General features: G+C 71.9%; 103 protein-coding genes (1 of these 103 only partly in view). 50 read left to right on the top strand and 53 right to left on the bottom strand.

Features of this window, described 5'->3' with window-relative positions; all coding sequences use genetic code 11:
* From ACZ7LY_RS05600 to ACZ7LY_RS05585, 4 genes are all read left to right on the top strand, one after another.
* Positions 1-517 carry the end of a pyridoxal-phosphate dependent enzyme gene (locus ACZ7LY_RS05600; RefSeq protein WP_471623226.1) on the top strand. It extends 593 nt beyond the left edge of the window, so only the last 517 of its 1,110 coding nucleotides appear in the window; its start codon lies beyond the left edge, outside the window; it ends in the stop codon at positions 515-517.
* 618 nt (positions 518-1,135) lie between these two features.
* Complete coding sequence (locus tag ACZ7LY_RS05595; RefSeq protein ID WP_471623225.1) at positions 1,136-3,820, top strand: glycosyl hydrolase family 65 domain-containing protein; 2,685 nt, start codon at positions 1,136-1,138, stop codon at positions 3,818-3,820.
* Positions 3,821-4,238: 418 nt separating this feature from the next.
* Entirely contained in the window at positions 4,239-4,508 is a 270-nt protein-coding gene (locus tag ACZ7LY_RS05590; protein ID WP_007266282.1) for a type II toxin-antitoxin system Phd/YefM family antitoxin, read from the top strand.
* A complete protein-coding gene (locus ACZ7LY_RS05585) occupies positions 4,501-4,764 on the top strand; it encodes a type II toxin-antitoxin system RelE family toxin (protein ID WP_471623224.1) in 264 nt (87 codons plus the stop codon). The genes ACZ7LY_RS05590 and ACZ7LY_RS05585 overlap by 8 nt, the downstream gene beginning before the upstream one ends.
* 134 nt (positions 4,765-4,898) lie before the next feature.
* On the opposite strand, the gene ychF is transcribed toward ACZ7LY_RS05585, so the two are convergent.
* A complete protein-coding gene (gene ychF / locus ACZ7LY_RS05580) occupies positions 4,899-5,987 on the bottom strand; it encodes a redox-regulated ATPase YchF (RefSeq protein WP_471623223.1) in 1,089 nt (362 codons plus the stop codon).
* Between the two features lie 283 nt (positions 5,988-6,270).
* Between ychF and ACZ7LY_RS05575 the strand changes: the two genes are divergently transcribed.
* A complete protein-coding gene (locus ACZ7LY_RS05575; RefSeq protein WP_471623222.1) occupies positions 6,271-6,924 on the top strand; it encodes a DUF6542 domain-containing protein in 654 nt (217 codons plus the stop codon).
* Positions 6,925-7,134: 210 nt separating this feature from the next.
* Here the strand turns inward: ACZ7LY_RS05575 and ppgK are convergent, their stop codons facing one another.
* A complete protein-coding gene (ppgK, locus tag ACZ7LY_RS05570) occupies positions 7,135-7,887 on the bottom strand; it encodes a polyphosphate--glucose phosphotransferase (protein WP_471623221.1) in 753 nt (250 codons plus the stop codon).
* Between the two features lie 29 nt (positions 7,888-7,916).
* A complete protein-coding gene (locus ACZ7LY_RS05565) occupies positions 7,917-8,924 on the bottom strand; it encodes a 4-hydroxy-3-methylbut-2-enyl diphosphate reductase (protein WP_471623220.1) in 1,008 nt (335 codons plus the stop codon).
* A gap of 76 nt (positions 8,925-9,000) precedes the next feature.
* Between ACZ7LY_RS05565 and ACZ7LY_RS05560 the strand changes: the two genes are divergently transcribed.
* The 4 genes from ACZ7LY_RS05560 (at position 9,001) to ACZ7LY_RS05545 (ending at position 12,863) form a co-directional block, all read left to right on the top strand.
* Positions 9,001-10,413, top strand: coding sequence for an APC family permease (locus ACZ7LY_RS05560; RefSeq protein ID WP_471623219.1), 1,413 nt, complete (start codon positions 9,001-9,003; stop codon positions 10,411-10,413).
* Positions 10,414-10,523: 110 nt separating this feature from the next.
* Positions 10,524-11,744, top strand: coding sequence for an exodeoxyribonuclease VII large subunit (xseA, locus tag ACZ7LY_RS05555; RefSeq protein WP_471623218.1), 1,221 nt, complete (start codon positions 10,524-10,526; stop codon positions 11,742-11,744).
* Positions 11,745-11,833: 89 nt separating this feature from the next.
* Positions 11,834-12,109, top strand: a complete 276-nt coding sequence (locus ACZ7LY_RS05550; RefSeq protein ID WP_471623217.1) for an exodeoxyribonuclease VII small subunit — start codon at positions 11,834-11,836, stop codon at positions 12,107-12,109.
* 160 nt (positions 12,110-12,269) lie between these two features.
* Complete coding sequence (locus ACZ7LY_RS05545) at positions 12,270-12,863, top strand: malonic semialdehyde reductase (RefSeq protein ID WP_471623216.1); 594 nt, start codon at positions 12,270-12,272, stop codon at positions 12,861-12,863.
* Positions 12,864-12,960: 97 nt separating this feature from the next.
* Here ACZ7LY_RS05545 and ACZ7LY_RS05540 read toward each other — a convergent pair whose 3' ends face one another.
* A complete protein-coding gene (locus ACZ7LY_RS05540) occupies positions 12,961-13,584 on the bottom strand; it encodes a DUF4245 domain-containing protein (protein ID WP_471623215.1) in 624 nt (207 codons plus the stop codon).
* Between the two features lie 201 nt (positions 13,585-13,785).
* On the opposite strand from ACZ7LY_RS05540, the gene glpX reads away from it, so the two are divergent.
* Entirely contained in the window at positions 13,786-14,820 is a 1,035-nt protein-coding gene (gene glpX, locus ACZ7LY_RS05535) for a class II fructose-bisphosphatase (protein ID WP_471623214.1), read from the top strand.
* Between the two features lie 87 nt (positions 14,821-14,907).
* Here glpX and ACZ7LY_RS05530 read toward each other — a convergent pair whose 3' ends face one another.
* Together ACZ7LY_RS05530 and ACZ7LY_RS05525 are read right to left on the bottom strand one after the other, a co-directional pair.
* Positions 14,908-15,276, bottom strand: a complete 369-nt coding sequence (locus ACZ7LY_RS05530; RefSeq protein WP_471623213.1) for a WhiB family transcriptional regulator — start codon at positions 15,274-15,276, stop codon at positions 14,908-14,910.
* 155 nt (positions 15,277-15,431) lie between these two features.
* On the bottom strand, positions 15,432-16,124 hold the full coding sequence (locus ACZ7LY_RS05525) for a DUF1707 SHOCT-like domain-containing protein (RefSeq protein ID WP_471623212.1): 693 nt from the start codon (positions 16,122-16,124) through the stop codon (positions 15,432-15,434).
* A 164-nt stretch (positions 16,125-16,288) separates the two neighbouring features.
* Here ACZ7LY_RS05525 and ACZ7LY_RS05520 point away from each other — a divergent pair, with 164 nt between their 5' ends.
* Complete coding sequence (locus ACZ7LY_RS05520) at positions 16,289-17,953, top strand: fumarate hydratase (protein ID WP_471623211.1); 1,665 nt, start codon at positions 16,289-16,291, stop codon at positions 17,951-17,953.
* A gap of 68 nt (positions 17,954-18,021) precedes the next feature.
* Here the strand turns inward: ACZ7LY_RS05520 and ACZ7LY_RS05515 are convergent, their stop codons facing one another.
* Complete coding sequence (locus ACZ7LY_RS05515; protein WP_471623210.1) at positions 18,022-19,548, bottom strand: ricin-type beta-trefoil lectin domain protein; 1,527 nt, start codon at positions 19,546-19,548, stop codon at positions 18,022-18,024.
* 136 nt (positions 19,549-19,684) lie between these two features.
* Here ACZ7LY_RS05515 and ACZ7LY_RS05510 point away from each other — a divergent pair, with 136 nt between their 5' ends.
* From ACZ7LY_RS05510 to ACZ7LY_RS05495, 4 genes are all read left to right on the top strand, one after another.
* Positions 19,685-21,082: a class II fumarate hydratase gene (locus tag ACZ7LY_RS05510; protein ID WP_471623209.1), complete on the top strand. Its 1,398-nt coding sequence runs from the start codon at positions 19,685-19,687 to the stop codon at positions 21,080-21,082.
* A 394-nt stretch (positions 21,083-21,476) separates the two neighbouring features.
* Positions 21,477-22,142: a cytidylyl-2-hydroxypropylphosphonate hydrolase gene (fomD, locus tag ACZ7LY_RS05505; RefSeq protein WP_471623208.1), complete on the top strand. Its 666-nt coding sequence runs from the start codon at positions 21,477-21,479 to the stop codon at positions 22,140-22,142.
* A 160-nt stretch (positions 22,143-22,302) separates the two neighbouring features.
* The gene (locus tag ACZ7LY_RS05500) at positions 22,303-22,995 is read left to right on the top strand and encodes a class I SAM-dependent methyltransferase (RefSeq protein ID WP_471623207.1); all 693 of its coding nucleotides are present in this window, start codon (positions 22,303-22,305) and stop codon (positions 22,993-22,995) included.
* A gap of 37 nt (positions 22,996-23,032) precedes the next feature.
* Positions 23,033-25,150 carry an ATP-binding SpoIIE family protein phosphatase gene (locus ACZ7LY_RS05495; protein ID WP_471623206.1) on the top strand — a complete coding sequence of 706 codons (2,118 nt, stop codon included), beginning with the start codon at positions 23,033-23,035 and terminating at the stop codon, positions 25,148-25,150.
* Between the two features lie 92 nt (positions 25,151-25,242).
* On the opposite strand, the gene ACZ7LY_RS05490 is transcribed toward ACZ7LY_RS05495, so the two are convergent.
* A complete protein-coding gene (locus ACZ7LY_RS05490; protein WP_471623205.1) occupies positions 25,243-27,489 on the bottom strand; it encodes a transglycosylase domain-containing protein in 2,247 nt (748 codons plus the stop codon).
* A gap of 315 nt (positions 27,490-27,804) precedes the next feature.
* Between ACZ7LY_RS05490 and ACZ7LY_RS05485 the strand changes: the two genes are divergently transcribed.
* The 5 genes from ACZ7LY_RS05485 (at position 27,805) to ACZ7LY_RS05465 (ending at position 32,991) form a co-directional block, all read left to right on the top strand.
* Positions 27,805-28,752 carry an SPFH domain-containing protein gene (locus tag ACZ7LY_RS05485; protein ID WP_471623204.1) on the top strand — a complete coding sequence of 316 codons (948 nt, stop codon included), beginning with the start codon at positions 27,805-27,807 and terminating at the stop codon, positions 28,750-28,752.
* Positions 28,698-28,970, top strand: a complete 273-nt coding sequence (locus ACZ7LY_RS05480; RefSeq protein WP_471623203.1) for a type II toxin-antitoxin system antitoxin — start codon at positions 28,698-28,700, stop codon at positions 28,968-28,970. Before ACZ7LY_RS05485 ends, ACZ7LY_RS05480 begins: the two co-directional genes overlap by 55 nt.
* Positions 28,971-29,378: 408 nt before the next feature.
* Positions 29,379-29,906 (top strand): PadR family transcriptional regulator, encoded by a 528-nt coding sequence (locus ACZ7LY_RS05475; protein ID WP_471623202.1) that lies wholly within the window; start codon positions 29,379-29,381, stop codon positions 29,904-29,906.
* Positions 29,903-30,589: an ABC transporter ATP-binding protein gene (locus tag ACZ7LY_RS05470; RefSeq protein WP_471623201.1), complete on the top strand. Its 687-nt coding sequence runs from the start codon at positions 29,903-29,905 to the stop codon at positions 30,587-30,589. The genes ACZ7LY_RS05475 and ACZ7LY_RS05470 overlap by 4 nt, the downstream gene beginning before the upstream one ends.
* Positions 30,586-32,991 carry an ABC transporter permease gene (locus ACZ7LY_RS05465; protein ID WP_471623200.1) on the top strand — a complete coding sequence of 802 codons (2,406 nt, stop codon included), beginning with the start codon at positions 30,586-30,588 and terminating at the stop codon, positions 32,989-32,991. The genes ACZ7LY_RS05470 and ACZ7LY_RS05465 overlap by 4 nt, the downstream gene beginning before the upstream one ends.
* Before the next feature lie 67 nt (positions 32,992-33,058).
* Here ACZ7LY_RS05465 and ACZ7LY_RS05460 read toward each other — a convergent pair whose 3' ends face one another.
* Entirely contained in the window at positions 33,059-34,018 is a 960-nt protein-coding gene (locus tag ACZ7LY_RS05460) for a LysR substrate-binding domain-containing protein (protein WP_471623199.1), read from the bottom strand.
* A 132-nt stretch (positions 34,019-34,150) separates the two neighbouring features.
* Between ACZ7LY_RS05460 and ACZ7LY_RS05455 the strand changes: the two genes are divergently transcribed.
* Entirely contained in the window at positions 34,151-34,705 is a 555-nt protein-coding gene (locus tag ACZ7LY_RS05455; RefSeq protein WP_404217183.1) for a peroxiredoxin, read from the top strand.
* A 6-nt stretch (positions 34,706-34,711) separates the two neighbouring features.
* Positions 34,712-35,242 carry an alkyl hydroperoxide reductase gene (locus ACZ7LY_RS05450; protein ID WP_471623198.1) on the top strand — a complete coding sequence of 177 codons (531 nt, stop codon included), beginning with the start codon at positions 34,712-34,714 and terminating at the stop codon, positions 35,240-35,242.
* Between the two features lie 101 nt (positions 35,243-35,343).
* Here ACZ7LY_RS05450 and ACZ7LY_RS05445 read toward each other — a convergent pair whose 3' ends face one another.
* The 4 genes from ACZ7LY_RS05445 to ACZ7LY_RS05430 form a co-directional block, all read right to left on the bottom strand.
* On the bottom strand, positions 35,344-36,792 hold the full coding sequence (locus ACZ7LY_RS05445; RefSeq protein ID WP_471623197.1) for an AI-2E family transporter: 1,449 nt from the start codon (positions 36,790-36,792) through the stop codon (positions 35,344-35,346).
* A 163-nt stretch (positions 36,793-36,955) separates the two neighbouring features.
* Positions 36,956-37,675 carry an aggregation-promoting factor C-terminal-like domain-containing protein gene (locus tag ACZ7LY_RS05440; protein ID WP_471623196.1) on the bottom strand — a complete coding sequence of 240 codons (720 nt, stop codon included), beginning with the start codon at positions 37,673-37,675 and terminating at the stop codon, positions 36,956-36,958.
* Positions 37,676-38,083: 408 nt separating this feature from the next.
* Positions 38,084-39,409, bottom strand: coding sequence for a PhoH family protein (locus ACZ7LY_RS05435; protein WP_471623195.1), 1,326 nt, complete (start codon positions 39,407-39,409; stop codon positions 38,084-38,086).
* A 336-nt stretch (positions 39,410-39,745) separates the two neighbouring features.
* The gene (locus ACZ7LY_RS05430; protein ID WP_471623194.1) at positions 39,746-40,519 is read right to left on the bottom strand and encodes an isoprenyl transferase; all 774 of its coding nucleotides are present in this window, start codon (positions 40,517-40,519) and stop codon (positions 39,746-39,748) included.
* 110 nt (positions 40,520-40,629) lie between these two features.
* Here ACZ7LY_RS05430 and mgrA point away from each other — a divergent pair, with 110 nt between their 5' ends.
* Positions 40,630-41,667, top strand: a complete 1,038-nt coding sequence (gene mgrA, locus ACZ7LY_RS05425; protein WP_471623193.1) for an L-glyceraldehyde 3-phosphate reductase — start codon at positions 40,630-40,632, stop codon at positions 41,665-41,667.
* 597 nt (positions 41,668-42,264) lie between these two features.
* Here mgrA and ACZ7LY_RS05420 read toward each other — a convergent pair.
* The gene (locus ACZ7LY_RS05420) at positions 42,265-43,062 is read right to left on the bottom strand and encodes a class I SAM-dependent methyltransferase (protein WP_471623192.1); all 798 of its coding nucleotides are present in this window, start codon (positions 43,060-43,062) and stop codon (positions 42,265-42,267) included.
* A 220-nt stretch (positions 43,063-43,282) separates the two neighbouring features.
* Between ACZ7LY_RS05420 and ACZ7LY_RS05415 the strand changes: the two genes are divergently transcribed.
* A complete protein-coding gene (locus tag ACZ7LY_RS05415) occupies positions 43,283-43,828 on the top strand; it encodes a DinB family protein (protein WP_471623191.1) in 546 nt (181 codons plus the stop codon).
* A 166-nt stretch (positions 43,829-43,994) separates the two neighbouring features.
* The gene (locus ACZ7LY_RS05410; protein ID WP_471623190.1) at positions 43,995-45,305 is read left to right on the top strand and encodes a cytochrome P450; all 1,311 of its coding nucleotides are present in this window, start codon (positions 43,995-43,997) and stop codon (positions 45,303-45,305) included.
* A 13-nt stretch (positions 45,306-45,318) separates the two neighbouring features.
* On the opposite strand, the gene ACZ7LY_RS05405 is transcribed toward ACZ7LY_RS05410, so the two are convergent.
* The 12 genes from ACZ7LY_RS05405 to ACZ7LY_RS05350 all read right to left on the bottom strand — a co-directional run bounded on the left by ACZ7LY_RS05405 (position 45,319) and on the right by ACZ7LY_RS05350 (position 55,813).
* A complete protein-coding gene (locus tag ACZ7LY_RS05405; protein WP_471623189.1) occupies positions 45,319-45,945 on the bottom strand; it encodes an OmpA family protein in 627 nt (208 codons plus the stop codon).
* Position 45,946: 1 nt separating this feature from the next.
* Positions 45,947-46,552 (bottom strand): hypothetical protein, encoded by a 606-nt coding sequence (locus tag ACZ7LY_RS05400; protein WP_471623188.1) that lies wholly within the window; start codon positions 46,550-46,552, stop codon positions 45,947-45,949.
* Positions 46,553-46,587: 35 nt separating this feature from the next.
* Positions 46,588-47,196, bottom strand: coding sequence for a pilus assembly protein TadG-related protein (locus tag ACZ7LY_RS05395; protein ID WP_471623498.1), 609 nt, complete (start codon positions 47,194-47,196; stop codon positions 46,588-46,590).
* Positions 47,193-47,381 carry a hypothetical protein gene (locus tag ACZ7LY_RS05390; RefSeq protein ID WP_471623497.1) on the bottom strand — a complete coding sequence of 63 codons (189 nt, stop codon included), beginning with the start codon at positions 47,379-47,381 and terminating at the stop codon, positions 47,193-47,195. Before ACZ7LY_RS05390 ends, ACZ7LY_RS05395 begins: the two co-directional genes overlap by 4 nt.
* A gap of 283 nt (positions 47,382-47,664) precedes the next feature.
* On the bottom strand, positions 47,665-48,555 hold the full coding sequence (locus tag ACZ7LY_RS05385) for a DUF5936 domain-containing protein (protein ID WP_471623496.1): 891 nt from the start codon (positions 48,553-48,555) through the stop codon (positions 47,665-47,667).
* 16 nt (positions 48,556-48,571) lie between these two features.
* Complete coding sequence (locus ACZ7LY_RS05380; RefSeq protein WP_471623187.1) at positions 48,572-49,516, bottom strand: type II secretion system F family protein; 945 nt, start codon at positions 49,514-49,516, stop codon at positions 48,572-48,574.
* The gene (locus ACZ7LY_RS05375) at positions 49,513-50,883 is read right to left on the bottom strand and encodes a CpaF family protein (RefSeq protein WP_471623186.1); all 1,371 of its coding nucleotides are present in this window, start codon (positions 50,881-50,883) and stop codon (positions 49,513-49,515) included. The genes ACZ7LY_RS05380 and ACZ7LY_RS05375 overlap by 4 nt, the downstream gene beginning before the upstream one ends.
* Positions 50,880-51,368 carry a TadE/TadG family type IV pilus assembly protein gene (locus ACZ7LY_RS05370; protein ID WP_471623495.1) on the bottom strand — a complete coding sequence of 163 codons (489 nt, stop codon included), beginning with the start codon at positions 51,366-51,368 and terminating at the stop codon, positions 50,880-50,882. Before ACZ7LY_RS05370 ends, ACZ7LY_RS05375 begins: the two co-directional genes overlap by 4 nt.
* Positions 51,369-51,499: 131 nt before the next feature.
* Complete coding sequence (locus ACZ7LY_RS05365) at positions 51,500-53,083, bottom strand: AAA family ATPase (RefSeq protein ID WP_471623185.1); 1,584 nt, start codon at positions 53,081-53,083, stop codon at positions 51,500-51,502.
* Between the two features lie 118 nt (positions 53,084-53,201).
* Complete coding sequence (gene cpaB / locus ACZ7LY_RS05360; protein ID WP_471623184.1) at positions 53,202-53,918, bottom strand: Flp pilus assembly protein CpaB; 717 nt, start codon at positions 53,916-53,918, stop codon at positions 53,202-53,204.
* Between the two features lie 148 nt (positions 53,919-54,066).
* The gene (locus tag ACZ7LY_RS05355; protein ID WP_471623183.1) at positions 54,067-55,002 is read right to left on the bottom strand and encodes a hypothetical protein; all 936 of its coding nucleotides are present in this window, start codon (positions 55,000-55,002) and stop codon (positions 54,067-54,069) included.
* Between the two features lie 286 nt (positions 55,003-55,288).
* Positions 55,289-55,813: a PadR family transcriptional regulator gene (locus tag ACZ7LY_RS05350; RefSeq protein WP_471623182.1), complete on the bottom strand. Its 525-nt coding sequence runs from the start codon at positions 55,811-55,813 to the stop codon at positions 55,289-55,291.
* A 114-nt stretch (positions 55,814-55,927) separates the two neighbouring features.
* On the opposite strand from ACZ7LY_RS05350, the gene ACZ7LY_RS05345 reads away from it, so the two are divergent.
* Complete coding sequence (locus ACZ7LY_RS05345) at positions 55,928-56,482, top strand: hypothetical protein (RefSeq protein ID WP_471623181.1); 555 nt, start codon at positions 55,928-55,930, stop codon at positions 56,480-56,482.
* 321 nt (positions 56,483-56,803) lie between these two features.
* Here ACZ7LY_RS05345 and ACZ7LY_RS05340 read toward each other — a convergent pair whose 3' ends face one another.
* The 5 genes from ACZ7LY_RS05340 to ACZ7LY_RS05320 form a co-directional block, all read right to left on the bottom strand.
* A complete protein-coding gene (locus tag ACZ7LY_RS05340; RefSeq protein ID WP_471623180.1) occupies positions 56,804-57,316 on the bottom strand; it encodes a hypothetical protein in 513 nt (170 codons plus the stop codon).
* A 105-nt stretch (positions 57,317-57,421) separates the two neighbouring features.
* Complete coding sequence (locus ACZ7LY_RS05335; protein WP_471623179.1) at positions 57,422-58,903, bottom strand: GntP family permease; 1,482 nt, start codon at positions 58,901-58,903, stop codon at positions 57,422-57,424.
* A 119-nt stretch (positions 58,904-59,022) separates the two neighbouring features.
* Positions 59,023-59,445: a RidA family protein gene (locus ACZ7LY_RS05330; protein ID WP_471623178.1), complete on the bottom strand. Its 423-nt coding sequence runs from the start codon at positions 59,443-59,445 to the stop codon at positions 59,023-59,025.
* Complete coding sequence (locus ACZ7LY_RS05325; protein WP_471623177.1) at positions 59,442-60,260, bottom strand: IclR family transcriptional regulator; 819 nt, start codon at positions 60,258-60,260, stop codon at positions 59,442-59,444. Before ACZ7LY_RS05325 ends, ACZ7LY_RS05330 begins: the two co-directional genes overlap by 4 nt.
* The gene (locus tag ACZ7LY_RS05320) at positions 60,257-61,318 is read right to left on the bottom strand and encodes a sugar kinase (RefSeq protein WP_471623176.1); all 1,062 of its coding nucleotides are present in this window, start codon (positions 61,316-61,318) and stop codon (positions 60,257-60,259) included. The genes ACZ7LY_RS05325 and ACZ7LY_RS05320 overlap by 4 nt, the downstream gene beginning before the upstream one ends.
* 135 nt (positions 61,319-61,453) lie before the next feature.
* On the opposite strand from ACZ7LY_RS05320, the gene ACZ7LY_RS05315 reads away from it, so the two are divergent.
* Together ACZ7LY_RS05315 and ACZ7LY_RS05310 are read left to right on the top strand one after the other, a co-directional pair.
* Positions 61,454-62,755, top strand: coding sequence for an alanine racemase (locus tag ACZ7LY_RS05315; RefSeq protein WP_471623175.1), 1,302 nt, complete (start codon positions 61,454-61,456; stop codon positions 62,753-62,755).
* A 219-nt stretch (positions 62,756-62,974) separates the two neighbouring features.
* The gene (locus ACZ7LY_RS05310) at positions 62,975-64,588 is read left to right on the top strand and encodes an N-acyl-D-amino-acid deacylase family protein (protein WP_471623174.1); all 1,614 of its coding nucleotides are present in this window, start codon (positions 62,975-62,977) and stop codon (positions 64,586-64,588) included.
* A gap of 12 nt (positions 64,589-64,600) precedes the next feature.
* Here the strand turns inward: ACZ7LY_RS05310 and ACZ7LY_RS05305 are convergent, their stop codons facing one another.
* Positions 64,601-65,221, bottom strand: coding sequence for an alpha-ketoglutarate-dependent dioxygenase AlkB (locus ACZ7LY_RS05305; RefSeq protein WP_471623173.1), 621 nt, complete (start codon positions 65,219-65,221; stop codon positions 64,601-64,603).
* A gap of 170 nt (positions 65,222-65,391) precedes the next feature.
* On the opposite strand from ACZ7LY_RS05305, the gene ACZ7LY_RS05300 reads away from it, so the two are divergent.
* The 3 genes from ACZ7LY_RS05300 to ACZ7LY_RS05290 all read left to right on the top strand — a co-directional run bounded on the left by ACZ7LY_RS05300 (position 65,392) and on the right by ACZ7LY_RS05290 (position 67,921).
* Positions 65,392-65,973: a DUF6299 family protein gene (locus ACZ7LY_RS05300; RefSeq protein ID WP_471623172.1), complete on the top strand. Its 582-nt coding sequence runs from the start codon at positions 65,392-65,394 to the stop codon at positions 65,971-65,973.
* A 221-nt stretch (positions 65,974-66,194) separates the two neighbouring features.
* Positions 66,195-67,406: a pyridoxal phosphate-dependent aminotransferase gene (locus tag ACZ7LY_RS05295; RefSeq protein WP_471623171.1), complete on the top strand. Its 1,212-nt coding sequence runs from the start codon at positions 66,195-66,197 to the stop codon at positions 67,404-67,406.
* 101 nt (positions 67,407-67,507) lie between these two features.
* On the top strand, positions 67,508-67,921 hold the full coding sequence (locus ACZ7LY_RS05290) for an SCO4983 family protein (protein WP_471623170.1): 414 nt from the start codon (positions 67,508-67,510) through the stop codon (positions 67,919-67,921).
* A 103-nt stretch (positions 67,922-68,024) separates the two neighbouring features.
* On the opposite strand, the gene ACZ7LY_RS05285 is transcribed toward ACZ7LY_RS05290, so the two are convergent.
* Complete coding sequence (locus ACZ7LY_RS05285) at positions 68,025-69,860, bottom strand: phosphoenolpyruvate carboxykinase (GTP) (RefSeq protein WP_471623169.1); 1,836 nt, start codon at positions 69,858-69,860, stop codon at positions 68,025-68,027.
* A 229-nt stretch (positions 69,861-70,089) separates the two neighbouring features.
* On the opposite strand from ACZ7LY_RS05285, the gene trhA reads away from it, so the two are divergent.
* Positions 70,090-70,773 (top strand): PAQR family membrane homeostasis protein TrhA, encoded by a 684-nt coding sequence (trhA, locus tag ACZ7LY_RS05280; protein ID WP_471623168.1) that lies wholly within the window; start codon positions 70,090-70,092, stop codon positions 70,771-70,773.
* Positions 70,774-71,457: 684 nt separating this feature from the next.
* On the opposite strand, the gene ACZ7LY_RS05275 is transcribed toward trhA, so the two are convergent.
* A complete protein-coding gene (locus ACZ7LY_RS05275; RefSeq protein ID WP_471623167.1) occupies positions 71,458-73,470 on the bottom strand; it encodes a thioredoxin domain-containing protein in 2,013 nt (670 codons plus the stop codon).
* A gap of 92 nt (positions 73,471-73,562) precedes the next feature.
* Between ACZ7LY_RS05275 and ACZ7LY_RS05270 the strand changes: the two genes are divergently transcribed.
* Together ACZ7LY_RS05270 and ACZ7LY_RS05265 are read left to right on the top strand one after the other, a co-directional pair.
* Positions 73,563-73,835 (top strand): hypothetical protein, encoded by a 273-nt coding sequence (locus ACZ7LY_RS05270; protein ID WP_471623166.1) that lies wholly within the window; start codon positions 73,563-73,565, stop codon positions 73,833-73,835.
* Positions 73,832-74,239 carry a type II toxin-antitoxin system VapC family toxin gene (locus tag ACZ7LY_RS05265; protein WP_471623165.1) on the top strand — a complete coding sequence of 136 codons (408 nt, stop codon included), beginning with the start codon at positions 73,832-73,834 and terminating at the stop codon, positions 74,237-74,239. Before ACZ7LY_RS05270 ends, ACZ7LY_RS05265 begins: the two co-directional genes overlap by 4 nt.
* Before the next feature lie 133 nt (positions 74,240-74,372).
* Here ACZ7LY_RS05265 and ACZ7LY_RS05260 read toward each other — a convergent pair whose 3' ends face one another.
* Positions 74,373-75,248, bottom strand: coding sequence for an SDR family oxidoreductase (locus ACZ7LY_RS05260; protein WP_471623164.1), 876 nt, complete (start codon positions 75,246-75,248; stop codon positions 74,373-74,375).
* 314 nt (positions 75,249-75,562) lie between these two features.
* On the opposite strand from ACZ7LY_RS05260, the gene ACZ7LY_RS05255 reads away from it, so the two are divergent.
* Both ACZ7LY_RS05255 and ACZ7LY_RS05250 read left to right on the top strand, forming a co-directional pair.
* The gene (locus tag ACZ7LY_RS05255; RefSeq protein WP_471623163.1) at positions 75,563-76,579 is read left to right on the top strand and encodes an alpha/beta hydrolase; all 1,017 of its coding nucleotides are present in this window, start codon (positions 75,563-75,565) and stop codon (positions 76,577-76,579) included.
* Positions 76,580-76,749: 170 nt separating this feature from the next.
* On the top strand, positions 76,750-79,989 hold the full coding sequence (locus tag ACZ7LY_RS05250; RefSeq protein ID WP_471623162.1) for a tetratricopeptide repeat protein: 3,240 nt from the start codon (positions 76,750-76,752) through the stop codon (positions 79,987-79,989).
* Between the two features lie 263 nt (positions 79,990-80,252).
* Here ACZ7LY_RS05250 and ACZ7LY_RS05245 read toward each other — a convergent pair whose 3' ends face one another.
* Positions 80,253-80,507, bottom strand: a complete 255-nt coding sequence (locus ACZ7LY_RS05245; protein WP_471623161.1) for a hypothetical protein — start codon at positions 80,505-80,507, stop codon at positions 80,253-80,255.
* Positions 80,500-81,381 (bottom strand): mycothiol conjugate amidase Mca, encoded by an 882-nt coding sequence (gene mca, locus ACZ7LY_RS05240; protein ID WP_471623160.1) that lies wholly within the window; start codon positions 81,379-81,381, stop codon positions 80,500-80,502. The genes ACZ7LY_RS05245 and mca overlap by 8 nt, the downstream gene beginning before the upstream one ends.
* 187 nt (positions 81,382-81,568) lie before the next feature.
* Between mca and ACZ7LY_RS05235 the strand changes: the two genes are divergently transcribed.
* From ACZ7LY_RS05235 to ACZ7LY_RS05225, 3 genes are all read left to right on the top strand, one after another.
* Positions 81,569-81,970 (top strand): DUF4307 domain-containing protein, encoded by a 402-nt coding sequence (locus tag ACZ7LY_RS05235; RefSeq protein ID WP_471623159.1) that lies wholly within the window; start codon positions 81,569-81,571, stop codon positions 81,968-81,970.
* A gap of 209 nt (positions 81,971-82,179) precedes the next feature.
* Entirely contained in the window at positions 82,180-82,680 is a 501-nt protein-coding gene (gene greA, locus ACZ7LY_RS05230) for a transcription elongation factor GreA (RefSeq protein ID WP_471623158.1), read from the top strand.
* Between the two features lie 201 nt (positions 82,681-82,881).
* Complete coding sequence (locus ACZ7LY_RS05225) at positions 82,882-83,490, top strand: TetR/AcrR family transcriptional regulator (RefSeq protein ID WP_471623157.1); 609 nt, start codon at positions 82,882-82,884, stop codon at positions 83,488-83,490.
* Positions 83,491-83,525: 35 nt separating this feature from the next.
* Here ACZ7LY_RS05225 and ACZ7LY_RS05220 read toward each other — a convergent pair whose 3' ends face one another.
* The 3 genes from ACZ7LY_RS05220 to ilvA form a co-directional block, all read right to left on the bottom strand.
* Positions 83,526-84,380 carry an ABC transporter permease gene (locus tag ACZ7LY_RS05220; RefSeq protein ID WP_471623156.1) on the bottom strand — a complete coding sequence of 285 codons (855 nt, stop codon included), beginning with the start codon at positions 84,378-84,380 and terminating at the stop codon, positions 83,526-83,528.
* The gene (locus tag ACZ7LY_RS05215) at positions 84,377-85,348 is read right to left on the bottom strand and encodes an ATP-binding cassette domain-containing protein (protein ID WP_471623155.1); all 972 of its coding nucleotides are present in this window, start codon (positions 85,346-85,348) and stop codon (positions 84,377-84,379) included. The genes ACZ7LY_RS05220 and ACZ7LY_RS05215 overlap by 4 nt, the downstream gene beginning before the upstream one ends.
* A gap of 382 nt (positions 85,349-85,730) precedes the next feature.
* Positions 85,731-86,960, bottom strand: a complete 1,230-nt coding sequence (gene ilvA / locus ACZ7LY_RS05210) for a threonine ammonia-lyase (RefSeq protein WP_471623154.1) — start codon at positions 86,958-86,960, stop codon at positions 85,731-85,733.
* 188 nt (positions 86,961-87,148) lie between these two features.
* On the opposite strand from ilvA, the gene ACZ7LY_RS05205 reads away from it, so the two are divergent.
* The 3 genes from ACZ7LY_RS05205 to ACZ7LY_RS05195 all read left to right on the top strand — a co-directional run bounded on the left by ACZ7LY_RS05205 (position 87,149) and on the right by ACZ7LY_RS05195 (position 88,521).
* Complete coding sequence (locus ACZ7LY_RS05205) at positions 87,149-87,637, top strand: MarR family winged helix-turn-helix transcriptional regulator (RefSeq protein ID WP_471623494.1); 489 nt, start codon at positions 87,149-87,151, stop codon at positions 87,635-87,637.
* Between the two features lie 106 nt (positions 87,638-87,743).
* Positions 87,744-88,229 carry a sigma factor-like helix-turn-helix DNA-binding protein gene (locus ACZ7LY_RS05200; protein ID WP_471623153.1) on the top strand — a complete coding sequence of 162 codons (486 nt, stop codon included), beginning with the start codon at positions 87,744-87,746 and terminating at the stop codon, positions 88,227-88,229.
* Between the two features lie 37 nt (positions 88,230-88,266).
* Positions 88,267-88,521: a hypothetical protein gene (locus ACZ7LY_RS05195; RefSeq protein ID WP_471623152.1), complete on the top strand. Its 255-nt coding sequence runs from the start codon at positions 88,267-88,269 to the stop codon at positions 88,519-88,521.
* Positions 88,522-88,605: 84 nt separating this feature from the next.
* Here ACZ7LY_RS05195 and ACZ7LY_RS05190 read toward each other — a convergent pair whose 3' ends face one another.
* Positions 88,606-89,778, bottom strand: coding sequence for a cystathionine gamma-synthase (locus ACZ7LY_RS05190; protein ID WP_471623151.1), 1,173 nt, complete (start codon positions 89,776-89,778; stop codon positions 88,606-88,608).
* A gap of 65 nt (positions 89,779-89,843) precedes the next feature.
* Here ACZ7LY_RS05190 and ACZ7LY_RS05185 point away from each other — a divergent pair, with 65 nt between their 5' ends.
* Complete coding sequence (locus tag ACZ7LY_RS05185; RefSeq protein WP_471623150.1) at positions 89,844-90,935, top strand: hypothetical protein; 1,092 nt, start codon at positions 89,844-89,846, stop codon at positions 90,933-90,935.
* A gap of 373 nt (positions 90,936-91,308) precedes the next feature.
* On the opposite strand, the gene ACZ7LY_RS05180 is transcribed toward ACZ7LY_RS05185, so the two are convergent.
* The gene (locus ACZ7LY_RS05180) at positions 91,309-91,653 is read right to left on the bottom strand and encodes a DUF1330 domain-containing protein (RefSeq protein WP_471623149.1); all 345 of its coding nucleotides are present in this window, start codon (positions 91,651-91,653) and stop codon (positions 91,309-91,311) included.
* A gap of 134 nt (positions 91,654-91,787) precedes the next feature.
* A complete protein-coding gene (locus ACZ7LY_RS05175; RefSeq protein WP_471623148.1) occupies positions 91,788-92,840 on the bottom strand; it encodes an NAD(P)-dependent alcohol dehydrogenase in 1,053 nt (350 codons plus the stop codon).
* 117 nt (positions 92,841-92,957) lie between these two features.
* Between ACZ7LY_RS05175 and ACZ7LY_RS05170 the strand changes: the two genes are divergently transcribed.
* The gene (locus ACZ7LY_RS05170) at positions 92,958-93,902 is read left to right on the top strand and encodes a helix-turn-helix domain-containing protein (protein WP_471623147.1); all 945 of its coding nucleotides are present in this window, start codon (positions 92,958-92,960) and stop codon (positions 93,900-93,902) included.
* A 58-nt stretch (positions 93,903-93,960) separates the two neighbouring features.
* On the opposite strand, the gene ACZ7LY_RS05165 is transcribed toward ACZ7LY_RS05170, so the two are convergent.
* The 5 genes from ACZ7LY_RS05165 to ACZ7LY_RS05145 all read right to left on the bottom strand — a co-directional run bounded on the left by ACZ7LY_RS05165 (position 93,961) and on the right by ACZ7LY_RS05145 (position 101,769).
* Positions 93,961-97,281: a S8 family peptidase gene (locus ACZ7LY_RS05165; RefSeq protein ID WP_471623146.1), complete on the bottom strand. Its 3,321-nt coding sequence runs from the start codon at positions 97,279-97,281 to the stop codon at positions 93,961-93,963.
* A 112-nt stretch (positions 97,282-97,393) separates the two neighbouring features.
* Positions 97,394-98,137 (bottom strand): ABC transporter ATP-binding protein, encoded by a 744-nt coding sequence (locus ACZ7LY_RS05160; RefSeq protein ID WP_471623145.1) that lies wholly within the window; start codon positions 98,135-98,137, stop codon positions 97,394-97,396.
* A gap of 45 nt (positions 98,138-98,182) precedes the next feature.
* On the bottom strand, positions 98,183-99,643 hold the full coding sequence (locus tag ACZ7LY_RS05155) for an ABC transporter permease (protein ID WP_471623144.1): 1,461 nt from the start codon (positions 99,641-99,643) through the stop codon (positions 98,183-98,185).
* A 192-nt stretch (positions 99,644-99,835) separates the two neighbouring features.
* Entirely contained in the window at positions 99,836-101,086 is a 1,251-nt protein-coding gene (locus tag ACZ7LY_RS05150; protein ID WP_471623143.1) for a L,D-transpeptidase, read from the bottom strand.
* 353 nt (positions 101,087-101,439) lie between these two features.
* The gene (locus ACZ7LY_RS05145; protein ID WP_471623142.1) at positions 101,440-101,769 is read right to left on the bottom strand and encodes a hypothetical protein; all 330 of its coding nucleotides are present in this window, start codon (positions 101,767-101,769) and stop codon (positions 101,440-101,442) included.
* Positions 101,770-101,878: 109 nt separating this feature from the next.
* Between ACZ7LY_RS05145 and ACZ7LY_RS05140 the strand changes: the two genes are divergently transcribed.
* Positions 101,879-102,163 (top strand): hypothetical protein, encoded by a 285-nt coding sequence (locus tag ACZ7LY_RS05140; protein WP_471623141.1) that lies wholly within the window; start codon positions 101,879-101,881, stop codon positions 102,161-102,163.
* Between the two features lie 13 nt (positions 102,164-102,176).
* Here the strand turns inward: ACZ7LY_RS05140 and ACZ7LY_RS05135 are convergent, their stop codons facing one another.
* The 4 genes from ACZ7LY_RS05135 to ACZ7LY_RS05120 form a co-directional block, all read right to left on the bottom strand.
* A complete protein-coding gene (locus tag ACZ7LY_RS05135) occupies positions 102,177-103,352 on the bottom strand; it encodes a GGDEF domain-containing protein (protein WP_471623140.1) in 1,176 nt (391 codons plus the stop codon).
* A 157-nt stretch (positions 103,353-103,509) separates the two neighbouring features.
* The gene (locus tag ACZ7LY_RS05130) at positions 103,510-104,319 is read right to left on the bottom strand and encodes an enoyl-CoA hydratase/isomerase family protein (RefSeq protein ID WP_471623139.1); all 810 of its coding nucleotides are present in this window, start codon (positions 104,317-104,319) and stop codon (positions 103,510-103,512) included.
* A gap of 41 nt (positions 104,320-104,360) precedes the next feature.
* The gene (locus ACZ7LY_RS05125) at positions 104,361-105,518 is read right to left on the bottom strand and encodes an adenylate/guanylate cyclase domain-containing protein (protein WP_471623138.1); all 1,158 of its coding nucleotides are present in this window, start codon (positions 105,516-105,518) and stop codon (positions 104,361-104,363) included.
* Positions 105,519-105,882: 364 nt separating this feature from the next.
* Entirely contained in the window at positions 105,883-106,755 is an 873-nt protein-coding gene (locus ACZ7LY_RS05120; RefSeq protein WP_471623137.1) for a biotin--[acetyl-CoA-carboxylase] ligase, read from the bottom strand.
* A 133-nt stretch (positions 106,756-106,888) separates the two neighbouring features.
* Between ACZ7LY_RS05120 and ACZ7LY_RS05115 the strand changes: the two genes are divergently transcribed.
* The 4 genes from ACZ7LY_RS05115 (at position 106,889) to ACZ7LY_RS05100 (ending at position 109,680) form a co-directional block, all read left to right on the top strand.
* On the top strand, positions 106,889-108,466 hold the full coding sequence (locus ACZ7LY_RS05115; protein ID WP_471623136.1) for an acyl-CoA carboxylase subunit beta: 1,578 nt from the start codon (positions 106,889-106,891) through the stop codon (positions 108,464-108,466).
* Between the two features lie 19 nt (positions 108,467-108,485).
* Complete coding sequence (locus tag ACZ7LY_RS05110; RefSeq protein WP_471623135.1) at positions 108,486-108,692, top strand: acyl-CoA carboxylase subunit epsilon; 207 nt, start codon at positions 108,486-108,488, stop codon at positions 108,690-108,692.
* A gap of 223 nt (positions 108,693-108,915) precedes the next feature.
* Positions 108,916-109,044, top strand: a complete 129-nt coding sequence (gene mmpB / locus ACZ7LY_RS05105) for a morphogenic membrane protein MmpB (RefSeq protein WP_471623134.1) — start codon at positions 108,916-108,918, stop codon at positions 109,042-109,044.
* 24 nt (positions 109,045-109,068) lie between these two features.
* Positions 109,069-109,680 carry a nucleoside triphosphate pyrophosphatase gene (locus tag ACZ7LY_RS05100; RefSeq protein ID WP_471623133.1) on the top strand — a complete coding sequence of 204 codons (612 nt, stop codon included), beginning with the start codon at positions 109,069-109,071 and terminating at the stop codon, positions 109,678-109,680.
* Here ACZ7LY_RS05100 and ACZ7LY_RS05095 read toward each other — a convergent pair.
* Positions 109,652-110,146, bottom strand: a complete 495-nt coding sequence (locus ACZ7LY_RS05095; protein WP_471623132.1) for a hypothetical protein — start codon at positions 110,144-110,146, stop codon at positions 109,652-109,654. The genes ACZ7LY_RS05100 and ACZ7LY_RS05095 overlap by 29 nt on opposite strands.
* 345 nt (positions 110,147-110,491) lie before the next feature.
* Between ACZ7LY_RS05095 and ACZ7LY_RS05090 the strand changes: the two genes are divergently transcribed.
* On the top strand, positions 110,492-112,264 hold the full coding sequence (locus ACZ7LY_RS05090) for an acetyl/propionyl/methylcrotonyl-CoA carboxylase subunit alpha (protein WP_471623131.1): 1,773 nt from the start codon (positions 110,492-110,494) through the stop codon (positions 112,262-112,264).
* Positions 112,265-112,395: the final 131 nt, after the last annotated feature.

Raw genomic sequence — 112,395 nt, 5'->3', positions numbered from 1 at the left:
CGGCACCAAGACGTACGTGCACGAGCTGTGGGAGGACCTCGGCGGGCGCCTGCCCGATGTGCTGGTGCTGCCCGTCGGCAACGGCACGCTGCTGCTCGGGGCGGCGCTCGCCGTCGCGGAGTTGCACGCGGCGGGCATGATCGACCGGCGGCCCGCGCTGCATGCGGTGCAGGCCGCGGCCGTCGCGCCGCTCGCTGCCGCGTGGGAGGCCGGTGCGGATGATCTCGACGACCCCGGCGCCCGGGTCGCGGCCCCGCCGACGCTCGCCGAGGGCATCGCCATCACGCGTCCGCCGCGGGCCCGGCAGATCCTGCGCGCGGTACGGGAATCGGGCGGCGTGTTCCACACGGTGACGGAGGATCAGCTCCGGCACGCCCAGCGGGATCTCGCTTCGCGGGGCTTGTTCGTGGAGTCGACGGCGGCGGCATGCTGGGCCGCTGCGCGGGCGGGGGGTTTGCAGCGGGCGGTGGTCCCTTTGTGCGGGGCGGGGTTGAAGTCGGGGCTGGCGGCGGGGTGAGGCGGGCGTTCATCGCCCCGGCGCGGCGAGGTGCGGTCCGACCGCGCATTTTGGGGCTGACCTCAGCGCCGGTCGATTCAAGCCTGTCTGGGGCCGCGCCCCAGAGTGCCGGGTGCGTCGTGGCCGCTCGCGCAGTTCCCCGCGCCCCCGACGGGGCGATCAGCACCGGTGCCCTGGGGGAGCCGCCCCCGCCTTGGGCAATCTGCCGCCTGGGGCGGCAGGGTGGGCAAGGCGGCCCCCAGCGCCGGGTGCGTGAAGGTTGCACCTCGGGTGCAGCCCCGGTGGGGCTTCTCGCGCAGTTCCCCGCGCCCCTGACGGGGCTGACCTCCGCGCCGGTCAATCAAGCCTCTCCGGCGATTGAGGAGCGGGGCCTGGGGCAGCGCCCCAGAGTGCCGGGTACGCCGTGGCCGAGCGCGCAGTTCCCCGCGCCCCTGAGGGGGCTGACCTCAGCGTCCCTTCCCAGCGGCAGCGTCCCCCGCGCCCCTTATGGGGCTGACCTGAGCGCCGGCTCCCGGGCTCCGCCCCTGACGGGGCTGACCGGGGTGTCGGGTCACCCGGAGCGGCTAGCTCTCGGCGCGGGTCCCGGGGTTCGGCGGGCCCGGCGCGCACCCTCGTACCGTGACCGCCCGACGCCTCCGCGCCCCCCTCACCGCCGCCCTGCTCACCCTGCCACTGACATGCGCCACACTCCCCGCTCCGGCCCTGCCCCCACCGCCCGCCACCACCCAACGCTGCGGTGACCCGGCCTGGACGCCGGCCACCACGACACCGGTCGCACCGGACTCGCCCTACCGCGCGTTCGCCGGAAACGGCTACCTCGGCGTCCGCGTACCACCCGCCGGCGCCGGTTACGCCGAACCCGGCGGCCCGGACGTCAAGACCGGCTGGCCCCTCTACACACACCCCTACGACGGCGCCTTCGCCGCAGGCCTGTACGCACGCGGGCCCGCGAACACCGCCCACCGCGAGGCCATCGCAGCGCTGCCGACCTGGACGGGCCTGGACGTGACCGTGGGCGGTGAGACGTACGGCCCGTCGAGCCGCACGACCGGCTACCGGCAGAGCGTCGATCTGCGCTGCGGGCTGGTCCGTACGTCACTGACCTGGCTGCACGCGGACGGGCGGCGCACGGACCTGACGTACGAGGTGCTCGCGGACCGGGCACGTCCGCACGTCGGCGCGGTCCGGCTGCGCGTCACTCCGCACTGGAGCGGCGAGTTCACCGTGACCGACCGGATCGACGGACGCGGCGCCCGCCGGCTGACCCCCACGGGCGCGGGCCCGGCCGGCAAGCGCACCGCGCGGGTCGGTTTCCGCGCCGAGGGTCCGCCCGGCGCCCCGCACGGCACGGTCGCCAGCACGCTCATCGCCCCCGGCCCGACCCGGCCGGCGTCCAAAAGCGACAGCCTGACGACGACTCAGACCGCCAGTGTGCGCGCCGAGTCAGGCGCCGACTACGACCTGACGAAGTACGTAGGCGTGGACGCGACCCGAGGCCCGGCCACCCGGCGCGCGCAGGACCCGGACGCGGCAGCCGTGGGCGCTTCGCAGCGCGCGGCGGCGGCCGGATGGGACGCGATCATCGCCGAACACACCGACGCCTGGGCGCGGTTGTGGGCATCGGACATCGAGACCCCGGGCCGCCCCGACCTCCAGCTCCAGGTCCGGGCCGCGCAGTACGGGCTGCTGTCGTCGGTGCGCGCGGGCAGCCGGGACAGCATCGCGCCGACCGGTCTGAGCAGTGACAACTACGCGGGCATGATCTTCTGGGACGCGGAGACGTGGATGTTCCCGGCGCTGCTGGCGACCCGCCCCGAACTTGCCGCGCCGGTCCTGGAGTACCGGTACCGCACGCGCCGGGCAGCCGCCGGCAACGCGTACCGCACCTCCCTCAAGGGCCTCATGTACCCCTGGACGAGCGCAAGTTCGGGCCGTCTATGGCAGGAGTGCCAGAGCTGGAACCCGCCGCACTGCGTGAGCCAGATCCACCTCCAGGGCGATATCGCGCTCGCGGCGTGGCAGTACTACCAGGCGACCGGCGACCGCACCTGGCTGCGCGAACGCGGCCTCCCCCTCCTCAACGGCCTGGCCGAGTACTGGACTTCACGCGTCACCCGCGATCCGCAGACCGGCGCAACCCGGCTTCCCTCGTACTCGATCAAGGACGTTGCAGGCCCCGACGAATACGCCAACGGCGTCGACGACGGCGTCTACACCAACGCGGTCGCCGCGCTCTCCCTGCGCGCCGCCGTCAAGGCCGCCCGGGTGCTCGGGGAGCCCGCGCCCGCCGCGTGGACCCGGATCGCGGACGGCCTGCGGCTGCCGTACGACGCGAAGCGCAAGGTCTATCTCCAGTACGCGGGGTACGACCTCGCGCACCCGCCCACCGGCAAGCAGGCCGACGCGGTGCTGCTGATCTACCCGCTCGGTCTGCCCATGCCGAAGGGCGCGGCGGCGGCCACCCTCGACCACTACGCGGCGCACACCGACCCCGACGGCCCGGCGATGACGGACTCCGTGCACGCGGTCGCGGCGGCGGCGATCGGCGAGCCGGGCTGCTCGGCGTACACGTATCTGGAGCGGGCGTCGCGGCCGTTCTTCCGGGGCCCGTTCGGCACGTTCGCGGAGTCGCGGGGCACGAAGGCGGGCGCGGGCGACGCGCTCGCCGGCTCCCCCGCGCAGGACTTCCTCACCGGCAAGGGCGGCTTCCTCCAGGTGTTCACGCACGGCCTCACCGGGCTGCGCCTGCGCGACGACGACGCGGTCGGCCTGGACCCGATGCTCCCGCCGCAACTCTCAACCGGCGTCACGATCAAGGGACTTCACTGGCGCGGCCGTACGTACGACGTGTCGATCGGCCCGGCGCGCACGACGGTCCGCCTGACCTCGGGCGCCCCGTTCCCGATCGTCACCCCGTCCGGCCGCCACACGGTGACCGCGACCGGCACGACCGTACCGACCCGCCGCCCGGACCTCGCCCCGACCCGGGACCTGGCGCGCTGCCGCCCGGCGACGGCGACCTCCGAGGACCCGGGCCAGTACGCGACGGCGGCGGTCGACGGCTCCCCCGCCACGGCCTGGCGCCCGACGGCCCCCGGCGCGTCCCTCACCGTCGACCTGGGCCGGCCCCGCGCCCTCGCCCGCGTCACGACCCCGGGCACCCGCACCCGCGTAACGACCTCCCCCGACACCCACCACTGGACCCCCTTCACCCCAGGCGAGCGAGCCCGCTACGTCCGCATCACGGAGACCTCCCCCAAGCCGGAACCGGTGGCGGAGGTGCGGGTGTTCGGCGCCGGATGACCTACACAACCACCGAAAGACAGAAAGCGGCCAGGGGACGTCACACCGCCACGAGCCGGACTCGGTCGCCGCACAGCTTGCCCATGTCGTCACTGTCGGAAGTCAGCACGACCACGGAACGGCGCTCCCGCAGCGGTACGAGAAGAACCAAGGGCCCGACCCCGAAGATCCGGACCCTTCCTGACCCGCATATCTGCCAGATCAGTGACGCGGTGACAGGTCACCCGCTACTCGTTGAAGCGGAACGTCGAGCACAGAGCTATGACCTGCGAAAACTCGGTTCTGGAAGTGGTTATCCACCACCGATCCAGCACCGTGCGGATTCATCCAGCACATCCAGCACGCGCGGCCACCGCGAGGGTAGGTCGCATGGGCGCCGACATTGTGTACACACGGGACACTCGGTACGCTTGAGCGCATGACACAGCCGTTGCCCATAGAGTCCATCCGCGACGTGCGAGCACACCTGGCGGAGGTGGTGGAGCGCGCGGACCGCGACGACGTACCCACGGTGATCACGCGCCGAGGCAAGGAAGTCGCCGCCGTGGTGTCCATCGAGGTGCTGCGCAAGTACCAGGAATGGGAAGAGCGCGAGATCAACCGGATCATCGACGAGCGCATGGCCAACCCGGCACCCGGCATCCCGATCGAGGACATCATGAGGGAGACGCTGGCGCGCAGTGAGTGAGTACCGAACGGTCTTCCGACCCGAGGCCCAGGCCGAGCTCCGGAAGATCCCTCGCGACATGGCGCTGCGCATCCTGGCCAAGCTGACCGAGTTGGAAACCGACCCCCTCGGCTTCAACACCACCGCACTGGTGTCCCAGCCCGAACGCCGCCGCCTGCGCGTCGGCGACTACCGCGTCGTCTACACGATCGACAACGGCGAGCTGGTGGTCTGGGTCCTTCACGTGGGACACCGGTCCACCGCCTACGGGACCTGATTACCGCTGCCCCTGCGTCAGAATATCCAGCACCAATCCAGCACGGTGACGACGAAGGGGTCGGACTCGACCGAGTCCGACCCCTTCTGACCTGCATGTTCGCCACGTCCGCGACGTGGTGTTATTTCACCCGATCACACATTGAAACGGAACTCCACCACGTCCCCGTCCTGCATCACATAGTCCTTGCCCTCCATGCGGGCCTTGCCGGCCGCTCGGGCTTCGGCTACCGAGCCGCAGGCGACCAGGTCGTCGAAGGAGATGACCTCGGCCTTGATGAAGCCCTTCTGGAAGTCCGTGTGGATGACGCCGGCCGCTTCGGGGGCCGTGGCGCCCTTCTTGATGGTCCAGGCGCGGGATTCCTTCGGGCCGGCCGTCAGGTAGGTCTGCAGGCCCAGGGTGTCGAAGCCGACGCGGGCGAGGGTGGCGAGGCCGGGCTCCTCGGCGCCGACGGACTGGAGGAGTTCCATCGCGTCCTCCTCGTCCAGTTCGGCGAGGTCCGCCTCCAGCTTGGCGTTGAGGAAGATCGCCTCGGCCGGGGCGACCAGGGCGCGCTGCTCGGCCTTGAAGGTCTCGTCGGTCAGCTCGTCCTCGTCGACGTTGAAGGCGTAGAGGAAGGGCTTGGTGGTGAGGAGGTGGAGGTCGTGGAGGAGTTCCTCCTTGCCGGAGCCCTGGGCGATGCCCTGGGAGAAGAGGGTGTCGCCCTTCTCGAGGATCTCCTTGGCCGCCTCGACGGCCGCGACCTTCGGCACGACGTCCTTCTTGATCCGGGACTCCTTCTGGAGACGCGGCAGGACCTTCTCGATGGTCTGGAGGTCGGCGAGGATCAGCTCGGTGTTGATCGTCTCGATGTCGTCCTTGGGCGAGACCTTGCCGTCGACGTGGACGACGTTCTCGTCCTTGAAGGCGCGGATGACCTGGCAGATCGCGTCGGACTCGCGGATGTTCGCCAGGAACTTGTTGCCCAGGCCCTCGCCCTCGCTCGCGCCGCGCACGATGCCCGCGATGTCGACGAAGTCGACGGTCGCCGGGAGGACCTTCTGCGAGGAGAAGATCTCGGCCAGCTTCGTCAGGCGGGTGTCGGGGACGCCCACGACCCCCACGTTCGGCTCGATCGTGGCGAACGGGTAGTTGGCCGCCAGCACGTCGTTCTTGGTCAGGGCGTTGAACAGGGTCGACTTGCCGACATTCGGCAGACCGACGATTCCGATCGTGAGCGACACGTTGCGACTTCCCGTACGTGGTGGGCGCTGATGGCCGTGGATGGGTGAAGGTGTGTGCTCCGGCGGGGCGGGCACGGTTCTTCTTGGTGGGCGATCCCCCAGTTTACGGGGTCCGCGCCGGGGGCCGGGCCCGTGGCCGAGGTCGTCGCCGGGGGCCGCCCGCGTCCCCGTCCGGGTGGTCGCCGAGGTCGTCGTCGAGGAGGTGGTCAAGGTCGTGGTCAAGGTCGGCCAAAGCGCGTGTCCCGCGGCGTATTCCGCACATAAGCGCACCTATGTTGGGCTTGTGGAGCAACCCAGGACGCGTCCCGCGCAATCGCGCCCCCGCCGCACCGCCCCGCTTCCGCCGCAGGCGCAGGCGCGGGGCGGGGCCGCCGGCGAGCGCGCCGATGTCGCCGCCGAGTCGGCGACCGTCTACCGGTCCTCGGGGCGGTCCCGGCCGGTGCCCTTGCTCGTACGGGCACTGCGCGGGTTCCCGGGTCCTCGGCTGACGGGGCTGGGCTGCGGGCTGTTCGCCGTCGGCGCGATGCTGCTCATCGGACTGCTCGACCTGGCGCTGTTCGACGGCTCGCCGGCCGTGTACGGAGTGCTGTTCCTGCTGGTCAGTGGGCTTGCCGCGCGCTGGGTGCGGGGGCCGGACCTGGCGGCGGCGCCGATCTCGATGCCGATCGCGTTCGCGGTGGGCGTGGTGCCGGTCGCCCAGGGTTCGGCCGGCGCCGGCGCGGGGGCGATGGGCGTCATGACGACGCTGGCGATGAACGCGGGCTGGCTGTACGCCGGCACCCTCGTCGCCGGAGTCTGGGTACTGGTGCGCCGGGTACGTCTGCGGAGCCGCCGCGCCCCCCAGCGCCCCGCCCCCACCGGCAACCGCCCCCGCGCCACCAAGCGCCCAGGCGGAACCCACGGCACCCGCAACACCCGCCCCCACGACCCCGCCTGACCCCGAAAAGCACCCCCAGGGCTAGCGCCCCGCCCGGGACGCGAAAAACACCCCGCACCGGCCGCCCCGCCAGGGGCGCGGGGAACTGCGCGACCAGCCCCCACCAGCCCGCAGGCGAACCACGACAGAGGCCCCCGGGGGCCAACCCCCCGGAACCCCCCGCCCCGGCCGGCCGAAACCCCGTACCGCGAACCCCGGCCGTACCGCCCGCTACCGCCCCGCGGCCCCCGCGGACATCGCCGCCCCCACAATCCCCGCATTGTTCTGAAGCTGCGCCGGCACGATCTCCGCGCGGACGCCCTTGATGAGCGGCAGGAACTTGTCGGCCTTGCGGCTGACCCCGCCGCCGATGACGAAGAGTTCCGGCGAGAACAGCATCTCGACGTGCCGCAGGTACTTCGTGACGCGCTTGGCCCAGTGCTCCCAGCTCAGCTCGTGGTCCTCCTTGGCCTTCGTGGACGCCCGGCGCTCCGCGTCGTGCCCGTCCAGCTCCAGATGGCCCAGCTCCGTGTTGGGCACGAGGACGCCGTCGCTGAACAGCGCGGAGCCGATGCCCGTACCGAAGGTGAGCAGCAGGACCGTGCCGCGACGCCCGCGCCCGGCGCCGAAGCGCATCTCGGCGACGCCCGCCGCGTCCGCGTCGTTGAGCACCGTCACCGGGAGCCCGCCGAGCCGCTCGCTGAGGAGCGCGCGGGCGTCCACGTCGACCCAGCTCTTGTCGACGTTCGCGGCGGTACGGACCGTACCGCCGCCTGTCACCACGCCGGGGAAGGTGATGCCGAGGCGGTCGCAGCCGCCCGCGAAGTGCTCGACGACCTCCTTGACCCCGTCCGCGACCGCGTCCGGGGTGGCCGGGTGCGGGGTCAGTACCTTGTACCGCTCCTGCGCCAGGTCGCCGCGCTCCAGGTCGACCGGGGCGCCCTTGATCCCTGATCCGCCGATGTCCACGCCGAAGATCTGCATGACTCCACGCTACGACGTGGCACGCGCGGTCACTTCTCGGCGGTGCGCTCCGCGACGAGGGAGGCGGCCTCGGCGCGCAGGTCGCGGCGGAGCTCCTTCGGCAGCGAGAAGGTGATGGACTCCTCGGCGGCCTTGACGATCTCCACGTCCGCGTAGCCGCGCTGCGACAGCCACTCCAGGACCTCCTCGACGAGCACGTCGGGGACGGAGGCGCCGGAGGTGACGCCGACGGTGGTGACGCCTTCCAGCCACGCCTCGTCGATCTCGCTGGCGAAGTCGACCAGGTACGCGTCCTTCGCGCCGGCGAGCTTGGCGACCTCGACGAGCCGCTTGGAGTTGGAGGAGTTGCGCGAGCCGACGACGATGACGAGGTCGGAGTCGGCGCCCATCTGCTTCACGGCGAGCTGCCGGTTCTGCGTGGCGTAGCAGATGTCGTCGCTGGGCGGCGAGACGAGCTGCGGGAACTTCTCCTTGAGGGCGTCGACGGTCTCCATGGTCTCGTCGACGGAGAGCGTGGTCTGGGAGAGCCAGACGACCTTGGAGGGGTCGCGGACCTCGACCTTGGCGACGTCATCGGGGCCGTCGACCAGGGTGATGTGGTCGGGGGCCTCGCCGGAGGTGCCGATGACCTCCTCGTGGCCCTCGTGGCCGATCAGGAGGATGTCGAAGTCGTCGCTCGCGTAGCGGATCGCTTCCTTGTGGACCTTGGTGACCAGCGGGCACGTCGCGTCGATGGTGGCGAGCCTGCCGCGCTCGGCCTCCTCGTGGACGGTCGGGGCGACACCGTGCGCGGAGAACATGACGATGGAACCCTCGGGTACCTCGTCCGTCTGCTCGACGAAGATGGCGCCCTTCCGCTCCAGGGTCTGGACGACGTACTTGTTGTGCACGATCTCGTGGCGTACATAGATCGGGGCCCCGTACCGCTCCAGGGCCTTCTCGACGGCGATCACGGCACGGTCCACACCGGCGCAGTAGCCACGGGGGGCGGCGAGCAGGACACGGCGGGAGCCAGTCGTAGCAGTCATGTCCCCCATCGTAAGGCCGAGCCCAGCAGGCCAAAGATCGCCCGTCCGTGAACACTGGGAGCATCCGCGACACTCCGGAGGCACGATGTCGACAGCAGCCGCCCCCGACAGCGCCGAGCAGCCCGAGGCGCCCGCCGGCAAGCTCCGGCGCGATCTCGGCTTCCGTGACCTGGTGGTCTACGGGCTGCTGTTCATCGCGCCCATGGCCCCGGTCGGTGTCTTCGGCACCCTGGACGCGAAATCGCACGGCGCCGTCGCGCTGGTGTACATCGTGGCGACGGTGGCGATGGCGTTCACCGCTTTCAGCTACGCGCAGATGGTGCGGGTGGCCCCGCAGGCCGGCTCGGTGTTCGCCTACGCGCGCGTGGGGCTCGGTCGCGGTCCCGGCTTCGTCGCGGGCTGGATGGCGATGCTGGACTACCTGCTGATCCCGGCGGTCGCGTACCTCTTCTCCGGCATCGCCATGAACGCGCTGGTGCCGTCCGTGTCGCGGTGGGTGTGGACGGCGCTCGCGGTGGTGATCACGACCCTGCTGAACCTGTGGGGCGTACGGGCCGCGGCCCGGGTCGGCTTCGCGGTGCTGGCCCTCGAAGTGATCGTCCTGCTGGTGTTCGTGGTGTCGGCGGTCGTGGTGCTCGTACGGGACGGCGCGCAGCGGGACTGGCTGTCGCCGCTGACCGGGGACGGGACGCAGGGCGCGTTCGCGCTGTCCGCGGTGATCGGGGCGGTGTCGATCGCGGTGCTGTCGTATCTGGGCTTCGACGCCATCGCCACGTTCGCGGAGGAGGTCACGGGCGGCTCGGCGAAGGTGGCGCGGGCGGTGCTGTTCTGCCTGGCGTTCACGGGTGTGCTGTTCGTGGCGCAGACCTATCTGGTGGCGCTGCTCGAACCGGTGACGTCGGCGCAGTTGCTCGCCGACCCGGGCAAGCAGGGGTCGGCGTTCTACGACGCGGTGGACGTGTCGGTCGGGGGCTGGCTGCACGACCTGGTGGCGGTGAGCAAGGCGATCGGAGCGGCGTTCGCGGCGCTGGCCGGGCAGGCGGCGGCGGGCCGGCTGCTGTTCGCCATGGCGCGCGACCGGCGGCTGCCGAGGGTGCTGTCGCGTACGGACGGGGGTGTGCCGCGGGTCGCGCTGCTGGTGGCGGCGGTGATCACGCTGGTCGCGGCGGTGTGGGCGGCGAGCCGTGACGACGGCATGGACCATCTCGTCTCGGTGGTCGACATCGGCGCCCTGACGGCGTTCACGCTGCTGCACGCGAGCGTGGTCGGCTATTTCGCGGTGCGCCGCAAGGGCGGGACGGTGAGCTGGTGGCGGCATCTGCTGGTGCCGGTGGTCGGCGCGGCGATCACCATCGCGGTGATCGTGGAGGCGTCGGCGACGGCCCAGGTGGTCGGCGCGATCTGGCTGGCGGTGGGGCTCGTGGTGCTGGCGGTGCAGACGCGCGGCGGGAACGACGGCGACCCGGCCCCGCTCGACGCCACGGCCCCGGGGCGGTGAACTCCGGGGCCCCTGGTCCCCGCCCGTGAACCCCGGGCGGGCGTGAGCCGGGGCGGGGGCCGGGGCGTGCGCGGGGCGGCGATGTCGGTGGCGGCCGCTACGCTCGCGGCATGGCTGCCAATACGTCCCCGGACGCCCCGCTCCCCGTGGGGCAGGTCTCCCGGCTCATCGGGGGGTGGATCGACCGGCTCGGTGCCGTGTGGGTGGAGGGGCAGATCACCCAGCTCTCCCGCAGACCGGGCGCCGGTGTCGTCTTCCTGACGCTGCGCGACCCCTCGTACGACATCTCGATCTCGGTCACCTGCTACCGGCAGGTGTTCGACGCGGTGGCGGACGTGGTGAGCGAGGGCGCGCGCGTGGTCGTGCACGCGAAGCCCGAGTGGTACGCGCCGCGAGGGCAGCTCTCGCTGCGGGCCGCCGAGATCCGGCCGGTGGGCATGGGCGAGCTGCTGGTGCGCCTGGAGCAGTTGAAGAAGTCGCTGGCCGCCGAGGGCCTGTTCGCCGCCGACCGCAAGCGTCCGCTGCCGTTCCTGCCGCAGCTCATCGGCCTGGTGTGCGGGCGCGCGTCGGCCGCCGAGCGCGACGTCCTGGAGAACGCGCGGCACCGCTGGCCCGCCGTCCGCTTCGAGGTGCGCAATGTGCCGGTGCAGGGCGTGCACGCGGTGCCGCAGGTGGTGCAGGCGGTCAAGGAGCTGGACGCGCACGACGAGGTCGATGTGATCGTCGTGGCGCGCGGCGGCGGAAGCGTGGAGGACCTGCTGCCGTTCTCCGACGAGCAGCTGATCCGGGCGGTGGCGGGCTGCCGTACGCCGGTCGTCTCGGCGATCGGGCACGAGCCGGACCAGCCGCTGCTCGACTTCGTGGCCGACCTGCGCGCGTCCACGCCGACGGACGCGGCGAAGAAGGTCGTGCCGGACGTCGGCGAGGAGTACGAGCGGGTGCGCTGGCTGCGGGAGCGGGCGCGGCGCGGTGTCGAGGCGCTGATCGAGCGCGAGGAGCGGGGGCTCGCGGCGGCGCTCGGCCGGCCGTCGATACAGGACCCGCACCGGATGATCGAGGAGCGGGAGCAGCAGGTGAGCGCGCTCGCCGACCGCGGCCGGCGCACGCTCGGGCATCTGCTGGACCGCGCGGAGTCGGAGCTGACGCACACGCTGGCGCGGGTGGTCGCCCTCTCCCCCGCCGCCACGCTGAAGCGCGGGTACGCGGTGCTCCAGCGCCCGGACGGACACGTGGTGCGCGCCCCCGCCGACGCGGAGCCCGGCGCGGAGCTGCGGGCCCGGGTCGCGGAGGGCGAGTTCACCGTACGGGTGACGGAGACCGAGCCTTCGTAGGCGACCGGGGTGGCTCCTCCCGCCCCCGTACCGCATGACCGCATGACCACACGACGACCGCGACCGGCGCGGTGACAGGACGGATGACGATGACGGACACCAAGACGGAGCGGGCGGCCGAGGAGTCGCTCGGGTACGAGCAGGCGCGCGACGAGCTGATCGACGTCGTACGGCGGCTTGAGGCGGGCGGCACCTCGCTGGAGGAGTCGCTGGCGCTGTGGGAGCGCGGCGAGGAGCTGGCGAAGGTCTGCCGCCGCTGGCTGGACGGCGCCCGCGCCCGCCTGGACGCGGCGCTGGCCCAGGAGGACGCGGCGGGTGCGGCGGACACCGAGGAGGAGACGGACGCCGAGGAGGACGACCGGTAGGCGACGCGGGCGGGTGCGCGGGAGCAGTGACGTGACGCAGTGGCGTGGGTCACTCCCACTCTAGTTGAAGCTTCAACCTCATCGGCGTACGCTCATGGAAGCGGTCGGTCCGGGAGGTTCGGACCAGCCTGGCCGCCACGTCGCACCGAGAAGGTTGATCATGTCGCTCGTTCTTGACCCCGCCGCCCAGGACCTGCTGTTCCGTGAGGCCCGCACCGCGAACACCTTCACCGACGAGCCGGTGACCGACGAGCAGATGCAGGCCGTCTACGACCTGATCAAGTTCGGCCCGACCTCGATGAACCAGTCGCCGCTGCGCGTCACCCTCGTGCGCTCCGCCGAGGCCCGCGAGCGCCTGGTGGCCCTCATGGCCGACGGCAACAAGGAGAAGACCGCGAAGGCCCCGCTGGTCGCCATCCTCTCGGCGGACAACGAGTTCCACGAGGAGCTGCCGCAGCTCTTCCCGCACTTCGAGGGCGCCAAGGGCATGTTCGAGGGCATGGGCCGCGAGGCCCGCGAGGGCAGCGCCGCCCTCAACGCCACGCTCCAGGCCGGCTACTTCATCATCGGCCTGCGCGCCGCCGGCCTGGCCGCCGGCCCGATGACCGGCGCCGACCTGGAGGGCATCCGCAAGGAGTTCCTCGACGACGACCACACCCCGCTGATGGTCATCAACATCGGCAAGCCCGGCGAGAACGCCTGGTTCCCGCGCTCCCCGCGCCTAAAGCACGAGCAGGTCGTCACGTCCGTCTGAGCCGCGCCCCGGCCCACCCGGGCCGACCCCCGCGCACACCGAAGGGGCCCCGCCGTCACGGCGGGGCCCCTTCGTCATGCCTGTACGAGAGAGCCCGTCACGCCCGCACGGGAAAGCGTGCGGCGGCGGAGTCCTTCGCGTCGGCGGAGTCCTTGGTCCCGGCGGAGTCCTTCGGGGCCGGGGGCTTCGCCTCCGCGTCGTGCTTCAGCTCCAGCGATTCGGCCATCTTCGTGAGCCCCGCGAGCCCGGCCGTCCCCGTGACCACGGTCGTGGAGCCCTTCTTGCGCAGCACCAGGGCGTCGTACTTCTCGCCCTTGTACGGCTGCCAGGACTCGCCGCCGATCTCCCGCGCGCCGCCGGACTTCTTCGCGCCCTTGCTCGCGTCGGCGATGAAGCGGGTGGGCTTGTCGGTGGACTGCTCGACCGCGACGTACTCGCCGCTCGGGTCGAGGAAGCCCAGGTGCCACGCCTGGTTCTGGGCGCCGTCGTAGCGGACGGACGTCGCCTTCCAGTCCTTGGAGAGCCCCGTGGGCGCGGCCACCGGGTAGGAGGCGGCGCGGCGCGCGGTCAGCAGTTCGACCCGGTAGTCCACGCGCTTGAGCGGCGGCTCCTTGGAATCGTCGTGCGGGATGAACACATAGGCGGCGCCCGCCGCGACGACGCAGACGCCGAGCGAGAGCACCAGGCTGCCGACCGTCTTCTTGCCATTTCTTCCTGCCACGCGCCCATCGTCGCAGGTCGCTTCTGGATCACTGCCGGGAGGTCCGAAAACGTCCCGTCCGGCAGGAACGGCCCCCGCTCATCCGTGGGGTGCCCTGCTCAGATTGTCGGACTGACGATAGAGTTCGACCACAACCCTCATCCGGCCGTCGTCGTATCCCGGTGAACGCCAGAAAACGCCGGAACAGAAAGGTGCGTCTCGATGACCGAGCATCACCAGCTTCCGTCCGAACTCGAGGTCCCCTCCGAGGCCCCGGACCGCAACCTCGCCCTGGAGCTCGTCCGGGTCACCGAGGCCGCGGCGATGGCCGCCGGCCGCTGGGTCGGGCGCGGGGACAAGAACGGGGCGGACGGCGCGGCCGTGCGCGCCATGCGGACCCTCGTCTCGACGGTGTCGATGAACGGCGTGGTCGTCATCGGCGAGGGCGAGAAGGACGAGGCGCCGATGCTGTTCAACGGCGAGCACGTCGGCGACGGGACGGGCGCCGAGTGCGACATCGCCGTCGACCCGATCGACGGCACGACGCTCACCGCGAAGGGCATGCCGAACGCGGTGGCCGTGCTCGCCGCCGCCGACCGGGGCACGATGTTCGACCCGTCGGCCGTGTTCTACATGGACAAGCTGGTCACCGGCCCCGAGGCCGCCGACTACGTGGACATCGACGCGCCGGTGTCGGTCAACATCCGCCGGGTGGCCAAGGCCAAGCGCGCCACCCCCGAGGACGTCACCGTCGTGCTGCTGGACCGGCCGCGCCACGAGGGCATCATCAAGGAGATCCGGGAGACCGGCGCCCGGATCAAGCTCATCTCGGACGGCGACGTCGCCGGTTCGATCCTGGCCGTGCGCGAGGGCAGCGGCGTCGACATGCTGCTCGGCATCGGCGGCACCCCCGAGGGCATCATCTCGGCCTGCGCGATCAAGTGCCTGGGCGGCGTGATCCAGGGCAAGCTGTGGCCGAAGGACGAGCAGGAGCGGCAGCGGGCGCTGGACGCCGGGCACGACCTGGACCGCGTCCTGTCGACGAACGACCTGGTCTCCGGGGACAACGTGTTCTTCGTGGCGACCGGCATCACCGACGGCGAGCTGCTGCGCGGGGTGCGCTACCGCCCCGAGACGGCCACCACGTCGTCCCTCGTGATGCGCTCGAAGTCCGGCACGATCCGGCAGATCGACTCGGAGCACCGGCTGAGCAAGCTGCGCGCGTACAGCGCGATCGACTTCGACCGCGCGAAGTGAGCGCGAGCCCGGCATGATCCGAAGGACAGGCCCGAGGGCGCCCCGTGACGCGGGGCGCCCTCGGTGTCGTCGGGGTGGGCCGGCGGGTCAGCCGGCCGCGGCTATCGCGCGCGCCGCCTGCTTGAGCTCGACCTCGCGGCGCCGGCGGCGGGCGAGCACCACGCGGCGCTCCGCGGCCGTCAGACCGCCCCACACGCCGTACGGCTCGGGCTGGAGCAGGGCGTGCTCGCGGCACTCCACCATCACCGGGCAGCGGGCGCAGACCCGCTTCGCGGCCTCCTCGCGGGCGAGGCGCGCGGCCGTCGGCTCCTTGGACGGCGCGAAGAACAGGCCCGCCTCGTCGCGCCTGCACACGGCTTCCGTGTGCCATGGCGCGTCCTGGTCCCGGTCCCCCACTGGCACGCGCTGCTGCGGAACGGCGGAGACCTGCAGGGACTGATGCGGCGGATGCAGCACGGTCTACTCCTGACGACGGCGTACGACGGCTTTCGCGAGCGAGAGACGATGCAGCAACCTCTACCCGCTGTGTCGGCGCCTATGCACTGAGTTCCGAGCGTGGAAGTTCCCGAGCGCATACGGGAGTTCGGCCCGGGCCGGCCGGGACGGGCGGGTCAGTCGAGGTGCTTGCGCATGTGCTTGGAGACGGCGCGGCCCACGTACTTGTGCAGATCCGCGACAAGCTTGCCGCGCCGGGGCCTGGCCTCGACGCTGCCGAGGACGGCGGCGCCCTCCACGTGCACGACGGGCGCGTCGGGGTCCGCCGCGTCCAGCGTGTCGACCTCGAAGCTGCCGAGGACGCCGCCGCCGGTGCCGCGCAGCGACACGTTCTCCGGGACGCGGACGGTGACGCTGCCGAAGACGGAGACCGCCTTGATGTGGACCTCGGGGTATTCGAAGATCGCCTCGCTGAGATCGATCTCCACGCTGCCGAACACGGCGACGGCCTGGGTGCGCCGGCCCACCCGCCAGCGGCCACGGCGGACGCTGGCGCTGAAGACGGCCACGAGGTTCTCGGCGGGCGGCAGCGGATAGGGGCCGGGCGCGGCGGCCGGGCGCGGGGCGGCGGCGCGGGGGCGCTCGGTGTGCGGTCCCGGCAGGTCCCGTACGAAGGGTTCCAGCTCGCCGACGGTCTTGGCGCGGTAGACGCCGTCGACGCGCTCGGCGTGCTCCTCGGGGTCGAGCCGCCCCTGAGCGAGCGCCTCCCGCAGGATGTCGGCGACGCGGTCGCGGTCGGCGTCGGAGGCGCGCAGGTCGGTCGGTTCGGCCGGGGCGGCGCCGCTCTGGGGGCGCTTGTCGAGGTCCACGGCAGCAGCGTACCCAGACGCGATAGAACGCGACCAGGGAGCGAACGCGACAGGTGCGCGCGAACTGAGCCTTACCTCACAGGTGCGGCGGGTGCGTCAGGTTCTACGCTGGTTGGCGCTGCCAACGGATGCCAGCTACACCTGCCGAAAGAGGAATGGGCGAGATGCCTGAGTTCGCGTACACCGATCTGCTCCCCCAGGGCGAGGACACCACCCCGTACCGCCTGGTGACCTCGGAGGGCGTCTCCACGGTCGAGGGGCCGGACGGGCGCACGTTCCTCAAGGTCGAGCCGGAGGCGCTGCGCAAGCTGGCCGAGGAGGCCATCCACGACATCCAGCACTACCTGCGCCCGGCGCACCTCGCGCAGCTCCGGCGGATCGTGGACGACCCGGAGGCGTCGTCCAACGACAAGTTCGTGGCGCTCGACCTGCTGAAGAACGCGAACATCGCGGCGGCCGGTGTGCTGCCGATGTGCCAGGACACGGGCACGGCGATCGTCATGGGCAAGCGCGGGCAGAACGTGCTGACGGCCGGCGAGGACGAGAAGTCGCTGTCCAAGGGCATCTACGACGCCTACCAGAACCTGAACCTGCGCTACTCGCAGATGGCCCCGCTGACCATGTGGGACGAGAAGAACACCGGCTCGAACCTGCCGGCGCAGATCGAGCTGTACGCGACGGACGGCGGCGCCTACAAGTTCCTGTTCATGGCGAAGGGCGGCGGCAGCGCCAACAAGTCGTTCCTGTACCAGGAGACGAAGGCCGTCCTGAACGAGTCCTCCATGATGAAGTTCCTGGAGGAGAAGATCCGTTCGCTCGGCACGGCCGCCTGCCCGCCGTACCACCTGGCGATCGTCGTCGGCGGGACGAGCGCCGAGTACGCGCTGAAGACCGCGAAGTACGCCTCCGCGCACTACCTGGACGAGATCCCGGCCGAGGGCAGCGAGCTGGGCCACGGCTTCCGGGACAAGGAGCTGGAGGAGAAGGTCTTCGAGCTGACGCAGAAGATCGGTATCGGCGCGCAGTTCGGCGGCAAGTACTTCTGCCACGACGTGCGTGTGGTGCGGCTGCCCCGGCACGGCGCGTCCTGCCCGGTGGCCATCGCCGTGTCCTGCTCGGCGGACCGCCAGGCCGTCGCCAAGATCACCGCCGAGGGCGTCTTCCTGGAGCAGCTGGAGACGGACCCGGCGCGCTTCCTGCCGGAGACGACCGACGAGCACCTGTCCGACGAGGACGTGGTGCGGATCGACCTGAACCGGCCGATGGACGACATCCTCGCCGAGCTGACCAAGTACCCGGTGAAGACCCGTCTCTCGCTGACCGGCCCGCTGGTCGTGGCCCGTGACATCGCGCACGCCAAGATCAAGGAACGTCTTGACGCGGGCGAGGAGATGCCGCAGTACCTGAAGGACCACCCGGTGTACTACGCGGGCCCGGCGAAGACGCCCGAGGGGTACGCGTCGGGGTCGTTCGGCCCGACGACGGCCGGCCGCATGGACTCGTACGTGGAGCAGTTCCAGGCGGCGGGCGGCTCGAAGGTGATGCTGGCGAAGGGCAACCGCTCGCAGCAGGTCACCGACGCCTGCGACGCGCACGGCGGCTTCTACCTCGGCTCGATCGGCGGCCCGGCGGCGCGGCTCGCGCAGGACTGCATCAAGAAGGTCGAGGTCGTCGAGTACGAGGAGCTGGGCATGGAGGCGGTGTGGAAGATCGAGGTCGAGGACTTCCCCGCGTTCATCGTCGTGGACGACAAGGGCAACGACTTCTTCCAGAACCCGGCGCCCGAGCCGACGTTCACGCACATCCCGGTGCGCGGCCCGGGCCTGTGAGCCGCTAGGGCGTGGACGGCCCCGCTCACCTCCGGGTGGGCGGGGCCGTCCGGCTTGGTGCGGGCGGGTCAGCCGGTGAAGTTCTGGCCGGCGGAGCCGTCGCAGGTCTGGAGGCGGACCGGTTCGCGGGCCGCCGCGTGGGTCAGGCACAGGGTGGTGGCGGAGGCGGGCCGGATGGTCTGCCCGGTGCGGACGAACTTCTGGTTGGCGCCGCCGTGGCAGTTCCACAGGTTGAGGGCGGTGCCGGCCTTGTAGGCGCTGCCGGGCACGTCGAGGCAGCGGTCCTGGGTGAGCCCGGTGATCAGGGTCTGGCGCGCGGTGTCGTACCACCACGTCTGGTTACGGGTGCCCGCGCAGTCCCAGCCGAGGACGCGGGTGCCGTTGGCGCTGTTGGAGCTGTCGGCGTCGAGGCAGTTGCCGGTCGCGGCGTTCTTGAGCGGCCGGTAGACGTCGTCCCAGGCGAGCGGGAACAGGGTGGGCTTGCCGGCCGAGTCGACGTCGGCGCAACTGGCTTCCTTCAGGCCCGAGGCGTAGAGCTGGGTCAGGCAGGACGCGAAGGCGGCGTGGCCCCGGGTGTTGGGGTGGAAGGACTGGCGCACGGAGTTCTCGTCGGGCAGGCCCGGCTTGGTGACGTCGATGAACAGGCCGCGCGCCCACGGGTCCTCGCTGCACACCTCGTGGCCCTGGAAGAGGCGCGAGTTGTCGAGGAAGGTGACGCCGGTGTCCTGGGCGGCCTTGCGCATGCCGCGCTCGAAGGCGGGGACGGCGACGTTGCGGCCCCAGGCGGTGTCGGAGTCGTAGCCCATGCCGCCGCAGACGAGCTTGCCGGGGAAGTTCGGGTTGTCGCGGAAGTCGGGGCCGATGGGGCTCGGGTAGCCCATGAGGACGAGCTTGTAGTCGCCGTCGGCGTATCCGGCGCCGCGCATGGTGGTGCGCAGGTCGCGGACGGTCTGCTCGACCTTGGGCACGAGCGCGTCCACGCGGGCCTGCCAGCCCGGCGCGTACTTGGACTCGCAGGGGCCCTGGGAGAGCAGATAGCGCTCGACGCAGTCGGTCATGACCGGGCCGAACTGGAGGTCGTCGTTGGCGCCCGCGACGAGCAGCACCATCTTGACCTTGGTGTTGCGGGCCTTCACGGCGAGGTTGTCGCTCTGGACGAGTTCGTCGGCGTACTGCTTGCTGCCGCCGATCTTGATGTTTCCGGTGTAGGCGCCGGAGCAGGCGACGTTGTACGTGACGTCGGCGGCGATGCCGGTGTGGTGGATGGCGGAGTCGGGAGAGCGGTGGCACCAGTTGTCGGGGCCGTTGGTGGGGGACTCGTAGGTGCCGACGCCCTCGCCGGAGATCTCGCTGTCGCCGAGCGAGACGAGCGAGGACTTGCGGTCGGCGAGCGGGCGCTCGGCGGGGTCGCCGTAGAGCTTGGTGGCCTCGGCGGCGCGGATCTTCTCCAGGTCGGGCGGGAGGGGGGTGCTCGCGGTGACCCCGGCGGTCGCGGGCTGGGCCGCGCTCACGGTGGGGGCCGCGAACCCGAGTACGGCGGCTGTCATCGCGACAGCGGCGGCCGTACAGCGGATTCTGGGTCTGGTGCGTTGCATGACGCCTCCCCGGCTTCGGTGTTACCCGAGGTATTTACTGGTGGGTAGGCGCGTTGGGAATAGCCAGAACAAGACAACTGCTCAACTTTTAGCGGCCCGCAGGCACAGTTCACGGCAATTCGGAGGTTTCGCGGCGATGACGAACGACGACACCACGTACCGGATCGAACACGACTCCATGGGCGAGGTACGCGTCCCGGCCGACGCCAAGTGGCGCGCGCAGACCCAGCGGGCCGTGGAGAACTTCCCCGTCTCCGGCCAGCGCCTGGAGCGCGCCCACATCGAGGCCCTGGCCCGCGTCAAGGGCGCCGCCGCCCGGGTCAACGCGCGGCTCGGCGTGCTCGACGAGGACATCGCGCGGGCCATCGCGGAGGCGGCGGACGAGGTCGCGGAGGGCCGCTGGGACGACCAGTTCCCCGTGGACGTCTTCCAGACCGGCTCGGGCACGTCCTCCAACATGAACACCAACGAGGTGCTGGCGACCCTCGCCACCGAGCGCCTCGGCCGCGACGTCCACCCCAACGACCATGTCAACGCCTCCCAGTCCTCCAACGACGTCTTCCCCTCCTCGATCCACATCGCGGCGACGGCCGCCGTCACCCAGGACCTCATCCCGGCCCTGGACCATCTGGCCGAGGCGCTCGAGCGCAAGGCGGCCGAGTTCGCGGACGTGGTCAAGGCGGGCCGTACGCATCTGATGGACGCGACCCCGGTCACGCTCGGGCAGGAGTTCGGCGGGTACGCGGCCCAGATCCGGTACGGCGTCGAACGGCTGAACGCCTCGCTGCCCCGGCTCGCAGAACTCCCCCTCGGCGGCACGGCCGTCGGCACCGGCATCAACACGCCGCCCGGGTTCTCCGCCGCCGTCATCGCCGAGGTCGCCCGCGTCACCGGGCTGCCGCTGACCGAGGCCCGCGACCACTTCGAGGCGCAGGGCGCGCGGGACGGCATCGTCGAGACCAGCGGGCAGCTGCGGACCATCGCGGTCGGCCTCACCAAGATCGCCAACGATCTGCGGTGGGCCGCGTCGGGGCCGCGCACCGGACTGGCCGAAATCAACCTGCCCGACCTCCAGCCCGGGTCCTCGATCATGCCGGGCAAGGTCAACCCGGTCGTCCCCGAGGCGACGCTCATGGTCGCGGCGCAGGTCATCGGCAACGACGCGACGGTGGCGACGGCGGGGGCCGCCGGGAACTTCGAGCTGAACGTGATGCTTCCGGTCATCGCCAAGAACGTCCTGGAGTCGATCAGGCTCCTCGCCAACGTCTCCCGGCTGCTCGCCGACCGGACGGTGGACGGGATCACCGCGAACCGGGAGCGGGCGCGGGAGTACGCGGAGTCCTCGCCGTCCATCGTGACGCCGCTCAACAAGTACATCGGGTACGAGGAGGCCGCGCGGGTCGCCAAGAAGGCGCTGGCCGAGCGGAAGACCATCCGGGAGGTTGTGCTGGAGGGCGGCTACGTGGAGCGGGGCGCCCTGACGGAACCCCAGTTGGACGATGCCCTGAACGTCCTCAACATGACCCACCCCTGACGCTCCGCTGGGAAAGGGACGCTGAGGTCAGCCTCCTCAGAGGCCCAACGCCGCTGCCACTTGAAGGCACGCTGAGACCAGCCCCGCCAGGGGCGCGGGGAACTGCGCGAGAAGCCCCACCGGGGCTGAACTGGACGTACAACATCAACGCACCCGGCGCTGGGTGCCGCCTTGCCCACCCGTGCCGCCCCAGGCGGCAGACTGCCCAAGGCGGCGGGGGCGCCGAAGAAGTGCCGGCGCTGGCAGCCCCGCCAGGGGCGCGGGGAACTGCGCGAGCGGCCACGACGCACCCGGCACTCTGGGGCGCTGCCCCAGCCCCCGCTCCTCAAGCGCCGGAGGGGCTGGGAGTTGGGGCCGAGGCCAACCCCGGGAACCCGGATCTAAGATCTGGCGCATGACCGATGACACCGGTGGGGGGCGCTGGGCACCCGGGGACCGGATTCTGTGGCGGTACCGCGCCAACGCCCACCCCGGCTTCCACATCTGCCGCCCCGTGACGGTCGTCCAGGACACCCCCGACCTCCTGGCCGCCTGGCTGGCCCCCGGCACGGAATGCGTACGCCCCGTCCTGGCCGACGGCACACCCCCGCACCGCGAACCCCTGGCCACCCGCTACACCCGCCCCCGCACCCTCGCCAGAGGCCACTGGTCAGGCACCGGCGTCCTGAAACTGGCCCGCCCGGGCGAGCCCTGGTCCGTATGGCTGTTCTGGGAGCAGGACTGGACCTTCCGCAACTGGTACGTGAACCTGGAAGCACCCCGCGCCCGCTGGTCCGGCGGCGTGGACTCCGAGGACCACTTCCTCGACCTGTCCGTCCACCCGGACCGCGACTGGCGCTGGCACGACGAGGACGAGTTCGCGCAGGCCCAGGCCGACGGCCTGATGAGTGCGGAGCAGGCCGCCGGGGTACGCGAGGCGGGACGCCGGGCGGTCGCGGCGATCGAGGCGTGGGGCCACCCGTTCGCGGACGGCTGGGAGCACTGGCGCCCCGACCCGGCGTGGCCGGTCCCGCCGCTCACGGAGGACTGGGACCGTACGCCCGCGCACGTGTCCTCATGAGACCCTTGATGCGCCCCCAGGGGGGAACCGTAGGATCTTCCTCCGCACGTGGGAACAGGGGCGCGTCGGGTCGCACGGGAAGCACCACGGGCGACGACGCCTGGCGCGCGCGCCAGGCCCGGCACCATGTCGACGAGGGCCATCGAGGGGCGGCAAGACCGTGAACGTGGGTGGAGCGGACAGGACGGACCGGTCGGTCGGTCCGCAGGGACCGGACAGGTCGGGACAGGCCGCCGCGTTCGACGCGATCGGCGCGCGCTACGACGAGGCGTTCCCGCACAAGGAGGGCCAACTCGCCGCCGTACAAAGGCTCCTGGAGGAGCTGGAGCCCGGCTCCCGGGTCCTCGACGTGGGCTGCGGCACGGGCGTGCCCACGGCGCGCCAGCTCGTCGAGGCGGGCCACGGCGTGGTCGGCGTCGATCTGTCCGCCGGCATGCTGGAGCTGGCCCGGAAGAACGTGCCGGGAGCCGAGTTCCGGCAGGGCGACGTCACCGCGCTCACCGCCGAAGGGCCGGACGGCCTGGGGACGTTCGACGCGGTGACCTGTTTCTTCACGCTGCTCATGCTGGGCCGCGACGAGATCCCCGGCGCGCTGCGGCGGCTGCACGCCCTGCTGCGCCCCGGTGGCCGATTGGCGCTGTCCATGGTCGAGGCGGACCTCGACGACACGGAGATCCCGTTCCTCGGGCACACGATCCGGGTATCGGGATTCCTGCGGGACGAACTGCACCAGGTCGTACGCGATACGGGCTTCGAGATCACCGGGGCGGAGACGTACGCGTACGCTCCCGCCAGCACGGACGCCCCACCCGAGCACCAACTGTTCCTCAACTGCCGACGCACTGGTCAGTGACACGGCGCGCAGCCCCGGACGGACGGAATCGACACGCGTGACGGAGCAACCGGCCTCGTATCGAGGCTCCTACGAAGGCGGCCACCACGGCACGGCGGCGGCTCGCCCCGCCGACCCCCGCGGGGCGCTCCGGCGTGCCCCGCAGGACGACCCGGCGGGCGCCACGCCCTCCGGCTTACCGGAACAGCCGCGCCGGCCCGCACCGCCGTCGGCCGCGGCCTCCTCGGCGTCATCCCCGTCCCCGTCGTCGGCGTCGTCCCCGTCGTCCCCGGCCTCGGACGCCCCGGCGGGTCCGCCGGGCGGCCAGGACCCCGCCGACGCCGAGCACTCCCAGCCCGAGGCGCCCTCCCCCGAGCCGGTGCGCCCCGCGGGCCCGCCGGACGGCACCGAGCGCCGCTCCGGCCTTCCGCGCCCCGCGGGTCAGCCGGCCGCGATGCGCCGCGACGGCGACCGGCTGCGGTTCGTGGGCGCCGCCACCCGGCGCATCGCGCGCGGCATGGACCTCGACGAGATCGTCATGGGGCTGTGCCGGGCGACCGTGCCCACGTTCTCCGACGCGATCCTCGTCTATCTGCGGGAGCCGCTGCCCGTGGGCGACGAGCGGCCCACAGGACCGATGGTGCTGCGGCTGCGCCGCTCGGACCGCATCCCCGACGCCGTGGACGACACCGAGACCGACAGCGGCCCGGGACCCGCGCCCGCGCCGGCCGCGCAGGCCGAACTGGCGGCGGGCTGCGAGGAATTGTGCGAGGTCCGCCTCGGCGGCGCGCTCGCCGAGGTGCTGCGCGGGGTGCGCCCGGTGTTCGCGGACGCCCCGGCCGCGCAGGGCGCGCTGCCCGAACTGCTGGGCGGGCAGCGGTCGTTGCCCACCGGCCGGCGCGCGATTCTCGCGCCGCTGCGCGGCAGGCGCCGGGTGATCGGCGCGGCCGTGTTCCTGCGCCGCCCGGACCGGCCCGCGTTCGACGCCGACGACCTGCTGGTCGCCGGGCAGCTCGCCACGCACAGCGCCCTCGGTATCGACAAGGCCGTCCTGTACGGGCGCGAGGCGTACATCGCGGACGAGTTGCAGCGGACCATGCTGCCCGAGACGCTGCCCCGCCCGACCGGGGTGCGGCTCGCCTCGCGCTATCTGCCCGCGGCGGAGACGGCGCGGGTCGGCGGCGACTGGTACGACGCGATCCCGCTGCCGGGCAGCCGGGTCGCCCTCGTCGTCGGCGACGTCATGGGCCACTCCATGACCTCGGCGGCGATCATGGGCCAGCTCCGGACGACCGCGCAGACGCTCGCCGGGCTCGACCTGCCGCCGCAGGAGGTCCTGCACCACCTCGACGAGCAGGCGCAGCGGCTCGGCACGGACCGCATGGCGACCTGCCTGTACGCGGTCTACGACCCGGTCTCGCACCGCATCACCATCGCCAACGCCGGCCACCCGCCGCCCGTACTGCTGCACCTGGGCGGCCGGGCCGAGGTGCTGCGGGTGCCGCCGGGCGCGCCGATCGGCGTGGGCGGTGTCGACTTCGAGGCCGTCGAGCTGGACGCGCCGGCCGGGGCGACGCTGCTGCTTTACACGGACGGGCTGGTGGAGTCGCGGCTGCGGGACGTGTGGACCGGCATAGAGCAGTTGCGTGAACGGCTGGCGGCGACCGCCCAGTTGACCGGCCCGGACCATCCGCCGCCGCTGGAGGCGCTCTGCGACGACGTGCTCGACATGCTGGGCCCCGGCGACCGGGACGACGACATCGCGCTGCTCGCCGCCCGCTTCGACGGGATCGCGCCGAGCGATGTCGCGTACTGGTTCCTCGACCCGGACGACGCGGCTCCCGGCCGGGCCCGGCGCCTGGCCCGCAGCGCGCTCGCCCGCTGGGGCCTCGAGGAGCTGTCGGACTCGGTGGAGCTGCTGGTCAGCGAGGTCGTCACCAACGCCGTACGGTACGCGTCGCGGCCGGTGACGCTGCGGCTGCTGCGGACGGACGTGCTGCGCTGCGAGGTCGGGGACGACGTGCCGCAGTTGCCGCGGCTGCGGCAGGCGCGCGCCACCGACGAGGGCGGGCGCGGCCTGTTCCTGGTGAACCGGCTGGCCCGGCGATGGGGCGCGACGCGCCTGTCGACGGGCAAGGTCGTCTGGTTCGAGCTGGCCCGCCCCGCAGGGGGCTGACGGGCCGCCGCCACGCGAGCGGGGCGCCACCGGGGGTCGGTCCCCGGTGGCGCCCCGCTCGCGTGGTGCCGGTCAGTTCGGCGTGGTGCCGGTCAGTTCCGCGCGCCGTTCTCCGCGTTGCCCGCCGGGTCGACCGGGTCGACGGGCACCCCGTCGCTCGGGCCGCCGGTGTCGGTGGGCCGGGTGGGCGGCGTGGACGGCGGCGTCGTCGTCGGCGTCTCGCTGGTGGGCGTACGGCTCGGCGTCGTCGGGGTGGTCGGCGGCGTCGAGGACGGCGTCTCGCTCGGCGTGATCGTCTCGGACGGCTCGTCGGACGGCGTCTGCGTCGGCGGCTGCGAGGTCGGCTGCACGCCCGCGCCCATCTCGGTGTCGAGGTCGAACTTGCTGTTGGCGGCGGCCGTGGCGAACGTGTACTGCGCCCAGATCCGGGCCGGGAAGCTGCCGCCGTCCACGCGGGGCAGGCCGCCGGCGCCGCGCATCGAGACGTGCGCGCCCTTCTCGGCGCCGCTCGCACCCTCACCGAACAGGCCGACCGAGGTGACCAGGTCCGGGGTGTAGCCGGTGAACCAGGCCGACTTGTTGTCGTCGGAGGTACCGGTCTTGCCCGCGACCTGCTGACCGTCGCGGGCCGGGTTGTCGCGGACCGACTTCTGGGCCGTACCGTCGTCGACCACGCCGGTGAGCACGGAGGTGACGGAGTCGGCGGCGGCGCGGCTGATGACCTGCTCGCCGATGGCGTTCGGCAGCTTCAGCTTCTCGCCCTGCTTGGACACGGACTTCACGATCTGCGGGGTGACCAGCTTGCCGTGGTGGTCGAGGGTGGCGTAGACGCCGGCCATCTCCAGGGGGCTCGCGCCCATCGTGCCGAGGGTCTGGGCGTAGAACGGCTTGAGGTCGGCGCTGTCCATGCCGAGCTTCTTGGCCGTCTCCATCACCTGGTCCATGCCGACGTCGGCGCCCATCTGCGCGAAGACGGAGTTGATCGACTTGTTCATCGCGGTCTGCACGGTGACCGGGCCGTAGCTGTGGCGGTCCTCGTTGGGCGGCGCGAAGCCGACCTTCTTGCCGTCGGCGACGACCTGCCTGCGGCTCGTGCCGTCGTAGATCGTGTCGGCGTCGATGGACTGCCCGCTCTGCGTCTTCGCGTTGGACTCCAGGGCCGCCGCGAGGATCAGCGGCTTGAAGGTGGAGGCGGGCTGGTAGTCGGTGCGCGTCGCGTTGTTCTGCCAGTGCTTGGTCAGGCCCTCGCCGCCGTACAGGGCGAGCACCTTGCCGCTCTTGGGCGCCACGGAGACGGCGCCGGCCTGCACGACCGCGTCCGCCTTGTTGCGCTTGCGGTCGAGGTGGTCGCTGAGCTGCTCCTTGACCGACTTCTCCAGCTGCTTCTGCTTCTTGCGGTCGATGTTGAGGGTGATCGTGTAGCCGCCCGCGTCGAACTGGGCGTCGGAGAGGTTCAGCTGCTTCTTGACCTCCGCCTTGGCGGCCTCGAAGAGATAGCCCTCCTGGCCCTTGAGCCCGGCGGCGGCCTTCGGCTCGCGCGGCGTCGGGAACGTCAGGCCCGCGCGCTCGCTCGCGCCGAGCCAGTGCTTCTCGACCATGTTGTCCAGTACGTAGTTCCAGCGGGCCTTGACCAGCCGCTTGCCGGTGTCCGTCGCGTTGGCCCAGTCGTACTGGTTCGGCGCCTGGAGGAGCGCGGCGAGGTAGGCGCCCTGGGAGACGCTCAGCCGGGAGGCGTCCTTGCCGTAGTACGCCTGGGCGGCGGCCTGGATGCCCCAGGAGCCGCGGCCGTAGAAGCTGGTGTTGATGTAGCCCGCGAGAATGTCGTCCTTGGACTTCTTGCGGTCCACCTTCAGCGAGATGACCAGTTCCTTCAGCTTGCGCGAGACGGTCTGGTCCTGCGTGAGGTAGTAGTTCTTGACGTACTGCTGGGTGATCGTCGAGCCGCCCTGCTTGCCCTTGCCGGTGAGCGTGTTGAGCACGCCGCGCGCGGTGCCGCGCAGGTCGATGCCCTTGTCCTGGTAGAACGACTTGTTCTCGGCGGCGACGAAGGTGTGCTGGACGGGCTTGGGTATCTCGGACAGATCGACGATCTCGCGGTTGACCTGGCCGGTACGGGCCATGGTCGAGCCGTCGCTGTACTTGTAGACGTTGCTCTGGAGCTCGGCTTCCGGGTTGCCCTCGGGGATGTCGATCACCATGTACAGCACGACGAACGCGCCCATGATCAGCAGTACGACCCCGAAGAAGGCACCCAGCAGCTTCTTCCAGGTGAAGAAGCGGCGTATGCCCGACGGCCGCGACGCGCGCCTGCGCGCCATTCTTGCTTCCGCTCGGCCCATGACCTCAGTTGCTCCGCTTCTCGCTTCGACCATTTCGCCGTACGCCGGACGACGTACTCACCGTGCTCACTGTGCTCACTCGTGCTCACCCGTGGCGAATCAGCTCCGATCAGCTCATGAAGCTAACACCGTCACTTAAGGCAAAACCCTGCCGTTCCGGGCATTTCCGGACGTGACAATCAGCACCTGCCCCATGGGAACCGACGATCCAGGGAGGCGGATGGTTGCCAGGGGCGTCAAAGTGATATCACTTTGATAGAGCAGGTTCGGGCCACTGGAGGCACGAACCGCCAGTTCACAGAGACGGGGACCGAAATGACCGAGACGGACACCACATCCGCGGACACCGCACCTGACGTACCGGCGATGCCGAAGGCGCGCGTGCGCGAGTTCACGGCCCACAGCATCGGTGGCGGGCTCGCCCTGCTGCTCGGGCTGATCGGCCTGCTGGCGGGCGTCGCGCTGGTCGGCATCGGCTCGACCTCCTCCGCCGGCGACGCGGCCAAGGCAGCGCTCGTCGTGTGCGGGATCCTCCTCGGGATCGCCTCGCTGTTCGCCATGGGCGGGCTGAACATGGTGGCGCCCGGCGAGGCGCGGGTCGTGCAGCTGTTCGGCCGCTACCGGGGCACGATCCGCGAGGACGGGCTGCGCTGGGTCAACCCGCTGACCAGCCGCACCAAGGTCTCCACGCGCGTACGCAACCACGAGACCGCCGTCCTCAAGGTCAACGACGCCTACGGCAACCCGATCGAGCTGGCCGCCGTCGTCGTCTGGAAGGTCGAGGACACCGCGCAGGCGACATTCGAGGTGGACGACTTCCTGGAGTTCGTCTCCACGCAGACCGAGGCGGCCGTACGGCACATCGCCATCGAGTACCCCTACGACGCGCACGACGAGGAGGGCCTGTCGCTGCGCGGCAACGCGGAGGAGATCACCGAGAAGCTCGCCGTCGAGCTGCACGCGCGCGTGGAGGCGGCCGGCGTGCAGATCATCGAGTCCCGCTTCACGCACCTCGCGTACGCGCCCGAGATCGCCTCGGCGATGCTTCAGCGGCAGCAGGCGGGGGCGGTCGTCGCCGCGCGGCGGCAGATCGTGGACGGGGCCGTCGGCATGGTCGAGGACGCGCTCACCCGGATCACCGAGGAGGGGTTCGTCGCGCTGGACGAGGAGCGCAAGGCCGTCATGGTCAGCAATCTGCTCGTCGTCCTGTGCGGGGATCGTGCGGCGCAGCCGGTGGTCAACACGGGGACGCTCTACCAGTGACGCCGGCGTCGCGGCCGCGTAAGCAGGTCTTGTTGCGGCTTGATCCCTCGGTGTACGAGGCGGTTGCTCGGTGGGCCGGGGAGGATCTGCGGTCCGCCAACGCGCAGATCGAGTTCCTGCTGCGCAGGGCGCTCACCGAGGCGGGCCGCCTCCCCTCCGACGCGGGTCCGCTCCCGCGCCGAGGCCGCCCCCCGGCTCCGCCGCCCAACGAGAACTGACCTCCCCTACTTCTCCGGCGCCGCTAGGTAGGTGGGTGGGTGGTCCCGCCCGGTGGACATCCTCGGCTTTCGTCGTGGCCGCTCGCGCAGTTCCCCGCGCCCCTTCGGTGCGCACTTCGTGCGCTACCTCCATCCGGGGAGGCAGGGGCGAAGCCCCGCCTCCGGGGACTACCGGGGGAGGCTGGGGCGTAGCCCCGCCTCCAGGGGCGCGGGGAACTGCGCGACCAGCCCGCCACCGGCCGAAAGATGACCACCCGCCCCAGGGGGCAGCGCCCCGTCAGGGGCGCGGGGAACTGCGCGAGAAGCCCCACCCACCCGAGGGCGGAGAACCGCACCCAAAGGCGCCCCTCGGGGCTTATACACCCCGGGTATACAGCGCGGGTATACACGCCGTGTACAGTGGCCGCCATGTCCATCGGCCACACCCTCCTCGGCTTGCTCGAATCCGGCCCCCGCCACGGATACGACCTCAAGCGCACCTTCGACGAAACCTTCGGTCACGACAAGCCGCTGCACTACGGGCAGGTCTACTCGACCATGTCCCGCCTCCTGAAGAACGGCCTCGTCGAGGTCGACGGCATAGAGGCGGGCGACGGCCCCGAACGCAAGCGGTACGCCATCACCGAGGCCGGCATCACCGACGTACAGCAGTGGCTGGCGACCCCGGAGAAGCCGGAGCCGTACCTGCAGTCCACGCTCTACACGAAGGTCGTCCTCGCGCTGCTGACCGAGCGCGACGCGGCCGAACTGCTCGACGTGCAGCGCGCCGAACACCTGCGGATGATGCGCATCCTGACCGACCGCAAGCGCAAGGGCGACCTCGCCGACCAGCTCATCTGCGACCACGCCCTGTTCCACCTCGAAGCGGACCTGCGCTGGCTGGAACTGGCCGCCGCCCGCCTCGACCGGCTCGCCGCGGAGGTGCGCCCCTCATGATTCCCGCCGGTTCCCTGCTGACCGCCCGCGATCTGCGCAAGTCCTACGGGCCCACGCCCGCGCTCGACGGCGCGTCGTTCACCATCCACGCCGGCGAGGTCGTCGCCGTCATGGGCCCCTCGGGCTCGGGCAAGTCGACCCTGCTGCACTGCCTCGCCGGGATCGTCACTCCGGACGCGGGCACGATCACGTACGACGGGCGCGACCTGACGGCGATGTCGGACGCCGAGCGCAGCGCGCTGCGCCGCACGGAGTTCGGCTTCGTGTTCCAGTTCGGCCAGCTCGTCCCCGAGCTGACCTGCGTCGAGAACGTGGCGCTCCCGCTGCGCCTGACCGGCGTCAAGCGCAAGGACGCCGAGCGCCGGGCGCTGCTGTGCCTGGAGAAGCTGGAGGTCGAGGGGCTCGCCCGCAAGCGCCCCGGCGAGGTCTCCGGCGGCCAGGGCCAGCGCGTGGCCGTGGCCCGTTCGCTGGTCACGAACCCGCGCGTGCTGTTCGCCGACGAGCCGACCGGCGCGCTCGACTCGCTCAACGGCGAGCGCGTGATGGAGCTGCTCACCGAGGCGGCCAGGGGCGCGGGCACCGCCGTCGTCCTCGTCACGCACGAGACCCGGGTCGCCGCCTACTCCGACCGCGAGATCGTCGTCCGCGACGGGCGCGCGCGGGACATGGAGCCGGCCCGATGACCCTCCTCGACGACCGCGCGAGCGCCGCCCCGCGCGCCCAGGCCCCGGAGACGAGCGGGGCCCGGGCCCGGCTGCGCGACCTCGCGCTCGGCCTGCGCTTCGCCGCGTCCGGGGGCCGCGAGGGCTGGATACGTACGCTGCTGACCGCGGTCGGCGTCGGCCTCGGCGTGGCGCTGCTGCTCGGCGCGGCGTCCGTGCCGGACTTCCTGGCGCACCGCGACGACCGCGCGACGGCCCGCATGGCCCCCGAGGGCTCCCTCGCGCGGGCCACCGACCGGACCGTCGTCTACGCGGACGGCTCCTCCGACTACCGCGACAAGTCCGTGGGCGGCTACCTGCTGCGCGCGGAGGGCGCCCATCCGGTGCTGCCGCCGGGCGTCGACACCTTCCCCCGCCCCGGCGAGATGATCGTCTCGCCCGCGCTGAAGAAGCTCCTCGACTCCGACGAGGGCAAGCTGCTGCGCGAGCGCTACGACTACGAAATCGTGGGCACGATCGGCGAGTCCGGCCTGACCGACCCGTTCGACCTGTACATGTACGCGGGCGACGGCAAGCTCGTCGCCGGGGAGAACGGCGCCCGCGTCGACCGCTTCGGCGCCCGGCCGATGAGCGACGCCGCCAGCCCCTCGCTGGTGCTGCTCGTGGTGCTCGCGTGCGTGGTGCTGCTCATACCGGTCGGCATCTTCATCGCCACGGCCGTACGGTTCGGCGGTGAGCGGCGCGACCGGCGGCTCGCGGCGCTGCGGCTGGTCGGCGCGGACGCCCGGATGACGCGGTGGATCGCGGCGGGCGAGGCGCTGTTCGGCACGCTCGCCGGGCTCCTCGTGGGCATGGGGGTGTTCCTCGCGGCCCGCCAGCTCTTCAACGTCGTACGCATCTACCGGCTCTCCGCGTTCCCGTCCGACTTCACGCCCTCCCCCGCGCTGGCCGTGCTGATCATGCTCGCGGTGCCGGCCTCCGCGGTCGCGGTCACCCTGTTCGCGCTGCGCTCGGTGGTCATCGAGCCGCTGGGCGTGATGCGCCGTGGCCGGACCCGCTCGCGCCGGCTGTGGTGGCGGCTGCCGATGCCGGTGATCGGCATCGCCCTGCTGCTGACGTCGAACGCGGAGGACTCGCTCGGGACGGGCGGTGTCGTCCATGTCACCGCGGGCATCGCGCTCACCCTGGTCGGCCTGGTCGCCGTACTGCCGTGGCTGGTCGAGGCCGTCGTGCACCGGCTGCGCGGCGGGGCGGTCCCGTGGCAACTGGCCACCCGCAGGCTCCAGTTGAACAGCAGCGGCGCCACCCGCGCGGTGGCCGGGATCACGATCGCCGTCGCGGGCGGCATCGCGCTCCAGATGTTCGTCGTCGGCATCGACGCCGACTTCAAGAAGCTGACCGGCGAGGACACCCGGCGCGCCCAGCTCGGCGCCACCGCCGACGTGGCGAGCGGCGACCTGGCGGCGCGCATGGTGCGCGAGTTCGGCGCGACGCCGGGCGTGAAGCGGGTCGTCGGCACGGTCGGCACCTCGGCCAGCCCGGCGAACGGCAAGCCCGACGCGGACGGGTACGTGCCCGGCGTCTCCCTCGCCGTCGGCTCCTGCGCCTCGCTGCGCGAACTGGCCCGGATCGAGAGCTGCCACGACGGCGACACGTTCCGCGTGGGCGCCTCGCACGACCAGGACTCGGACGCACTGCTGAAGCGGGTCGCGGTGCCCGGCACCCGGCTCACCGTCGACGACGGCAAGGCGTACCTGCCCGGCCGCAAGGACCAGCCGCCGGTGCGCTGGACGCTGCCGAAGGACGCACGGACGGTCGCCTCGCGGCGCGACCCGGCCGGCAACTACTTCGGCGGCATCCTCACCACGCCCGGCGCCCTCGACCCGGCCACGCTGCACACCGCCTCCACACAGGCGCAGGTACAGGTCGACGAGAGCGTGCCGGACGCGTACGACCGCGTGCGCAACGCGGGGTTCCGGATGGACCCGAGCATGCACATGTGGACGTTCCAGATGGTCCAGGAGGACCGGCACTACTCCAGCATCCGGACCGGCCTGTTCACGGCCGCCGCGCTGACGATGACGCTGATCGCGGCGTCGATGCTGGTCTCCCAGATCGAGCAACTGCGGGAGCGCAAGCGGCTGTTGTCGGTGCTCGTCGCGTACGGCACCCGGCGCTCCACGCTCGCCTGGTCGGTGCTGTGGCAGACGGCGATCCCGGTGGCGCTCGGCATGGCGCTGGCCGTCGTGAGCGGGCTCGGGCTCGGCTGGCTGATGCTGCGCATGGTCGGCAAGCCGGTGAGCGACTGGCTGCTGTTCGCGCCGCTGACCGGGGTGGCCGGCGCGCTGATCGCGGCGGTCACGCTGCTGAGCCTGCCGGCGCTGTGGCGCCTGATGCGGGCGGACGGCCTCCGCACGGAGTGACCCCCGGCCCGCGCCGCCCGGCCACCGCCCCGGAGCCGACCCGGCCCGGAACCGACCCGGCCCGGCGTCAACCGGTGGCGGTGGCCGGGCAGATGGTCACCGGCAGATGCCGCAACGCCCCGCGCAGCGCCCGCGCCAGCTCCTCGTACTCGGCACCGCGTGCCGCGCCGGCGCGCATGGCGAGGGCGACGCGGCGGGTGGGCGCGGGGTCGGCGAAGTAGCCGGTGAGCAACTGACTGCTGCGGCTGGTCTCCACGGCGACGGCGGTACGCGGCAGCAGCGTCACCCCGAGCCCGCCCGCGACGAGCTGGACGAGGGTGGCGAGTCCGGCGGCGGTGGTGGTGACGGGCGCGTCGGCGCGGCCCGCCTCCCGGCAGATGTCGAGGGCCTGGTCGCGCAGGCAGTGCCCCTCGTCGAGCAACAGCAGGTTCAGCTCGCGCAGCGCGTCGCGCGGGATGCCCTCGCGCCCGCCGAGCCAGTGGTCGAGCGGAGTGACGAGCACGAAGTCCTCGTCGAACAACGGCAGTTCGGTCACCCCCGGCACCCCGAGCGGCACGGCGAGCAGCAGCAGATCGAGGCGGCCCGCGGCGAGCCCGTCGACCAGCGAGGACGTCTGCTCCTCGTGCACCTGGAGGTCGAGGTCCGGGTAGCGCTCGTGCACGAGGCGCAGCACGGCGGGGAGCAGATACGGCGCGACGGTCGGGATGACGCCGAGGCGCAGCACCCCGGTGAAGGGCGCCCGCACGGCCTCGGCGTCCTCCACGAGCGCGCCGACCGCGTCGAGCACGGCCCGGGCGCGCTGCGCGATCCGCTCCCCGGCCGGCGAGAGCAGCACCTTGCGTGTCGTACGCTCCAGCAGGGTCACCCCGAGCGTCTCCTCCAGCGCGGAGACGGCGCCCGACAGGGCGGGCTGGCTCATTCCGATCGCGGCGGCGGCGTCGCGGAAGTGCAGCTGCTCCGCGACAGCGGCGAACGCTCTGAGCTGCGCGAGACTCGGCTGTCTGCGCTTTCCGTTCTGTACGGCCACTGATAGCCACCTCCGATCAACACGACCGAGTCTAGCTATTTCCATAATCAATGCACTCTGTGCCACGATCGGAACCAGTCCAACCCATGGAAAGGTCCCCAAAAGGGGCGTTTCTAGTTGCAAGGAGTACGTGTGCTCACTGTCGGTGACAAGTTCCCCGAGTTCGACCTGACTGCCTGTGTCTCGCTGGAGAAGGGCAAGGAGTTCGAGCAGATCAACCACAAGACGTACGAAGGCAAGTGGAAGATCGTCTTCGCGTGGCCCAAGGACTTCACCTTCGTGTGCCCGACCGAGATCGCCGCGTTCGGCAAGCTGAACGACGAGTTCGCCGACCGTGACGCCCAGATCCTCGGCTTCTCCGGTGACTCCGAGTTCGTGCACCACGCCTGGCGCAAGGACCACCCGGACCTGACCGACCTGCCCTTCCCGATGCTGGCCGACTCGAAGCACGAGCTGATGCGTGCCCTCGGCATCGAGGGCGAGGACGGCTTCGCGCAGCGCGCCGTCTTCATCGTGGACCAGAACAACGAGATCCAGTTCACGATGGTGACCGCCGGCTCCGTCGGCCGTAACCCCAAGGAGGTCCTGCGGGTCCTCGACGCCCTCCAGACGGACGAGCTGTGCCCGTGCAACTGGAGCAAGGGCGACGAGACCCTGGACCCGGTCGCGCTGCTCTCGGGCGAGTGATCTGACATGGCCCTCGACGAACTGAAGTCCGCCATACCGGACTACGCCAAGGACCTGAAGCTCAACCTGGGCTCGGTCATCGGCAACTCGGACCTCCCGGCGCAGCAGCTCTGGGGCACCGTCCTCGCGACCGCCATCGCCTCCCGCTCGCCGCGCGTCCTGCGCGAGCTGGCGCCCGAGGCCGAGGCGAACCTGTCGCCCGAGGCGTTCCAGGCCGCCAAGTCGGCCGCCGCGATCATGTCGATGAACAACGTGTTCTACCGCACCCGTCACCTCCTCTCGGACGACGAGTACGGGACGATGCGCGCGGGCCTGCGGATGAACGTCATCGGCAACCCGGGCGTCGACAAGGTCGACTTCGAGCTGTGGTCCTTCGCCGTCTCCGCGATCAACGGCTGCGGCATGTGCCTCGACTCGCACGAGCAGGTGCTGCGCAAGGCCGGGGTCGAGCGGGACGTGATCCAGGAGGCCTTCAAGATCGCTTCGGTGATCCAGGCCGTGGCCGTCACCCTCGACGCCGAGGACGTCCTCGCGTAAGGGACACACCCCTCGCGCGAGCGGCATACGGGAAAGAGCCGGGCCCCGACGCACCACGCGTCGGAGCCCGGCTCTTTCCCGTATGCGGGGGCCGGGGCCGGCTACTCGTCCTGCCCGGGCTCCTGCCGCGGCTCCCGGGCCTCCCGGGACTCCTGAGGCTCCTGGGCTCCCCGCGACTCCTGCGGCTCCCGCGACTCCTGCGACTCCTGCTGCTCCTGTCGGGACGGGGCCGACGAGGACGCCGTCGCGCCGCGCGGCACGGGCGTCTGCCGCAGCGTCTCGCCGCGCGACCAGGCCCGTAGATACCCGACGACCGTGTTCGTCACGGCCACCAGCGGGACCGCGACGACCGCGCCGCCGATGCCGGAGACCATGCCGCCCGCCGCCACCGACAGCACGACCGCCAGCGGATGCACCCGCACGGCGCGGCCGAGGATGAACGGCTGGAGGATGTGCCCCTCGATCTGCTGCACGGCGAGCACCACGACCAGCACCATGAAGGCCGTGAACACGCCCTGCGTCACGAGCGCCACGACCACCGCGAGCGCCCCCGACACCACCGCGCCGACGAGCGGGATGAACGCGAACAGGAAGATGAACACGGCCAGCGGCACCGCCATCGGTACGCCGAGGAAGAAGATGCCGAGGCCGATGAAGATGGCGTCGATCAGGGCGACTATGACCGTGCCGCGCACGTACGCGGTCAGCGTCCGCCACGCGCGCGGGCCCGCGCCCGCGATGCCGGGCCGCGCCTGCGCCGGGACCAGCTTGAGCGACCACTCCCAGATGCGGCGGCCGTCGTAGAGCAGGAACAGCGTCGAGAACATCGCCAGCAGGATGCCGGTCATCGCCTCGACGATGACGGTGACGCCTTCGAGACCGGCCGAGGTGATCGACTCGGTGTTGGCGCCGACCGCCTCGCGCAGCGACTTGGCGATGTCGTTGATCTGGTTGTCGGTGACGTGGAAGGGGCTGTTCAGCAGCCACTTGCGCAGTTCGTCGATGCCGTCCTGGAGCTGGCTGGAGAGCGTGTCGATGTTCTCCTGGACCTGCCAGACCACGAACCAGCCGACCAGGCCCATGATGACGAAGCCGAGGATCGCGGTGAGCGCGGTGGCGAGCCCGCGCGGCACCCCGCGCCGGCGCAGCCGCGCCACGGTCGGCTGGAGCAGCGCGGTGATCAGCAGCGCCGCGACGAACGCGAACACCACGAGCTGCACCGAGCTGATCACCTTCATCAGCACCCACAGGGCGCCCGCGAGGATCAGCAGCCGCCAGCCCGCCTCGGCGGCGACCCGCAGCCCCCAGGGCACGGCGGCGGCCGGCTCGGGGCGCGCGGCGACGGCCGGGGCGTACGCGGGCGGCGCGGGTACCCGGGCGTCCTCGTGCCCGTGCTCGTCCGGGGGCTCATGGCCGGGCGGCGGCCCGTGGTCCTCGTGCAGATCCTCGGCGTCCGCCCGCTCGGCCTCGGCGCGGCGCTCGTCGAGGCGCTCGCCGACCTTGCTGATTCCGGCACCGACCCGGCCGAGCCAGCCTGGCACTCTCGACATCATCCGTCCTCTTGTTCCCCCGCGGGCTCCGCCCGCGTGCACCGACCACTCCCCCGAAGCCTGTGGCTCCGACCGTACCTCGTGAACGGCCCGAGCCCCCCACCGTCGGGACGGTGAGGGGCTCGGAAAAGCCACAACGGCGCGGCGGGGCGCCGTCGATGACCTAGTACCAGTGGTTGGCCTGCCAGAAGGTCCAGGCCTCGCACGGGCTGCCGTAGCGGCCGTTCATGTAGTTGAGACCCCACTTGATCTGCGTCGCGGGGTTCGTCTGCCAGTCCGCGCCGGCCGACGACATCTTCGAGCCGGGCAGGGCCTGGAAGAGACCGTAGGCGCCCGAGGAGGCGTTGACGGCCTTGTAGTTCCAGCTCGACTCGTTGTTCACGATGCTGCTGAAGCACTGGAACTGACCGGAGGGCACCATCTGGCGCGCCATGGCCTGGATCTGGGCGACGGAGTAGGAACCCTGGGCCGCGAAGCTGCTGGCGTCGCGGGTCGCGGAACGGCTGGCGGCTTCCTTCTTCTTGGCCTCCGCGCGCTCCTTGGCCTCCTTCTCCGCCTTGTCCTTGGCGTCCTGGGCGGCCTGCTGCTTGGCGATCGCGTCCTCGGCGGCCTTCTTACGGGCCGCCTCCTCCGCGGACTTCTGCGCAGCCGTGTCGGCGGCGATGGCCTGCGTCTGCGCCTGCTGCTGCAGCGACGAGGTCTGGACCTGCGCCTGCTGGCCGGCAGGGATGTCTGCGAGGAGGGTCGCGCCGCTCGCCGTGGCTTCAGCGGCCTCGTTCGAGGGCTGACCGGTGCTGCCCGAGGCAACACCCACGACGGCGCCGACAGTGGTGACCGCGGTGGCCGAGGCCACTGCGAATCCCCGGACCGAAATCCGGCTCACACGGTTTCCTTCCAGCGTCGCCCGCTGTGGTGTGACCCTCGCGGACGCAATCGTGCCCCTGACACTGGCCTCCCAACTGACGGGTCACGGGAGGCACGGGCCCGGTGGGCAACTCCCTCAGGGAGAGCGCCGCGTGGTGCTCGGGCGGCATACGACGTTCGTTATGGAGTTCGAGCCGCGGCTGGTGCCACGGTGCAGCCATAGAGCTGGGGGTACAGATGTGTCGTATGCGGGGCCTGACAGGACCGTGACTCTGCCGTATCCGTACGCCGCGAGGCAATTCTGTCCTGCGTGGGAAACGTCACACCTCGTTTGTCCTAAGCGATTTACGGAAATGCTCGCACGCCGAGACGCCGCCCGGCTAAGCTCTCTCGCTTTGCCGGACGGCGCCAAGTACCGCGAAACGGGCTAGATCTGACCGTCTTCCAGCATTTCGGTCACCAGGGCGGCGATCTGCGACCGCTCCGAGCGCGTCAGCGTGACGTGCGCGAACAGCGGATGACCCTTCAGTTTCTCGACGACGGCGACCACTCCGTCGTACCGGCCGACCCTGAGGTTGTCGCGCTGGGCCACGTCGTGGGTGAGCACGACACGCGAGTTGGCCCCGATGCGGGACAGGACGGTCAGCAGCACGTTGCGTTCGAGGGACTGGGCCTCGTCCACGATGACGAACGCGTCGTGCAGCGAGCGGCCCCGGATGTGCGTGAGCGGCAGGACCTCCAGCATGCCGCGCGCGGTGACCTCCTCGATGACCTCGCGCGAGGTGACCGCCGAGAGGGTGTCGAAGACGGCCTGCGCCCACGGCCCCATCTTCTCGGCCTCGCTGCCCGGCAGATAGCCCAGTTCCTGCCCGCCGACCGCGTACAGCGGACGGAAGACCATCACCTTCTTGTGCTGCCGGCGCTCCAGGACCGCTTCGAGGCCCGCGCACAGGGCGAGCGCGGACTTGCCGGTGCCCGCCCGGCCGCCCATCGAGACGATGCCGACGTCCGGGTCGAGCAGCAGGTCGAGCGCGATGCGCTGCTCGGCGCTGCGCCCCTTGAGGCCGAACGCCTCCCGGTCGCCGCGCACCAGCCGTACGTTCCCCTCGGGCGTGACGCGGCCGAGGGCCTTGCCGCGCTCGGAGTGGATCGTCAGGCCGGTGTGCACGGGCATGTCCGCCGCCTCGGGCACGTAGACGCTGTCCTCCTCGAACAGCAGATCGACCTGCTCGGCGGGGAGCGTCAGTTCGGACATCCCGGTCCAGCCGGAGTCCGTGATGGCGAGTTCGGCGCGGTACTCCTCGGCGAGCAGGCCCACCGAGGACGCCTTGATCCGCAGTGGCAGGTCCTTGGAGACGACGGTCACGTCGTATCCCTCGGCCTGCAGATTGCGCGCGACCGCGAGGATGCGCGAATCGTTGTCGCCCAGCCGGTAGCCCGAGGGCAGGACGCTGGGGTCGGAGTGGTTCAGCTCGACGCGCAGCGTGCCGCCCAGGTCGCCGGTGGGGATCGGGGCGTCCAGTCGTCCGTGCCGGATGCGGTAGTCGTCCAGCAGGCGCAGTGCCTGCCGGGCGAAGTAACCGAGCTCCGGATGCTGTCGCTTGGCCTCCAACTCCGTGACCACGACGACGGGCAGCACCACTTCGTGCTCGTCGAATCGGGTCATGGCGTTCGGATCGGCCAGCAGGACGCTGGTGTCGAGAACATAAGTGCGCCGGTCGGGCTTGCGAAGGCGCTTGTTGCTGGTCACCACGGAAGGACGTACCCCCTCGGATGAGGTCGGGGAGCGACGGAGGGAATGCTGGGCCGGGAGAACGGGAGAGACTCGCCGGTCGACGGCCGCGCTGCGCGGGCCGAGAGCCGGCCCTCCAAGTCGTCTTCCGCGCGGGATCTCGCGCGGTCGTCCTGGTGCAAAGGGCCTCCCGGGCGGACGGCCCCGTGCCGTCCGCTGAGATCCGGCGTCCGTGGTTCGGACGCCGACCTGGAAGGCTTATTCCCTCTTCCACGCGCGGCCATGCCAGGGCATATGACGGCGCGTGTGTTAACTCCTGGTGACCCTCGTACGTCCCGTATCCGGGGTGACGGGTCCTCAGCCGCCGAAACGCCGGTGCCGCGCGGCGTAGTCGCGCAGGGCGCGCAGGAAGTCGACCTTGCGGAACGCGGGCCAGAAGACGTCACAGAAGTAGTACTCGGAGTGCGCCGTCTGCCACAGCATGAAGCCCGACAGGCGCTGCTCGCCGCTGGTGCGGATGACGAGGTCCGGGTCGGGCTGGGCGCTGGTGTAGAGGTGCTTGCCGATGAGGTCGATGTCGACGGCCTCGGCGACGTCCTCCAGGGACTGCCCCTTGTCGGCCGCGTCGAGCAGCATCGAGCGGACGGCGTCGGCGATCTCCTGCCGGCCGCCGTAGCCGATCGCCACGTTGACCAGTATCCCGTCGTTGTGGGCGGTGGCCTCCTCGGCCTCCTTGAGCACCGTCTGCATGCCGCCGGGCAGGATGTCGGTGGCGCCCACGTGGTGCACGCGCCAGCGGCCGTCGGCGGCGAGCGAGCGGACGGTGTCCTCGATGATGCCGAGCAGCGGGCCCAGTTCCTCCTGGGCGCGGTCGAAGTTGTCCGTGGAGAGCAGCCACAGCGTGACGACCTCGACGTCCGTCTCGCTGCACCAGCCGAGGAACTCCTCGATCTTGTCCGCGCCGGCCCGGTGGCCCTGGGCGGTGGTGGAGCCGGCGGCCTTCGCCCAGCGCCGGTTGCCGTCCATGATGACCCCGATGTGCCCCGGCACCTGATCGTGGTCCAGGTGGCCTTCCACCCGGCGCGCGTACAGCCTGACCAGCAGGCCGCGCAGCCTGTCGCGCAGGTTCACGGTCTTTTTCGCCCCTCCGTGCAGACGGCAGTCCCCGAGGGCGAAAGCCTACTCCCGTACGAGGGGGCGTCCGCTGCGGGGTGTCAGCGGGCTGACGTAGCTTCGTACCCATGAACGACACCTCTCCTTACGCCGCCTCGGCGGACCGGTACGACGCGATGGAGTACCGCCGCTCGGGCCGCAGCGGCCTGAAGCTGCCCGCGATCTCCCTCGGCCTGTGGCACAACTTCGGTGACGACCGCACCCTGGAGTCGCAGCGCGCGATCCTGCGCCGCGCCTTCGACCTGGGCGTCACCCACTTCGACCTGGCGAACAACTACGGGCCGCCGCCCGGCAGCGCCGAGCTGAACTTCGGCAAGATCTTCGCCCAGGACTTCGCGCCGTACCGGGACGAGCTGGTCATCTCGACCAAGGCGGGGTACCTCATGCACCCCGGCCCGTACGGGGAGTGGGGCAGCCGCAAGTACCTGCTCTCCTCGCTGGACGCGTCGCTGAAGCGGATGGGCCTCGATCACGTCGACATCTTCTACTCGCACCGCCCCGACCCGGACACTCCGCTGGAGGAGACGATGGGGGCGCTCGCGTCGGCGGTGCGGCAGGGCAAGGCGCTGTACGTGGGCGTCTCCTCGTACACCAGCGAGCAGACGGCCGAGGCGGCGCGGCTGCTGAAGGAGATGGGCGTCCCGGCGCTCATCCACCAGCCCTCGTACTCGATGATCAACCGCTGGATCGAGGACGACGGCCTGCTGGACACGCTGGAGGCGGCCGGGATGGGCTGCATCTCGTTCGTGCCGCTCGCGCAGGGTCTGCTGACGGGCAAGTACCTCAAGGGCATCCCGGAGGGCTCGCGGGCCACGCAGGGCAAGTCGCTCGACCCGGACCTGCTGAGCGAGGAGGTCCTGCGCCGGCTGAACGGGCTGAACGAGATCGCCCAGCGGCGCGGTCAGTCCCTCGCGCAGCTCGCGCTGGCCTGGGTGCTGCGTGACGAGCGGATGACGTCGGCGCTGATCGGCGCGTCCAGCGTCCGCCAGCTCGAGGAGAACGTGGCGGCGCTCGCGGGCCCGAAGCTGACCGACGAGGAGCTGACGGAGATCGACTCGTTCGCCGTCTCCACGCCGGGCACGAACATCTGGGCCGGGCGGAGCTGACGCCACCCTCCTGGCCGGGGCGCGGGGGCGCCTCGCGGGGATGCCGGGGGCGCCTGGCCGGGGCATGAAAAAACGGGCCGGTCCGTGGGGGGGGAGACGGACCGGCCCGAGGGGGGGTTTCCACCATAACCCTTCGTAAGTGATGCTGCGTGCATCGGCGCCCCACAACTACTCTCCGCAGTCGCGTGGCGACGCCCGGCGGCGGCCTGTCGGCCCTGGTACGGCGGGGCCCGGGGACCGCGCGGGAGGCGTGAGGCGGGGTGCGCGGCGGGCGTGTCGCGGGGCCGGGATATCCCTCTCCCGTGTCAGGCGCGGGGTTGACGCGGCCTTCGGCGGGCGGCGGCGCCGGGTCGGGCGAAGCGGCGCGCGGGGTGGCATGCGGTACCGCGCGGCCCCCTCCTCCGCGCGGTACCGCCGCGCAGCTTTGCTCGCGCGAATTGCCGTTGGTCTGAACTTACGTGAGGTTCGCGTGAGGATCGACAGCTCGTTGGTAACGATGCGGAAACTGTCGTTCCGTTTTCTGCCGCGAAGTCCGGGTCTGCACCGCTCGGCGCACCTCCACAACTGCGCCCGCGCGCCCGCCCGTTCGCAAGGGCGTCACGCGCGGCCCGGGGCGGCGGCCGGCCGGCGAGCCTCGATGAGATGCCGGGTGCTGTGCGCGACGAACGGGCCCTCCCGCTCGATCCGCTCATGCAGCGCGCGCAGCTTCGGCTCGTACGCCTCGACGGTGAACCCGGGCACCATCCACACCACTTTGCGCAGGAAGTGGACGACGGCCCCGATGTCGTAGAACTCCATCCGCAGCCGCTCCGCGCGCAGGTCCACGATCTCCAGGCCCGCCGCCTCGGCCCGCGCCCGCTCGGCGCGCGGATCCCGCGCACCGCGCACCGACTCCGGCTGCGGCCCGAGGAAGTACTCGACGACCTCGAACACACTGGACGGCCCGACGTGTTGGGCGAAGTACGTGCCGCCCGGCCGCAGCACACGGGCGATCTCCGCGAACGGCGGCGCGACCGGGTGGCGGCTCGTGACCAGGTCGAAGACGGCGTCGGCGAAGGGCAGCGGCGCGTCGGCGAGCGCCGCCACGACCCGCACCCCGCGCGGGCCGAGCAGCCGGGCGGCCTTCGCCACGTTCGGCGGCCAGCCCTCGGTGGCCGTCATGCGCGGCGGCAGGACCGGCGCCAGGTTCAGCACCTCGCCGCCGCCCGTGTCGAGGTCGAGGGCCGATTCCGCGCGGGCAAGACGCTCCCCCATCAGCCGCGCGTACCCCCACGAGGGGCGCTCCTCGGTGGCGCGGCCCTCGAACCAGGAGAAGTCCCAGCCCTCGGTCGGCGCGGCCACCGCTTCCGCGACGAGTTCCTCATAGGTCGTGGGCGTGGTGTTCTCGTGGTCCATACGGCGATCCTCTCAGGGCCCGTACGCCCGGGACCAGCCGTTTTGTCCCTGGTGCGGCGTGGGGCGCCGGGACCGGAGTACGCGCGGGACCGGTGGCTGTCGGTGGTCGCTGCTACGTTCAGGGGCAAGGAGACGCGGCGCCGTCGGGAGCCGCGCGGGGGACGCGTACGGGCCCGGCCAGGGGCAGCGCCCGTACGGAACGAGGGGAACGGGGAGAGACATGGGCACGCAGCAGATCAGGCAGGTCCCCTACCAGGGCGACGAGAAGGAGAGCCTGCACGTCGCGCTCGACCGGCACCGGGACGTCGTCCTGTGGAAGCTGGACGGGCTCGACGACGAGCAGCTGCGGCGGCCGATGACGCCGTCGGGGACGCATCTGCTGGGCATCGTGAAGCATCTGGCGTCGGTTGAGTACTCCTGGTTCTGCGAGACGTTCGGGCGCGACAGCGAGCCGCTGTGGTTCGACCCCGAGAAGAACGAGGACCTGGTCGTGGCGGACGGCGAGAGCACCGAGCGCATCCTCGGCTTCTACGCCCGGGCCCGCGCCGCCGCCGACGCGGCCGTCGCCGAACTGCCGCTGGAGACGGTCGGCACCGCGTGGGACGGCCGCCGGGTGTCCCTGCGCTGGGTGCTCGTGCACATGGTGGAGGAAGTCGCCCGGCACGCGGGCCACATGGACATCGTGCGGGAGCTGATCGACGGCGCCACGGGCGGCCATCCGGCCCTGCCGGACACCCCGCGGGCGGGGACCCCGGCCGGCGGCTGACGGGCCCGGGTGGGGCCTGTCCCCGGGCGGATCGGGGGGCTGGCCCCTCTTCCGTGACCCCCTGGGCCCGCACGTACCCTTGGCGGACCCCGCCACCGGCACCTGTCGGCCCGCCCTCGCGCCGCGGGCCGCCCGTCCTCCCGTCTCACCGCAGAAACGCGAGCACATGTCCGTACGTTCCGCGATAGCGACCTGGCTGACCCGTCTCTACTTCTCCCGGCTGCGGAAGAAGGGCACGGGCCTCGATCTGTCCGTGCTGTCGAAGCTGCCCGACGGCGCGCTGCTGCCGCTGCGCCGCGAGGGCGTCGACCCGGTCCCCGAGATAGGCGCCCTGCGCGACCGCGAGCCCGTCAGCAAGCTGCCGATCCCCGGCATGACGGTCTGGCTGGTGTCCGGGTACGACGAGGCGAAGACGGTCCTCGGCGACCACAAGGCGTTCAGCAACGACTTCCGCCACCTCGTCGGCGTGGGCGGCGCCGGGGCCGACCAGAACCCGGGCGGGCTCGGCTTCTGCGACCCGCCGGACCACACCCGGCTGCGGCGGCTGCTCACCCCCGAGTTCACGATGCGGCGCCTGTCCCGGCTCACGCCGCGCATCCACGCCATCGTCGAGGAGCAGCTCGCGCAGGTGGAGAAGGCGGCGGGCGAGTCGCCGGACGGCACGGCCGACCTCGTCGAGCACTTCGCCATGCCCGTGCCCGCGCTCGTCATATGCGAACTGCTCGGCGTGCCCTACGAGGAGCGGGACGCCTTCCAGCGGTTCTCCGTCGCCCGGTTCGACGTGCTGGGCGGTGCGGGCGCGTCCTTCGGGGCGGTGTCGCAGTCCCTCGACTATCTGCGCGGGGTCGTCGCGGAGCAGCGCCGCGCACCCGGCGACGGGCTGCTCGGCATGCTGGTGCGCGAGCACGGCGACTCCCTCACCGACGAGGAGCTGACGGGCCTCGCGGACGGCGTCCTCACCGGCGGCCTGGAGACCACCGCGAGCATGCTCGCCCTCGGCACGCTCATCATGCTCCAGGACCGCGAGCACTTCACGGCGCTGCGGGACGCGGACGATCCGGCGGCGGTCGCCGCGCCCTTCGTCGACGAACTCCTGCGGCATCTGACGGTCGTGCAGACGGCGTTCCCCCGGTTCGCGCGGGCGGACACGTCCGTGGGCGGGGTGTCCATATCCGCCGGCGACGTCGTCATCGTGTCGCTCAGCGCGGCGGACCGCGATCCGCGCATCGGCGACGACATGGACGCCTTCCTCCCGCACCGGCCGCCGGTGCCCTCGCATCTGGCGTTCGGGTACGGCATCCACCGGTGCATCGGCGCGGAGCTCGGCAAGATGGAACTGCGCGCCGCGTTCCCCCAGCTCGTCCGCCGCTTCCCCGCGATGCGGCTGGCGGTGGAGCCGTCGGGCCTCGAATTCCGCAAGCTGTCCATCGTGTACGGGGTGGACTCGCTGCCGGTGCGGCTCGCGGACCGGTCCTGAGCGGGGGGCGGCGTCAGCCGCTCTTGGGGAAGGAGACCTCCACGCGGCGGTTCTTCTTGCGGCCTTCCTCCGTGTTGTTGTCGGCGATGGGGTAGTCCTCGCTGTAGCCGCGCACCTGGAAGGTGATGTCCCCGCCGTTCGCGCCGAGCGCGGCCTGCAGGGCGTCGTGCACGGACTCCGCGCGCTTCTTCGACAGGGTCAGGCCGTGGGCGTACGAGCCGAGGTTGTCGGTGAACCCGAAGACGCGGACGGCGGTGGCCTTCTGTTTCCCGATCTCGTCCGCGATGGCCTGGATACGGGACTTCGCGTCGGGGTTGAGCTTGGCGCTGTCCTTGGGGAAGAGGACTTCGGCCTGGAGGGCGAAGGTGACGTCCTCGTTGGTGTCCGTACGGCGCTCCTCCCCCGACATGTCCTCGACGACGGACTTGATGTCGAGCACCTTCGCGGGGGCGAGCGTCGCGCCGTCCGCGAGTTTCAGCCCCGGGCTGTTGGCGTCCACCTGCGGAGGCGGCGACGTCGTGGTGCTGCCGGGCGGGGCGCCGGTGGGGTCGTCATCGGCGACGGCGGGGCCCGCGGCGCCGGCCAGGACCAACAGCAGGACGGCGCTCGCGGCGGCGGTCGTCATGAAGTGGCGGGGCATGTCATTCGCCCTCGGAGATCTCGATCGGCGCGGGGGGCATGGAGCCGACCTGGAAGGTGACCTTACGGGTCCCTTCGGGCGGGGCGGGGAATTGGGCGTACCAGTCTGTGGTCTGGCCGCTGCGCAGTCCGCCGGTGAAGCGCGTGCACAGGCAGCGCCCTTGGGTGTCGCGCAGGATGAGGTACTTCTTCTTGGCCGTCACGTCCACGAGGCTGGCCCCGGCGATCGAAGCGCCGTTGCTCATCAACTCGCGTTCGTCGCCGCGCCAGTCCACGGGGACCCAGGCCTTACCCGAGCCGTTGGTCGCTGTGCCCTGGACGGTCACGAAGCCGCCTTCGTCCCGTGTCGCGGACGTGACTGTCAGGGAGATGCCGTTCTCGCCCTTGACCTCGGCCAGAATCTTGCCCCCGGACGTGGCCGACGTCGAGGGGGACGGTTGGCCCGCTCCCTCGGCGGGGGAACCAGCGGTGTGCGTGGGTGACGCCTTCGCCTTGTCGGTGCCCCCGTCGTCGCCGCCTCCACAGCCGCCGACCGTCAGGGCCAGGCCAACCGTGACCGCAGCCACGGCCCAAGAGCGCCTGGACGTCGTCGTATGCCGAAGGTTCATGGCTCGGGCTTCCCTCTTCCTCGTGGTTCGCATCGTCAGTCGGCCAGATGAACGGAGAACAGGTCGGCCGCGTCCGGCAAGTCGTCCAAGCTGAAGTCCTCTGGGTCGAAGGAGAACTCGTGATCACCGCAGGTTATTTGCAGCGCCTTCTCAGGGTCGGCGTCCGCCGGCACATTGCACCTGGGCTCGATCACCGCTGTGGCGTGGGCCTTGGCCTTGTCGCTCTCCGTGCCCGGGATGATCGTGTCGCCAACCGTGTACTGCGTCTGTACCTCCACCCAGTAACCGGGGTAGCCGTCGACCTCGGTGTCCTCGGGGCCGCCGACGACATCAGCTCTGTTCTGTGCGGCCAGCCGGGAGGCTGCTGCTGAGGCACCTGCGCCTTCGTACCCCTTGCCGTCGAGCCAGCCCAGCCAGTCGTCGCCCTCTTCCAGAGCCCCGCTCAGACCGAGCATCAGTTCATCCCGCGCGGACTGCGCCGCTGCCAGCGCGGCGGCGTCAGCCGCCGACTGGGCTCCATTGCGGGCCGACGCCGCTTGAGCGAAGGCAAAGAAGGCGAAGGCCGCGAACAGCAGGGCGGCTGTCAACCAGATGTAGATCGGGAGCGTCGAGCCTCGGTCGTCCGTCGCGGCCCGGAAGGTCAGCCGCCGATGACGTTGTTGATGGCATCCATGATGGCGCCCGAGATCATCCCGTCCAGGCCCAGGCTGTCGATCGCCACGAAAATCCCCGCGATGAGGATCATCAACCCCGCGTACTCGACGAACCCCGCGCCCGAGTCGCGGCGTTCGCCGCGGACGCGTTCTTCCAGTGCACTCGTCCACGTCAGCCACGCCCCGAGCAGTCGGTCCTTGATCACGGGTTCCCCCTTCCGCCGCACACTCCGTACACGCCACACGCTCCGCGTCGTCCGGAACAACACACGCAACGTACGGGAAGTGCGACCGTACGCACACGGTTTCGGCGGAGAAGGGGCGGGCCTTGGCCGGAAGTTGTCGTCCCGTCGCCCGAAGGGTCATCCCGTGTCCACTCCCGTCCCCGCGTCGCAGTTCGCGTTAGCCAACGGTCTGCTCCAGCCACTGTAGCCAGTGGGCGCCCTGAGCAGGAGAGGGTCAACGGCCCAGGATCGAGCCGAAGTTGGTGCCGGAGCCGAGGAACATGCCCGTGGCGATGAGGATCATCGTGGCCGGGAGCATGAAGACCAGCGTCACCATCGTTGCCTTCGGGACGGTTTTCGCCGCGCGCCTGCGGGAGTTCTGCGCGTCGGTGCGGCGCATGTCCGTGGCGAGCTGGATGAGGGTCTCCGCGATGGGCGAGCCCAGCTCCTCGCCCTGCTGGAGCGCGGAGACGAACTGGGCGACCTGTTCGGAGGCGTTGCGCCGGCGCAGCTCGTCGAACGCCTGTCTGCGCGGGACGCCCATGTCCATCTGGCGCAGGGTGATCCGCAGTTCGTCCGCCCAGGGCCCCTCGTACTTCTCGGCGACGCGGTCGAGAGCCTGCCGGAAGCCGAGCCCTGCGGAGACGACGACGGCGAGGACGTCGAGGAAGTCGGGCAGGGTGCGGTCGATGACGTCCTTGCGTTCGCGCATCGCCTGCCGGATCAGCGCGTCGGCGGCGAACGCCCCGAAGGCCAGCGTGAGCAGCGCGAGCAGCGGGCGCCCCGCGCTGAGGAAGACGAGCCCCATGAGGACGCCGAAGGCGCCGTAGACGGCACGGCGGGCGGCGTAGCGGTCGATGGTGAGGCCGCCCGGGTTGCCGGCCATGTCGATCTTCCGGCGTTTGGCGTCGACGCGCCGGGGCCCCATCAGGCGCAGGACGAGCGGTGCGAACCGCATGCCGAGCCGGTCGACGGCGGACCCGGTGACGGAGACGCGGCTGGCGCCGACCTCGAGGGCGAGGGCGAGGTCACTGGGGACCTTGGCCTCGGCGCGGTACATGCGCACGCCGGCGAAGGCGCCGAGGACGGCGAGCGCGGCCAGGGCGGCGAGCAGGAGGGAGAGCAGGGCGGCGGACACGGGCCTACACCTCGATCTTGCCGAGGCGGCGGATGACGAAGAACCCGACCGCGTACAGGCCGAGGGCGATCAGGATGAGGGCCTGGCCGATGCCGGAGCCGGTGACGCGGGCGAGGGCGCCGTCGTTCGAGGAGTTGACGAGGAGCAGCGAGCCGACGCCGAGCAGGGGGACGGTGAACGCGGTGGCGTTGACCTCGGAGAGCATGGTGCGGATCTCGCGGCGGGTCTCCTTGCGGTCCTCCAGCGTCTGGGTGAGGTTGCGCAGCGAGGAGACGACCGTGCCGCCCGCCTTGTTGGCGAGGACGAGGGTGGTGACGAGGACGATGAGTTCGCGGGAGGGCAGCCGGGCGGCGAGTTCGTCGAGGGCGTCGTCCACGGACCGGCCGAGCGACAACTGGTCGGCGACGCGGGACAGTTCCTCGCCCGCCGGGGCTTCCAGTTCCTCCGCCGCCATGGCGAGGGAGGTGCGCAGGGCGAGTCCGGCGGCGGTGGCGTTGGCCAGCAGGCGTGCCACGTCGGGGAGTTGGTTGATGAACGCCTCGATGCGTTTCTGGCGCTGCCAGTTGAGGAAGATGACGGCGGCCCAGACGGCGACGGCACCCGCGATGGGCCCGAAGAACGGGGCGAGGGTGGACGCGGCGAGCACCCACAGGCCGACGACGAGCGCGGTGACGTAGACGGCGAACTCGCCCGCGCTGACGTCCAGGCCCGTCGCCGACAGACGTAGCTGGATGGCGCGGCCGAGCCGGGTGCGGCGCAGCCGGCGGTCGATGCCGGTGAAGCGGCGCGTGCGGGAGCCGGCGCCGGAGCGGGCGCCCCCGTAGTCGTCGAGGCGGTCCACGAGGGCCTGGCGCTGGGCGCGGCCCGAGGCGTAGACATGGGCGCCAGCGATGGCGACGACGCAGGTCAGGGCGGTGGCGCCGAGGGCGATGAGGACGCTGGTGGTCATCCGGTGGCCTCCCTGGTGTGGCGGGCGTCGACGGACTCGACCACGCCGAACGCGGGCGGCACGGACTCCCCCGCGATGTACAGCCGGTCGGCGACGCGGCGGGGCAGCGGCAGATGCTCGTAGTAGCCGCGGACGCGGCGGCGTTCGACGTCGGTGGTGCCGGTGACGTAGGGCTGGACGACGAACCGGGTGACGGGCGCGATGGTGAACTGCTCGCGGCCGTGCGAGACGAGCAGGGCGATCTCGCTGACCCGGCGGGAGCCGTCGGCGTGCCGGGTGAGCTGGACGAGGACGTCGACGGCGGAGTTGATCTGGTCGCGCAGCGCCTCGAAGGGGACGTCGACCTCGGACATCGAGCCGAGTGTCTGGAGGCGGGTGAGGGCGTCCTCGGCGGTGTTGGCGTGGACGGTGGCGAGCGAGCCGTCGTGGCCGGTGGACATGGCCTGGAGCATGTCGAGGGTCTCGCCGCCGCGGACCTCGCCGACGATGATGCGGTCGGGGCGCATGCGCAGGCTGTTGCGGACGAGGTCGCGGATGGTGACCTGGCCCTTGCCCTCGACGTTCGGGGGCCGTGACTCCAGGCGGATGACGTGGTCCTGCTGGAGCTGGAGTTCGGCGGAGTCCTCGATGGTGATGATGCGTTCGTGCGCGGGGATCAGCGCGGACAGGGCGTTGAGCAGGGTGGTCTTGCCGGAGCCGGTGCCGCCGCTGACGATGATGTTGAACCGGGCGCGGACACAGGCGGCGAGCAGCATGAGCATGTGCTCGTCCAGGGAGCCGAGTTCGATGAGTTCGGTGAGGCTGTACGCGCGCGGGAAGCGGCGGATGGTGAGGGTGGCGCCGGTCAGGGCGAGCGGCGGGATGATGACGTTGACGCGTTCGCCGGAGGGCAGGCGGGCGTCGACCATCGGATTCGACTCGTCCACGCGCCGGTTGACGGTGGAGACGATGCGCTCGATGGTCTGCATGAGCTGCTCGTGCGAGGCGAAGCGCAGCGGGAGCTGTTCGACGCGGCCTGAACGCTCCACGAAGATCGCGTCGGGGCCGTTGACCATGATCTCGGTGACGGAGGCGTCGGCGAGGAGCGGTTCGAGGATGCCGAGGCCGAGGGCTTCGTCGACGACGCGGCGGATGAGCTGCGCGCGTTCGGCGGTGCTGAGGACGGGGCCCTCGCGGCTGATGATGTGGCCGAGGACGCGTTCGAGGCGGACGCGGCGGTCGTCGGCCTGGAGCGCCGACATCTCGGCGAGGTCGATCTCCTCCAGGAGTTTGGCCCGGTAGACGGCGATCAGGCCCTCGTCGCGGTCGGGGGGCGTGCCGGGGGCGACGCCGTCGCGGGTGGCGACGACCCGGTTGCGCAGGCTCATCGCGGGCTCCCGTCGTCGGTGCGGTGGGTGGGGGGCGTGCGGTGGGTGAGGTGCGTGGGGTCAGCGAGGGTCTTGCGGCCGGTGAGGCGCGGGCCATCAGCGAGGATCGTGGGGCCGGTGAGGTCTGGCCGGGCGGTGAGGTGCGCGCTGCCGGTGACGTGCGTACGGTCGGTCTGGTCGTTCGGCATGGTGGCGGAGCGGTGCAGGTCCCAGCCGCCGCCGAACAGCGGGATGACCGCCGGTACGTGGACGGTGACCTCGGCGGTGACCGTGTCGCCGCCGCTCACGGTCGCCCTGGGGTCGAGCCAGCCACTGGCCGAGGCCGAGGCGGCGGTCTGGGCGGTGCCGGGGTGCAGGGACTCGGCGCGGGCGGCGGCGCGGGCGGCGCTCCCGGCCTGGCTGGCGCCGTAGCCGACGAGGCCGAGCTGGATCGCGGCCATGCCGATGACCAGCAGGAACGGCAGGAACCCGGCGAACTCCAGCATGGACACGCCCCGGTCCCCGCGCAGCCGCGCACGCAGGGCACGCCGGATTCCCGTACGAAGGCCATGGGCCCGGCGCCCCCCGCCACCGCCCGCCCGAGCACCGCCCCCTCCGACCCGCACACGCCGCCCGCTCACCGGACCGTCTCCGAGGCCGCGCCCGCCGTCCCCGTCACCTTCCAGCCGGGGTTGACGCCGGGGAAGAACAGGGGGACGTCGACCTTGACCGTGGCCCGCATGACCGTGCCGTCGTCGGCGCAGCCGATGTCCGCCCCTTGCCACGCGGAGGGCAGATGGGAACGGCCGGCGGCGGCGCAGGCCCCGGCGCTGTCGCCGTGGCTGGCCTCGGCGGAGGTCGCGGCGCGGGCCGCCTCGTCCGCCGCGTTCCCGGCGAGGGAGTACGTGTAGCCGTACAGGACGCACTGCCACATCAGGGCCATGACGACGAGGACGAGCGGGAACATGGCCGCGAACTCCAGGGTGACCGCGCCTTTGTCGGAGCGGCGGCGGGAGCGGCGGCCGCCGTGCTCGGGGGCGGGGGCGGCGACCAGGCCGAGTTCGGCGGCGAGGGCCCACAGCGCCTGTTTGACGGTCGAGCGGTTGTCGAGGTCCTGCATGCGGCCCGCGTCGACGGCGGTCTGGAGTTCCTTGTAGGCGGCGGGGATCACGGTCGCGGCGGCCTTCGTGCCGGTGACCTTCTCGACCAGGGCGGCCTGGATCTCGGCGGCGCGTGACTGCCGGTTGACGACGGTGAGCGTCTCCTCCGCCTTGCGGATCTGGAGGCGGTCCCAGAGCCGGACCATGCGCTTGGCGGCGCGCACCGCGACGACGTCCGGGGTGACCAACAGGGCGGCCTGGTCGGCGAGTTCGATGGCGGCGGCGTTGGCGGCGCCCATCTGGGTGCCGCAGTCGACGACGACGACCTCGTAGCGGGCGCGCAGGGCGTGGACGACCTGGCGGGCGACGCGGTCGGTGACCTCCTCGCCGCGTTCGCCGTCGGCGGGGGCGAGGAGCAGGTCGATGCCGCTCTCGTGGGTGAAGACGGCGTCCTGGAGGACGCGCGGGGTGATGTCGCGGATGGCGGCGAGGTCCGCGATCGAGCGCCGGAACTGCACGTCGAGGTAGGAGGCCACGTCCCCGGACTGGAGGTCGAGGTCGAGCAGGGCGACGCTGTGGCCCGACGCCCGCGCGGCGAGGGCGAGTTGGACGGCGGCGACGGTGGTGCCGACCCCGCCCTTGGCGCCGGTGACGGCGACGACCCGGCCGCCGCCGCCCGCCGGGACGAGGTCGCCGCCGCTGCCGCCCGCGAGGTGCCGGCGCATGCCCGCGGACCAGGAGGCGGCGGCGTGGACGCGCTCGGCGAGGGCGTCGTAGCCGAGGGGGAAGGCGACGATACCGCGGGCGCCGCTGTCCATCGCGGCGGTCAGCAGCGCGGGGCTGGTGTCGGCGGTGACGAGGACGACACCCACGGCGGGGAAGCGCAGCACGAGATCGCGGATGAGGTCCAACGCCGGTACGGGACCGATGCGTTCGTGGACGAGGACGACCTCGGGCAGCTCGTCCAGGGACTCGGCGGCGAGCCGCGCCAGCAGGTCGAGCAGGGCGGTGGAGTCGGTGACGGGCGGCGCGGGCTCGGTGTCGGGCAGTTGGGAGAGCAGGGTGATGAGCGCGCGGGCGCCTTCCGGGTCGCCGATCGCCGGGAGGATGCGGGTGGTCATCGGACGCCTGCCTTTCGGGGGGCCGGGGTCACGGGGTGCGCTGCCGCGCGGGGTGCGTACGGGGTTCCCCGGCGCGGGGCGCCGATGCCGCCGGGCCCGGTTCCGGGTGCGGGCGCGCTCACTTGTCCTCGTCCAGGGTGTACGAGCGGTCGCCGGGCGGGATCGTGCCGGAGTCGCCGGGGGCGACCAGCGCGAGCCGGACGTGGGAGGCGAACGACTCGGCGTACGCGACGCGTTGGGCGTCGCCCGAGCCGAGCGCGAACGTGATGGGGACGGCCTCGCCCTGGCGCCGGGCGGCACCGCGGTCGTCGGCGTTCTGCTGGTCGATGGGGGTGAGTTTGCCGACGTCGAGGACTTCGGCGTTCTCCACGATGACCTTCGACTGGTCCTTCTGCTTGTCGTTCTCGGCCTTGAAGGTGGCGTAGATGTTGACCTTGGCGCCGGGGTCGATCTTGCCGGCGACGCCGGTCTCCGCGTCGATCATGATGGCGATCTCCTGCTGGCCCGCTTTGAGCCGGGGACGCTGGACGATCATGTCGGACTGGAGCAGGGAGCCCTTCTTGAGCTGGGTGACGGCGATCTTGCCGCGGATGTCGCCGAGCCGGGTGACGGCCGTCGCGGACAGCCACCGCTTGGGCATCGACACCTTCTCGAACTGGTCCTGCGTCAGCTCCTTGTACGGCGCCACGTCCTGCCGCAGCCGGTACGCGGTGGTCTCCGGGCCGACCTCGGAGCGCACGTCCTTGATCACGGCGAGCACGCCGGCGAAGGCGCCGACGGCGCACAGGGCCGAGACGATCAGGAGGACGACGCCGCGGCGCTGACGTGAGTTCATGGACCGGACAACCTCGTTGCTAGGCGGGGCGGACGACGGGTCTTACGTGGTCGGGGCCTTACGGGCTTTGCGGTCTTACGGGTTTTGCGGTTACGGGTCTCGCGGTGCTACGGGCCTTGCGGTCGTACGGGGTCGGGGGCGGCCGGGGTCAGTGGGGGGCGCGGGGCAGGGCGGCGCGGGCCGGGGCGGCGGCGGGCGCGAGGGAGGCGCGCCGGGCGCCGGGCCGCTCGGGCGGTGACTCGGCGGCCAGCGGCGCGGAGCAGAACCCGCAGCGGTCGCCGATGAGTTCGAGCCCGCACCAGCGGCACTCCTCGCGCCGCACGGAGGAGACAAGCTGGTAGAGGACGGAGATGTCGGGGACGGCGGCGGCGAACTCCACGATCTTTCCCGGGCCGTTGCCCTTGCCGGTGGCCCACCAGCGCGGCGAGTCGGCGGGCAGCCGCACCTCGCTGACGCTCTGCACGCGCCAGGCGGGGGCGAGGACTTCGGTCACCCAGGCGGGGTCGGCCTGTCCGGACGCGTAGAACATGCGGGTGGCGAAGGCCGGGCCTGCGGGGGTCTCCTCGCCGGTGATGCGCAGCAACTCCGGCTGCGGGGACGCCAGTACGGCGAACTGGGCGCCCGGCGACCACGACTTGGCGTGCGTCTTGAGGCTGACGGGGACGCGGTCGAGCCGGGCGACGGAGCCGACGACGGCACCGGCGTAGATGTAGTGGGCGAGCAGCCGGGCGGCGCAGGCGAGGACGCCGGGGCTGAAGTCGCAGACGGACAGCTGGCGCAGTTGCAGCGCGAGCACGGCGAGGCCGAGCGGCGGCAACTCGGGCCGCAGGATGGCGATCCGGTCGCTTTCCAGCACGGAACGGATCGCGTACAGCCGGTGTACGGCCGCGTCCGTCGATCCGTGCGGGCACAGGGCGATCACGTACCCGTGCTGTTCGATCAGGGTGTGGACATCGGTGATCGCGCGGTCGAGCGGGTAGGTCTCGGGCGGCTCGCCGAGCGGGAGCACGGCGGCGGTCGGCGTGTGCCGGTCCGGCGAACCGATGACCAGGTCGGGGCCGGTGACGGCTATGGCGGTCGGCACGCGTGAACCCCCCGGTCGCTCTGCGCTCCCTGCTCGGCGCGGGGCACCGCACGCCGTACCGCACGGCGCGGTGCTCCTGCCTGAGCACCATATCCACGAGGGCGCCCGGCAACACCCCACTTCGCACTGTTCACGCGGACCCGGCCCCGGGGTTGGCCCGGAACCGACGTCCACCCCCTTGACACGCCCAATGGTCTGGACCAACTTGTATCCCGGTACGCATCGCACCGGACGGCGCAGCGCCGCCGCTCCCCCGGCGGCGCTGCCGGCTCCCGCCGGGCGGCCCTCACTCCCCCGCGCCCGCCACCTCCCGCTCCGCCCAGCGCGCCCACTCGGCCTGCATCGCCATGAACCGCTTGCCCCACTCCAGGGTGAGCCGCCCGTACAGGGAGAGCGGATCGTCGCCCCAGTCCATCGACTTGTCGAACGCGGTCAGCGCCTCCAGGTTGGCCGTGGCCGACTCGGCGCGGCCGTGCAGGAAGGCGCGGGCCTCGGGCGGGGTGACGGTGCCGAGCAGGAAGACGCGCAGCAGGACGTCGTTGCGGCGGTAGCCGTTCGGCGCGGCCCCCAGGAGCCAGGTGCGCAGCGCGGCCCGGCCGTCGTCCGTGATCTCGTACGTCTTGCGGCCCCGGGGGCCCTCGGCCGCGACCCGGATCAGCCCGGCGGCGTCGAGCTTGGTCAGCTCGGTGTAGATCTGGCTCTGGGTGGCGGGCCAGACGTTCTCCAGCGTCGTACGGAACGTGCCGAGCAGGTCGTAGCCGCTGGCCGGGCCGTCCGCGAGCAGGCCGAGGAGTGCGTGTCGAAGGCTCATGCGTCCACTGTAGCGCCGACGTTCCACTATTGACATGTCGGTTCCGGACGTTCTACTTTCGACATGTCACCTCAGGAACGTGATCCTGGGGGCGTCACGAGACTGGGGGACCTCATGGCCTACGTACGCAGCTTCCTGCCGTGGATCGCGGTCAGCGCGCTGATCGGGGTGATCGACGCGCGGTACGCGCTGCTGCTCGGGCTCGTTCTGGCGGTGGCGCTCACCGCGTGGCAGCGGCGGTCGGGGGTCGCGTGGGACGCGCTGGTGATCGAGGCGGGGGCGGCGGTGTTCTTCGCGGGGTGCGTGGTGGTGGCGTTCGCCTCGTCGGACCCCGAGCGGGTCGGGCACTACGCGTCGCCGGCGTCGTCGTTGTGGCTGGCGCTGATCGCGTGGGGGTCGCTGGCGGTGGGGCGGCCGTTCACGCTCGGCATCGCCCGTACGCAGGTGCCGCGGGCGCTGTGGGACAACCCCGTCTTCCACCGGGTGAACGTGGTGATCACCGTGGTGTGGGCGGTCTGCTTCTCGGTCAGCGGGGTGCTTCAGTTCGTGTGGGCGGGGAGTGGGGTGGCCCGGGGTGTCATCACGGCGGTGTTCCTGGCGGTGCCGATTGCTTTTACGGTGCGGTATCCAGCGGTGGCCCGCGCCCGAGCGACCCGCGTCCGCGACTGACCCCCACGAAATTTCTCCGGCCGAGGCCCGCTGCCCTCGACGCCCGGTCGCACCTCGCCTGCGGCCCGGTGGGTGGCTGGTCGCGCAGTTCCCCGCGCCCCTGAGGAGCGGGGCTTCGCCCCAGCTCCCCAGGGGAGGAGGTGGCGACGCAGTCGCCCCGACAGGGGCGCGGGGAACTGCGCGAGAAGCCCCACCGGCCGAAAGGTGACGAACCACGGGCAGGCCCACCCACCCAGGGGCGCGGGGAACTGCGCGAGACGGTGACTACAAGCGGCCTCCGCCGGAGAACTTCCTTAAGGGCGCCGGGGAGGAAAACGCCCGCTATTCCTCGAAGTACCGGTCCAGCGCAGCGTCAATCGCCGAGGCCCACTCCTCCGCCCGCCCCTTGGACGCCGCCTCCACATCATTGGGATACCAACGGCTGTTGGGCGTATGGACGGTCACCGTCAGCCGCTTACGGGCCGTACCGACCTCCACCGCACTGATCTCGTCCCAGTCGAACTCCGCCTCCTGGTCGTCCAGCGTGAACCGCACACCCCGCGCGTCCACGACGATGGACCCGCGCCGGTCCCGCGCCTCGACGACAGGCCCGTCGTCGTCGACCGCGTCGACCGCGTCGTCCTCGTCGCCGGCCGGCTCGGTGCGGGTCGCCACCTCCTCGGCCGGCTCGTCGGCCGGCGCGGACTCCTCGGTCCGCTCGGCGAGTTGGGGCTCCGTGACCGTGTCCTCGACGACCGTCTCCGGGACGGGAGACGTCAGGCCGGGAACGTACGCCGGGTCGAAACCGGCACCGGTGACGGGCGTGACCTTCTGACTCTCCATACGCTGCTCCACGGGCCGAAGTATGGCGGACGACTCTGTGCGGCGCTGCCCCCGGGGCCGTACGGAACGCGGGCCCGCCCCCTCGGAGCGAGCCCGGCCTCATCCGGGGGTAAGGCGCTAGACGAACAGACTGAGCACCGCGGCGACCGCGAACCCGGCGAGGGACAGGACCGACTCCAGGATCGTCCAGGAGCGGAGCGTGTCGCGCTCGGAGATGCCGAAGTACTTGGAGACCATCCAGAAGCCGCCGTCGTTGACGTGCGAGCCGAAGATGGAACCCGCGGAGATCGCCATGATGACGAGGGCGACGAACGCCTGGGAGTGGTGGCCCTCCGACAGGAGCGGGGCGACGATGCCGGCCGTGGTGACGATGGCGACCGTGGCCGAGCCCTGGGCGACGCGCAGCACGAGGGAGATCAGGTAGGCGAGGACGATGACGGGCAGGCCGACGTCGTTGAACGTGTCGGCGAGCGCCTGCGCGATGCCGCTCTCCTTGAGGACCGCGCCGAAGACACCGCCGGCGCCGACGACGAGCAGGATGTTGCCGACCGGCTTGAGCGAGGCGGTGGAGACCTGCTCAAGGGACTTGCGGGACCAGCCGCGCCGGATGCCGAGCAGGTAGTACGCGAGGAGCAGCGCGAGCGTCAGCGCGACGAAGGGGTGCCCGAAGAACTCGATGACGGAGCGGCCCGTGGAGGGGTCGAAGGCGATCGAGGAGAACGTCGATAGCAGGATCAGGACCAGCGGCGTACCGATGATGGTGAAGACGGTGCCGAGCGGGACGGGCTTCTCGGTGGGGACGACCCCGGCGGCCCGCTGGTCGGCTTCGAGCGCGGCCCTGGCCTCCTCGGCGGCCTCCACCATGTCCTGCGGTACGGGGACGAAGATCCGCTTGCCGATCCAGGCGGCCCAGCCCCACGCGGCGAGCACGGCGGGGATGCCGCAGATCATGCCCATGAGGATGACCCAGCCGAGGTCGACCTTGAGGAGCCCCGCGGCGGCGACCGGGCCGGGGTGCGGCGGCAGGAACGCGTGCGTCATCGACAGGCCGGCGAGCAGCGGCATGCAGTAGAGGATGATCGACTTGCCGCCGCGCTTGGCAGCCGCGTACACGATCGGCGCGAGGACGAAGATGCCGACGTCGAAGAAGACGGGGATGCCGAAGATCAGGCCGGTCAGGCCCATGGCGAGGGGGGCGCGCTTCTCACCGAAGAGGTTGATCAGCCGCGAGGCGAGCACTTCGGCTCCGCCGGAGACCTCCAGGACGGCGCCGAGCATCGTGCCGAGGCCGATGATGATGGCGACGTGCCCGAGGGTGCCGCCCATGCCGGACTCGATGGTGGAGACGGCGTCGGACTTCTGGACGGTGCCGAAGAGTTCGGTGACCGACAGGCCGGCGCCGAGGCCGACGGCTATGGAGACGGCGAGCAGCGCGACGAACGGCTGGAGTCTCGCCTTGATGATGAGGAACAGCAGCAGCGCGATACCGAGCGCGGCGACGGTCAGCAGACCGGGGGTACCACCGATGACGGTGAGCACACCGCCGGTGTGCGGCGGCGTGGGCGCCGGCGCGGCGGCGAGCGGAGCGAACGGGGACATCGTCGACCTCGTAAGTGCATGGGGCTTTCGGAGCAGGGGGTATCGCGGCGCGGCGCCCCTGGCTTCGAGGGGCGCCGCGCCGTGACGACGAACAGGGTGGAACCGGGGAGGCTGAGGCCTTAGCCGAGCACGGCGAGCGCGTCGATCTCGATGAGGAGGCCCTTGGGCAGACCGACGTAGACGGTCGTGCGGGCGGCGGGGGCCTCCTTGAGGCCCTGCTCCTCGAAGTAGGCGTTGTAGATCTCGTTCATCTCGGCGAAGTGGTCGACGTCCGTGAGGTAGACGCGCATCATCATGACGTCGTCCCAGGTGGCGCCGCCCTCTTCGAGGATCGCCTTGACGTTGGCGAAGGTCTGGAGGGTCTGCTCGCGCAGGGTGGGTCCGGCCGGGGTGGGGGCCTTGCCCTCCTCGGCGGGCAGGAAGCCGACCTGGCCGGCGACCTGGAGGATGTTGCCCTTCTTGACGCCGTGGGAGAACTTCGCGGGCGGCGTGGTGTGGGTGGCCGGGGTGAGGGCGGTCTTGGCGCTGGTGTGCTCGGTCATCGGGAACGCGGCTCCTTGGTGGGGGTGTGCGGGGGGACGGGGGTTGCGGACTTCGGCCCGGGGCCCGCGGCGGGTCCGGTGCCGGAGTAGTCCCGGCTGATGGCGTCGGCGGTGCGGCGCACCAGCGGGGTCAGTTGGAGGAGTTCGTCGGCGGTGACGACGACGTTGGGCGCCGAGACCGACATGGCGGCGACGACGCGGCCGTCCGCGCCCCTGATGGGGGCGCCGACGCAGTTGATGGACTCCTCGTGGCCGCCGAGGTCGGTGGCCCAGCCCTGCTCGCGGACCTTGTCCAACTCCCGCAGGAACGCTGCGGCGTTGGGGGTGGAGCGGGGCGTGTACATGGGGTAGTCGAGCCGGTCGGCGAGGGCGCGGCGCTCGGGCTCGGACAGGTCGGCGAGGAGCAGCTTGGCGACGGCGGCGACGGTGAGGGCGACGGGCTTGCCGATGCGGGAGTACATGCGCACCGGGTAGCGGCTCTCTACCTTGTCGATGTACAGCACCTCGTTCTCCTCGTAGACGGCGAGGTGGACGGTGTGGCCGCACTTCTGGTTCAGCTCGACGAGGTGGGGGTGGGCGATCTCGCGGACGTCGAGGTTCTCGACGGCTTCCTGGGCGAGGGCGAAGAGGCGGGCGCCGAGCCGGTAGCGCTGGTCGGACTGGCGGTGCACGAGGCCGTGTTCGTGCAGGGTGCGCAGCAGGCGCAGGGCGGTGGACTTGTGGACGCCGAGCCGGTCGGCGACCTGGCCCAGGTCGGCGGGTCCCTCGGCGAGCAGCGGCAGGATGCTGAGCGCGCGGTCGACGGTCTGGCTCATGGCGTACGTACCTCCTCGGCGGCCCCCGCGCCGGGGGCGGCGGCGCCGGTCCACCCGGGGCCGAGGTGCAGTGTCCCCCACGCGGCGTCGTCGAGGGCGGCCAGCCGGTCGGCGTGGGCGCGGCTCGGGGGCGCGGCGAGGTCGCCGGGGACGGTGAGGGCGGCGGCGGCGAAGAGGTGGCCGTGGCGCAGGCGGGCGGCGAGGGGCAGCCCGCGCAGGGTCGCGGAGAGGAACCCGGCGGCGAAGGCGTCGCCGGCGCCGACGGCGGCGACGACGTCGACGCGGGGGGCGGGCTCGGCGGCGCGCTCGGGGCCACAGTAGGCGACGGCTCCGAGCGCGCCGCGCTTGACGACGAGGAGGGGCGGCTCGGGCAGGGCGGCGCGGATCGCGTCGGGCCCGCCGGTGATGCCGAAGGCGTCCTCGGCCTCGTCCTCGCCGACGAAGACGAGGTCGGCGCGGCGGGCGAGGTCGAGCAGGACGCGGGCGTCGCCGCTCTCGCGCCACAGGCCGGGGCGGTGGTTGACGTCGAAGGAGACGAAGGGCGCGCTGTCGGTGAGGGTGTGCAGCAGGCGCAGGCAGTCGGCGGAGAGGGCGGCGGTGATGCCGGTGAGGTGCAGGACGCGGCCGGCGCGCAGCGCGTCGAGGTCGAGGGTGTCCGGGGACATGGCGGAGGCGGCGGACCCGGCGCGGTAGTAGGCGACCTCGTGGTCGGCGCCGGAGCGGTCGGCGGCGGTGCGGAAGTAGATGCCGGTGGGGCGGGCGGGGTCGCGGCGTACGCGGCTGACGTCGACGCCCCAGGCGCCGATGGCCTCGACGAGGTGGTCGCCGAAGCCGTCGGCGCCGACGCGGCTGATCCAGGCGGCGCGGTGTCCCGCGGCGGCGAGGACGCAGGCGACGTTGGACTCGGCGCCGCCGATGCCCCGGTCGAAGGAGGGGACGTCGGCGAGGCGCCCGGGTACGGAGGGCAGGAACGTGACCATGGACTCCCCGAGCGTGACGACGTCCGGCGCCTGGGCGTCGGTCGCGCTGTGCGGGCTTGCGGGTCCGGTGACGGTCACGGTGGGTCGCTCTCCTCGCTGGTGGGGGTCAACGGCTCCGTTGACCCGGCGTTGGCTCGGATGTTAGACAGCACTAAGCGACATACGCAATGACCGTTGCACATTTTGCAACAGTCCGCTCTGGAGGAGGGCTCCATGACCGCCGACAACGCCGTCGAGCGCCGCGAGGACCGGCTGCGGGAGCTGGCGCGCGAGCGCGTCGACTTCCGGTTCAAGGGCCTGCCGCCACGGGCCGAGGGCCGCACGGTCGCCGAGCTGGCCAAGGCCCGGCTCAACCTCTTCACGGACGGCTTCACCACGCCCGTCCTCGCCCTGTCCGCCGAGCGCCTGGAGCACAACCTCGCGCTCATGGAGTCCTACTCCGCCCGGCATGGCCTGACCTTCGCGCCGCACGGCAAGACCTCGATGGCCCCGCAGCTGTTCCACCGTCAGGTCCAGCACGGCGCCTGGGGCATCACGCTCGCCGTCCCCCACCAGGTGCGCGTGGCACGGCACTTCGGCATCGAGCGGATCTTCCTCGCCAACGAGCTGGTCGACCCGGCCGCCCTCGCCTGGCTCGCCGCCGAACTGGACGCGGACCCTTCCTTCCGCTTCGTCTGCTACGTCGATTCCGTGCGCGGCGCCGAGCAGATGGAGGCCGCCCTGACCGCCGCGGACGCCGGGCGCCCGGTGGACGTGGTCGTGGAGCTGGGCGCGGGCGAGGGCGCGCGCACCGGCGCCCGCACCGAGGCCGACTGCGCGGCGGTCGCGGACGCGGTGGCCGCCGCGACCCGGCTGCGGCTCGTCGGCGTCGCGGGCTACGAGGGCGAGGTCCCGCGGGCGGACGGCGAGCGGGTGCGGGAGTGGCTGCGCCGGCTGGTGCGGCTCGCCGCGGACTTCGACAAGGCGGGCCGCTTCGCCCAGGCCGACGAGATCGTGGTCAGCGCGGGCGGCTCGGCCTGGTTCGACGCGGTGGCCGACGTCTTCGCCGAGATCCCCGAACTGAGCGCGCCCGTACTGAAGTTGCTGCGCTCGGGCGCGTACGTCTCGCACGACGACGGGCACTACCGCCACCTCACCCCGTTCAACCGGGTCCCCGAGGAGGGCGCGCTGCACCCCGCGTTCCGGCTGTGGGCGCAGGTCGTCTCGCACCCGGCGCCCGGCCAGGCGTTCACGAACGCGGGCAAGCGCGACGCCGCATACGACCTCGATCTGCCCGAGGCGCAGGTCGTGCGGGAGGCCGGCTCCGGCACGGTCCGCGAGGCGGCCGGGATCACGGTGAGCGGCCTGTCGGACCAGCACGGCTGGCTGCGCCTGGACGAGGGCGCGCGCCTGGAGGTCGGCGACTGGCTCGGCATGGGCCTGTCCCACCCGTGCACGGCCTTCGACAAGTGGCAGCTCATCCCGGTCGTCGAGGAGGACGGCACGGTCGTGGACTACGTCCGCACGTTCTTCTAGGAGTACGGGCTCGTAGACGTACGGGCTCGTGGACGTACGGGCTCGTGGACGTACGGGCTCGTGGACGTACGGGCTCGTGGACGTACGGCCTTCCAGGCGGTACGGGCCCGGGTGCGGCGCCCTCAGGACGGGCGCCGCCCCCGGCACGCGGGGGGATCAAGGGGGCACCCACCGCTTCGGCGCGGGCCGGGGCGCGGCACGAGAAAGAGGCAGCCAGCAGTGAACCTCGTCATCAAGGACACCCGAGTGATCGACGGCGGCGGTGGCGCCTCCTACCGGGCCGACGTCCTCGTCAGCGACGGCCGGATCGCGGAGATCCACCGCGCGGACTCCCCCGGCCCGCGCCCGAGCGCCCCGCGCGTCCTCGACGCCTCGGGGCTCGCGCTCGCGCCCGGGTTCATCGACATGCACGCGCACTCGGATCTGGCGCTGCTGCGCGACCCCGACCACAGCGCGAAGGCCGCGCAGGGCGTCACGCTGGAGGTGCTGGGCCAGGACGGCCTGTCGTACGCGCCGGTCGACGACCGCACGCTGGCCCAGGTCCGCCAGGTCATCACCGGCTGGAACGGCGGCGGCGAGGGCGACACGTCCGTCGACTTCGACTGGCGCACGGTCGGCGAGTACCTGGACCGCCTCGACCGGGGCGTCGCGGTCAACGCCGCCTATCTGATCCCGCAGGGCACGGTCCGGATGTACGCGGTCGGCTGGGAGGACCGCGAGGCGACCCCGGCCGAGCTGGAGCGCATGAAGCAGCTCGTCGCGCAGGGCATGGAGGAGGGCGCGGTCGGCATGTCCTCGGGCCTGACCTACACGCCCGGCATGTACGCCAAGGACGCCGAACTGACCGAACTGTGCCGCACGGTGGCCGCGTACGACGGCTACTACTGCCCCCACCACCGCAGTTACGGCGCCGGCGCGCTCGACGCGTACCGCGAGATGGTCGAGCTGACCCGGTCCGCCGACTGCGCCCTGCACCTGGCGCACGCCACCATGAACTTCGGCGTGAACAAGGGCAAGGGCACCGCCCTGCTCACCCTGCTCGACGAGGCCATCGCGGACGGCGCCGACATCTCCCTGGACACCTACCCGTACACGCCGGGCGCGACGACGCTCGTGGCGATGCTGCCGAGCTGGGCCAACGAGGGCGGGCCCGACGCGACCCTGGACCGGCTGCGCGACGACGCGGAGGCCGAGCGCATCCGGCGGCACGTCGAGGAGATCGGCTCCGACGGCTGCCACGGCGTGCCCATGGAGTGGGACACGATCGAGGTCTCCGGGGTGAGCGACCCGGGGCTCGCGTCCTGCGTCGGCAAGACCATCGCGCAGGCAGCCCGCGAGCGCGGCGAGGCGCCCTGGGTCACGGCCCGGCGGCTGCTGCTCGCGGACAACCTCGGCACGACGATCCTCCAGCACGTCGGCCACGAGGAGAACGTCCGTACGATCATGAAGCACCCGGTGCACACGGGCGGCAGCGACGGCATCCTCCAGGGCTTCAAGCCGCATCCGCGCGCGTACGGCACGTTCCCGCAGTACCTCGGGCGCTACGCACGTGACCTGGGCGTCCTCTCCCTTGAGGAGATGGTCGCGCACCTCACCTCGCGCCCGGCGGCCCGGCTGCGGCTGCCCGACCGGGGTCTGGTCCGCGAGGGGTACCGCGCCGACCTCGTCCTGTTCGACCCGGAGACGGTCGCGGCGGGCTCCACGTTCGAGGCGCCGCGCACGCTGCCGGTCGGCATCCCGCACGTCCTGATCGACGGCCGCTTCGTCATCGAGGACGGCCGCCGCACCGACGTGCTCGCGGGCCGCTCCGTGCGCCGCACCCCCGGGCGCTGACCCGGGGGCCGCTCAGCGCACCCCGTGCGGCCGGAACTGGATGCTGATCCGGGGTCCGGTCGCACGGGCCGACTTGGGGATCGCGTGCTCCCAGGTCCGCTGGCAGGAGCCGCCCATCACGATGAGGTCGCCGTGGCCGAGGGAGCGGCGCACGGTCGCGCTCCCGCCGCCGAGCGGGCGCAGCAGCAGATCACGCGGGGCGCCGACGGAGACGATGGCGACCATGGTGTCCTGGCGGGCACCGCGCCCGATGCGGTCGCCGTGCCAGGCGACGCTGTCCCGCCCGTCGCGGTAGAAGCAGAGCCCGGCCGTGGTGAACGGCTCGCCCAGCTCGCGCGCGTAGTGCGCGGACAGCGCGTCGCGGGCGGTGGCGAGCACCGGGTGCGGCAGCGGCTCGCCCGCCCCGTAGAACTTGAGCAGCCGGGGCACGTCGACGACCCGCTCGTACATCTGGCGGCGCTCCGCCTTCCACGGGACGTGCTCGGCGAGGTGCGCGAAGAGGGCGTCGGCGCCGCTCAGCCAGCCCGGCAGTACGTCGATCCAGGCGCCGGCGCCGAGCACGGTGCGGCGCACGGGCGCGAGGGGGCCGGGTGCCGTCTCCTCGGCCTGGTCGAACAGCGATCCCTGAAGCATGCCTCCAGCCTACCCGCCTGTTCGAACATGCGCTCGATTAACGCGCCGCTTCCGGGCGGCTCGCGGCGCGCGGTCGTGTCGTAGCGGGCGATCAGGGCGTTGACCAGGCATGCGTCCGGCGGTCCGCGCCGGGCGCGGGACCTGTGGATCTCCGAGACGAGGAGTTGGACGTGGCGCGAAAGAGTTCCGTACGGGCGGGGTCGGTGCTGGCCGCCGCCGGGGTGATGGCGGCGGCGGCGCTGCTGGCGGGCGGCGCCGCCCCGGCCGGCGCGGACCAGGGCGAGCCGGGCCCCACCCCCGGCACCGGCACGGGCGCGTCGGCGCAGGACACGGCGGCGCAGAACACGGCGGCGCAGGGCACCGCGGCGCAGGGCACCGCGGCGCAGGACGCGGCGGTGAAGGACGCGGTCACCGCCGACGCCACCGGCACCATCGCCGCCGACGGCACGGTCACCCTCACCGGCACCTACCGCTGCGCGCCCGGGCTGACCAAGGGCCCGGTGTTCATCGCGTCGACGGTCCGTCAGGGTGACGTGCGCCGGGGCATCGGCGGCACGACCGCACTGTGCGACGGCGCCGAGCACACCTGGTCCAACAGCGAGAACCCGGGCAACGGCCGCGCGCCCGTCAAGCCCGGCAGGACCGAGATCGAGGCGACGCTGCTGCGCCTGGACGCGAGCAGCGGGCTGCCGCTGCCGAAGGTCGTCGCGGCGGACAAGCACGCCGTGGACCTGCGCGCGGCGGCGAACTGACCCCCGCGCGCCCGAGGCGCCGTCGCCCGACAGGGTGGGGCGTGGCGGATCTCACCCGCCCCGGCGAGCCCCGCCATCCAAGCCCCGCCCGCCCGGCGACCCGGCATTTGGGAGGCGCCGGGCGCCGCGTGCCGTCGCATCCCAGACCGGGCCTTTCGGGGCGCCTCCCGGTGGCCCGGAAAGGCGGGCGGCGGCGCGCGGCACCCCCGTAAGGTCGGACCATGCAGCTCATCCAGTCGACCAAGCTCGCCAACGTCTGCTACGAGATCCGCGGACCCGTGCTGGAGGAGGCGACGCGCCTGGAGGCGGCAGGGCACCGCATCCTGAAGCTGAACACGGGCAACCCGGCGGCGTTCGGCTTCGAGTGCCCGCCGGAGATCCTGGAGGACATGCTCCGCAACCTCGGCGGCGCGCACGGCTACGGCGACGCCAAGGGCCTGCTCGCGGCGCGGCGCGCGGTGATGATGCACTATCAGACGCTCGGCGTGGAGACCGACGTCGAGCACGTGTTCATCGGCAACGGCGTCTCCGAGCTGATCGTCATGGCCATGCAGGGCCTGCTCGACGACGGCGACGAGGTACTGGTCCCGGCCCCCGACTACCCGCTGTGGACGGCGGCCGTGTCCCTGTCGGGCGGTACGGCGGTGCACTACCGCTGCGACGAGCAGTCCGACTGGATGCCCGACCTCGCCGACATCGAGCGCAAGGTCACCGACCGCACCAAGGCGCTCGTCATCATCAACCCGAACAACCCGACGGGCGCGGTCTACAGCGACGAGATGCTGCGCGGCCTGACCGACATCGCCCGCCGCCACGGCCTGCTGGTCTGCTCCGACGAGATCTACGACAAGATCCTCTACGACGGTGCCACGCACACCCCGACGGCCGCGATCGCCCCTGACCTGATGACGCTGACGTTCAACGGCATGTCGAAGGCGTACCGGGTCGCCGGGTTCCGCGTCGGCTGGATGGCGATCTCCGGCCCGCGCGCCCACGCCGAGTCCTATATCGAGGGCCTGACGATCCTCGCCAACATGCGCCTGTGCGCGAACATGCCGGGCCAGCACGGGGTGGTCGCCGCGCTCACCGGGCGCCAGACCATCGGCGACCTCGTCCTGCCGGGCGGCCGGCTGAAGGAGCAGCGCGACACGGCGTACGACCTGCTCACCCAGATCCCGGGCGTCACCTGCGTCAAGCCGAAGGGCGCGCTGTATCTCTTCCCGCGCCTCGACCCGAAGGTCTTCAAGATCAAGGACGACCGGCAGATGGTGCTCGACCTGCTGCGCGCGGAGAAGATCATGGTCGTCCAGGGCACCGGCTTCAACTGGCCGGACCCCGACCACTTCCGCGTGGTCACCCTGCCCACGGCGGAGCAGCTCCGCGAGGCCGTGACCCGGATCGGCACGTTCCTGGACGGCTACTCCCAGGTCTGACCCGGGGCGGAAGGGCCGGCGCGGCTACTTTGGACAAGTTCTAACTTAGACTCGTTCTAAGGTACGATGGAGGCCAAGCTACCCCGTTCCTGGAGGCCCCCATGTACGAGCCGATCCGCTCCAAGTCGGTCCACTCCGTGGCGGCCGACAGCAGCGGCGACTTCCCGCACCGCTCGCGCGAGGAGGAGCTGGACATCCAGCTCGCGGGGCACCTCGGCGCACTGCTCGCCGTCACCGACGAGCTGCGCGCCCTCGCCCCCGGCGCGGATCTGGACGAGGCGGCCGAGGCGCTGTCGGCGCAGGTCGCGCGGTTGCGGGGCGGTCACGCACCGGTGCGTTCCGCGGTGGCCGCCGCCATCCACGAGCCGCATCTCGCGGCGCTGCACCAGCGGGCGCACGCGCTGGCCGGGCGGGCCCTGGTCGTCGCCGCGTCCCGCGCGGACACGGCGGCCGCGATCCTGGCCGCGACGCGCATGGAGTACCACGCGGACGCCGGACGCCTGGTGGCGGCCTGACCGCCGCCCCGCACCGGCGCCCCCACCCCCGTACACCGGGCACGAGACGCGAGAAGGCCCCCCGCACGCCGTTGTGCGGGGGGCCTTCTCAGGTCGGGCGGGGTCAGCCGAGACGGTCGACCAGCTTGCGGTACTCGTCCCACAACGCGGCCGGCGTGTGATCGCCGAACGTGTTCAGGTGGGCCGGTACGAGCGCGGCCTCTTCGCGCCAGACCTCCTTGTCGACGGTCAGCAGGAACTCCAGGTCCTTGTCGGCCAGATCCAGGCCGTCGGTGTCCAGGGAGTCCTTGGCCGGAAGGATGCCGATCGGGGTCTCGACACCCTCCGCCTTGCCGTCGAGGCGGTCCACGATCCACTTCAGGACGCGCGAGTTCTCCCCGAACCCGGGCCACACGAAGCGGCCCTCGGCGTCCTTGCGGAACCAGTTGACGTAGTAGATCTTGGGGAGCTTCGCCGGGTCCTTGTCCTCGGCGACCTTCACCCAGTGGGCCATGTAGTCGCCCATGTTGTAGCCGCAGAAGGGCAGCATGGCGAACGGGTCGCGGCGCAGCTCACCGACCTTGCCCTCGGCGGCGGCGGTCTTCTCGGAGGCCACGTTGGCGCCGAGGAAGACGCCGTGGTTCCAGTCGAAGGACTCCGTGACCAGCGGCACGGCCGAGGCGCGGCGCCCGCCGAACAGGATCGCCGAGATCGGCACGCCCTTGGGGTCCTCCCACTCGGGCGCGATGATCGGGCACTGCGACGCGGGGACCGTGAAGCGGGCGTTGGGGTGCGCGGCCGGGGTGTCCGACGCGGGCGTCCAGTCGTTGCCCTTCCAGTCGGTCAGGTGGGCCGGGGTCTCCTCCGTCATGCCCTCCCACCACACGTCGCCGTCGTCGGTGAGCGCGACGTTGGTGAAGACGGAGTTGCCCCACAGGGTCTTCATCGCGTTGGCGTTGGTGTGCTCGCCGGTGCCGGGGGCCACGCCGAAGAAGCCGGCCTCGGGGTTGATCGCGTACAGCCGGCCGTCCTCGCCGAACCGCATCCACGCGATGTCGTCACCGATCGTCTCGACGGTCCAGCCGGAGATCGTGGGCTCCAGCATCGCCAGGTTCGTCTTGCCGCACGCCGACGGGAACGCGGCGGCGACGTACTTCGACTCGCCCTGCGGCGGGGTCAGCTTGAGGATCAGCATGTGCTCGGCGAGCCAGCCCTCGTCGCGGGCCATGACGGAGGCGATGCGCAGGGCGTAGCACTTCTTGCCCAGCAGCGCGTTGCCCCCGTAGCCCGACCCGTAGGACCAGATCTCGCGGGACTCGGGGAAGTGCGAGATGTACTTCGTGCTGTTGCACGGCCACGGCACGTCCTGCTCGCCCTCGGCCAGCGGCGCGCCCAGCGTGTGCACGGCCTTCACGAAGAAGCCGTCGGAGCCCAGCTCGTCCAGGACGGGCTGCCCCATCCGGGTCATCGTGCGCATGGACACGGCGACGTACGCCGAGTCGGTGATCTCGACGCCGATCGCGGACAGCGGCGAGCCGAGGGGGCCCATGCAGAACGGGACGACGTACATCGTCCGGCCCTTCATCGAGCCGCGGAAGACGCCCTGCTCACCGGCGAAGATCTCCCGCATCTCGGCGGGGTCCTTCCAGTGGTTCGTCGGGCCGGCGTCCTCCTCCTTCTCGGAGCAGATGAACGTGCGGTCCTCGACCCGGGCGACATCCGTGGGGTCGGAGGCGGCGTAGTAGGAGTTCGGGCGCTTGACCGGGTCGAGCTTCTTGAACGTCCCCTTGGCCACCAGTTCCTCGGCCAGACGCTCGTACTCGGCCTCCGAGCCGTCGCACCAGACCACGCGGTCCGGCTGGGTCAGCCCGGCGATCTCGTCGACCCACGAGATCAGGCCCTGGTGGTCGGTCGGGAGGGTGGTGTTCCGGGAAACGGGAGCCGCGATGTCGCGCGCCACGATCGCTCCTAATAGTGATGTCGAGTTGGGTGCCCCGTGGGGGCTGCGACCCGGACGCTGCGCCTCCCGTTCCACTGAGACTCAGTGGGCGCTCATCCGGTGCCGACCGCACTCATTTGATCATCCGACCGTTTCGCCCATATGTCCAGGGGGCCTCACACTTGAGCGACGTGAGCATCACCACTCGGCCATATCCGTTACCTACGGTTCCGTAGATACGATGCAAGGCATGAGCGTGTCCGCGAAGCAGCCCGAAGTCCCCGTCGCCGAACCGTCCTTGCTGAAGCCACGCCTGCGCGGCTGGCTGCACGCCGGCATGTTCCCCGCGGTCCTCGTCTCGGGCCTCTTCCTGACGGCCCTCGCGGACTCCACGCGCGGGCGTGTCGCGTGCGGCATCTACGTCCTGACCGCCTGCCTCCTGTTCGGCGTGAGCGCCCTGTACCACCGGGGGAACTGGGGGCCGCGCGCCGGAGGCGTCCTGCGCCGCCTCGACCACGCGAACATCTTCCTGATCATCGCCGGTACGTACACGCCGCTGACGATGCTGTTGCTGCCCGGGGCGAAGGGGCAGTGGCTCCTGTGGGGCATCTGGGCCGCCGCCGCGGCCGGCATCATCTTCCGCGTCTTCTGGGTCGGCGCCCCGCGCTGGCTCTACACGCCCTGCTACATCGCCATGGGCTGGGCCGCGGTCTTCTTCCTGCCGGACTTCATGCACCGGGGCGGGGTCGCGGTGCTCGTCCTCGTCGTCGTGGGCGGCCTGCTCTACAGCGCGGGCGGGATCATCTACGGCATCAAGCGGCCCAATCCGTCCCCGCGGTGGTTCGGCTTCCACGAGGTGTTCCACTCCCTGACGCTGGCGGCGTTCGTCGTCCACTACGTGGGGATCTCGCTGGTCGCCTACCAACACGGCTAGGCCTCGGGCCCCGGGTGCGGTGATCTGGGCTGCGGTTTCTTCATCTGACGGCAAGCTGTAGCCACTCGCGCAGTTCCCCGCGCCCCTGGGTGAGTGGGTGGCTCCGGCCGGTGGAGATCCTCGACTTTCGTCGTGGCTGATCGCGCAGTTCCCCGCGCCCCTAGACAGGTGGGTGGCTCTGCCGGTGGGTCCCTCGACTCTCGTCGTGGCTGATCGCGCAGTTCCCCGCGCCCCTAGACAGGTGGGTGGCTCTGCCGGTGGGTTCCCTCGACTCTCGTCGTGGCTGAGCGCGCAGTTCCCCGCGCCCCTAGGCAGGTGGGTGGCTCTGCCGGTGGGTCCCTCGACTCTCGTCGTGGTTGCTCGCGCAGTTCCCCGCGCCCCTGGAGGGGCGACTGCGTCGCACCCTCCCCCCTGGGGAGCTGGGGCGGAGCCCCGCTTCCCCAAGGGGAAGCTGCACGAAGTGCATGCTTCAGGGGCGCGGGGAACTGCGCGAGAAGCCCCACCGGCCCGCAGACAACCACACACGGTAGTGCCCCGATAGGGGCGCGGGGAACTGCGCGAACGGTCACCGCAAGCGGCCTCCGCCGGAGAACTCCTCAGGGGCGCGGGGAACTGCGCAGGACGGTCACCTCAAGGGGCCTGAGCCGGAGGACTGCCGCCGCCCGGCGAAAGGGACCGTCACTTTCAACCCCCGCCCCGCAAAACCTTGCGCAACCGCTCCGCCCCCACAACCGGCGCTTCACAAACAAACTGCCGACACACATACGCCGCCTCGGCCCCCTGAACCCGCCCCCGCCCCTCAAGCAACGGAAGCTCATCCCCGGCCGCGACAACCGCCCCCACCAGCGCCCCGCACAACGCCGCATGATGCAACCGCCCCCCGACCTCCCCGGCGACGGCGATCTCCCGGGGCCCGTCGAGCAGCGCCTCGGCGACAGCGAGCCCGTTACCGATGAACCGCGGCGCCCGCGGCCCCAGCGCCCGCACCACCCCGAGCCCCCGCTCGGCCGCGTACCGATGCGCCTCGGACCCGGTGTGCGCGGCGTACGAGAGCAACGCCCCCGCCGCGGCCGTCCACCCGGAGGGCACCGCGTTGTCCGTGGGGTCCTGGGGCCGCCGGATCAGCCGCTCCGCGTCGACGGCGGTGTCGTACATCGCCCCGGACTCCCCGTCGACGAACCGGTCGAGCACATGGTCGAGAAGGAACCCGGCGAACTCCAGCCAGACCCCCTCCCCCGTCACGGACGCCAGCGTGAGGAACCCCTCGGCGACATCCGCGTAGTCCTCAAGGACCCCGTCGTTCTCGCCGGCCTGCCCGTCCTTGCTCGTACGGGTGAGCCGCGCGTGCGGATCCATGTGCAGCCGTACGAGGAGGTCACCGGCGGCGACGGCCGCGTCCACGAGGTCCTGCCGGCCGAAGAACGCGCCGGTCTCGGCGAGCGCGGCGATGGCCAGCCCGTTCCACGCGGCGACGACCTTGTCGTCCCGCCCGGGCGCGGGCCGCGCGTCCCGTGCCGCGCGCAGCCGCTCCCGTACGGAGGCGATCTGCTCGGCGTCGAAGACGCCTTCCCCGTCGGAGAGTTGGAGGACGGAGGCGCCCTCCTCGAAGGTGCCTTCCTCGGTGACCTGGAAGTACCGCGCGGCGACCTCCGCATCCCGCTCCCCAAGCACCTCGGTCAACTGCGCGGGCGTCCATACGTAGTAGGCGCCCTCGACCTGCTTCCCGGTCACCGGGTCCGCGCTGTCGGCGTCGAGCGCGGACGCGAACCCGCCCTCGTTCGTGCGCAGTTCACGGACCATGAAGTCGGCGGTCTCCAGGGCGACCCGCTTGGCCAGTTCACTGCCGGTGGAGCGCCACAGGTGCGCGTAGACGCGGCACAGCAGGGCGTTGTCGTAGAGCATCCGCTCGAAGTGCGGGACGGTGAACTCGCGGTCCACGGAGTACCGGGCGAACCCGCCGCCGAGCTGGTCGTAGATCCCGCCGCGCGCCATCCGCTCACACGTGTCGACGGCCATCTGGAGCGCGCCCTCGGCCCCCGTACGGGCATGGTGGCGCAGCAGGAACTCGATGACCATGGACGGCGGGAACTTGGGCGCCCCGCCGAACCCGCCGTACGTCGCGTCGTACTCCCGCGTCAGCCCGAGCAGCGCCTGCGCCAGCTCCTGCTCCCCGGGCACCCGCGTGTCCCCGTACGGGAGTTCGCGCGCCGCGAGATCGGCGGTGATCTTCCCGGCGACCTCGGCGACCTCGCCGCGCCGCCCGCTCCACGCGTCCCGCACCCCGCCGAGCACCTGCGTGAACGACGGCATGCCGTGGCGCGGCTCGGGCGGGAAGTACGTACCGAAGTAGAACGGCTCGGCGTCCGGCGTCAGGAACACCGTCATCGGCCACCCGCCGTGCCCGGTCGCCGCCTGCACGGCCTCCATATAGACGGCGTCCACATCGGGCCGCTCCTCGCGGTCCACCTTGATGTTCACGAAGTGCTCGTTCATGAGGGCGGCGGTCGCCTCGTCCTCGAACGACTCGTGCGCCATCACATGGCACCAGTGGCAGGCCGAGTACCCCACGGAGAGCAGCACCGGCACATCCCGCCGCCGCGCCTCCGCGAAGGCCTCATCCCCCCAGGGCCACCAGTCGACGGGGTTGTCCGCGTGCTGAAGCAGATAAGGCGAGGTCACACCAGCCAGCCGGTTCATACACCCCAGCCTCTCACAGCCCCCCGCCCACCCCTCGGATCCGATGCCTCAGACCTTCTCGCTGTAATAAATGTTGTCCTACACTTTGGGGCATGAAGCCGAACCGAGCCGGGACCACCGAGAACATCTCCGTCTCCATGCCCGCGGAGCTGGTCAGCGAGCTGCGCTCCCGGACCGGGCGTCGCGGGCTGTCCGGCTACATCACCGAAGCCGTCAGGCATCAGCTCGCCATGGACGGACTCGCCGAGATCGTGGCGTCCCACGAGGAAGAGCACGGCGCGCTCACCGAGCAGGAGATCGAAGCCGCACGCCGAGAACTGTTCGGGGAAGCGAACGCAGGGGACGGCGAGCGGGGCGCCGCGTGAAGGAGCAACCGGCCGGCTCGCTGGTGCTCGATTCCGAGGCGCTCTCCCTGCTCCTGCGCAACGACCGCGGTATGGCGGCGCGTATCGAGGCATCCCGGCAGGCCGGCGTACTCGTCCTCGTGTCCGCGCTGACCATCGTGGAAGCCGTACACGGGAAGACCGATCTGGCGCGCTTGAAGTGGGTGCTCTCCCGGCTGCGGGTGGAACCCGTCAGTCAGGAGGATTCCCTCACCGCGGTAGCGCTGCTTCAGGACGCGGGCGGGCTGCACGGACACAAGTACGCCATCGACGCCCTGGTCGCCGCGCTCGCTCTCCGGGTCCCGGCCCCCGTGATCGTTCTGACGTCCGACCGTGACGACTGGTCGAAGCTCTGCGGGAAGCGCGTGGCCATCAGGGACGTGTGAACTCCGTCCCCAGCCGGCGTGACCTCGCGTCGCGTCGGGTCGTCGGCCTGCGGCTCCTGCCGGTGAACTCGCGCGGCCAGCAGGGCTCCAGCGTCCTGGAAGGCGACCTGCCTCCAGGGCATACGGGGACGCGTCACGCGTTGACCGGGTCGCCGCCTGCCGCGAGGACGCGGGCCGCCTGGTCCGGGCCGTGGCGGTCGTCGAAGTTCTCGAAGGTGTGGCGGATCTCGTCGTGCAGGCGTGTGACCAGTGGCTCGAAGTCGCGGTGGGTGACGATGAGGAACTGGCGGTCGCGCATCGCCTCGACGACCTGTTCGCCGACGCGGTCGGGGTCGGCGCCCTGGGAGAGCATCGCGTCGTTGGCGGCGACGAGGTCGGCGCGTACCGGGCGCCCCAGGAGCTTCGCCTCGCCCTCGGCGGCGGTGGTCGTGATGCGGGTGGCGACCGTGCCCGGGGTGAGGAGGGAGACGGAGACGTCCGTGCCCTTGAGGTCCTCGCGCAGCGCCAGGGAGAAGCCGACGCAGGCGAACTTCGACGTGACGTACGCGGCGACGTTCGCCATGGGGAGGAGGCCCGCCATGGACGCCGTGTTCACGATGTGCGCCCGGCCGCCGCGCGCCGTGAAGCGGGGCAGGAAGGCCGCCGTGCCGAGGTAGGGGCCGTCCGTGTTGATCGACTGCACCCAGCGCCAGACCTCGACGGGCGTCTGCTCGACGGTGCCGCCGCCGTTGACCCCGGCGTTGTTGCACAGGACGGAGATCGGGCCGAGGGCCGCTTCGGCGCGGTCGGCGGCGGCCTCCCAGCTCGCGGCGTCGCTCACGTCGAGGCGTACGGGGATCACCGTGCCGCCCGCAGCGGTGAGTTCGGCGGCGACGGCCGCGAGGCGCTGCTCGTCGATGTCGGCGAGGGCCACCTTCGCGCCGGCGGCGACGAGGGCCCGGCTGACGCCGAGGCCGATGCCGGAGGCCGCTCCGGTGACGAACGCCGCTTGCCCTGCTGGCCAGTTCATAGCCGTTTCCTTCCGCGTCGGCGCCGCACCGTCGCGGCGCGCTGCCCCCACCGTGCGCCCGCGCCACGCGCCGCAGAACCGCCGCGCGTGGCGGAAAACGGGCCCCTGCCCCGCCGTTCACGCGCCCCGCGCCGCCGCGTCCCGGGCGTGCCGCGCGATCGGCGGGGCACGTGGGGTGGGCGTGCCCTTCCTGGCGGGTACCGCCGGGGCGGTCCGCGCCGGAGCATGGGGCCCGCGCCGCCTGCCCCGCACCGGAGCAGGGGGCCGTCCCAGCCGTTCCGCGCCTGTCCCGGCGCCCAGAAGAGGGAGTCAGCATGCGGCAGAGCCGTGTCGTACGTCCGCCGTTCGACCCGGAGGTCGAGCCCGTCCTGGCCGCCGCCGATGCCGGGGCACCGGCCCTGACCTCGCTGGACGGTGTGCGGGACCTGCGCGCGGCGGCGCTGCCGACGCTCGCGGAGGCGCAGGTGAAGGAGGCCGGGGTGAGCGTCCGCGAGGTCACCGTCCCCGGCCATGAGGGCGCCGCGCTGACCGCCACCGTGCTCACCCGTACGGACCGCCCCGGCGCGGAATCCGGCGGCCGCCCCGGCGCGGGCACCGGGACCCGCCCCGGGATCTACCACGTGCACGGCGGCGGGATGGTCGCCGGTCAACGCATGGTCGGCGCCGCGCAGTTCGTGCCGTGGATCGTGGAGCACGACGCCGTCGCGGTGAGCGTGGAGTACCGGCTCGCCCCCGAGTTCCCCGACCCGTACCCCGTCGAGGACTGCTACGCGGGGCTCGTGTGGATGGCCGCGCACGCCGAGGAGTTGGGCTTCGACCCGGCCCGGCTGCTCATCGCGGGCGCCAGCGCGGGCGGCGGCCTCGCGGCGGGCACCGCCCTGCTGGCCCGGGACCGCGGCGGCCCCCCGCTGCTCGGCCAGATGCTGATCTGCCCGATGCTCGACGACCGCGACGCGACACCGTCCAGCGCCCAGTACGAGGACGCCGGGACCTGGGTGCGGGCGAGCAACCGCGTGGGCTGGAGCGCGCTGCTCGGCGAACGGCGCGGCACCGACGACGTGTCCCCGTACGCCGCTCCCGCCCGCGCCACCGAACTCGCGGGCCTGCCACCGGCGTTCATCGACTGCGGGTCGGCCGAGGTGTTCCGGGACGAGGACGTCGCGTACGCCACCGCGCTGTGGGCGGCGGGCGTGCAGACCGAACTGCATGTGTGGCCGGGCGGGTTCCACGGGTTCGACATGCTCGCGCCGGACGCGGCGATCTCCCGGGCGGCCCGCGAGGCGCGCGAGGCGTGGGTACGCCGGCTGCTCGGCGCCGCCCGCCAGCCATAGCGGGCCCCCGGCGTCCGGCACGCGCGGGGCACCGGCAATCCCCCGCAGGCACCCCCCCTTCCGCACGCATCACGGTCACCGGCGGCGCTCTGATCGTCGGCCCCCTCGCGTCCGCACCCCGTACGCAGGACACTTGACCCTTCACTGTCGCCACCGGAGGGGGACCGAAGATGCGAGACAGCCATCGGGCGGAGGCCGAGCGGCTGTTGGCCCGGGCCGTGGAGGAGGAGGTGCGGCGTTCCGGCGGCCGTACCGACGGCGGGGTGCTGCTGACGCGGGCGCGCGCCGCGCTCGACTCCATGGAGCGCACGGCCGCCGAGGAGTACGCGGCGTACACCCGGGCGCTGGACGAGGCGGCGGCCGGCCAGATGTCGTTCGGGGAGCGCTTCGCCGAGGAACGCGGCTCAACTCCCCTGATGGTGGCCGGAGTCGGTGCTGTCACCGCCGCCGTCGCGGACCTGGCGCTGGGCGCGGGGACGGGGGTCGCGGTGGGCGCGGGCGCCGCCGTCGCCGTGCTCGGCGCCGCCGCGACGGTGGCGAAGGTGACGGCCGCGCATCTGCCGGCGGCGAGCCGCAGCGCGGGCGCCCGCAACCAGCCGGGCGGGCCCGAGCAGTTGCGGCTCCAGTGGCTGACGGCCCTGGAGGTGCGGGGCATCCGGCCGTTCCTCGATCAGCAGCGGGTCCTCGCGGCCAGCACCGGGCCGGTGAAGAAGAGCACGGCGCCGCAGCTTCGGCGTACGGACAAGAGCGCGGCGGCACGCAGGCGCAGCGTCCTTGAGCAGTCGTTCGGTCAACTCCCCGTGCCGCAGGGCCCGTTCGCGGGGCGGCGGGCGGCGCTCTCCCGGATCGCGCAGTGGGTGCACGCGGCGCGGGCCAGCACCGAGACCCGTCCCACGGTGGTCGTGCTGCACGGCGAGCCGGGCTCGGGGCGTACGACGCTGGCGGTGCGGGCGGCGCACGAGGTCCGCGACCAGTTCCGCGGGGCCTGTGTGGTGGATCTGCGCGGCGACCGTGGTGACGCGCCCGCGCTGTCCACGCGGGACGCGCTGCTGCATCTGCTGAACCGGCTCGGCGCCCCGCGCGAGCAACTGCTGTTCCGGGAGCGGGCCTCGCAGGATCAGCAGGTCAAGCGGTTGAGCGAGCTGTACCACCAGCATCTGACGGGCCTGCCGGTGACCATCGTCCTGGACGACGCGGAGGACGCGCTCCAGGTGCGCACGCTGATCCCGGAGCGCTCCGACAGCCTCGTCGTCGTCACGTCGCGCTCGCCGCTTGAGCTGCCGGACGACACTCCGGCGTGGGTGCACCATCTACCGGTCGAGGCGCTGGACGCGGCGGGCGCGGAGGAGCTGCTGCGCGAGACCGCGCAGGACACGAGCGGCCCGTACGATGCCGAAGCGTCCGACGAGATAAGGGAGTTGTGCGGCGGGCTGCCGCTCGCGCTGCGCATCGCGGGCTCGGCGATCGGGCCGCGCACCCCGCGCAGGCTGGCGACGGACCTGGCCGCGTACGGGCCCGTGGAGCCGGTGGAGCGGGCGCTGTGGCTGCGCTACACCGACCAGTCCGAGCAGGGCCGCCGGCTGCTGCGCCGGCTCGCGCTCGCCGGGCGCGCCTCGCTCGGCGCCTCCGCGGCGGCGGCGCTGCTCGCCACGGACGAGCCGGAGGCGGGCCGACATCTCGCGGCGCTGTCCCGGGCGGGCCTGGTCGACCAGGTGCGCGGCAGCCGCTACCGGCTGCACGATCTCGTACGGGCGTTCGCGCAGGCCAGGCTCGCCGACGAGGAGGAGCCCGCCGAGCGGACGGCCGCGCAGGAGCGCCTGATCCAGAACTACGCGGACCTCGCGGACTCGGTGATCCGACTGGTCGACGGCAACATGTCGACGCGGGCCGGGCAGATGGGCCCGCACGGCTTCACGTCGCTGGACGCGGCGCTGCGCTGGCTGGACGACGAGTCGAGCTTCATCACGGCGGCGCTGCGGCACGCGGAGGGCGTCAACCAGGACGCGGTGCTAGGGCTGCTCGGCGCGCTGTGCGACTACTGCCTGCTGCGCGGGGACCTCTACCGCCTCGGCGAGATCAGCGAGTTGACGCAGGCCATCGACCAGGGGCTGCTCGTGCGGTCCGTGCAGTGGCGTACGGGTATCGCGGCGCGGCAGCTCGGCGAGCTGGACAAGGCGCGTACGACGCTGTCGTCGGTGGTGGATCTCTACCGCGAGGCCCATCATCAGGCGGGCGAGGCGCGGGCGCTGTGCTCACTCGGCATCACCTTGCACCACCAGGGCCAACTGACGGAAGCCCGCGCGAAGTTGACGGAGGCGCTGGAACTCCAGACGACGCCGGAGACGCGCGGCGACCGGGGCTGGACGCTGCACGCGCTGGCCGCCGTCGAACGGGACCGCGCCCAAGTGGGGACCTCTCTCGACCTGTTGACGGACGCGCTGGCGCTGCACCGGGAGAGCGAGTCACTGCACGGGGAGGCGTGGGCGCACTTCCAGCTCGGCCAGTTGCGCCTGCGGATGGGCGATGTGCCGCGCGCGGAGGCCGAGTTGGGGGCAGCGCTCGATCTGTACGGGCGTACCCGTGACGGGCGTGGCGAGGCGTGGGCGCTGACCCAGATGGCCCGGGCGCGGCTGGTGGGCGGGGACGCGTCGGCGGCGGCCGACGGGCTGCGTCAGGCGGCGGCCCGGCACCGGGACAACGAGGACGCGCGCGGCGAGGCGTGGACGTACTACTACCTCGGGCAGGCGCTGGAGGAGACGGGCGATCTCGATCAGGCGGTCCGGGAGCTTGAGCGTTCCCGCACGATGTTCTCCCGGATGCGGGACGTGTACGGGCTCGCGTGCGCCCGGCACCACTCGGCGCGGGTCACGCGCGACCAACGGGCCGCGCAGACAGGGTCGTTGCGCAACTCCGGGTTCGCGCGGCAGCTCCTCGTGGACGCGCGCGCGGACTTCCAGCGGATCGGCGTCGCGCACGGCGAGGCGTGGACGTGCCTGGAGCTGGCGGTCGTCGACGCGGGCAACGCGCGCCCCGCGCAGGCGGTGACGCTGTGCGAGGAGGCGGCCGCCCTGTTCGCGTCGTACGGGGACGTGCGCGGCGGGGAGTGGGCGACGTTCCTGCGCTGCACGCTGCTGCCGTACGCGTCGCCGGGCGGGTCCGAGGTCGGGGCGGCGGTGGCGCAGGAGGAACTGGCGCGGCTCGCCCGCACCACGAACCCGACGCGCGACGGCAAGCTGGAGGACTACGTGGAGGCGTACGGGCTGCTGCTGGAGCGGGGCGTGGACCTGGACGCGGGCTGGCAGGCATGGCGCCTCGGCATGGTCCCCGACCGCCACGCCCGCGACGTAATGGGCGTCCCGGCACCGGCCCCGGACCGCCGGGGACGGGGGGCGCTGAGGCCAGCCCCGTAAGGGGCGCGGGGAACTGCGCGAGAAGCCCCACCGGGGCTGCACTGAACGCACAACATCAACGCACCCGGCGCTGGGGTGCCGCCTTGCCCACCCGTGCCGCCCCAGGCGGCAGACTGCCCAAGGCGGCGGGGGCGGGCGGCGCCCAGAAGGCACCGGCGCCCCGCGCGGAGAGCACCGGCGCGCGTGCAGCGCACCGGCGCACCCCAGGGGCACCGGCCCGCACGGTAGTGCCGTACGTCACCGGGGCCCCGGAGCGGCGTGGGTCAGTTCTTGGGGTCGGCGCCCGCGGCGACCGGGGTGTCGGAGTCGGCGTTCTCGGCGGACGCGCCGGACTTCTCCTTGAAGTCGACCTTGCCCATGTGCCGGTTCATGGACTTCATCAGGCCCCAGACCGCCAGGGCCATCACCGCGAAGACGATGAAGCCGAGAACACCCGGAGTCACCTTGTTCTCGTCGACCTCCTTGGCCGCAAGAGGGACGAGATGGGTCATTGCCAGATTCGCGTTCACATCAGGCATTGTGACGGACGCCCGCGAAGAGGTCGTCCTCGGGGATCGAAGTATCGACGAGCGACTTCGCCAGCTCGTACTCCTCCGTCGGCCAGACCTCCTTCTGGAGATCCATCGGCACGCGGAACCAGCCGCCGTCGGGGTCGATCTGCGTGGCGTGCGCGATCAGCGCCTTGTCCCGGATCTCGAAGAACTCCGCGCACGGAACATGCGTGGTCAGCGTGCGCTCGACCCGCTCGATCTCGCTCCAGCGCTTGAGCCAGTCCCCGTACGGCGACTCCAGGCCGCGCTCGATCATGGCGTTGTGCAGGGCCTCGGTGCGGGGACGGTTGAAGCCCTGGTTGTAGTAGAGCTTCGAGGGCTGGAAGACCGGCCCGTACTCGGCCTCGGGGTACTTCTCCGCGTCGGCCGCACCGTCGAAGGCCACCATCGTGATCTTGTGGGTCATGATGTGGTCGGGGTGCGGGTAGCCGCCGTTCTCGTCGTACGTCGTGATGACCTGCGGACGGAACGAACGGATCTGCTTGACCAGCTCACCGGCCGCGTGATCGACGTCCTCCAGCGCGAAGCAGCCCTCGGGCAGCGGCGGCAGCGGGTCGCCCTCGGGCAGCCCCGAGTCGACGAAGCCCAGCCACTCCTGCTTGACGCCGAGGATCTCGCGCGCCTCGTCCATCTCCTTCTTGCGCACCTCGTGGATGTGCTCCTCGATGTACGAGTCGCCCTGGAGCTTGGGGTTGAGGATGGAGCCGCGCTCTCCGCCCGTGCAGGTGACGACCAGCACGTCCACCCCCTCGGACACGTACTTCGCCATGGTCGCGGCGCCCTTCGACGACTCGTCGTCGGGGTGGGCGTGAACGGCCATCAGTCGCAACTGCTCAGACAAGACAAGATCCTCTGAAGATATGGCGCCCTGAGTTCACTCGGCGCGTGTTCGATTCTGCCGTCCCTAGGGGGGCGTCGGGGTGGGGCGGCGGTCGGGTGACGGTCGGACGGCTTCTATAGTGACCGAACCGGGGGACAGAAAATTCCGGTGTCCGTGACGTGGCGGGCGACGCGAGAGGAACTGGCCGATGAGCGCCGTGCAGAAGCTGCCCGAGGGGCGGTACGGCTCGTCTCGTTCGGCCGACGCCCGCGCCGACCGCAAGCTGAAGATCGCGGGCTCCGTCCTCGCCGTCCTCTTCGCGGGGCTGCTGGTCTGGTTCGGCTGGTACTACGTCGTCGGCAACAAGTTCAGCGGCGAGGTCATCGCCTTCAAGACGTACGAGGACCGCGTCAGCATCCACCTGGAGGTCCGCAAGGACCCGGGCACCAGCGGCTACTGCACGGTCCGCTCGCAGAGCGCCGACGGCACCGAGGTCGGCCGCGCGGACTTCCGCTTCACGGAACACAAGGACCGCGTCGACAAGGTGGTCACCCTGCGCACCACCGGTCACGGAACATCGGCGGAGCTGCTCGGCTGCCACGCGGAGTGATCACACGGGCCACCCGGCCCGCCGCCGATCGCGCCACCGGGCCGCCGACCCCGAAACCGCTGGCTGACCTGCGGTGACGGAAAACTGATGCCTTATGTCCTCCCCCTTTCCCGCCTGAATTGTTAGGCTCGTGGTTTCGCCCACCAGTGAGGGAACATTCTTCTGGTAGGGCGATGCTTTGTATTCCCAGTACCTACGAGGAGCACCCTGTGACCCAGACGACCAGCGAAGACGTCACCTGGCTCACGCAGGAGGCGTACACCAAGCTCAAGGAAGAGCTGGCGTACCTGTCTGGTCCCGCGCGCGAGGAGGTGACCGCGAAGATCGCGGCCGCTCGCGAGGAGGGCGACCTGCGCGAGAACGGCGGGTACCACGCGGCCAAGGAGGAGCAGGGCAAGCAGGAGCTCCGCATCCGCCAGCTCACCCAGCTCCTGGAGAAGGCCAAGGTCGGGGAGGCCCCGGCGGACGACGGCGTGGTCGAGCCCGGCATGGTCGTGACCATCGCCTTCGACGGCGACGAGGACGACACCGTCACCTTCCTGCTGGCCTCCCGCGAGTACGCCAGCGCGGATGTCGAGACGTACTCGCCGCAGTCGCCGCTCGGTACGGGTGTCAACGGCAAGAAGGTCGGTGACGAGGCCGAGTACGAGCTGCCGAACGGCAAGATGGCCTCGGTGAAGATCCTCAAGGCCGAGCCCTACACCGGCTGACCCGCCCGCACGGCCGGTCCCCCGCTCGGACCGGCCGCCGCCGGTCCGCCCGGCAGCCGGCCACAGGTGTGGTCCGAAGGCCCCTGGAGCAGCCCGCTCCGGGGGCCTTCGGCGGTCCCGCCCGCCGCCGGCGCCGGGCCGCGTACGATCCCGGCACGGGCCCGCCGCCCGCCCCCGCACGAGGACCGGAGTGAGCAACAGGTGCGACGCAACCCCGAGCGCCGGCAGGCGCTGATCGACGCGGCCGTCGAGGTGCTGGCCCGGGAGGGCGCCCGGGGGCTCACGTTCCGCGCGGTGGACACGGAGGCGGGTGTGCCCGCGGGCACCGCGTCGAACTACTTCAGCAACCGCGACGACCTCTTCACCCAGATCGGCGGCCGGATCTACGAGCGGCTGCTGCCCGACGAGTCCGTCGTCGCCGACACCCGCTCGGGACCGCGCACCGCCGCCCGGTACGCCGAGATCATGCGGGACCTCGTGGAACGCGTCGCCGCTTTTCCCTCGGGGCATCTGGCGCTGCTGGAACTGCGCCTGGAGTCGACGCGCCGGCCCGCGCTGCGCACCGTCCTGACGGAACGCATCCGGGAGGACATCGACGCCAACGTCGCCCATCACATCGCCTCCGGGCTGCCCGGCGACCCGACCTCCGTACGGCTGCTGTATCTGGCGCTGAACTGGCTGATCCTGGAGCGGCTGACCCTGCCCGACCTGTTCACCCCCGGCGAGGTGCACGGGCTGGTGGAGGCGGCGGTGCGGCGGGCGCTGACGGTGGACCCGGCCCCGGACGGGAGTCCCGCCGCCTCCGCGTAGCACCCGCTCCCCCGCGTCCCCGGGCCCTGGCTCCGTCAGGCCGCCGCGCTGCGGTACTTGCGGACCGCCAGCGTGCGGAAGACGACGATGATGAGCAGGGACCAGATCAGCGACGCCCACACCGGGTGCTGCATGGGCCAGGCCGGCGACGGCGACACCCCGGGGTTGCCGAACAGCTCGCGGCACGCCTGGACGGTCGCGCTGAACGGGTTCCAGTCGGCGACGTGCCGCAGCCAGGGCGTCATCTTGCTGGAGTCCACGAACGCGTTCGACACGAAGGTCACCGGGAACAGCCAGATCAGGCCGCCGGACGTCGCCGCCTCCGGGGTCCGTACGGACAGGCCGATGAGCGCGCCGACCCAGGTGAACGCGTACCCGAGCAGCAGGAGCAGGCCGAACGCGCCGAGCGCCTTGGCGAAGCCCTCGTTGATCCGCCAGCCGACGAGGACGGCGACGATGGCGAGGACGAGCAGGGTCAGCGCGGTCTGCACGAGGTCGGCGATGGTGCGCCCGGTCAGGACCGCGCCGCGCGCCATGGGCAGCGAGCGGAACCGGTCGATGAGCCCCTTGTGCATGTCGTCGGCGATGCCCGCGCCTGCGCCCGCGGTGGCGAAGGTCACCGTCTGGGCGAAGATGCCGGCCATCAGGAAGTTGCGGTAGTCGACGGGGCTCGTGGAGTTGCCGACGACCATGGAGCCGCCGAACACATAGCTGAACAGCACCACGAACATGATCGGCTGGATCAGCCCGAAGATGACCATCTCGGGGATGCGGGTCATGCGGATCAGGTTGCGCTGGGCGACGACCAGCGAGTCCCGTACGGACTGGCCGAGGCCGCCGGCGGGGCGGGGGGCCAGGGTGGTGCGCGCGATGTCGGTGCCGGCGCTCATGCCCGGGCCTCCTCGTCCTGGTCGCTCTCCTCGGCGATGTGGCCGGTGAGCGAGATGAACACGTCGTCGAGGGTCGGGCGGCGCAGCCCGATGTCGTCGATCTCGATGCCGCGGGTGTCCAGCTCTCTGATGATCTCGGCGAGCAGCTTGGCGCCGCCGGTGACCGGCACGGTCATCCGGCGGGTGTGCAGGTCGACGGTGGTCTCGCCCTTGCCGGACGCGGCGAGGACGGCGCGGGCGGCGTCGATGTGCTCGCGCTCGTGCACCACGAGTTCGACGCGCTCGCCGCCGGTCTGGGCCTTGAGCTGGTCGGAGGTGCCGCGGGCGATGACGCGGCCGTGGTCGACGACGCAGATGTCGTGTGCCAGGTGGTCGGCCTCTTCGAGGTACTGCGTGGTGAGCAGCAGGGTCGTACCGCCCGCGACCAGTTCCTGGATGACCTCCCAGAGCTGTTGCCGGTTGCGCGGGTCGAGGCCGGTCGTCGGCTCGTCCATGAACATCACGGGCGGGGAGACGACGAGCGCGGCGGCGAGGTCGAGGCGGCGGCGCATGCCTCCGGAGTACGTCTTGGAGGGGCGGTCGGCGGCGTCCGCGAGATTGAACCGCTCCAGCAGTTCGCTCGCGCGGGCCTTCGCCTCCTTGGCCCGCATCTGGTAGAGCCGACCGACCATCTGGAGGTTCTCGCGGCCGGTCAGATACTCGTCGACGGCGGCGAACTGGCCGGACAGTCCGATGGAGCGGCGCACCTCGTTCGGCTGTTTGAGCACGTCGAGGCCGGCGACGGTCGCGGTGCCGCTGTCGGGTGTGAGCAGCGTCGTGAGGCAGCGCACGGCGGTGGTCTTGCCCGCCCCGTTCGGCCCGAGCAGGCCGAGGACGGTGCCCTCCGGGACGTCGAGGTCGACGCCGTCCAGCGCCCTGACGTCCCCGAATGTCTTGACGAGCCCTTCGGCGTGGATGGCGCCTGGCATGTCGATCCCCCCTGGTGCGGGTGGCCACGGACCTGGTTGGCCCACGTGGAGAAAGTGTAGGTATGCCGGGTTTGAGGCGCCCATCGAAGCCCCGAGCCGCCCGTCCCCCGTGACGTGACTCACACGCTAACGCGATGTATCGCGTCTCCACAACGGATTTACGGAAGATGCCACTCTTCCGTGTCCCCACGCCCCGCCGCCAGCCTTTTCCCCGCGCCCCGCCGAGCGGCCCGTGTCCCCACGCCCCGCCGAGCGGCCCGCACCCCGCCGCCCGGCCCGCACCTCCGCGCCCCGCCGCCGGTCAGCGGGACAACCGGTCAGCCAGCCAGCCAGCCAGCCAGCCAGCCAGCCGGCCAGCAGCCAGGGGGCCAAGAGCCAGGCGTCAGCCGATGACCGTGTAGCCCGCCTCGCGCAGCGCCTCACGGACCTCGTCGCAGTGCACCGGCCCCTTGGTCTCCAGGTGCAGCTCCACCTCGGCCTCCGTCAGCCCGAGCCGCGGGTCGGTGCGTACGTGACCGACGTCCAGGACGTTGGCGTCGGCCACCGACAGCACCCCGAGCAGCGTCGCCAGCGCCCCCGGGCGGTCCGTCAGCCGCAGCCGCAGCGACAGATAGCGGCCCGCCGACGCCATGCCGTGGGTGAGGACGCGCTGCATCAGGAGCGGATCGACGTTGCCGCCGGACAGCAGCGCCACGACCGGCCCCTCGAACTGCTCCGGCGCGCTCAGCAGCGCCGCCACCGGGCTCGCCCCGGCCGGCTCGACCACCAGCTTGGCCCGCTCCAGGCAGAGCAGGAGGGCGCTGGACAGGGCCGCCTCCGACACCGTACGGACCTCGTCGACCAGGTCCGCGACCAGCCGGAACGGCACGTCTCCCGGGCGCCCGACCTTGATCCCGTCGGCCATCGTGGAGGGCCGCTCGACGGAGACCGGGCGGCCCGCCGCGAGCGAGGGCGGATACGCCGCCGCGCCCTCCGCCTGCACGCCGATGATCTTGACGTCGGGGCGCAGCGCCTTGACGGCGACCGCGATACCGGCCGCGAGACCGCCGCCGCCCACGCCGAGGACGATCGTGCGCACCTCGGGGCACTGCTCCAGCATCTCCAGGCCGAGCGTGCCCTGACCGGCGACGATGTCGGGGTGGTCGAACGGGTGGATGAACACCGCGCCGGTCTCCTCGGCGTACTCCTGCGCGGCGGCCAGCGTCTCGTCGACGACCTGGCCGTGCAGGCGGACCTCGGCGCCGTAGTCGCGGGTCGCGGCGACCTTCGGCAGCGGCGCGCCGACCGGCATGAACACCGTGGAGCGCACGCCGAGCAGCGAGGACGCGAGGGCGACGCCCTGCGCGTGGTTGCCGGCACTGGCCGCGACGACACCGGCGGCCCGCTCCTCCGGCAGCAGGCCCGCGATGCGCACGTACGCGCCGCGCAGCTTGAACGAGCCGGTCCGCTGGAGGTTCTCGCACTTGAGGTGGACGGGGGTGCCGAGCAGCTGGGAGAGGTGGTGGCTGTGCGCCATCGCCGTCACCCGCGACACCCCGGACAGCATCTTCTGGGCGCCGCGCACGTCGTCGAGGGTGACGGCCGGCAAAGAGTCGGACGCGCTGTAGCTCATGACTGAAGTCTCGCAGCTCACGGCGTGCGTGACCCGCCACGTCCACGGTGCAGGACGGGATTACGCACGGTCGGTACGGTCGGCGCGTTCGCCGCGTACCCTGTGGGCCAATCTGGTAGTTCAGTGCAATCCTCCACCCACCCCACGCATGAAGTGAGCCCCCGGCCATGCCCACACCACAAGAAGCGATGGACATGTCGACCGCCGGCGAACCCGGCCTCCTCGAAACCCTCCAGCACGAGGTGGCGGTCTTCGCCCGTCGCGCCGAACAGACCCGGCTGGGCGGCGTCGGGCAGGTGCGCAACTCGATGGACCGCGCCGCCTATCTGCTGCTCAACCGGCTGGACAAGGAAGGCCCGATGGGCGTCAAGGCGCTCGCGTCCAGCATGGGGATCGACTCCTCGACCGTCACCCGCCAGGTCGCTCCCCTGGTCGACACCGGCCTGGTGAAGCGGACCTCGCACCCCGAGGACGGGCGCGCGGTCGTGCTCCAGCTCTCCCCGCGCGGCCTGACCCGCCTGGACGAGGTGCGCTCCTCGCGCCGGGAGCTGATGGCGCAGCTCACGCAGGACTGGGAGCCGCAGGAGCGCGAGCAGTTCTGCACGCTCCTGACCCGCTTCAACTCCGCCCTCTCGGCACGTCAGTCGGGCCACGCGGCACCCGCGTCCGACGCCTGATCCCCGTACGGACGCCCACGCGTGCGCGTACGCGCGTGGGCGGACCCGGTGAGCGGGCTCGCTCCCGCCTCTTGACCGGGGGGCCGCGCCGGGCCTCATATGAAGCGTGCGCGAACGGCAGGCGTCGAGGAATGCCCGCCGGGCCCGGGAGTTCGAGGCGTTCGTCGCGGGCGCGGCAGGGCGGCTGCTGCATGCCGCGACGCTGCTCACGGCGGAGACCGCGACGGACAACCCGAGGGCCCGCGGGCTGCTGACGGCCGCCCTGGCACGGACGTACGCCTGCTGGGACCGGCTGCGCGGCGAGGACCCGTACAACAGGGCGCGTACCGAGCTTGCGTTGCGCTACGCGCGCGGGGCGTGGTCCCGGCACCGGGGCGCGGGCGGGCCGCTCGGGCATCTGACCCGGCAGGAGCGGCTGATCCTCGTGCTGCGGCTGTTCGAGGGCGTCGGCGAGGAGCAGGTCGCGGCGCTGCTCGGACTGCCCGCCGAACGGGTGCGGGCGTTGCACGCGCGCGCTGTCGCGCTGGTGCTGCACCCCCCGCGCGCCCCCGGGCCCGCGACGCCCGTACGCGGGACGGCGGCCTCCGCGTGAGCCGCGCCGCCGGCAGGAGACCTCGGGAGGCCGCCGGATGAGTTTTCAGGAGCGCCAGGAGGCCGCTGTGCGGGCCGTTCTGGACGCGATGGCACCGCCGGCCGTCCCGGCGGGGTTCGCGGCCGAGGCGATGCGCAGGGGCTCACGCGCGCTGCGCCGCCGCCGGATCGCGCGGCGCGTCGCCTGGTGCGTGCTGCTGTGCGCGCTCGTGGCGTTCACCGTGTGGGCGGTGCTGGTCCGCCCGTGGGCGCCGCCGCCGTCCACGACGACCCCGCCGATGACGGGCTGGTGAGCCCGCGCGGCCCAGCCGATGACGGGCTGGTGAGCCCGCGCGACCCGGCCGGCCTGCCGGTGCCGGGCCACGCGGGGCGGGCCGCTACTTGGCGTCCAGGGCCTGCTGGAGGTCGGCCAGCAGGTCGTCGGCGGACTCGATGCCCACGGACAGGCGCACGAGGTCGGCGGGGACTTCGAGGGCCGAACCGGCGACCGAGGCGTGCGTCATACGGCCCGGGTGCTCGATCAGGGACTCGACGCCGCCGAGGGACTCACCGAGCGTGAACAGCTTCGCCCGGTCGCAGACGGCGACGGCCGCCTCCTCGCCGCCCTCGACCTGGAAGGAGACCATGCCGCCGAACGCCTTCATCTGCTTCGCGGCGATCTCGTGGCCCGGGTGGTCGGGCAGGCCCGGGTAGAGGACCTTCGTGACGCGCGGGTGGCGGCTGAGCATCTCCACGACGCGGCCCGCGTTCTCGCTGTGCCGGTCCATGCGCACGGGCAGCGTCTTGATGCCGCGCAGCACCAGCCAGGAGTCGAACGGGCCGGCCACCGCGCCCATCGCGTTCTGGTGGTACGCCAGTTCCTCGCCGAGCGCGTCGTCGCTGACCACGAGCGCGCCGCCGACCACGTCGGAGTGGCCGCCCATGTACTTCGTCATGGAGTGCACGACGACGTCCGCGCCGAGCGCGAGGGGCTGCTGGAGGTAGGGGCTGGCGAACGTGTTGTCGACGACGAGACGGACGCCCGCGTCCCGCGCGATCTGCGCGACGGCGGCGATGTCGGTGATGCCGAGCAGCGGGTTCGAGGGGGTCTCGACCCAGATCGCCTTGGTGGCCGGGGTCAGCGCGGCCCGCACCGACGCCGGGTCGCTGGTGTCGGCGACCGACCACTCGACGCCCCAGCGCGAGACGACCTTGGCGAACAGCCGGAACGTGCCGCCATAGGCGTCGTTCGGGATGACGACGTGGTCGCCGGGGCTCAGCAGCGTGCGCAGCAGGCAGTCCTCGGCGGCGAGACCGGACGCGAAGGCGAGCCCGCGCCGGCCGCCTTCGAGGGCGGCGAGGTTCTCTTCGAGTGCGGTACGGGTCGGGTTGGCGCTGCGGCTGTACTCGTAGCCGCCGCGCAGCCCGCCCACGCCGTCCTGCTTGTACGTGGAGACCTGGTAGATCGGGGGGACGACGGCGCCGGTGACGGGGTCGGCCGTGTTGCCGGCGTGGATGGCGGTCGTCTCGAAACCGCGGGCGCTGCCGCCGGGGGTGTGCGTGTCGCTCATGGCCCCGAGCGTAGGCGCTCCGCCGCCCCCGTACGTCCCGCTTCGGGCTCGGTTAGCGTGGGGTCATGGGAATTATCTGGGGGCTCATGGCCGTGCTGATGATCGCCTGGGTGGTGATGCTGCGCCGCCGGGGCGGGATCCGGCAGGTCGCCCCCGGCTCGCCGGACGCCGCGGATCCGGCCGAGTACGGCTTCGTACGGCAGGAGGACCTGGACGTGCGGCTGCCGGGCCCCGACCAGGACCTGCTCGACGTGATGGCGGTCGTGCAGCGTAATCAGGACTTCACGGCGGCGTCACAGTTGCTGGCCGGCACCGGCAAGGAGACCGAGGCGCGCTGGGAGCGGGTGCAGGCCGTCGCGGGCGCCGCCGCGCTGGAGGCGCAGCGCACGCCCCGGCTCGGCGCGGGGTGGCTGCAGGCCTGGCGGGCGCAGCAGCCGAAGGACGCGGGCGGGGCGCAGGTGTTCGCGGAGTTCCTGGTGCAGCAGGCGTGGCGCGGCGGGGGCACGCCCGACGAGCAGCGGATCGTGCTCGAAGAGGCGCGGGACGCGTGTGAGCAGGCGGCCCTGCTCGCGCCGGGCGATCCGGTGCCGCACATCACGCATCTGGCGGTGGCGCGCGGGCTCGGCTACTCGCGCGAGGAGTTCGAGCAGGTGTGGCTGAAGATCCTGGACACGGCGCCGGGGCACATGGGGGCGCATCTCGCGGGCCTGCGCTACTGGACGGAGAAGTGGCACGGCTCGCGCGAGGAGGCGTTCTCGTTCGCTGAGGCGGCGGCCGCGCGGGCGCCGCGCGGGTCGCTGTTGCCGGCGTTGCCGCTGTTCGCGCTGTACGAGCATCTGCCCGACGTGAACCTCGTGCGCGGGTTCTACGAGAGTGAGGTCGTCGGCAAGGCGTTGCAGGGGGCGTTGTTCGCGGTCGGCGCGGCGCGGCCCGACGATCCCATGCTCGCGCATGTGCGGCATCTGCTGGTGTTCTTCCTCGTGCGGGCGGAGCGGTGGCGCGAGGCGATGGAGCAGCTTGTGCATGTCGATGGGCACATCGGGGCGATTCCCTGGACCTCGGAGGAGGATCCTGCGGCTGCGTATGCGGTGTATCGGGCGTTGGCCGTCGCCGGGTTCGAGGCGAATGGGGGCAGCCCGGCGTCACTTTCTCATTGAGGGGTTTGGGGGTGCGGGGCGCGTCCGATTGAGCCTGAGTCCGAGCGGGCCCGAGTTCGTGAGCGCGGGGCGCTGACCTTTTTGCGCAGTTCCCCGCGCCCCTGAGGGAGTCGGCCCCAGCGCCAAACTTCCAGCCCCTCCGGCGATTGAGGAGCGGGGGCTGGGGCAGGGCCCCAGAGTGCCGGATGCGTCGTGGCTGGTCGCGCAGTTCCCCGCGCCCCTGAGGGAGTTGGCCTGAGCGCCAACTTCCAGCCCCTCCGGCGCTTGAGGAGCGGGGCCTGGGGCAGCGCCCCAGAGTGCCGGGTGCGTCGTGGCTGAGCGCGCAGTTCCCCGCGCCCCTGAGGGAGTTGGCCTCAGCGTCGGCTCCCGGCCCCTAGCGGCGCGCCGCGCGGAGGGTCGCTGCTGTGCGAGCCGCGTCGTACGTGGGTGGGACCCCGTCCAGGAGGAGTGTTTCGCCGGGGATGTGACGAGTGCGCAGAGGCAGGATCTCCTGATAGACCGCGGACGCGTACCACGCTCGGGCCCGCTCCATGTCGGGGAACTCGACGAGCACGATGTCACCGAGCGGCTCACCCTCCAGCCATTCCCCCTGCTTCGCATGCGAGAGGAACCGCCCGCCGAACGGCCCGAACGTGGACTGGACACGCTCGATGTACTCGATGACCTCGGGGTGCAGTGGAGCGGTGGGGCGCAGCACGGCGATGGCGTAGGCGGTCATGGTCGAGCCCTCCTCGGTCCCGGCGCCCGGTGGCGCGGCTGATGCGCACCATCCTGGCCGGACCCGGGGAGGGCGTCGATTACCTCCGAGGTCATACAGGCCCGGTCATACCGGCCCCGGAACCCCGCTCCGGGTCAGATCGTCGCCGTGTCGATCACGAACCGGTAGCGGACGTCCGACGCGAGGACCCGCTCGTACGCCTCGTTGACCTGGCTCGCCTCGATCAGCTCGATCTCGGCGCCGAGCCCGTGCTCCGCGCAGAAGTCCAGCATTTCCTGCGTCTCGGCGATGCCGCCGATCATGGACCCGGCGAGCGTCTTGTTGCCGCCGATGAGCGAGAACAGGTTGAGGGCGATCGGCTCCTCGGGGGCGCCGACGTTGACCAGCGCGCCGCCCGTCTTGAGCAGGCCGAGGTAGCCGCCGAAGTCCAGCGGCGCGGAGACCGTGGACAGGATGAGGTCGAAGCTGCCCGCGAGGTCGGTGAAGGTCCGCGGGTCGCTGGTCGCGTGGTAGTGGGCGGCGCCCAGCTTGAGGCCGTCGTCCTTCTTGCGCAGCGACTGCGACAGGACGGTCACCTCGGCGCCGAGCGCGTGCGCGATCTTGACGGCCATGTGCCCGAGGCCGCCGAGCCCGACGACGGCGACCTTCTTGCCGGGGCCCGCGCCCCAGTGCTTGAGCGGGGAGTACGTGGTGATGCCGGCGCACAGCAGCGGCGCGGCCACGTCCAGGGAGAGCCCGTCGGGGATGCGCAGCGCGTACCGCTCGTCGACGACGATCTTCTGCGCGTAGCCGCCCTGGTTCGGGGTGCCGTCGCGGCCGATGGCGTTGTACGTCGAGCCGGAGCCGTAGCCGCTGTCGGTGCAGTGCTGCTCCAGGCCGGCCCGGCAGTTGTCGCACTGGCGGCAGGAGTCGACGAGGCAGCCGACGCCGACGCGGTCCCCGACCTGGTACGCGGTGACCTCGTCGCCGACCTCGCTGACGATGCCGGCGATCTCGTGGCCCGGGACCATCGGGAAGATCGCCTCGCCCCAGCCTTCGCGGGCCTGGTGGATGTCGCTGTGGCAGATGCCCGCGAACTTGATGTCGATCATGATGTCGTGCGCGCCGAGCGTCCGGCGCTCGATGGTGGTGCGCTCCAGCGGGGCCTTGGCGCTGGGCGCTGCGTATGCGGCAACAGTCGTGGTCATGGCTCCAGCGTGCCGTCTCGCGCGAGGTTTACCCAGGTCAACGCTTTGCGTACGACCAGTGGTCCTACTACTGACGGGGACAGGCTCCCAGTGGTAGGACCGGGAATACTGGAGAGCATGGACGACAACGCCGAGGCTCCCGAGCCCGTGGACGGGCCCAGCCTGGACCGGCGGGCCGAGCTGAGCGAGTTCCTGCGCAGCCGCCGCGCCCGCCTCCAGCCCGAGGACGTGGGGGTGCCGGTCGTCGGGCGGCGCCGCCGGGTGCCGGGGCTGCGCCGCGAGGAGCTGGCCCAGCTCGCCGGGGTATCGGTGGCGTACTACACGCGGCTCGAACAGGGCAACGGGCGCAATGTGTCGGCCGAGGTCCTCGACTCCATCGCCCGCGCGCTGCGGCTCTCGGACGCGGAGCACGCGCATCTGACGCATCTGGCGAAGCCGAAGGAGCAGCGCAGGCGCAGGTCGGCCCGGCCCGCGCGGCAGCAGGTGCGCCCGGCGCTGCGGCAGCTCCTCGACACGATGGAGGGCGTGCCCGCGTACATCGGCGGCGCCCGCTCGGACATCCTGGCGTGGAACGCGATGGCTGCGGCGCTGTTCGGCGACTGGGGCCGGCTCGCGCCCGCCGACCGCAACTGGGCGCGTCTGACCTTCCTCGACCCCGACTACCGGGTCCTGTTCCGGGACTGGGAGTCGAAGGCGTCCGACATGGTGAGCTATCTGCGCCTGTACGCGGGCGAGCACGCGGACGACCCGGAACTGTCGGCGCTGGTCGGCGAGTTGTCGGTCAAGAGCGAGAAGTTCCGCCGCCTGTGGGCCAATCACGACGTGAAGGAGAAGGGGCACGGGGTCAAGCGGATGCACCACCCGCTCGTCGGTGACCTCACCCTGTGCTACGAGACGCTTCATCTGCCGGACGACTCCGGGCAGTTCCTCAGCGTGTACTACGCGGAGCCCGGCTCGCCGTCCGCCGAGGCGCTGCGCCTGCTGGCGAGCTGGGGCGCGGACGCGACGCGGGTGGGCGCGGACGACGGGACGCCCGCCGGCAAGGGCCCCGGAACGCCGTGAGGGCGGGTGGACGTCGCCGTCCACCCGCCCCCCGGGTTCATCTCAGCACCTCACACGGTCACTTGCCGTAGTAGGCGTTGTAGATCGAGATCGTCGACTTGTTGCCCTTCTTGTCGGCGATCTTCGCGTGGAACGAGACGGCCTTGCCCTTGGCGGGGTTCTTGACCGAGATCTTCCCGTTCTTGACGGTGACCTTCTTCCAGGTCTGGCCGTAGTCGTAACTCACGTACACCGAGAGGGACTTGAGGTTACGACCGGCGGCGGCACCCTGGACGGTGACCGGGATCGACTGCGTCTTGCCGGCGGTGACCCTGCTGTCGAGGCCGGTGACCGCGGCGAAGCGGATGCCGGAGACGGGCAGCTTGGTCAGACCGCGGCCCGCCTTCGAGCGGAACTCCCAGCTCGCGTCGACGCGGGTGGTGGCCGCGGCGACCTTGACGCTGCGCTTGACCGACGTGGTCAGCTTGTACGCGGCGTCACCGGCGGGCACCTTGAAGGGCGTGTCGCCGAACAGCGGGTCGGCGTTGGTGCCGACCTTGGTGCCGTTGCGGTACAGGGTCGTGGCGACCGAGGTGAAGTCGGACGAGCCCGCGTGCGTCTGGCCGTCGGCGAACACCGGCAGGTACCCGGTGATCTCGTTGCCCTCGCGGAGGACACCGAACTCGCCGCCGATACGCGGCCCGAACACGGCCGTGTTGAACGTCTTGCTGTACGACTTGCCGCCGGTGAACTTCTGCGCCGCGCCCAGCGTGTACGCGGCCTCCGGGATCAGCGACCCGTCGGCAGCCTTGCGGGACTGCGTGAAGTCCAGGCCCCACACGGCCTTGTCGCCGGTGGACAGGTGCAGGGTGCGGGTGCCCGGGGTCTTCTGCGGGACGGAGACGCCCCAGCCGCCGGAGCCGTCGGCCAGCATGCCGAACGCGCTGGCCTCACCGTACTTGCCGGAGGCGGCGGCGCCCATGTTCACCTTGACGGTGGCCAGGTCGGACGCCTTGTACTTCTTGGTGTAGCCGGTGGAGAAGCGCTTGACCGGGCCGCCGGAGAGCGTGTCGTACTCCTCGGTGGCACCCTTCGTCCACGTACCGGTCCACGACTGCGACAGCCGCACGCCGGTCGGGTCGGCGCCCACCTGCGCGGTGCGGAAGTTGCTGTACGAGTCCAGCAGCCAGCCCGTGCCCATCGCGGTGTCGTTCGTCTCGATGGTGAGGTCCGGGGCGGCGAGGATCGGCTTGGCGCCGCTCGTCGGCACCGTCACGTCGACCGGCTTCGTCGTGCGCGCGTCCAGGGTGATCGTCTGGTTCTTGTTGACGTTCAGCTTGGGCTGGACGAGCCAGTCGGCGCCCTTGGAGAAGTCCGCGGGGTCGACCGTCAGGTACTCGTTGAGCAGGTACGTGCCCTTGGGCACGCGCAGCTTGACGACGCCCGTGCCGTCGCCGGGGCCCTCGGCCTCGGCGTAGTTCTCGTAGTCGTACGAGAGCAGGCTCGTGTCGTAGCCCGTCGCGGGCTTGCCGTCACGCCCGAGGTGCTTGAGCGTCACGTCGTACGACTCGACCTCGCGCTGCACCGCGGCGGCGGTCCGCACGGCCTGGTCGCCGGCCTTGGCCGTGACGTACGCCGAGTACGCGCCGTCGACCGTGCCGCCGAGCTTCGTGTCGGTGGTCAGGTCCACGGAGGCGGTGCCGCCCGCGGGGACCGTCACCTTGTTCGCGCCGAGGGTGAAGAAGCCGGCCGGGGCGGCCTGGCCCTTCGGGTTGTACCCGGCGACCGACAGGTCGAGCGTGACGTCCTCGGTGCCCGTGTTGCGGTAGGTGACCTGCTTGGTGACCTTCGGGTCGTCCGTGTGCGGCCACTGCGCGACACCGAAGCTCACCGAGACGGGCTCGGCGAAGACGGTCTGCTTGATGGCCTTGTCGACCTGGATGCGCCCGCTGCCCTGCTCGAACGGCGTGAGCCCCGACGTGCCCTTCGTGGAGCCGACCAGCGCGCCCTTGAGCTGCTGGTACGTCCAGTCCGGGTGCTCCTGCTTGAGGATCGCGGCGGCACCGGCGACGTGCGGGGTCGCCATCGACGTACCCGAGATGGTCAGGTAGCCGGCCGGCTTCTCGCCGACCTCCTTGTCGATGACGCTGCCCGGCGCGGCGGCGGCCGTGATGTCGACGCCCGGAGCGGTCACGTCCGGCTTGATCGCGCCGTCGCCGACGCGCGGGCCGGTCGAGGAGAAGTCGGCCAGCTTGTCCTTGTCGTCCACGGCACCGACGGTGAGTGCCGCGTCCGCGCTGCCGGGCGAGCCGATGGAGTCGGGGCCGTCGTTGCCCGCCGCGATGGCGAACAGGATGCCCTTCTCCTGCGACAGCTTGTTGACCTCGGCCTCGAGCGGGTCGATGCCGGGGGCGTCGGGGCCGCCGAGGCTCAGGTTGACGATGTCGGCGCCCTGCCCGGCCGCCCACTCCATGCCCGCGAGGATGCCGGAGTCGTCACCGTAGCCGTCGTCGTCGAGGACCTTGCCGCTCAGCAGCTTCGCGTCCGGGGCGACGCCCTTGTACTTGCCGCCCGACTTGGCGCCCGTACCGGCGGCGATGGACGCGACGTGCGTGCCGTGGCCGAAGTGGTCGGTGGCGTCCGCCGCGGCCGAGAAGTTCTTCGACTCCGTGACCTGGCCCTTGAGGTCCGGGTGCGTGGCGTCGACGCCGGTGTCCAGGACCGCGATCTTGACGCCCTTGCCGGTGTAGCCGGCGGCCCACGCGGTGGGGGCGCCGATCTGCGGCACGGACTTGTCGAGGCTCGCGCGGCGCAGGCCGTCGAGCCAGATGCGGCTGACGCCGGAGGCGGTCGCGCCCTTGCCGTTGGTGACGGCGTCCCACAGGTGGTTCGCGTCGTCCTTGGGCGTGGTGACCGCGTCCGCGTTGAGCGAGCGCAGGCTGCGGCGGACGGTGGTGTCGCCCGCGTCCCGCACATCGGCGCGGGCGGCGGTGGCGGCGCCCTTGTAGCCGACGATGACCCGCAGGCCCTTCTTCTGCGCCTTGCGGTACGACGCCTTGGACAGCTCGGTGACGTCGAAGAGACGCTGGTCGAGCTTGCCCTCGGCGATCAGCCGCTGCGCGTCCAGCGGCACCACGTAGGTGTGGCCGGCGAAGGTGCGGGTCTGGATGGGTATGTGGGCCCGGCCCTCGGCGCGCTGGAGGCCGACGGGCTTGCCCTTGGCGTTCAGCGAGATCCGGTCGCCCGTGATGAGCGTGACCTGGCGCTTGGGCTTCAGGTCCTGGTGGGCGGCGCTCGGGCCGCCGGAGACGGCAGCGCCCGCCGGCGAGGACATGAGTCCTGCGGCGAGCGCCACTGCGGCGGCCCCGGCCACGGCGATGGCCCCCCGCCGGGTCCGCATATGTACCTGTCTGTGCAACTTTCCCCCTGGTGAAGGTGGTTCACCGATCAGGGGCCGTGATCGGCCCCCTGCGTAGAGATGTTCGAGAGGGGGGAATGGTTGCCCACTTTTTTCAGCCGGGGATCTTCTGGCCAGTGGCCTCCTGACCGGGCGGCTTGCGGACGGATGCCTTCCGGTCGGCCGTCTTCTCGGCGACGCTCACCCGGCCGGCCCGGAGCGTGGCGACGCGGGCCGCCTTGCGGGCGAGGGCGGAGTCATGGGTGACCATGACGAACGTCAGCCCGTGTTCCAGGCACCGCTCCTCCAGTACGTCCATGATCTCGTCCCGGGTCGACTCGTCGAGGTTGCCGGTGGGTTCGTCGGCGAGCAGGACCTTGGGGTTCTTCACGAGCGCCCGGGCGATGGCGACGCGCTGCTGCTGCCCGCCGGACAGCTCCGAGGGCAGATGCCGCAGCCGCTCCCCGAGGCCGACGGAGGCGAGCGCCTGCGCGGCCCGCTCGCGCCGGTCGGCGGTGCCGATGCCGAGGGGGACGAGCGCGCACTCCACGTTCTCCTGGGCGTCGAGGGTGGGGATGAGGTTGAAGGACTGGAAGACGAACCCGATGGACTCGGCGCGGACCCGGGTCAGCCGGGCCTCGGGCAGCCGCGCCAGGTCGGTGCCGTCGAACTCGACGCTGCCCGCGCTCGGCCGGTCGAGCCCGCCGAGCATCTGGAGCAGCGTGGACTTGCCGCCGCCGGTCGGGCCCTGGATGACGAGCCGGTCGCCGGCGCCGATGGTCAGGTCGATCCCGGCGAGCGCGTCGACGGTGTCCTTGCCGCGCCGGTACTGCTTGGTGACGCCCGTGAGCTGATACATGGTGCAACTCCTGCGATACGTGAGGGAGAAGGGGCGGATGGGGCGTCACTCGACGCGGCGCAGCGCGTCCGCGGGCCGCAGCCTGGAGGCCCGCCGGCCGCCGAACGCCCCGGCGACGAGCCCGCCCGCGACGGCCAGCCCCACCGCGAGCGCCAGCGTGGTGGCGGAGACGGGCGCGGTGAGGGCGACGTCGAGGCTGCGGCTCGCGGCGCCGGGCCCGCGCATGCCGCCGAGGCCGCCCGCGCCGCCGCCCGGCTGACCGCCGCCGCCGATCTGGGCCGAGAGCGTCGGGCTGATCGCGGTGACGGCGTACGCGCCCGCGAGGCCGACGGCGATGCCGAGGACGCCGCCGAGCAGCCCGTTGACCATGGCCTCGCCGACGACCTGCCGGGTGACGCGTCCTGAGGTCCAGCCGAGCGCCTTGAGCGTGCCGAACTCGCGCACCCGTCGGGAGACCGCCGACGAGGTGAGCAGCCCGGCGACGAGGAACGCGGCGGCGAGCACGACGGCCGACAGCCACCGGCCGACGGTCGAGGCGAGCGACGCGGCCGTCGACAGGGAGCCGGAGACGGTGTCGGCCAGGTCGGCGGAGGTGGTCACGGTGGTGCCGGGCACGTTCTCGCGTACGGCCGTCTTCACGGCGGCGGTGCGCTGGGAGTCGGTGGCCTTGACGTAGACCGTCGTCACCTTGTCCTTGACGCCGGCGAGGCTCTGGGCGCGCTTGAGCGGCAGATACACGTCGGCGGCGGCGTCGCCGCTGTCGGGCGTGGCGATGCCGATGACCTTGAACGAGGTGCCCTTGACGGTGACTTGGCCGCCGACGGTGAGCTTCTTCTGCTTCGCGTACGAGGCGTCGGCCACGGCGACCTTCGCGTCGGACTCCGCTGCCGTGAAGGTGCGTCCTGCGGTGATCTTCGAGGAGGTCAGCGGGCCGAGCGTGCGGTGGGTGACGTCGGTGCCGTACACGGAGAAGGAGTTGACGTCGAACGCGGCGCCGCCGCCCTCCACGCGGCCTTGCGGCGCGCCGCCGCCCGCGCCGGGCGCACCGCCGTCCTGCCCCTGCCCCTGCCCCTGCCCCTGCTTGAACTGGCCGCGGGTGAACTGGCCGCTGACCTTCATCACGCGCAGGCTGAGCCCGCCCACGGCCTGCGCGACGCCGTCCTGGGCGCCGACGCGGGCGACGGTGGAGGCGGCGAGGGTCTGGAAGCCCTGGACCATGACGCGGTCGCTGGACTGCTCCTTGGAGTCGCCGCTGTCGCGGGCGTCGAAGCTGAAGCGCGGGCGCCCGCTGTCGCCCGCCTTGGGGGCGGCGGTGGCCTTGGTGACGGTCATGTCGGTGCCGAGCCCGTACAGCGACTGCAGGACCTTGTCCTGGGCGCGGCCCATGCCGGCGGAGACCGAGCCGACGACGATCACCAGCGCGATGCCGAGCGCCAGTCCGCAGGCGACGACGAGCGCGGCCCTTCTGCGGCGGCGCAGTTCGCGCCGGAGGTAGGTGACAAACATGGGTGCCTCGCCGTCGTGTCCGCCCCGGTCCGGGGCGCGCTGAAAAGGGGATCAGCGGCACGCTAGAAAGGCGCTGTAAGCGTTGCGTGAGGCAGCCATGAGAAGGGGATGAGGACGCGCGAAGGCCCCGGCACGCGCGCGTACCGGGGCCTTCGCGGGGTGCCGGGGGCTCAGGCCCGCCGGCGGCCGGGGTCAGACGGCGGAGCCGGCCTTCCAGGCGGCCCAGTCCAGGTTCCAGCCGTTGAGGCCGTTGTCCGGCTGGACGGTCTTGTCGCCGGTGTTCTTGACGATGACGACGTCACCGACCATCGAGTTGTTGTAGAACCAGGCACCCGGGGTGCTCGGGTCGCCCGCGCCCTTGGTGTCGGACAGGCCGACGCAGCCGTGGCTGGTGTTGACCGAGCCGAAGAGGGACTTCGCGCCCCAGTAGTTGCCGTGGATGAAGGTGCCGGAGTTCGACAGGCGCATGGCGTGCGGCACGTCCTTGATGTCGTACTCGCCCTTGCCGTCGTCGTCGGTGAAGCCGACCGTCGCACCGTTCATCCGGGTCTCCTTGAACTTCTCGGAGATCACCATCTGGCCCTCGTACGTCTTGTTGTCGGGCGATCCGGCGGAGATCGGGATGGTCCTGACGACCTTGCCGTCACGGGTGACGGTCATCTGCTTGGTCTTCGCGTCCACCGTGGAGACCTGGTTGCGGCCGACCTTGAAGGTGACGGTCTTCTGCTGCACGCCGGTCACGCCGCTGGCTCCCTCGACGCCGTCGAGGTCGAGCTTGAGGGTGACGGTCGAGCCGCCCTTCCAGTAGTCCTGCGGGCGGAAGTCCAGGCGGTTGGCGTTGAACCAGTGGCCCACGACCTCCTGGCCGCTGCTGGAGGAGACCTTGATGTGGGACTGCACGTCGGCCTTGTTGGTGATCGCCTTGTCGAAGGTGATCGAGACCGGCATGCCGACGCCGACGGTCGAGCCGTCCTCCGGCGTGAAGTTGCCGATGAAGCTGTTGGCCGGGGAGACGGTCGTGAACGACGCGTTCTCGTGGGCGACGCGGCCCTCGCCGTCCTTGGCCTCGGCCGCGATCTTGTACGTGGTCGAGCGGTCGAGCTGGCCGGTGGGCTTCCAGCTCTTCTTGTCCGCGGATATCTGACCGGGTACGGCGGTGCCGGCGGCGGTCGTCATCGTGACGTTCGTGAGCGTGCCCTTGCGGACGGTGACCTTCGCGGCGCTGTTGATGCTCGCGTTGTCGGAGCCGTCCTTCGGGGAGATCCTGATCTCGGCCTCGGAGGTCTTCTTGGCGGCGGCCTCGTCGGCCTGCGCCTGCGACTCCTTCTTTCCGCTCGACGTTCCCTTGTCGCCGTCGCCCCCGCTGCACGCAGAGAGCACCAGCACACCGCCGAGCAGAGCGGACGCGGCCATCAGGCCCTTGCGCCGCTTACTGTCCGTCATCACACGCTTCTCCATAGTCGCCGATTTCCCCGACATCCCCGAGCTGCCCGAGTTGCTTCAGCGGGCCGTGGAGAACACAGACGTTCCCCATACCCGTACACAACGTCGTGACCGGTTGATCCCGTTCCCGAAACTGCCCCGATGTGGGGGACACCACGTTCGCGGTGGCCGTGACCATCCGCGCACCGGTGGTAACGGGCCTCCCGGACGCCCCGGGAGCCCCGATGGTCACAGGAGCCCCGATGGTCACGAGGTCCCCCTGAGTGACTCCCCCACGAGGGACGACGAAACCCCGGGCCGCGGTTGCCGCCCGGGGTTCGTCCGCCCCTGGTCCGCCCTGCCGCGGCCGGCGTCTACACGCCGTCCTCCCCCTCATCATCCTCGTCCAGGTCCCAGTCGGGCGAATCGGGGTCGTAGTCGACCTGCTCGCTGGACCAGGACGCCTGCACGAGTTCCGCGCCCGGCACGTCGCCGACCAGGTCGAAGGGGTCGACGAGATAGGCCACGGCCTCCGCCTCGTCCTCCTGGACGGCGCTCTCGGCGTGCGCGCGCTCGTCGGCGGGCATCGCCGCGTCGTCGGCGACGCGCTGGAGCGCGGCCCCGGTCAGCGCCTCGGCGTCGGCCACCTCCAGGACCAATTCCACCTTCAGGCGAACAAAACGTGACGTGTCATCAGTGCTCATACCGCGGAGCGTACGGGCAGCCACCCCCGCGGCTTTCCCGTGACCCGCCCCTTTCACTAACATCAGCGCACACGGCCAATTCGCCAGCGCCACAAGGGGGATCGCTTCCGTGTCCGCCGCACGCCGATCACTGTTCACCGCCACCGCCGCCGGGACCGTCCTCGCCGCTCTCTGGTTCGTCCCGAACGCGACAGCGACCCCCGAGCACACCCCCGCCGCCGACCGGCACCGCACCGCGACCGAGGTGCGCGCCCAGTCGGACTCCCAGCTCCGGCTGGCCGACACCGGCACCGTCGACACGACCCCGTACGTCGTCGGGGGCTCCGCCTTCCTCGGGCTCGGGGTGGGCTTCGTCGCGTACTCGGTACGCAGGGGCCGCGCCCTGGAGGCCTGACGGGAGCAGCGCCTCAGGCGTCCGGTTCCAGCCCCCTGATCCGGCGCCGCTCCCCCTCGTCCTGGACCGGCGGCGGGGAGTCCGCGAGCCGGACGACCGGGTCGTCGAGCCCGCCGTCCCGGCCCGCCACCACCGGCCTGTCGGCGCGCAGGAACTTGGCCTTGTACTGGGCCGCGTCCGCGAGCCGGAACAGCCGCCACGCGCTGCGCACCTCCCCGATCGGGTCACCGGTGGAGGCGATCCCGCACGCGACTCCGTCGCCCAGTTCCAACTCGGCGGCGCGGGCGCACACTTCGTCGCCGACGCGGACCACCTCGTCGGAGGACGGCCCGACGGCCAGCAGACAGAACTCGTCGCCGCCGAGCCGGGCCACCAGCGCCCCGGGCAGCATCGCGCCGCACAGCGAGAGCACCGAGCCGAACCGTTCGAGCAGGCGGTCGCCGGTCGCGTGCCCGAGGGTGTCGTTGACCCGCTTGAGGCCGTTGAGGTCGCAGACGACGAGGCTGACGACGCTGCCGTCGTCGATGTGCCGCTCGACGGCCCGGTCCAGCCGGATGTCGACGGCCCGCCGGTTGGCGAGGCCGGTCAGCGCGTCGGTGAACGCGAGCCGCCGGGCCTCCTCCAGCCGCTCGGTCTGGGCGATCCCGGCGGCGACGACGGCCGCGAGCACGGTGGCGAAGGCCGCGTCCTGCGCCCCGAAGACGGGCGCGCCGACCGGCCGCGCCACGTACAGCTCGCCCCACGCGCGCCCGTGCAGCACGATCGGCGCGACCACGCAGCATCCGCGCCGGCGGCGGCGCAGCGCGGCGACCCGCTGATGGCAGTACCCGGCGCCCTCGGCGGACCCGTCGGCCGTCTCGACGGGCCCCTCGGCCGTCTCCACCCAGGCGTCCGGCTCACCGCCCCCGGCCCACCGCTCGTGCAGGAACTCGGTGATCTCCGGGAACCGGTGCACGGGATACGCCTCGTCCTCGGGGAACTCCGCCTCGTCGGGCGCCCGCTCCCCCACGTTGACCAGCACCCGCAGCCTGCTGCGTTCGCGCTCCCACACCGACAGGGCCGCGAACGACCCGGTCAGGGCCTCGCAGGCGCCCAGTGCCGCCGCCCGCCAGGACTCGCGCGGGCTCTGCGCGGCGGCCATGCCCTGCGCGAGCGTGACCACGGCACCCAGCCGGTCGTCCTCTCCCATGCGCCCAGCGTAGGAACGTTTCCGGCATTTCGGTGGATTCAGTACGCCCGTACCGGTACAGCTCGTACGGTTACAGCGCGTACCGGTACAGCCCGAGCGGGGGCGGCGCGCCGGGGGTGACTCTCCGCAGTCACGCGCCGGGGGCGCTTCGCCGGTGTCACTCGCCGGGCCAGCGCGGGGCCCGCTTCTCGTTGAACGCGGCCACGCCCTCCGCCCGGTCCCCGGAGAACGCCACCGAGCGCCACGCCGCGTCCTCCACTTCCAGGCCCGCCCGCAGGTCGAGGCCGTGCCCGAGGCGCAGCGCCTTCTTCGCGGCGCGCAGCCCCACCGGCGAGTTCGCCGCGATCCGCGCGGCCAGCGCGAGCGCCTGCTCCCGGTCCTCGCCCGCCGCGACGAGCTGGTCGACGAGCCCCAGCTCGCCCGCCTCGGCCGCAGCGACCCGCCGCGCCGTGAAGACCAGCTCGGCCGCGCGCGCGGCACCCACGCGGCGCGGCAGCAACTGCGTACCGCCGCCGCCGGGGATCACGCCCACGGAGACCTCCGGCAGCCCGACCACGGCCGTGTCGTCGGCGACGATCAGGTCGCAGGCGAGGGCCAGCTCGAAGCCGCCGCCGAGGGCGAAGCCGTGCACGGCCGCGATCGTCGGCATCGGCAGATCGAGCACGCCGGTGTACGCGGCCCGCGCGACCGGGCGCTGGCGGACCAGCTCGGCGTCGGAGAAGGAGTTGCGCTCCTTGAGGTCGGCGCCGACGCAGAACGCCCGCTCGTGGCTGGAGGTGACGACGACCGCCCGCACCCGGCTCCCCTCCGGCCCGGCCAGGTGCGCGCACGCCTCGCCGAGGGAGCGGGCCATGGCGCTCGACACCGCGTTCATGGCCTTCGGCCGGTCGAGCACCACCTCGGCGACGGTCCCGTCCTCGTGCCCGCGTACGACCACGAACTCCCCGAACCGCTGCTCATCACCCATGACTCGCCCTTCTGGTTAACGCCAGTTAACCGTCAAGGGTGTCAGGTGCGGCGGGCCAGCGTCCAGGGCTCCACGACACCGAGGCCGCGCACGGGCCGCTGCCACATCGGCTGGAGCGCGAACCGGTACGCGGGGGGCTGCTCGCCCGACTCCTCGGCCTTCTGCGCCTCGGCGGCGGCCTGCGACTCCGAGGTCGGCGCGTCGCCGGTACGGATCAGCTCCTTGGCGAAGGCGCCGTCCACCAGCACGTTGTCCCGGGGCGCTATCGAGGTGAGGCGGCTCGCCAGGTTGACGGTCGTGCCGAAGACATCGCCCATCCGGGTGGTGACGGTGCCGAACGCCATGCCGACGCGCAGTTCCGGCATCGTCTCGTCGTTGCTCATCGTCTCGATCAGGCGCAGGGCGATCTCCCCGGCGGTGCCCGCGTCGTCGGCGGCGTACAGGACCTCGTCGCCGAGCGTCTTGATCAGGCGTCCGCCGTGCGCGGCGACCAGGTCGGCGGCGGTCGTCTCGAACGCCTCCACCAGCTCGCCCAGCTCCTCCTCCTCCATGCGCCGGGTCAGCCGGGTGAACCCGACGAGGTCCGCGAACCCGACGGCGAGCCTGCGGTCCACCATCTCCTCGTCGTCACCGGCCTGTACGACACGGCCGGTCGCGGCGGCCAGCTGGCGGCGCCACACATAGACGAGGAACTCCTCCAACTCGGGCAGGAGCAGCTCTATCAGCGGATACGTCACTTCCGTACGGGTCATGCCGGGCTCGGGCGGCTCGGTCAGGCCCTCAAGGAACGAGTCGATCTGCCACTCCGCGAGGCGGGCGGTCGTCTGGCCCGTGGACCGGGCGACCTGCACGGCCATCGCCTCGCTGAGCAGGCCCGCCTCCACGAGACCCGCGAGGCGGCGCAGCGCCAGGACGTCCGCCTCGGTCAGGGCCTTCGCCTGGCCGATGTCCGCGAAGCCCATCGCCCGCCAGAAGCGGGACGCCAGTTCCATGGAGACGCCGGCGCTGCGGGCCGCCTGGAACGGGGTGTAACGGCGCTCCGCCCCGAGGATCAGCCCCTCCAGGCGCAGCGCCAGCGGGTCCGCCGGGTCCTTCTCGTCCCCCTCGGGGGGTTCTGGGCCCTCCAGGGGGTTCCGGCGCTCCGGGGGCTCGGGGTCGGGTGGGGTGCCCGTGCCGGAGCCCGAGTCGTCGACGGTCACGCCTGCTGCCCTTCCGATCTGCCGCGGTCAGGTATCGACCGGGCTCAACCATACGGCAGCGCCTGTGGGCCACATCACTCCCACCACCCGTGTCCTTCCCTCACCCAGGGCGGGCGGACCTGCCCGTGGTCTTCTTCGTCCTCGACTCCGACGTGGCTGGTCGCGCAGTTCCCCGCGCCCCTGTCGGGGCGACTGCGTCGCCACCTCCTCCCCCGGGGAGCTGGGGCGAAGCCCCGCTCCTCAGGGGCGCGGGGAACTGCGCAACGTTCAGGTCAGCGGGCCTCCGCCGGAGGACTCCCCAGGGGCGCGGGGAACTGCGCGACCAGGCACCCACCGGCCCGCGGACAAGTGGCAACCCGGAGAACTACGCCGGGCGGAGGTGGAGGATGTCGGCCGCGTCCACCGCCCGCCGCTCACCCGACTCCGCCACCACAAGAAGCCGCCCGTCCCCGTCGACCCCCACCGCCTCCCCCACGAACTCCCGCCCCCCGGGCAACAGCACCCGGACCCGCCGCCCGAGCGTCACACACCCCGCCGCGTAAGCCTCCTGCACGGAAGAGACCCCGGGCTCCCCCTGCGCCGCGCACCACCGCAGATACCACCGCTCGAACGACCGCAGAACGGCCCGCACGATCGGCTCCCGGTCAAGAACCCCCGCCCCCGCCAGCGCCAGCGACCCCGCCTGGGGCACCGGCAGTTCCTCCGCCCGCAGGGAGACGTTGAGCCCGACCCCGATGACGACCCCGCCGTCCCCGGCCCCCTCCGCGAGGATCCCCCCGGCCTTGCGCTCCTCACCGTCGACGGTGACCAGCACGTCGTTCGGCCACTTCAACCCCGTATCGACCCCGGCGGCAGCCGACAGCGCGCTCGCCACGGCGACCCCGGTGAGCAGCGGCAGCCACCCCCACCGGGTCACGGGCACCTCATGGTCACCGGGTTTGACCAGGAACGACAGGAAGATCCCGGAGCGCGGCGGCGCCGACCACCGCCGGTCGAGACGCCCGCGCGCCGCGTCCTGCTCCTCGGCGATGAGCACGGTCCCCTCGGCGACCGGCCCGGCCCCGGCCCGCCCCACCAGATCCGTGTTCGTGGAACCCGTACGGTCCACGACGTCCAGGGAGGTCCACAGGCCGTCGCGGCTCAGCAGGGAGCGGCGCAGGCCGGCCTCGCGCAGGGGCGGCCGGTCCAGGTCGGACCAGCGGTTGAGGGGTACGTCTGAACCATCTCGCGGCGTCATGCAACCCACCCTAGGTGTGGGAAACGCCGCACTGCCGAACCGTATCCGCCCCACTACCCTACGAGTCAGTAGCCCACCCGCATCCTTTTCCTTCTGTTCCCCGAGAACCGTCCAGGCAGGGAGCCGCTCCCCGATGTCCGAAGAGATCGACATCCACACCACCGCAGGGAAGATCGAGGACCTGCGGCGCCGGATCGACGAGGCGACGCACGCGGGCTCGGCCCGCGCCGTCGAGAAGCAGCACGCCAAGGGCAAGTTGACGGCCCGTGAGCGGATCGATCTGCTGCTCGACGAGGACTCGTTCGTGGAGCTGGACGAATTCGCACGGCACCGCTCCACGGACTTCGGCCTCGACGCCAACAAGCCGTACGGCGACGGCGTCGTGACCGGGTACGGCACGGTCGACGGCCGCCCGGTCGCCGTGTTCTCGCAGGACTTCACGGTCTTCGGCGGCGCCCTCGGCGAGGTCTTCGGCCAGAAGATCATGAAGGTGATGGACTTCGCCCTGAAGACCGGCTGTCCGGTCATCGGCATCAACGACTCGGGCGGCGCCCGCATCCAGGAGGGCGTCATGGCCCTCGGGATGTACGGCGAGATCTTCCGCCGCAACACGCACGCCTCCGGCGTCATCCCGCAGATCAGCCTCGTCGTGGGCCCGTGCGCGGGCGGCGCCGTGTACTCGCCGGCGATCACCGACTTCACGGTCATGGTCGACCAGACGAGCCACATGTTCATCACCGGCCCGGACGTCATCAAGACGGTCACCGGCGAGGACGTGGGCTTCGAGGAGCTGGGCGGCGCGCGGGCGCACAACGCGCGCTCCGGCGTCGCGCACCACATGGCGGGCGACGAGAAGGACGCCATCGAGTACGTCAAGTCGCTGCTGTCGTACCTGCCTTCGAACAACCTGAGCGAGCCGCCGGCCTTCCCCGAGGAGGCGGACCTCACCGTCACCGACGAGGACCGCGAGCTGGACACGATCGTGCCGGACAGCGCGAACCAGCCGTACGACATGCACACGGTGGTCGAACACGTCCTGGACGACGGGGAGTTCTTCGAGACGCAGTCGCTGTTCGCGCCGAACATCCTCACCGGCTTCGGCCGTGTCGAGGGCCGGCCGGTCGGTGTCATCGCCAACCAGCCGATGCAGTTCGCGGGTTGCCTCGACATCCACGCGTCGGAGAAGGCGGCGCGGTTCGTGCGCACCTGCGACGCGTTCAACGTGCCGGTGCTGACCTTCGTCGACGTGCCCGGGTTCCTGCCCGGCGTCGAGCAGGAGCACGAGGGCATCATCCGGCGCGGGGCGAAGCTGATCTTCGCGTACGCGGAGGCGACCGTGCCGCTCATCACGATCATCACGCGCAAGGCGTTCGGCGGCGCGTACGACGTCATGGGCTCCAAGCACCTCGGCGCCGACCTGAACCTGGCGTGGCCGACCGCGCAGATCGCGGTGATGGGCGCGCAGGGCGCGGTCAACATCCTGCACCGCAAGACGCTGGCCGCGGCGGACGACGTGGAGGCGACGCGGGCCCGGCTCGTGCAGGAGTACGAGGACACGCTGCTGAACCCGTACACGGCGGCGGAGCGCGGGTACATCGACGCGGTGATCCTGCCGTCCGACACGCGGGCCCATGTCGTCAAGGGGCTGCGTCAGTTGCGTACGAAGCGGGAATCCCTGCCTCCGAAGAAGCACGGCAACATTCCCCTCTAGGAGTCCTAGGAGCCCGGGCATGATGATCAAGGTCGTACGGGGCAACCCGACCCCCGAGGAGTTGGCCGCCGCGCTGGCGGTGGTCAGGGCGCGGGCTGCGGCGGTGCCGGATGCGGGGGAGGTCGTGGCGGCGCGGGACGCGTGGGCGGATCCGGGCCGCATCGCCCACCGCCGCGTCCCGCCCCCCGGCCCCACGGCCTGGCCCCGCACGTTCTGGCCCACGTAGGCCCCGTAAGGGGCGCGAGGAACGGCGCGACCAGCCACGACGAAACCCGCACCCGGCGACGGACCCTGGGGCTCCGCCCCAGACCCCGCTCCTCAATCGCCGGAGGGGCTTGAATTGACCGGCGCTGGAAGTGACCGGTGCTGGAAGTCCCGGGACGGAATGAGTGGGGGCCTGAGTATGCGTACTCAGGCGGGGCCGCTCGTTCCGGCGCACCATCGGAGACGTGCTGTGGTCGGACCCCGAGGACAAGCCCCCCAAGGAGCTGCGCGAAACGCAGGAGATGCTGCGCCGCGCAGGTCTGGTGCTGGCCCTGTGCATGTTCGTGGCGATGCTGGTCCTGGGTTTCCTGTAGCGGGCGGGCCCTTACGCTGACCCCATGAGCACCCAGCGCCGCCTAGTCCTGGCCTCCCAGTCCCCCGCCCGGCTCGGCCTCCTGCGCACCGCCGGCTTCACCCCGGAGGTGATCGTCAGCGGGGTCGACGAGGACGCCGTCACCGCCCCCACCCCCGCCGAACTGGCCCTCGCGCTCGCCGAGGCCAAGGCGTCCGTGGTCGCCGCCCGCCCCGAGGTGCGCGGCGCGGTCGTCGTCGGCTGTGACTCCGTGCTCGACCTCGACGGCCAGGCGCTCGGCAAGCCCGCCGACGCCGAGGAGGCCACCGCCCGCTGGAAGGCGATGCGCGGGCGCGCCGGGACCCTCCAGACGGGCCACTGCGTCTACGACACCGCCACCGGCCGGTACGCCTCCGCGACCGCCTCCACGGTCGTCCGCTTCGGCGAGCCCAGCGACGACGAGATCGCCGCCTACGTGGCGACGGGCGAACCGCTGCACGTGGCGGGCGCGTTCACCCTGGACGGCCGTTCCGCGCCGTTCATCGACGGCATCGACGGCGACCACGGCAACGTGATCGGCCTGTCGCTGCCGCTCCTGCGCCGCCTGCTGGGCGAACTCGGCATCAGCGTCACGGAGTTGTGGGCTCCGGCCCGCTAGCGGGCCCGTCCGGGGGCGCGGCGGGCCCGTCCCCGCGCGCGCTCCCCGCCGCCGCGCCCGCGTTCTCGTACCGGTCGTAGGCGACGAGGGTGAGCACGAGCAGCCCGAGCACGACCATCATGAAGACGAACGCGAGCCAGCCCACCAGGCCGATGGAGAACGCGCCGAGCAGCCCGTGCACGACGGCCGCGCTGATCAGCAGGATGCGCCCGAAGCCGCCCGGCGCCCGGTCCGTGAGCGCCGTACGCAGCAGCACCACCGCGCACGCCACGAGGTAGAGGCCGAAGACCGCGCCGGCGATCCACGCGCCGACCGACATGGCGCGCGGGTCGAGGCCCGCCATGGACATCTCCTGGTGATCCACGACCAGGCCGAGGAACCAGTTCAGCAGGACGACGCCGAACGCCTCCGCGAACAGCACGATCGCACTCACCCATGCCACCGGTCTGCGTGCCACCGGTCCCACCCACCTTCAGACCCTGTTACCAGCAGTATGTTCGAGCCATCACGCACGCTACTAACGGGTAAACCTCCGGACAAGGGTTCTGCCGGGGGCAAAGATTGATTGGGCCATTCGTAGGGACTCGACAAAGAAAGCCGACAGGCCGCAGCACGGTCGCACAGAGACCTTGGCCACATCAGGGCGCTAGGGTTCCACCGAGGAATCCCGCACACCCATGCGCGACAAGGGATTTCATGGACCGAGCGGGCCTCGAATCACACTCCGTGTGGGCAAGCTCACCCTTGGGGACGGGTCGTAAGCGCGTGTCGGCAGTCCCTAAACTCGGCTTGTTTCAAGGAGGGAGCCATCGTGCGCAAGGTGCTCATCGCCAACCGTGGCGAAATCGCTGTCCGCGTGGCCCGGGCGTGCCGGGACGCCGGGATCGCGAGCGTTGCCGTCTATGCCGATCCGGACCGGGACGCTCTGCATGTCCGCGCGGCCGACGAGGCCTTCGCGCTGGGTGGTGACACCCCCGCGACGAGTTACCTGGACATCCAGAAGGTCCTCCAGGCGGCGAAGGACTCCGGCGCGGACGCCATCCACCCGGGCTACGGGTTCCTGTCGGAGAACGCGGAGTTCGCGCAGGCCGTGCTGGACGCGGGCCTGATCTGGATCGGTCCGCCGCCGCACGCGATCCGGGACCTCGGTGACAAGGTCGCCGCCCGGCACATCGCGCAGCGCGCGGGCGCCCCGCTGGTCGCGGGGACGCCGGACCCGGTCTCGGGCGCCGACGAGGTCGTCGAGTTCGCCCGCGAACACGGCCTGCCCATCGCCATCAAGGCCGCGTTCGGCGGCGGCGGCCGTGGTCTGAAGGTCGCCCGGACCCTCGAAGAGGTGCCGGAGCTGTACGACTCGGCGGTGCGTGAGGCGGTCGCCGCGTTCGGCCGGGGCGAGTGCTTCGTCGAGCGTTACCTCGACAAGCCGCGCCACGTCGAGACGCAGTGCCTGGCCGACACCCACGGCAACGTGGTGGTCGTCTCCACCCGTGACTGCTCGCTCCAGCGCCGCCACCAGAAGCTGGTGGAGGAGGCCCCGGCGCCGTTCCTGTCGGACGCCCAGGTCGAGCAGCTCTACTCGGCGTCGAAGGCGATCCTGAAGGAAGCCGGTTACGTCGGTGCCGGCACCGTCGAGTTCCTCGTCGGCGCGGACGGCACGATCTCCTTCCTGGAGGTCAACACCCGTCTCCAGGTGGAGCACCCGGTCACCGAGGAGGTCGCCGGCATCGACCTCGTACGCGAGATGTTCCGCATCGCCGACGGCGAGGAACTCGGCTACGGGGACCCCGAACTGCGCGGCCACTCCTTCGAGTTCCGTATCAACGGCGAGGACCCGGGGCGCAACTTCCTGCCCGCGCCCGGCACGGTCACCAAGTTCGACGGGCCCTCGGGTCCTGGCGTGCGCCTGGACGCGGGTGTCGAGTCGGGATCGGTCATCGGCCCGGCCTGGGACTCGCTGCTCGCCAAGCTGATCGTCACCGGCCGCACCCGCAAGGAAGCCCTCCAGCGGGCCTCGCGGGCGCTCGCCGAGTTCGAGGTCGAGGGCATGGCGACCGCCATCCCCTTCCACCGCAAGGTCGTCACCGACCCGGCGTTCGCGCCCGAACTGACGGGCTCCGACGAGCCGTTCACCGTGTTCACGCGGTGGATCGAGACGGAGTTCGTCAACGACATCCCGCCGTTCGCCGCCCCCGCCGCCGACGCGGAGGAGGACGAGGCGGGCCGCGAGACGGTCGTCGTCGAGGTCGGCGGCAAGCGCCTCGAAGTCTCCCTGCCGGCCGGCATGGGCATGTCCCTGGCCCGTACGGGGCTGAACGCGGGCGCCAAGCCGAAGCGGCGCGCGGCGAAGAAGTCCGGCCCGGCCGCCTCCGGTGACACCCTCGCGTCCCCGATGCAGGGCACCATCGTCAAGGTGGCCGTCGAGGAGGGCCAGGAGGTCAAGGAGGGCGACCTGATCGTCGTCCTGGAGGCCATGAAGATGGAGCAGCCGCTCAACGCGCACAAGTCCGGCACGATCAAGGGCCTGTCCGCCGAGATCGGCGCGTCGCTCACGTCGGGCGCCGCGATCTGCGAGATCAAGGACTGACCGCAGCACTGACCGCAGCCCGCTGAGGGCGCTAGGTGTATTGATCACGAGCGTTGTTGACACCGGTGGGTCTTGAACATGGCGAAGACCTCCGATGTGGTGGAGCTGTCTAGGAACACACCGCACGGAGG

The sequence above is a fragment of the Streptomyces sp. NPDC107550 genome (assembly GCF_055639095.1).
This window is presented reverse-complemented; position numbering and strand designations above follow the sequence as displayed.

Excerpts from the sequence above, each read along its gene's own strand:
- ACZ7LY_RS05590 (WP_007266282.1), top strand. The coding sequence starts at position 4,239 with ATGACACAGCCGTTGCCCATAGAGTCCATCCGCGACGTGCGAGCACAC.
- ppgK (WP_471623221.1), bottom strand. The coding sequence starts at position 7,887 with ATGCAGATCTTCGGCGTGGACATCGGCGGATCAGGGATCAAGGGCGCC.
- ACZ7LY_RS05565 (WP_471623220.1), bottom strand. The coding sequence starts at position 8,924 with ATGGGGGACATGACTGCTACGACTGGCTCCCGCCGTGTCCTGCTCGCC.
- ACZ7LY_RS05560 (WP_471623219.1), top strand. The coding sequence starts at position 9,001 with ATGTCGACAGCAGCCGCCCCCGACAGCGCCGAGCAGCCCGAGGCGCCC.
- xseA (WP_471623218.1), top strand. The coding sequence starts at position 10,524 with ATGGCTGCCAATACGTCCCCGGACGCCCCGCTCCCCGTGGGGCAGGTC.
- ACZ7LY_RS05550 (WP_471623217.1), top strand. The coding sequence starts at position 11,834 with ATGACGGACACCAAGACGGAGCGGGCGGCCGAGGAGTCGCTCGGGTAC.
- ACZ7LY_RS05545 (WP_471623216.1), top strand. The coding sequence starts at position 12,270 with ATGTCGCTCGTTCTTGACCCCGCCGCCCAGGACCTGCTGTTCCGTGAG.
- glpX (WP_471623214.1), top strand. The coding sequence starts at position 13,786 with ATGACCGAGCATCACCAGCTTCCGTCCGAACTCGAGGTCCCCTCCGAG.
- ACZ7LY_RS05520 (WP_471623211.1), top strand. The coding sequence starts at position 16,289 with ATGCCTGAGTTCGCGTACACCGATCTGCTCCCCCAGGGCGAGGACACC.
- ACZ7LY_RS05515 (WP_471623210.1), bottom strand. The coding sequence starts at position 19,548 with ATGCAACGCACCAGACCCAGAATCCGCTGTACGGCCGCCGCTGTCGCG.
- ACZ7LY_RS05510 (WP_471623209.1), top strand. The coding sequence starts at position 19,685 with ATGACGAACGACGACACCACGTACCGGATCGAACACGACTCCATGGGC.
- fomD (WP_471623208.1), top strand. The coding sequence starts at position 21,477 with ATGACCGATGACACCGGTGGGGGGCGCTGGGCACCCGGGGACCGGATT.
- ACZ7LY_RS05490 (WP_471623205.1), bottom strand. The coding sequence starts at position 27,489 with ATGGGCCGAGCGGAAGCAAGAATGGCGCGCAGGCGCGCGTCGCGGCCG.
- ACZ7LY_RS05485 (WP_471623204.1), top strand. The coding sequence starts at position 27,805 with ATGACCGAGACGGACACCACATCCGCGGACACCGCACCTGACGTACCG.
- ACZ7LY_RS05475 (WP_471623202.1), top strand. The coding sequence starts at position 29,379 with ATGTCCATCGGCCACACCCTCCTCGGCTTGCTCGAATCCGGCCCCCGC.
- ACZ7LY_RS05470 (WP_471623201.1), top strand. The coding sequence starts at position 29,903 with ATGATTCCCGCCGGTTCCCTGCTGACCGCCCGCGATCTGCGCAAGTCC.
- ACZ7LY_RS05465 (WP_471623200.1), top strand. The coding sequence starts at position 30,586 with ATGACCCTCCTCGACGACCGCGCGAGCGCCGCCCCGCGCGCCCAGGCC.
- ACZ7LY_RS05450 (WP_471623198.1), top strand. The coding sequence starts at position 34,712 with ATGGCCCTCGACGAACTGAAGTCCGCCATACCGGACTACGCCAAGGAC.
- ACZ7LY_RS05445 (WP_471623197.1), bottom strand. The coding sequence starts at position 36,792 with ATGTCGAGAGTGCCAGGCTGGCTCGGCCGGGTCGGTGCCGGAATCAGC.
- mgrA (WP_471623193.1), top strand. The coding sequence starts at position 40,630 with ATGAACGACACCTCTCCTTACGCCGCCTCGGCGGACCGGTACGACGCG.
- ACZ7LY_RS05420 (WP_471623192.1), bottom strand. The coding sequence starts at position 43,062 with ATGGACCACGAGAACACCACGCCCACGACCTATGAGGAACTCGTCGCG.
- ACZ7LY_RS05415 (WP_471623191.1), top strand. The coding sequence starts at position 43,283 with ATGGGCACGCAGCAGATCAGGCAGGTCCCCTACCAGGGCGACGAGAAG.
- ACZ7LY_RS05410 (WP_471623190.1), top strand. The coding sequence starts at position 43,995 with ATGTCCGTACGTTCCGCGATAGCGACCTGGCTGACCCGTCTCTACTTC.
- ACZ7LY_RS05405 (WP_471623189.1), bottom strand. The coding sequence starts at position 45,945 with ATGCCCCGCCACTTCATGACGACCGCCGCCGCGAGCGCCGTCCTGCTG.
- ACZ7LY_RS05400 (WP_471623188.1), bottom strand. The coding sequence starts at position 46,552 with ATGAACCTTCGGCATACGACGACGTCCAGGCGCTCTTGGGCCGTGGCT.
- ACZ7LY_RS05380 (WP_471623187.1), bottom strand. The coding sequence starts at position 49,516 with ATGACCACCAGCGTCCTCATCGCCCTCGGCGCCACCGCCCTGACCTGC.
- ACZ7LY_RS05375 (WP_471623186.1), bottom strand. The coding sequence starts at position 50,883 with ATGAGCCTGCGCAACCGGGTCGTCGCCACCCGCGACGGCGTCGCCCCC.
- ACZ7LY_RS05370 (WP_471623495.1), bottom strand. The coding sequence starts at position 51,368 with ATGCTGGAGTTCGCCGGGTTCCTGCCGTTCCTGCTGGTCATCGGCATG.
- ACZ7LY_RS05365 (WP_471623185.1), bottom strand. The coding sequence starts at position 53,083 with ATGACCACCCGCATCCTCCCGGCGATCGGCGACCCGGAAGGCGCCCGC.
- cpaB (WP_471623184.1), bottom strand. The coding sequence starts at position 53,918 with ATGAACTCACGTCAGCGCCGCGGCGTCGTCCTCCTGATCGTCTCGGCC.
- ACZ7LY_RS05350 (WP_471623182.1), bottom strand. The coding sequence starts at position 55,813 with ATGAGCCTTCGACACGCACTCCTCGGCCTGCTCGCGGACGGCCCGGCC.
- ACZ7LY_RS05345 (WP_471623181.1), top strand. The coding sequence starts at position 55,928 with ATGGCCTACGTACGCAGCTTCCTGCCGTGGATCGCGGTCAGCGCGCTG.
- ACZ7LY_RS05335 (WP_471623179.1), bottom strand. The coding sequence starts at position 58,903 with ATGTCCCCGTTCGCTCCGCTCGCCGCCGCGCCGGCGCCCACGCCGCCG.
- ACZ7LY_RS05330 (WP_471623178.1), bottom strand. The coding sequence starts at position 59,445 with ATGACCGAGCACACCAGCGCCAAGACCGCCCTCACCCCGGCCACCCAC.
- ACZ7LY_RS05325 (WP_471623177.1), bottom strand. The coding sequence starts at position 60,260 with ATGAGCCAGACCGTCGACCGCGCGCTCAGCATCCTGCCGCTGCTCGCC.
- ACZ7LY_RS05315 (WP_471623175.1), top strand. The coding sequence starts at position 61,454 with ATGACCGCCGACAACGCCGTCGAGCGCCGCGAGGACCGGCTGCGGGAG.
- ACZ7LY_RS05305 (WP_471623173.1), bottom strand. The coding sequence starts at position 65,221 with ATGCTTCAGGGATCGCTGTTCGACCAGGCCGAGGAGACGGCACCCGGC.
- ACZ7LY_RS05295 (WP_471623171.1), top strand. The coding sequence starts at position 66,195 with ATGCAGCTCATCCAGTCGACCAAGCTCGCCAACGTCTGCTACGAGATC.
- ACZ7LY_RS05290 (WP_471623170.1), top strand. The coding sequence starts at position 67,508 with ATGTACGAGCCGATCCGCTCCAAGTCGGTCCACTCCGTGGCGGCCGAC.
- trhA (WP_471623168.1), top strand. The coding sequence starts at position 70,090 with ATGAGCGTGTCCGCGAAGCAGCCCGAAGTCCCCGTCGCCGAACCGTCC.
- ACZ7LY_RS05275 (WP_471623167.1), bottom strand. The coding sequence starts at position 73,470 with ATGAACCGGCTGGCTGGTGTGACCTCGCCTTATCTGCTTCAGCACGCG.
- ACZ7LY_RS05270 (WP_471623166.1), top strand. The coding sequence starts at position 73,563 with ATGAAGCCGAACCGAGCCGGGACCACCGAGAACATCTCCGTCTCCATG.
- ACZ7LY_RS05260 (WP_471623164.1), bottom strand. The coding sequence starts at position 75,248 with ATGAACTGGCCAGCAGGGCAAGCGGCGTTCGTCACCGGAGCGGCCTCC.
- ACZ7LY_RS05255 (WP_471623163.1), top strand. The coding sequence starts at position 75,563 with ATGCGGCAGAGCCGTGTCGTACGTCCGCCGTTCGACCCGGAGGTCGAG.
- ACZ7LY_RS05250 (WP_471623162.1), top strand. The coding sequence starts at position 76,750 with ATGCGAGACAGCCATCGGGCGGAGGCCGAGCGGCTGTTGGCCCGGGCC.
- ACZ7LY_RS05245 (WP_471623161.1), bottom strand. The coding sequence starts at position 80,507 with ATGCCTGATGTGAACGCGAATCTGGCAATGACCCATCTCGTCCCTCTT.
- ACZ7LY_RS05235 (WP_471623159.1), top strand. The coding sequence starts at position 81,569 with ATGAGCGCCGTGCAGAAGCTGCCCGAGGGGCGGTACGGCTCGTCTCGT.
- ACZ7LY_RS05220 (WP_471623156.1), bottom strand. The coding sequence starts at position 84,380 with ATGAGCGCCGGCACCGACATCGCGCGCACCACCCTGGCCCCCCGCCCC.
- ACZ7LY_RS05215 (WP_471623155.1), bottom strand. The coding sequence starts at position 85,348 with ATGCCAGGCGCCATCCACGCCGAAGGGCTCGTCAAGACATTCGGGGAC.
- ilvA (WP_471623154.1), bottom strand. The coding sequence starts at position 86,960 with ATGAGCTACAGCGCGTCCGACTCTTTGCCGGCCGTCACCCTCGACGAC.
- ACZ7LY_RS05205 (WP_471623494.1), top strand. The coding sequence starts at position 87,149 with ATGGACATGTCGACCGCCGGCGAACCCGGCCTCCTCGAAACCCTCCAG.
- ACZ7LY_RS05195 (WP_471623152.1), top strand. The coding sequence starts at position 88,267 with ATGAGTTTTCAGGAGCGCCAGGAGGCCGCTGTGCGGGCCGTTCTGGAC.
- ACZ7LY_RS05190 (WP_471623151.1), bottom strand. The coding sequence starts at position 89,778 with ATGAGCGACACGCACACCCCCGGCGGCAGCGCCCGCGGTTTCGAGACG.
- ACZ7LY_RS05185 (WP_471623150.1), top strand. The coding sequence starts at position 89,844 with ATGGGAATTATCTGGGGGCTCATGGCCGTGCTGATGATCGCCTGGGTG.
- ACZ7LY_RS05180 (WP_471623149.1), bottom strand. The coding sequence starts at position 91,653 with ATGACCGCCTACGCCATCGCCGTGCTGCGCCCCACCGCTCCACTGCAC.
- ACZ7LY_RS05175 (WP_471623148.1), bottom strand. The coding sequence starts at position 92,840 with ATGACCACGACTGTTGCCGCATACGCAGCGCCCAGCGCCAAGGCCCCG.
- ACZ7LY_RS05170 (WP_471623147.1), top strand. The coding sequence starts at position 92,958 with ATGGACGACAACGCCGAGGCTCCCGAGCCCGTGGACGGGCCCAGCCTG.
- ACZ7LY_RS05165 (WP_471623146.1), bottom strand. The coding sequence starts at position 97,281 with ATGCGGACCCGGCGGGGGGCCATCGCCGTGGCCGGGGCCGCCGCAGTG.
- ACZ7LY_RS05160 (WP_471623145.1), bottom strand. The coding sequence starts at position 98,137 with ATGTATCAGCTCACGGGCGTCACCAAGCAGTACCGGCGCGGCAAGGAC.
- ACZ7LY_RS05155 (WP_471623144.1), bottom strand. The coding sequence starts at position 99,643 with ATGTTTGTCACCTACCTCCGGCGCGAACTGCGCCGCCGCAGAAGGGCC.
- ACZ7LY_RS05150 (WP_471623143.1), bottom strand. The coding sequence starts at position 101,086 with ATGACGGACAGTAAGCGGCGCAAGGGCCTGATGGCCGCGTCCGCTCTG.
- ACZ7LY_RS05145 (WP_471623142.1), bottom strand. The coding sequence starts at position 101,769 with ATGAGCACTGATGACACGTCACGTTTTGTTCGCCTGAAGGTGGAATTG.
- ACZ7LY_RS05135 (WP_471623140.1), bottom strand. The coding sequence starts at position 103,352 with ATGGGAGAGGACGACCGGCTGGGTGCCGTGGTCACGCTCGCGCAGGGC.
- ACZ7LY_RS05130 (WP_471623139.1), bottom strand. The coding sequence starts at position 104,319 with ATGGGTGATGAGCAGCGGTTCGGGGAGTTCGTGGTCGTACGCGGGCAC.
- ACZ7LY_RS05120 (WP_471623137.1), bottom strand. The coding sequence starts at position 106,755 with ATGACGCCGCGAGATGGTTCAGACGTACCCCTCAACCGCTGGTCCGAC.
- ACZ7LY_RS05115 (WP_471623136.1), top strand. The coding sequence starts at position 106,889 with ATGTCCGAAGAGATCGACATCCACACCACCGCAGGGAAGATCGAGGAC.
- ACZ7LY_RS05110 (WP_471623135.1), top strand. The coding sequence starts at position 108,486 with ATGATGATCAAGGTCGTACGGGGCAACCCGACCCCCGAGGAGTTGGCC.
- ACZ7LY_RS05100 (WP_471623133.1), top strand. The coding sequence starts at position 109,069 with ATGAGCACCCAGCGCCGCCTAGTCCTGGCCTCCCAGTCCCCCGCCCGG.